The 113408-nt window shown below is 72.6% G+C and carries 99 protein-coding genes and 1 pseudogene (1 of these 100 running past the window's edge); 60 read left to right on the forward strand and 40 right to left on the reverse strand.

Annotated features, from left to right (window positions below):
* Nucleotides 1–232 precede the first annotated feature (232 nt).
* The 5 genes from ACIBKY_RS23890 (at nt 233) to ACIBKY_RS23910 (ending at nt 6398) form a co-directional block, all read left to right on the forward strand.
* Nucleotides 233–583, forward strand: a complete 351-nt coding sequence (locus ACIBKY_RS23890) for a hypothetical protein (RefSeq protein WP_397099475.1) — start codon at nt 233–235, stop codon at nt 581–583.
* Nucleotides 580–2049 (forward strand): multicopper oxidase family protein, encoded by a 1470-nt coding sequence (locus ACIBKY_RS23895; protein WP_397099477.1) that lies wholly within the window; start codon nt 580–582, stop codon nt 2047–2049. Before ACIBKY_RS23890 ends, ACIBKY_RS23895 begins: the two co-directional genes overlap by 4 nt.
* Nucleotides 2050–2117: 68 nt before the next feature.
* Entirely contained in the window at nt 2118–2738 is a 621-nt protein-coding gene (locus tag ACIBKY_RS23900) for a TetR/AcrR family transcriptional regulator (RefSeq protein WP_397099479.1), read from the forward strand.
* 32 nt (nt 2739–2770) lie between these two features.
* A complete protein-coding gene (locus ACIBKY_RS23905; protein ID WP_397099481.1) occupies nt 2771–3517 on the forward strand; it encodes a VOC family protein in 747 nt (248 codons plus the stop codon).
* A gap of 373 nt (nt 3518–3890) precedes the next feature.
* Nucleotides 3891–6398: a chitinase C-terminal domain-containing protein gene (locus ACIBKY_RS23910; protein ID WP_397099482.1), complete on the forward strand. Its 2508-nt coding sequence runs from the start codon at nt 3891–3893 to the stop codon at nt 6396–6398.
* Between the two features lie 37 nt (nt 6399–6435).
* On the opposite strand, the gene ACIBKY_RS23915 is transcribed toward ACIBKY_RS23910, so the two are convergent.
* Nucleotides 6436–6918 carry a hypothetical protein gene (locus tag ACIBKY_RS23915; RefSeq protein ID WP_397099484.1) on the reverse strand — a complete coding sequence of 161 codons (483 nt, stop codon included), beginning with the start codon at nt 6916–6918 and terminating at the stop codon, nt 6436–6438.
* Between the two features lie 83 nt (nt 6919–7001).
* A complete protein-coding gene (locus tag ACIBKY_RS23920; protein ID WP_397099486.1) occupies nt 7002–7934 on the reverse strand; it encodes a formylglycine-generating enzyme family protein in 933 nt (310 codons plus the stop codon).
* A gap of 50 nt (nt 7935–7984) precedes the next feature.
* Here ACIBKY_RS23920 and ACIBKY_RS23925 point away from each other — a divergent pair, with 50 nt between their 5' ends.
* The 5 genes from ACIBKY_RS23925 (at nt 7985) to ACIBKY_RS23945 (ending at nt 13339) form a co-directional block, all read left to right on the forward strand.
* Complete coding sequence (locus tag ACIBKY_RS23925) at nt 7985–8545, forward strand: PadR family transcriptional regulator (protein ID WP_397099487.1); 561 nt, start codon at nt 7985–7987, stop codon at nt 8543–8545.
* Nucleotides 8542–10296 (forward strand): sulfatase, encoded by a 1755-nt coding sequence (locus ACIBKY_RS23930; protein ID WP_397099489.1) that lies wholly within the window; start codon nt 8542–8544, stop codon nt 10294–10296. The genes ACIBKY_RS23925 and ACIBKY_RS23930 overlap by 4 nt, the downstream gene beginning before the upstream one ends.
* 70 nt (nt 10297–10366) lie before the next feature.
* Nucleotides 10367–11689, forward strand: coding sequence for an MFS transporter (locus tag ACIBKY_RS23935; RefSeq protein WP_397099491.1), 1323 nt, complete (start codon nt 10367–10369; stop codon nt 11687–11689).
* Between the two features lie 68 nt (nt 11690–11757).
* Nucleotides 11758–12216 (forward strand): hypothetical protein, encoded by a 459-nt coding sequence (locus ACIBKY_RS23940; RefSeq protein ID WP_397099493.1) that lies wholly within the window; start codon nt 11758–11760, stop codon nt 12214–12216.
* A 91-nt stretch (nt 12217–12307) separates the two neighbouring features.
* Nucleotides 12308–13339: a medium chain dehydrogenase/reductase family protein gene (locus ACIBKY_RS23945; RefSeq protein ID WP_397099495.1), complete on the forward strand. Its 1032-nt coding sequence runs from the start codon at nt 12308–12310 to the stop codon at nt 13337–13339.
* A gap of 23 nt (nt 13340–13362) precedes the next feature.
* On the opposite strand, the gene ACIBKY_RS23950 is transcribed toward ACIBKY_RS23945, so the two are convergent.
* Together ACIBKY_RS23950 and ACIBKY_RS23955 are read right to left on the reverse strand one after the other, a co-directional pair.
* The gene (locus ACIBKY_RS23950) at nt 13363–14385 is read right to left on the reverse strand and encodes a 2-oxoglutarate and iron-dependent oxygenase domain-containing protein (protein WP_397099497.1); all 1023 of its coding nucleotides are present in this window, start codon (nt 14383–14385) and stop codon (nt 13363–13365) included.
* Nucleotides 14386–14549: 164 nt separating this feature from the next.
* Complete coding sequence (locus ACIBKY_RS23955; protein WP_397099499.1) at nt 14550–15908, reverse strand: MFS transporter; 1359 nt, start codon at nt 15906–15908, stop codon at nt 14550–14552.
* 85 nt (nt 15909–15993) lie between these two features.
* On the opposite strand from ACIBKY_RS23955, the gene ACIBKY_RS23960 reads away from it, so the two are divergent.
* Nucleotides 15994–16746 carry an AraC family transcriptional regulator gene (locus ACIBKY_RS23960; RefSeq protein WP_397099501.1) on the forward strand — a complete coding sequence of 251 codons (753 nt, stop codon included), beginning with the start codon at nt 15994–15996 and terminating at the stop codon, nt 16744–16746.
* A 4-nt stretch (nt 16747–16750) separates the two neighbouring features.
* Here ACIBKY_RS23960 and ACIBKY_RS23965 read toward each other — a convergent pair whose 3' ends face one another.
* On the reverse strand, nt 16751–17083 hold the full coding sequence (locus ACIBKY_RS23965; protein WP_397099503.1) for a hypothetical protein: 333 nt from the start codon (nt 17081–17083) through the stop codon (nt 16751–16753).
* A gap of 124 nt (nt 17084–17207) precedes the next feature.
* Between ACIBKY_RS23965 and ACIBKY_RS23970 the strand changes: the two genes are divergently transcribed.
* The 3 genes from ACIBKY_RS23970 to ACIBKY_RS23980 are packed head-to-tail and all read left to right on the forward strand — an operon-like array spanning nt 17208 to nt 20266.
* A complete protein-coding gene (locus ACIBKY_RS23970; RefSeq protein ID WP_397099505.1) occupies nt 17208–17996 on the forward strand; it encodes an SGNH/GDSL hydrolase family protein in 789 nt (262 codons plus the stop codon).
* 10 nt (nt 17997–18006) lie between these two features.
* On the forward strand, nt 18007–18972 hold the full coding sequence (locus ACIBKY_RS23975) for a GNAT family N-acetyltransferase (RefSeq protein ID WP_397099507.1): 966 nt from the start codon (nt 18007–18009) through the stop codon (nt 18970–18972).
* Between the two features lie 46 nt (nt 18973–19018).
* Nucleotides 19019–20266: an MFS transporter gene (locus ACIBKY_RS23980; protein ID WP_397099509.1), complete on the forward strand. Its 1248-nt coding sequence runs from the start codon at nt 19019–19021 to the stop codon at nt 20264–20266.
* Here the strand turns inward: ACIBKY_RS23980 and uvrA are convergent.
* The 3 genes from uvrA to ACIBKY_RS23995 are packed head-to-tail and all read right to left on the reverse strand — an operon-like array spanning nt 20202 to nt 26980.
* Nucleotides 20202–22619, reverse strand: coding sequence for an excinuclease ABC subunit UvrA (gene uvrA, locus ACIBKY_RS23985; protein ID WP_397099511.1), 2418 nt, complete (start codon nt 22617–22619; stop codon nt 20202–20204). The two genes, ACIBKY_RS23980 and uvrA, sit on opposite strands and share 65 nt — an antisense overlap.
* Nucleotides 22620–22642: 23 nt before the next feature.
* A complete protein-coding gene (locus tag ACIBKY_RS23990; protein WP_397099513.1) occupies nt 22643–23767 on the reverse strand; it encodes a winged helix DNA-binding domain-containing protein in 1125 nt (374 codons plus the stop codon).
* A gap of 18 nt (nt 23768–23785) precedes the next feature.
* On the reverse strand, nt 23786–26980 hold the full coding sequence (locus ACIBKY_RS23995; protein WP_397099515.1) for a BTAD domain-containing putative transcriptional regulator: 3195 nt from the start codon (nt 26978–26980) through the stop codon (nt 23786–23788).
* A 59-nt stretch (nt 26981–27039) separates the two neighbouring features.
* Between ACIBKY_RS23995 and ACIBKY_RS24000 the strand changes: the two genes are divergently transcribed.
* The 4 genes from ACIBKY_RS24000 (at nt 27040) to ACIBKY_RS24015 (ending at nt 30450) form a co-directional block, all read left to right on the forward strand.
* A complete protein-coding gene (locus ACIBKY_RS24000; protein ID WP_397099517.1) occupies nt 27040–28245 on the forward strand; it encodes an FAD-binding oxidoreductase in 1206 nt (401 codons plus the stop codon).
* Nucleotides 28242–28811 carry an NADPH-dependent FMN reductase gene (locus ACIBKY_RS24005; protein WP_397099519.1) on the forward strand — a complete coding sequence of 190 codons (570 nt, stop codon included), beginning with the start codon at nt 28242–28244 and terminating at the stop codon, nt 28809–28811. The genes ACIBKY_RS24000 and ACIBKY_RS24005 overlap by 4 nt, the downstream gene beginning before the upstream one ends.
* 79 nt (nt 28812–28890) lie before the next feature.
* Nucleotides 28891–29235: a YciI family protein gene (locus ACIBKY_RS24010; protein ID WP_397099521.1), complete on the forward strand. Its 345-nt coding sequence runs from the start codon at nt 28891–28893 to the stop codon at nt 29233–29235.
* Nucleotides 29236–30450 (forward strand): RNA polymerase sigma factor, encoded by a 1215-nt coding sequence (locus ACIBKY_RS24015; protein WP_397099523.1) that lies wholly within the window; start codon nt 29236–29238, stop codon nt 30448–30450. It begins immediately after the preceding gene.
* On the opposite strand, the gene ACIBKY_RS24020 is transcribed toward ACIBKY_RS24015, so the two are convergent.
* Nucleotides 30413–31939 carry a 2-isopropylmalate synthase gene (locus ACIBKY_RS24020; protein WP_397100494.1) on the reverse strand — a complete coding sequence of 509 codons (1527 nt, stop codon included), beginning with the start codon at nt 31937–31939 and terminating at the stop codon, nt 30413–30415. The genes ACIBKY_RS24015 and ACIBKY_RS24020 overlap by 38 nt on opposite strands.
* 198 nt (nt 31940–32137) lie before the next feature.
* Between ACIBKY_RS24020 and ACIBKY_RS24025 the strand changes: the two genes are divergently transcribed.
* Together ACIBKY_RS24025 and ACIBKY_RS24030 are read left to right on the forward strand one after the other, a co-directional pair.
* The gene (locus tag ACIBKY_RS24025; protein WP_397099525.1) at nt 32138–32830 is read left to right on the forward strand and encodes a FadR/GntR family transcriptional regulator; all 693 of its coding nucleotides are present in this window, start codon (nt 32138–32140) and stop codon (nt 32828–32830) included.
* Nucleotides 32827–33465 carry an alpha-ketoglutarate-dependent dioxygenase AlkB family protein gene (locus tag ACIBKY_RS24030; RefSeq protein ID WP_397099527.1) on the forward strand — a complete coding sequence of 213 codons (639 nt, stop codon included), beginning with the start codon at nt 32827–32829 and terminating at the stop codon, nt 33463–33465. The genes ACIBKY_RS24025 and ACIBKY_RS24030 overlap by 4 nt, the downstream gene beginning before the upstream one ends.
* On the opposite strand, the gene ACIBKY_RS24035 is transcribed toward ACIBKY_RS24030, so the two are convergent.
* From ACIBKY_RS24035 to ACIBKY_RS24055, 5 genes are all read right to left on the reverse strand, one after another.
* On the reverse strand, nt 33452–34225 hold the full coding sequence (locus tag ACIBKY_RS24035; RefSeq protein WP_397099529.1) for a TetR/AcrR family transcriptional regulator: 774 nt from the start codon (nt 34223–34225) through the stop codon (nt 33452–33454). The two genes, ACIBKY_RS24030 and ACIBKY_RS24035, sit on opposite strands and share 14 nt — an antisense overlap.
* A gap of 156 nt (nt 34226–34381) precedes the next feature.
* Complete coding sequence (gene infA, locus ACIBKY_RS24040; RefSeq protein WP_397099531.1) at nt 34382–34606, reverse strand: translation initiation factor IF-1; 225 nt, start codon at nt 34604–34606, stop codon at nt 34382–34384.
* Between the two features lie 32 nt (nt 34607–34638).
* Nucleotides 34639–35436, reverse strand: a complete 798-nt coding sequence (locus ACIBKY_RS24045) for a GNAT family N-acetyltransferase (protein WP_397099533.1) — start codon at nt 35434–35436, stop codon at nt 34639–34641.
* Between the two features lie 694 nt (nt 35437–36130).
* Nucleotides 36131–36607: a hypothetical protein gene (locus tag ACIBKY_RS24050; RefSeq protein WP_397099535.1), complete on the reverse strand. Its 477-nt coding sequence runs from the start codon at nt 36605–36607 to the stop codon at nt 36131–36133.
* Nucleotides 36608–36659: 52 nt separating this feature from the next.
* The gene (locus ACIBKY_RS24055) at nt 36660–37127 is read right to left on the reverse strand and encodes a hypothetical protein (RefSeq protein ID WP_397099536.1); all 468 of its coding nucleotides are present in this window, start codon (nt 37125–37127) and stop codon (nt 36660–36662) included.
* Nucleotides 37128–37376: 249 nt separating this feature from the next.
* Here ACIBKY_RS24055 and ACIBKY_RS24060 point away from each other — a divergent pair, with 249 nt between their 5' ends.
* Nucleotides 37377–38669 carry an MFS transporter gene (locus ACIBKY_RS24060; RefSeq protein WP_397099538.1) on the forward strand — a complete coding sequence of 431 codons (1293 nt, stop codon included), beginning with the start codon at nt 37377–37379 and terminating at the stop codon, nt 38667–38669.
* Between the two features lie 77 nt (nt 38670–38746).
* On the opposite strand, the gene ACIBKY_RS24065 is transcribed toward ACIBKY_RS24060, so the two are convergent.
* The 3 genes from ACIBKY_RS24065 to ACIBKY_RS24075 all read right to left on the reverse strand — a co-directional run bounded on the left by ACIBKY_RS24065 (nt 38747) and on the right by ACIBKY_RS24075 (nt 42036).
* Nucleotides 38747–40105 (reverse strand): FAD-binding oxidoreductase, encoded by a 1359-nt coding sequence (locus ACIBKY_RS24065; RefSeq protein ID WP_397099540.1) that lies wholly within the window; start codon nt 40103–40105, stop codon nt 38747–38749.
* A gap of 103 nt (nt 40106–40208) precedes the next feature.
* Nucleotides 40209–40988 carry an IclR family transcriptional regulator gene (locus ACIBKY_RS24070; protein ID WP_397100495.1) on the reverse strand — a complete coding sequence of 260 codons (780 nt, stop codon included), beginning with the start codon at nt 40986–40988 and terminating at the stop codon, nt 40209–40211.
* A 229-nt stretch (nt 40989–41217) separates the two neighbouring features.
* Complete coding sequence (locus tag ACIBKY_RS24075; RefSeq protein ID WP_397099541.1) at nt 41218–42036, reverse strand: acetylxylan esterase; 819 nt, start codon at nt 42034–42036, stop codon at nt 41218–41220.
* A 113-nt stretch (nt 42037–42149) separates the two neighbouring features.
* Between ACIBKY_RS24075 and ACIBKY_RS24080 the strand changes: the two genes are divergently transcribed.
* Complete coding sequence (locus ACIBKY_RS24080; protein WP_397099543.1) at nt 42150–43259, forward strand: PucR family transcriptional regulator; 1110 nt, start codon at nt 42150–42152, stop codon at nt 43257–43259.
* Nucleotides 43260–43402: 143 nt separating this feature from the next.
* On the opposite strand, the gene ACIBKY_RS24085 is transcribed toward ACIBKY_RS24080, so the two are convergent.
* The 3 genes from ACIBKY_RS24085 to lanKC all read right to left on the reverse strand — a co-directional run bounded on the left by ACIBKY_RS24085 (nt 43403) and on the right by lanKC (nt 47467).
* Nucleotides 43403–44587 (reverse strand): serine hydrolase domain-containing protein, encoded by a 1185-nt coding sequence (locus ACIBKY_RS24085; RefSeq protein WP_397099544.1) that lies wholly within the window; start codon nt 44585–44587, stop codon nt 43403–43405.
* 202 nt (nt 44588–44789) lie between these two features.
* Nucleotides 44790–44936: a class III lanthipeptide gene (locus ACIBKY_RS24090; protein WP_397099546.1), complete on the reverse strand. Its 147-nt coding sequence runs from the start codon at nt 44934–44936 to the stop codon at nt 44790–44792.
* A complete protein-coding gene (gene lanKC, locus ACIBKY_RS24095; protein WP_397099548.1) occupies nt 44933–47467 on the reverse strand; it encodes a class III lanthionine synthetase LanKC in 2535 nt (844 codons plus the stop codon). The genes ACIBKY_RS24090 and lanKC overlap by 4 nt, the downstream gene beginning before the upstream one ends.
* 269 nt (nt 47468–47736) lie before the next feature.
* Here lanKC and ACIBKY_RS24100 point away from each other — a divergent pair, with 269 nt between their 5' ends.
* The 11 genes from ACIBKY_RS24100 (at nt 47737) to ACIBKY_RS24150 (ending at nt 60086) form a co-directional block, all read left to right on the forward strand.
* Nucleotides 47737–49170: an MFS transporter gene (locus tag ACIBKY_RS24100; RefSeq protein WP_397099550.1), complete on the forward strand. Its 1434-nt coding sequence runs from the start codon at nt 47737–47739 to the stop codon at nt 49168–49170.
* Nucleotides 49167–50693, forward strand: a complete 1527-nt coding sequence (locus tag ACIBKY_RS24105; RefSeq protein ID WP_397099551.1) for an FGGY family carbohydrate kinase — start codon at nt 49167–49169, stop codon at nt 50691–50693. Before ACIBKY_RS24100 ends, ACIBKY_RS24105 begins: the two co-directional genes overlap by 4 nt.
* On the forward strand, nt 50690–52363 hold the full coding sequence (locus tag ACIBKY_RS24110; protein WP_397099553.1) for an FAD-dependent oxidoreductase: 1674 nt from the start codon (nt 50690–50692) through the stop codon (nt 52361–52363). Before ACIBKY_RS24105 ends, ACIBKY_RS24110 begins: the two co-directional genes overlap by 4 nt.
* Complete coding sequence (locus tag ACIBKY_RS24115) at nt 52360–53913, forward strand: FAD-binding oxidoreductase (RefSeq protein WP_397099554.1); 1554 nt, start codon at nt 52360–52362, stop codon at nt 53911–53913. The genes ACIBKY_RS24110 and ACIBKY_RS24115 overlap by 4 nt, the downstream gene beginning before the upstream one ends.
* 10 nt (nt 53914–53923) lie before the next feature.
* A complete protein-coding gene (locus ACIBKY_RS24120) occupies nt 53924–54538 on the forward strand; it encodes a glycerol-3-phosphate responsive antiterminator (protein ID WP_397099556.1) in 615 nt (204 codons plus the stop codon).
* Between the two features lie 34 nt (nt 54539–54572).
* Nucleotides 54573–55493, forward strand: coding sequence for a DMT family transporter (locus ACIBKY_RS24125; protein WP_397099558.1), 921 nt, complete (start codon nt 54573–54575; stop codon nt 55491–55493).
* Entirely contained in the window at nt 55493–56593 is a 1101-nt protein-coding gene (locus ACIBKY_RS24130) for an alcohol dehydrogenase catalytic domain-containing protein (RefSeq protein WP_397099560.1), read from the forward strand. Before ACIBKY_RS24125 ends, ACIBKY_RS24130 begins: the two co-directional genes overlap by 1 nt.
* Before the next feature lie 412 nt (nt 56594–57005).
* Nucleotides 57006–57164, forward strand: a complete 159-nt coding sequence (locus tag ACIBKY_RS24135) for a hypothetical protein (RefSeq protein WP_397099561.1) — start codon at nt 57006–57008, stop codon at nt 57162–57164.
* A gap of 78 nt (nt 57165–57242) precedes the next feature.
* On the forward strand, nt 57243–57758 hold the full coding sequence (locus tag ACIBKY_RS24140) for an ArsR/SmtB family transcription factor (RefSeq protein ID WP_397099563.1): 516 nt from the start codon (nt 57243–57245) through the stop codon (nt 57756–57758).
* Nucleotides 57755–58891 (forward strand): MFS transporter, encoded by a 1137-nt coding sequence (locus ACIBKY_RS24145; protein WP_397099564.1) that lies wholly within the window; start codon nt 57755–57757, stop codon nt 58889–58891. The genes ACIBKY_RS24140 and ACIBKY_RS24145 overlap by 4 nt, the downstream gene beginning before the upstream one ends.
* Nucleotides 58872–60086 (forward strand): aminopeptidase, encoded by a 1215-nt coding sequence (locus tag ACIBKY_RS24150; RefSeq protein WP_397099566.1) that lies wholly within the window; start codon nt 58872–58874, stop codon nt 60084–60086. The genes ACIBKY_RS24145 and ACIBKY_RS24150 overlap by 20 nt, the downstream gene beginning before the upstream one ends.
* A gap of 11 nt (nt 60087–60097) precedes the next feature.
* Here the strand turns inward: ACIBKY_RS24150 and ACIBKY_RS24155 are convergent, their stop codons facing one another.
* Nucleotides 60098–60700: a TetR/AcrR family transcriptional regulator gene (locus ACIBKY_RS24155; RefSeq protein ID WP_397099568.1), complete on the reverse strand. Its 603-nt coding sequence runs from the start codon at nt 60698–60700 to the stop codon at nt 60098–60100.
* A gap of 40 nt (nt 60701–60740) precedes the next feature.
* Between ACIBKY_RS24155 and ACIBKY_RS24160 the strand changes: the two genes are divergently transcribed.
* Nucleotides 60741–61910, forward strand: a complete 1170-nt coding sequence (locus ACIBKY_RS24160; RefSeq protein WP_397099570.1) for a macrolide family glycosyltransferase — start codon at nt 60741–60743, stop codon at nt 61908–61910.
* An 82-nt stretch (nt 61911–61992) separates the two neighbouring features.
* Here the strand turns inward: ACIBKY_RS24160 and ACIBKY_RS24165 are convergent, their stop codons facing one another.
* From ACIBKY_RS24165 to ACIBKY_RS24175, 3 genes are all read right to left on the reverse strand, one after another.
* Nucleotides 61993–63141, reverse strand: a complete 1149-nt coding sequence (locus ACIBKY_RS24165) for a retropepsin-like aspartic protease (protein ID WP_397099572.1) — start codon at nt 63139–63141, stop codon at nt 61993–61995.
* Entirely contained in the window at nt 63138–63734 is a 597-nt protein-coding gene (locus tag ACIBKY_RS24170; RefSeq protein ID WP_397099574.1) for a helix-turn-helix domain-containing protein, read from the reverse strand. Before ACIBKY_RS24170 ends, ACIBKY_RS24165 begins: the two co-directional genes overlap by 4 nt.
* Before the next feature lie 162 nt (nt 63735–63896).
* Nucleotides 63897–65087 carry an acyltransferase family protein gene (locus tag ACIBKY_RS24175; protein WP_397099576.1) on the reverse strand — a complete coding sequence of 397 codons (1191 nt, stop codon included), beginning with the start codon at nt 65085–65087 and terminating at the stop codon, nt 63897–63899.
* Nucleotides 65088–65145: 58 nt separating this feature from the next.
* Here ACIBKY_RS24175 and ACIBKY_RS24180 point away from each other — a divergent pair, with 58 nt between their 5' ends.
* The 3 genes from ACIBKY_RS24180 to ACIBKY_RS24190 are packed head-to-tail and all read left to right on the forward strand — an operon-like array spanning nt 65146 to nt 67511.
* Nucleotides 65146–65514, forward strand: coding sequence for a YciI family protein (locus tag ACIBKY_RS24180; RefSeq protein ID WP_397099578.1), 369 nt, complete (start codon nt 65146–65148; stop codon nt 65512–65514).
* The gene (locus ACIBKY_RS24185) at nt 65511–66689 is read left to right on the forward strand and encodes an RNA polymerase sigma factor (protein ID WP_397099580.1); all 1179 of its coding nucleotides are present in this window, start codon (nt 65511–65513) and stop codon (nt 66687–66689) included. Before ACIBKY_RS24180 ends, ACIBKY_RS24185 begins: the two co-directional genes overlap by 4 nt.
* A gap of 24 nt (nt 66690–66713) precedes the next feature.
* Nucleotides 66714–67511: a pentapeptide repeat-containing protein gene (locus ACIBKY_RS24190; protein ID WP_397099582.1), complete on the forward strand. Its 798-nt coding sequence runs from the start codon at nt 66714–66716 to the stop codon at nt 67509–67511.
* Here ACIBKY_RS24190 and ACIBKY_RS24195 read toward each other — a convergent pair.
* Complete coding sequence (locus ACIBKY_RS24195) at nt 67508–68746, reverse strand: RNA polymerase sigma factor (protein WP_397099584.1); 1239 nt, start codon at nt 68744–68746, stop codon at nt 67508–67510. The two genes, ACIBKY_RS24190 and ACIBKY_RS24195, sit on opposite strands and share 4 nt — an antisense overlap.
* Nucleotides 68746–69165 (reverse strand): YciI family protein, encoded by a 420-nt coding sequence (locus tag ACIBKY_RS24200; RefSeq protein ID WP_397099586.1) that lies wholly within the window; start codon nt 69163–69165, stop codon nt 68746–68748. The genes ACIBKY_RS24195 and ACIBKY_RS24200 overlap by 1 nt, the downstream gene beginning before the upstream one ends.
* A gap of 188 nt (nt 69166–69353) precedes the next feature.
* On the opposite strand from ACIBKY_RS24200, the pseudogene ACIBKY_RS24205 reads away from it, so the two are divergent.
* Nucleotides 69354–70559 (forward strand): annotated as a pseudogene (locus ACIBKY_RS24205) (MFS transporter); the annotation flags it as partial.
* Between the two features lie 54 nt (nt 70560–70613).
* Here ACIBKY_RS24205 and ACIBKY_RS24210 read toward each other — a convergent pair.
* The 3 genes from ACIBKY_RS24210 to ACIBKY_RS24220 all read right to left on the reverse strand — a co-directional run bounded on the left by ACIBKY_RS24210 (nt 70614) and on the right by ACIBKY_RS24220 (nt 72216).
* Nucleotides 70614–70991: a hypothetical protein gene (locus tag ACIBKY_RS24210; protein ID WP_397099588.1), complete on the reverse strand. Its 378-nt coding sequence runs from the start codon at nt 70989–70991 to the stop codon at nt 70614–70616.
* Between the two features lie 323 nt (nt 70992–71314).
* Nucleotides 71315–71977, reverse strand: coding sequence for a response regulator (locus ACIBKY_RS24215; protein ID WP_397099590.1), 663 nt, complete (start codon nt 71975–71977; stop codon nt 71315–71317).
* Nucleotides 71978–72036: 59 nt separating this feature from the next.
* Nucleotides 72037–72216 (reverse strand): hypothetical protein, encoded by a 180-nt coding sequence (locus ACIBKY_RS24220; protein ID WP_397099592.1) that lies wholly within the window; start codon nt 72214–72216, stop codon nt 72037–72039.
* Between ACIBKY_RS24220 and ACIBKY_RS24225 the strand changes: the two genes are divergently transcribed.
* On the forward strand, nt 72215–73390 hold the full coding sequence (locus tag ACIBKY_RS24225; RefSeq protein WP_397099594.1) for a sensor histidine kinase: 1176 nt from the start codon (nt 72215–72217) through the stop codon (nt 73388–73390). The genes ACIBKY_RS24220 and ACIBKY_RS24225 overlap by 2 nt on opposite strands.
* A 2-nt stretch (nt 73391–73392) precedes the next feature.
* Here the strand turns inward: ACIBKY_RS24225 and ACIBKY_RS24230 are convergent, their stop codons facing one another.
* Nucleotides 73393–74391 carry a LacI family DNA-binding transcriptional regulator gene (locus ACIBKY_RS24230; RefSeq protein ID WP_397099596.1) on the reverse strand — a complete coding sequence of 333 codons (999 nt, stop codon included), beginning with the start codon at nt 74389–74391 and terminating at the stop codon, nt 73393–73395.
* A 104-nt stretch (nt 74392–74495) separates the two neighbouring features.
* Between ACIBKY_RS24230 and ACIBKY_RS24235 the strand changes: the two genes are divergently transcribed.
* The 5 genes from ACIBKY_RS24235 to ACIBKY_RS24255 are packed head-to-tail and all read left to right on the forward strand — an operon-like array spanning nt 74496 to nt 80993.
* Complete coding sequence (locus tag ACIBKY_RS24235; RefSeq protein ID WP_397099598.1) at nt 74496–76265, forward strand: glycoside hydrolase family 13 protein; 1770 nt, start codon at nt 74496–74498, stop codon at nt 76263–76265.
* A complete protein-coding gene (locus tag ACIBKY_RS24240) occupies nt 76262–77581 on the forward strand; it encodes an alpha/beta hydrolase (RefSeq protein ID WP_397099600.1) in 1320 nt (439 codons plus the stop codon). The genes ACIBKY_RS24235 and ACIBKY_RS24240 overlap by 4 nt, the downstream gene beginning before the upstream one ends.
* A 9-nt stretch (nt 77582–77590) precedes the next feature.
* Nucleotides 77591–78784 (forward strand): extracellular solute-binding protein, encoded by a 1194-nt coding sequence (locus tag ACIBKY_RS24245; RefSeq protein WP_397099602.1) that lies wholly within the window; start codon nt 77591–77593, stop codon nt 78782–78784.
* Complete coding sequence (locus ACIBKY_RS24250) at nt 78784–80163, forward strand: ABC transporter permease subunit (protein ID WP_397099604.1); 1380 nt, start codon at nt 78784–78786, stop codon at nt 80161–80163. The genes ACIBKY_RS24245 and ACIBKY_RS24250 overlap by 1 nt, the downstream gene beginning before the upstream one ends.
* A complete protein-coding gene (locus ACIBKY_RS24255) occupies nt 80160–80993 on the forward strand; it encodes a sugar ABC transporter permease (RefSeq protein WP_397099606.1) in 834 nt (277 codons plus the stop codon). Before ACIBKY_RS24250 ends, ACIBKY_RS24255 begins: the two co-directional genes overlap by 4 nt.
* 213 nt (nt 80994–81206) lie before the next feature.
* Here ACIBKY_RS24255 and ACIBKY_RS24260 read toward each other — a convergent pair whose 3' ends face one another.
* The gene (locus tag ACIBKY_RS24260; protein WP_397099608.1) at nt 81207–81617 is read right to left on the reverse strand and encodes an ATP-binding protein; all 411 of its coding nucleotides are present in this window, start codon (nt 81615–81617) and stop codon (nt 81207–81209) included.
* Nucleotides 81618–81939: 322 nt separating this feature from the next.
* Here ACIBKY_RS24260 and ACIBKY_RS24265 point away from each other — a divergent pair, with 322 nt between their 5' ends.
* Both ACIBKY_RS24265 and lexA read left to right on the forward strand, forming a co-directional pair.
* Nucleotides 81940–82413 (forward strand): hypothetical protein, encoded by a 474-nt coding sequence (locus ACIBKY_RS24265; RefSeq protein WP_397099610.1) that lies wholly within the window; start codon nt 81940–81942, stop codon nt 82411–82413.
* Between the two features lie 44 nt (nt 82414–82457).
* The gene (lexA, locus tag ACIBKY_RS24270) at nt 82458–83066 is read left to right on the forward strand and encodes a transcriptional repressor LexA (RefSeq protein WP_397100497.1); all 609 of its coding nucleotides are present in this window, start codon (nt 82458–82460) and stop codon (nt 83064–83066) included.
* A gap of 1 nt (nt 83067) precedes the next feature.
* Here lexA and add read toward each other — a convergent pair whose 3' ends face one another.
* Nucleotides 83068–84003: an adenosine deaminase gene (add, locus tag ACIBKY_RS24275; RefSeq protein WP_397099612.1), complete on the reverse strand. Its 936-nt coding sequence runs from the start codon at nt 84001–84003 to the stop codon at nt 83068–83070.
* A complete protein-coding gene (locus ACIBKY_RS24280) occupies nt 84000–84932 on the reverse strand; it encodes a nucleoside hydrolase (RefSeq protein WP_397099614.1) in 933 nt (310 codons plus the stop codon). Before ACIBKY_RS24280 ends, add begins: the two co-directional genes overlap by 4 nt.
* Nucleotides 84933–85000: 68 nt before the next feature.
* Here ACIBKY_RS24280 and ACIBKY_RS24285 point away from each other — a divergent pair, with 68 nt between their 5' ends.
* Genes ACIBKY_RS24285 through ACIBKY_RS24295 form a run of 3 tightly spaced genes read left to right on the forward strand, consistent with a single transcriptional unit; the run spans nt 85001 to nt 86979 of the window.
* Entirely contained in the window at nt 85001–86065 is a 1065-nt protein-coding gene (locus ACIBKY_RS24285) for a LacI family DNA-binding transcriptional regulator (protein WP_397099616.1), read from the forward strand.
* Nucleotides 86066–86122: 57 nt separating this feature from the next.
* Nucleotides 86123–86488 (forward strand): metalloregulator ArsR/SmtB family transcription factor, encoded by a 366-nt coding sequence (locus tag ACIBKY_RS24290; protein WP_397099618.1) that lies wholly within the window; start codon nt 86123–86125, stop codon nt 86486–86488.
* Nucleotides 86485–86979: an SRPBCC family protein gene (locus tag ACIBKY_RS24295; RefSeq protein ID WP_397099619.1), complete on the forward strand. Its 495-nt coding sequence runs from the start codon at nt 86485–86487 to the stop codon at nt 86977–86979. The genes ACIBKY_RS24290 and ACIBKY_RS24295 overlap by 4 nt, the downstream gene beginning before the upstream one ends.
* A 43-nt stretch (nt 86980–87022) precedes the next feature.
* On the opposite strand, the gene ACIBKY_RS24300 is transcribed toward ACIBKY_RS24295, so the two are convergent.
* Together ACIBKY_RS24300 and ACIBKY_RS24305 are read right to left on the reverse strand one after the other, a co-directional pair.
* Nucleotides 87023–89386, reverse strand: a complete 2364-nt coding sequence (locus tag ACIBKY_RS24300; RefSeq protein ID WP_397099621.1) for a cellulase family glycosylhydrolase — start codon at nt 89384–89386, stop codon at nt 87023–87025.
* A 28-nt stretch (nt 89387–89414) separates the two neighbouring features.
* Nucleotides 89415–93290, reverse strand: a complete 3876-nt coding sequence (locus tag ACIBKY_RS24305) for a discoidin domain-containing protein (RefSeq protein WP_397099623.1) — start codon at nt 93288–93290, stop codon at nt 89415–89417.
* Between the two features lie 312 nt (nt 93291–93602).
* Between ACIBKY_RS24305 and ACIBKY_RS24310 the strand changes: the two genes are divergently transcribed.
* The 8 genes from ACIBKY_RS24310 to ACIBKY_RS24345 all read left to right on the forward strand — a co-directional run bounded on the left by ACIBKY_RS24310 (nt 93603) and on the right by ACIBKY_RS24345 (nt 105425).
* Nucleotides 93603–94820, forward strand: coding sequence for an ROK family transcriptional regulator (locus ACIBKY_RS24310; RefSeq protein ID WP_397099625.1), 1218 nt, complete (start codon nt 93603–93605; stop codon nt 94818–94820).
* A gap of 115 nt (nt 94821–94935) precedes the next feature.
* Nucleotides 94936–96324, forward strand: coding sequence for a serine hydrolase domain-containing protein (locus ACIBKY_RS24315; protein WP_397099627.1), 1389 nt, complete (start codon nt 94936–94938; stop codon nt 96322–96324).
* Between the two features lie 122 nt (nt 96325–96446).
* Nucleotides 96447–98516: a dipeptide ABC transporter ATP-binding protein gene (locus ACIBKY_RS24320; RefSeq protein ID WP_397099629.1), complete on the forward strand. Its 2070-nt coding sequence runs from the start codon at nt 96447–96449 to the stop codon at nt 98514–98516.
* Entirely contained in the window at nt 98513–99463 is a 951-nt protein-coding gene (locus ACIBKY_RS24325; RefSeq protein ID WP_397099631.1) for an ABC transporter permease, read from the forward strand. Before ACIBKY_RS24320 ends, ACIBKY_RS24325 begins: the two co-directional genes overlap by 4 nt.
* Nucleotides 99460–100323: an ABC transporter permease gene (locus tag ACIBKY_RS24330; RefSeq protein WP_397099633.1), complete on the forward strand. Its 864-nt coding sequence runs from the start codon at nt 99460–99462 to the stop codon at nt 100321–100323. Before ACIBKY_RS24325 ends, ACIBKY_RS24330 begins: the two co-directional genes overlap by 4 nt.
* Nucleotides 100324–100375: 52 nt before the next feature.
* Nucleotides 100376–102244, forward strand: a complete 1869-nt coding sequence (locus ACIBKY_RS24335) for an ABC transporter substrate-binding protein (RefSeq protein ID WP_397099635.1) — start codon at nt 100376–100378, stop codon at nt 102242–102244.
* On the forward strand, nt 102241–103374 hold the full coding sequence (locus tag ACIBKY_RS24340) for an erythromycin esterase family protein (protein ID WP_397099637.1): 1134 nt from the start codon (nt 102241–102243) through the stop codon (nt 103372–103374). Before ACIBKY_RS24335 ends, ACIBKY_RS24340 begins: the two co-directional genes overlap by 4 nt.
* On the forward strand, nt 103371–105425 hold the full coding sequence (locus ACIBKY_RS24345; protein WP_397099639.1) for a prolyl oligopeptidase family serine peptidase: 2055 nt from the start codon (nt 103371–103373) through the stop codon (nt 105423–105425). The genes ACIBKY_RS24340 and ACIBKY_RS24345 overlap by 4 nt, the downstream gene beginning before the upstream one ends.
* On the opposite strand, the gene ACIBKY_RS24350 is transcribed toward ACIBKY_RS24345, so the two are convergent.
* The 4 genes from ACIBKY_RS24350 to ACIBKY_RS24365 form a co-directional block, all read right to left on the reverse strand.
* Nucleotides 105403–107052, reverse strand: coding sequence for a helix-turn-helix domain-containing protein (locus ACIBKY_RS24350; RefSeq protein WP_397099641.1), 1650 nt, complete (start codon nt 107050–107052; stop codon nt 105403–105405). The two genes, ACIBKY_RS24345 and ACIBKY_RS24350, sit on opposite strands and share 23 nt — an antisense overlap.
* An 87-nt stretch (nt 107053–107139) precedes the next feature.
* Nucleotides 107140–108252 (reverse strand): o-succinylbenzoate synthase, encoded by a 1113-nt coding sequence (gene menC, locus ACIBKY_RS24355; protein WP_397099643.1) that lies wholly within the window; start codon nt 108250–108252, stop codon nt 107140–107142.
* Nucleotides 108249–109127 (reverse strand): GNAT family N-acetyltransferase, encoded by an 879-nt coding sequence (locus ACIBKY_RS24360; RefSeq protein WP_397099645.1) that lies wholly within the window; start codon nt 109125–109127, stop codon nt 108249–108251. The genes menC and ACIBKY_RS24360 overlap by 4 nt, the downstream gene beginning before the upstream one ends.
* Nucleotides 109128–109235: 108 nt before the next feature.
* Nucleotides 109236–110036, reverse strand: a complete 801-nt coding sequence (locus tag ACIBKY_RS24365; RefSeq protein ID WP_397099647.1) for an NAD(P)H-binding protein — start codon at nt 110034–110036, stop codon at nt 109236–109238.
* An 84-nt stretch (nt 110037–110120) separates the two neighbouring features.
* On the opposite strand from ACIBKY_RS24365, the gene ACIBKY_RS24370 reads away from it, so the two are divergent.
* From ACIBKY_RS24370 to ACIBKY_RS24380, 3 genes are read left to right on the forward strand one after another with little or no spacing between them, the layout of a single operon-like run.
* Nucleotides 110121–110951: an AraC family transcriptional regulator gene (locus tag ACIBKY_RS24370; protein WP_397099649.1), complete on the forward strand. Its 831-nt coding sequence runs from the start codon at nt 110121–110123 to the stop codon at nt 110949–110951.
* 25 nt (nt 110952–110976) lie between these two features.
* On the forward strand, nt 110977–112047 hold the full coding sequence (locus tag ACIBKY_RS24375; RefSeq protein WP_397099651.1) for a sensor histidine kinase: 1071 nt from the start codon (nt 110977–110979) through the stop codon (nt 112045–112047).
* Entirely contained in the window at nt 112044–112709 is a 666-nt protein-coding gene (locus ACIBKY_RS24380; RefSeq protein WP_397099653.1) for a response regulator, read from the forward strand. The genes ACIBKY_RS24375 and ACIBKY_RS24380 overlap by 4 nt, the downstream gene beginning before the upstream one ends.
* On the opposite strand, the gene ACIBKY_RS24385 is transcribed toward ACIBKY_RS24380, so the two are convergent.
* On the reverse strand, nt 112670–113408 hold the 3' portion of the coding sequence (locus ACIBKY_RS24385) for an ABC transporter ATP-binding protein (RefSeq protein WP_397099655.1). Its footprint extends 20 nt past the window's final position; the window shows 739 of its 759 coding nt (coding positions 21–759); the start codon falls outside the window, past its right edge — the gene reads right to left on this strand; it ends in the stop codon at nt 112670–112672. The genes ACIBKY_RS24380 and ACIBKY_RS24385 overlap by 40 nt on opposite strands.

Genomic DNA, 113408 nt, shown 5'->3' on the forward strand with positions numbered 1-113408 from the left:
GCCGGGCGTTGGGGGGGGGCGGCCCCCCCCCCCGGGGGCCCCCCCCCCCCCCCCCGCCGGCCCCCCCCCCGGGGGCCGGCCGGGCCCCCCCCCCCCCGCCCGCACGCCTGGCCACCCACACCCGGCCGCCGGGTACCGCCCCGGCCGTAGCGGGAGTCGTACCGGGGGAGTAGGCGCGGCATCACCGCTGGTGGGACGTCCGCGTACCCGGGGCTGGACCAAGATTTCCGGCATGAGGTTCCTGCGCATCACACTCACCCTGCAGACCCTGGTCCTCCTGCTCCAGGCGGTCACCGCCGGCATGTTGCTGTCCTCTCCCGGCGGGCGGGCCGCGCACAGCGTCACGGCCATCGCGGTGGTGGTCGTCGTGCTGGTCAACCTGGTCGCCGCCCTCGCCGCGCGACGGCGCGCCGCCATCGGGCCCGCCGCCGGCATGCTGGTGCTGACCCTGGCCCAGATGGCGCTCGGCATGGCCCACATGAAGACGCTGCACGTGCCGCTCGGCGTGCTGATGTTCGGCGGCAGCCTGATCCAGACCGTCCAGATCTGGGCGGCCCGCCGTCCTGCCGCGGCGGCGGCGTGAACGTCTCACGGCGGCGGGCGCTGGGGCTGCTCGGGCTGGGGGCGGTCGCGGCGCTGGGCGTCCCGGGCTGCTCGCTGACCGGGCGCACCCCGTTGCCCAAGCTCCTCGCCAGTACGGCCCCGCTGCCCCGGCCGTTCGCCGTACCGCTGCCGCTGCCGCCGGTGGCGAAGCCGTACCGCAGCGACGGCACCACCGACTACTACGAGCTCGTCCAGCGCGCGGCCGAGGCGGACATCCTGCCCGGCCTGCGCACCCCGATCTGGGGCTACGACGGGAGGTTCCCCGGCCCCACCGTCCGGGCGCGCAGCGGCCGGCGGACCGTCGTGCGCGTGCGCAACACGCTGGGCGCGCCGACCGTCACCCACCTGCACGGCGGGCACACCCCGCCGGAGTCCGACGGCTTCCCGACCGACCTGGTCGCGCCGGGAACCCAGCGTGACTACGTCTTCCCGCTGGAACAGCGGGCGGCGACGCTCTGGTACCACGACCACCGCATGGACTACACCGGCCCGCAGGTCTGGCGCGGCCTGGCCGGGTTCTTCCTGGTGGGCGACGAGGAGGAGGCGGCGCTGCCGCTGCCCTCCGGCGAGCGGGACGTGCCGCTGATGATCTGCGACCGCGCCTTCCACACCGACGGCACCATGCCCTATCCGGCGCGCGACAACGGGCCGGGCGCCCGCGAGGCGTTCATGGGCGGCCTGCTCGGCGACGTCATCCTGGTCAACGGCGCCCCGTGGCCGGATCTCGCGGTCGACCGGGCCCGCTACCGGCTGCGGCTGCTCAACGGCTCCAACGCCCGCACCTACGAGCTCGCCCTGCCGCCCGGCGGCACGATGGTGGTGATCGCGAGCGACGGCGGTCTGCTGGCCGCCCCCCACCCCGCCGAGCGGGTACGGCTGGCGCCGGGCGAGCGGGCCGACGTGGTGGTGGACTTCGCCGCCTACCGCGTCGGCGAGCACGTCGAGCTGCGCAATCTTCTCGGCGAGGAGGGCCCGCAGTCGCGGGTGATGCGGTTCACCGTCGCCCGCGAGGCCCGCGACGACTCGGCGATCCCGCGGACGCTCTCCCGGATCGAGCGGCTCGACCCGGCCACGGCCGCGGTGACCCGCGACTTCTCCTTCACCAGCGGCAGCCTGCACGGCCACACCGGATGGATGATCAACGACAAGCCCTTCGACGTACGCCGCGTCGACGCCAGGCCCAAACTCGGCCAGGTCGAGATCTGGCGGCTGACCAGCGACGTCTCCCACCCGGTGCACCTGCACCTGGCACCCTTCCAGGTCCTGTCGGCCGGAGGCGAGCGCCCCGAGGGGCCGCCGGCCTGGAAGGACACGGTCGAGCTGCGCGAGACGCAGACCGTGGAGATCATCACCCGCTTCACCGGCTACCGCGGCCGGTACGTCATGCACTGCCACAACCTGGAACACGAGGACATGGCCATGATGAGCACGTTCGAGGTGGTGTGAGCGGAAACCGTATGGCCGTACGATTTCTCGTACTGGAGAGTCGTACCGTACGGAGATACGATCGCGGCGTGAGTTCAACATCCGTCCCCTCACGCCGCCGCAGGGTCGGCGGTGGCCGCCGGGCAGAGGTGCTCGACGTGGTCGTCGCCGTCCTGTCCGAGCGCGGTTACGAGCACACGCGTTTCACCGACGTCGCCAAGGTGGCGGGGGTGGCGGTGAGCACCTTGCAGTTCTACTTCGGCTCGCGCGACGACATGCTCGTCGAGGCGCTGTACCACTCCACGGAACGGGAGGTCGCCCGGCTGGAGCAGGCGGGCAACCAGGAGCCGACGCCGTGGAAGCGCCTGGTCGCGCTCGTGGACGGAGGGCTGGCGCCACTGCCGATCGGCACGTGGCGCATGCTGATGGAGTTCTGGCACGCGGCGGTGCACGATCCCGAACTGCGCGCCCACAGCGTGAGCCTGCAGCAGCGCTACCGGCGGCCGTTCACCGAGGCCATCCGCGACGGCGTCGGACAGGGCGAGTTCCACGTGGCCGACGACGTCGAAGACGTGGTGACGGCGCTCATCGCGCTCCTCGACGGGCTGGTCATCCCGCGTGTCCTCGACCATGACTACTTCGACGCCGGCCGGTTGCGCGTCGTTGTCCTGCGGCAGCTCCGCGCGCTTCTCGGAGTCGCCGATCCATGAGTCAGCACGGACAGGAATGAGGAGGGGTACGCGTGCTCAGTCCGGTTATTTCCGGCGCACCCGCATTGGTGGACATCGCCACCGCGAATCGCGCGGCGACATGCGACTTCTATTCCGGTCTCTTCGGCTGGACCTATTCGTCGGCGGGTGATTACGTCTACGCCGAACTCGACGGCGACGTCGTGGCCGGCGTCCGCGACGGCGAGCAGGCGGCGTGGACGCTCTACGTGCACGCCGACGCCGTGGAGACGGCGGCCAAGGGCATCGAGGAGGCAGGCGGGCAGGTCGTCTTCGGCCCGCACCAGGCTCCGGGGCGGGGGGAGGTGCTCGTCGTCGCCGACCCGGCGGGCGCGATCTTCGGCCTGTGGCGCGCCGACGGGCCCGGCGGCTTCGGCGTGGGCAGGCCGGGCACGCTGACCTGGGCGGAGCTGCGTACCATCGACGGCGGGCGCATCGACGCGTTCTACGGGCGGCTGTTCGGCTACGAGCAGCGGCAGATCGGCGACGGGCGGCACTTCGACTACACGGTCTGGTCGGCCGGCGGGCAGACCCGGCTGGGCCGCCACGCGGACAAGTCCTACGTCCTGCCGTACTGGCTCGTGTACTTCGCGGTCGATCCGGCCGTGGGCACGGACGCGACGGTGGTGCGCGTGACCGACCTCGGCGGATCGGTGATCGGCGATCCCATCGACGTCTCCACGGGGCGGATGGGTCTGGTGGCCGACGTTTCCGGGGCCGTGTTCGCGCTGATCGACGACTCGCGGCCGAGGGCTTCGTAGACATCCGGCGCGGTGGGCGGGCCGTGTCTCTCGTCCGGTGAGACGTCCCCGGGTGGCGACCGCAGCCGCCGCCCGGGGATCCGCCCATCATCGCGCTGAGTCCTGCGCGGCGGCTCGCAGGTGGGCCGGTGATTTCCAGACCCGTCCCCCGGCCGTGATCGCGCTCGGCGCCGCGCCGCACACCGGCCGGCCGGAGGCGGGTCCTCGCAACGGGTTGGTGCGAGCCTGTGCCCGCCCCGCGGATGGTGGTGGCACGGACGCCACCCACGGCTGAACTATTTGGAAACTTTCCTAAAAGAAAGCGTTGACGCACCTGGTGAGAGCGCCTACCTTCGCGCACAAGAGCGTTATCACCCCCCTTGGATGGCGAACCATGCGTAAGCGAGCGCGTCTGTCCTTAGCCGCCGTGGCGGCGTCGATGGCCCTGGTCGCGGCGACCCTCGCCGGATCCGCCGCGGCGGCCGTCGACCACGAAACCTGCCGCCCCGACGGGCTCCACCGAACGCCCGGCGTCAGCGTGCCCTACTGCTCCGCCTACGACGAGCAGGGCCGCGAGAGCATGGGCGCGAACCATCCGCGCCGTGTGATCGGCTACTTCACCGGCTGGCGCCACGGCGGGAACGGCCAGCCCGCCTACCTCGCCCAGAACATCCCCTGGTCGAAGATCACGCACATCAACTACGCCTTCGCCCACGTGGGCGCGGACAACAAGATCTCGGTGGGCGCCGACTCGGCGAGCAACCCCGCCACCGGGCTGGACCTGGCGGGCAACGATCCGGCCCTGCCGTACAAGGGACACTTCAACGCGCTCACCACGCTCAAGAGGGCCAACCCGCACGTCAAGACGCTGATCAGCGTCGGCGGGTGGGCCGAGACCGGCGGGTACCTCGACGCGAACGGCGACCGGGTGGCCTCCGGCGGCTTCTACACGATGACCGACAGCCAGGCCGCGATCGACACGTTCGCCGACTCCGCCGTCGCCTTCATCCGGAAGTACGGCTTCAACGGGGTCGACATCGACTACGAGTACCCCACCTCGATGAAGGACGCCGGCAACCCGGCCGACTGGCAGATCGCCAACGCCAGGCGCGGCCGGCTCATGCAGGGGTACGCGGCGCTGATGAAGACGCTGCGCGACCGGCTGGACAGGGCCGCCGCTGCCGACGGGAAGTACTACCAGCTCACCGCGGCCGTGCCCGCCTCCGGTTACCTGCTGCGCGGCATGGAGACCTTCCAGGTCGCCCAGTACCTGGACTTCCTCAACATCATGTCCTATGACCTGCACGGCGCCTGGAACGAGTTCGTCGGCCCGAACGCCGCGCTGTACGACGACGGCAAGGACGCCGAGCTGGCCAAGTGGGGCGTCTACACCACCTCCCAGTACGGCGGCATCGGCTACCTCAACACCGACTGGTCCTACCACTACTACCGCGGCGCCCTGCCGCCCGGCCGGATCAACATCGGCGTGCCGTACTACACCCGCGGCTGGAAGAACGTCACCGGCGGCACCGGCGGCCTGTGGGGCAAGTCGGTCGGCACCACGTGCCCGACCGGCCTGACCACCTGCGGCGACGGCGCCACCGGCATCGACAACCTGTGGCACGACAAGGAGAACGGCCGCGAGGTGGGCGCCGGGTCCAACCCGATGTGGCACGCCAAGAACCTCGAGCGCGGCATCGCCGGCTCCTACCTGGGCGCGTACGGCGTCACCGAGGGCATCACCGGCACCTACACCCGCAACTACGACGGCACGCTGGTCGCCCCGTGGCTCTGGAACAGCAACAAGAAGGTGTTCCTGTCCACCGAGGACGAGCAGTCGCTCAAGGCCAAGGCCGAGTACGTCAGGGACAAGGGCCTCGGCGGCATCATGATCTGGGAGCTGGCCGGCGACTACAAGTGGACCGGCAGCGAGTACTTCATGGGCGACACGCTGACCACGCTGGTGCACGACACGCTCAAGACGGCGGCGCCGTACACCGCGACCAGGGCGAAGACGGCGCTGCCCGCGGAGAAGATCGACGTGGGCTTCGCCGCGGAGCAGTTCCCCGTCGGGGACAGCAACTACCCGATCAGCCCCAAGCTCAAGATCACCAACAGGTCGGCGTTCACGCTGCCCGGCGGCACCGAGTTCCAGTGGGACTACGCGACCTCCTCGCCGCCGAACGCCAAGGACCAGTCCGGGTTCGGGCTGCGCGTGATCAGCAGCGAGCACACCGGGGCCAACAACATCGGCGGCCTCAAGGGTGACTACCACCGCGTCTCGGTGAAGCTGCCCACCTGGCAGACGCTCGCCCCGGGCGCCTCGGTGACCATGGACTACGTCTACTACCTGCCCGCGCCGGGCCCGAACAACTTCACCGTCACCTTCGGCGGCAAGAGCTACGGCGTGGTCCAGGACCTGGCCCGCGGCGGGGGCGTGGTGACCCCGTCGCCGACCCCCACGGTCACGCCGACCGGCGGCACCTGCGCCGATCCGGCGTGGGAGGCCGGGAAGGTGTACAACGGCGGCCAGCGCGTCTCCCACAACGGCCGTACCTATGAGGCCCGCTGGTGGACGCAGGGCAACCAGCCCGGCACCAACGACGTGTGGCGCGACCTGGGCGCCTGCGCCGGCACCCCGACCGCGACCCCGACCCCGACCACGACGGTGACCCCCACGCCGACCGCGACCCCCACGCCCACGGCCACGCCCACCCCGACGGCCACGCCCACCCCGAGCGTGACCTACACCGGCGGCACACCTGAGTGGGCGCCCGGCGTCACCTACCAGACCGGCGCCATGGTGCGTTACCAGGGCATCACCTACCGATGCAGGCAGGGGCACACCTCCCAGGTCGGCTGGGAGCCCACCAACCTCTTCGCACACTGGCAGCCCCTGTAGTCCCGCGAAGGGCCCGGCCTCGGCCGGGCCCCTTTACCTAGCTCACGCAGTCCTGCCGGGCCACGGCGATCGACAGTTGTTCGAGCTTGCCTTTGTCGGCGAAGAAGGTGTAGTACGCCTTCGGATTGCCGGGCACGGTGACGTACGGGTTCAGCCCGTGCGATGTCCTCACCTTCGGGTAGGCCCGCCTGACCTGCCGCATCGTGGAGCCGATCCCGATGCCCTCCGGCGTTCTCATGCCCTTGCCGGCGAAGATGACGGCCACGCCGCGCTTCCTGGAGATGTACAGCCCGACGCTGTTCTTGCCCGTCGGATAGGCCTTCAGGTCCCAGCCGGAGCAGCCGCCGTGCTCGCCGCTCCGCTTGAGAACGATCTTTCCGGTGGCCTTGGCCCGCTTGGCGCTCATTCCGAGCTTGACCTTGCCGGCGCCGTACGGTCCGAGGGTGGGCCCGGAGGCGAGTGCGGGGGTGCCCGAGAGCAGCAGCGCCCCGCCGGCCAGAGCCGCGACGAACATCTTCATGGCGTTCTTCCTTCCGGTCGCGTGCCGTACGCAGGGTTGGATCGCCATGGCCGGGAGAAGGTTCGGCCCGATGCCGGTCGGGTCTACGAGAGGCCTGCCGTGCGGAATCCGCAGTTGCCGCTGCTGGAGCCGGGGAAGCCGGCGGAGCGGGCGGCGACGCGGTAGCGGTGGCAGTAGGAGTCGTGGCACAGGTACGACCCGCCCCTGATCACCTTCCGCTCACCGGCGGGCGGGCCTTGCGGGTCCGCCCGCGCGGAATCGGCGTAGGAGGTCGCGGAGAACCAGTCGGCACACCACTCCCACACGTTCCCCGTCATCTCATACAGCCCGTACCCGTTGGCGGGGTAGGAGCGCACGGGGGCGGTCGCCAGCCAGCCGTCCTCACCGGTGTTGTCGTGCGGGAACGAGCCCTGCCAGATGTTGCACATCCACCGGCCGCCGGGCGTGAGGTCCTGGCCCCAGGCGAACCGCCGCTGGGGCAGGCCGCCGCGGGCGGCGTACTCCCACTGGGCCTCGGTCGGCAGGCGCCTTCCCGCCCACGCGCAGTAGGCGGCGGCGTCGTTCCAGGAGACGTGGACGACGGGGTGGCCGGGCTCGGCCCGCGACAGCGGCCCGAAGGGGTGGCGCCAGTCGGCCCCGGCGACCGTGGCCCACCAGGGAAGGTCCGGGTCGAAGCCGAGGATGTCGGCCCGGGTGGCGGCGACGGCCAGGCGGAAGACCGCGGAGTGGCCGGCCCGCTCGGCGTCCGTGCGGTAGCCGCCGGCCCGGGTGAACTCCTCGAACATGGCGACGGTGACCGCGGTGGCGTCCATCGGGAAGGGCGCCAGCCGTACCGGATGCACCGGGGTCTCCCCGTCGGCGGGATAGCCCTCGCCGAAGGCGTCGCCCATGAGGAACGTGCCGCCGGGGAGCGCCACCTCGTCGTGGTCGATCGCGACCGGCGAGGGGGCCGGGACTTCGCGCGGGTGTGTGGTCTGTCCTGCCACCGGCGCGCAACAGGGCATTGACGGCTCCATGCCCGGAGTATATGAATCAACTCACATAAGTGCATCTGCACATAGGAGACATGTTGAGGTTCGAGTACGTCCTGCTGGCGTTGCTGGCCGGCCGCCCGTTCAGCGGCTACGACCTGCGCAAGTGGCTGGAGGTGGAGGGGCAGTTCGTCCGCTCGCGCGCCCACCACAGCCAGATCTACCGGTTGCTGGCCCGGATGGTCGCCGACGGGTGGGTGGAGTTCGAGGTTGACCCGAGGGAGGGACGGCCCGACGCGAAGGTCTACCGGCTGACCCCCCACGGCGAGCAGGTGCTGCTGGAGTGGGTCCGCTCGCCCTACGAGCCGTCGAGCCGCTTCCAGGACGCGGACTTCACCGCCCGGTTCGGCTTCGCCGTGGCACTCGACCGGCAGGCGGCGCTGGAGATGCTCCGCGTCGAGCTGGCCTACCGGCACGAGCAGATCGCCCGCAGCCGTCACCGCGACCGGACCCTGCGTTTCGAGAACGCGCTGCCCGAGCTCGACCAGGCGCGCGCGCAGGAGGTCTTCGACCGCATGCACGACTACGGCGCCGCCGCCATGGACGCGTGGGTGGCGTGGCTGGAGGAGACGCGGACGTGGCTGGAGGCCCGATGAAAGCGATCATGGTGATGTTCGACAGCCTGAACCGGCACATGCTGCCGCCCTACGGCGGAGACTGGACCCACGCGCCGAACTTCGCGCGGCTGGCCGCCCGCGCGACCACGTTCGAGCACTGCTACGCCGGTTCGATGCCGTGCATGCCGGCCCGCCGCGAGATCCACACCGGCCGCTACAACTTCCTGCACCGGAGCTGGGGCCCGCTGGAGCCGTTCGACGACTCGATGCCGGAACTGCTCAAGCAGAACGGCGTCTACACGCACCTGGTCAGCGACCACCCGCACTACTGGGAGGACGGCGGAGCCACCTATCACGGCCGCTACAACACCTGGGAGTTCTTCCGCGGCCAGGAGGGCGATCCGTGGAAGGGCGGGGTGGCCGAGCCGGAGATGCCCGAGGACCTCAAGCGCGTGCGCCACACGATCTACCGCCAGGACTGGGTCAACCGCCCGTACCTGGACACCGAGGCGAAACACCCGCAGACGCTGACCTTCGACGCCGGGCTGGAGTTCGTCAGGACCAACGCCGCGCAGGACCGCTGGTTCGTCCAGATCGAGACCTTCGACCCGCACGAGCCCTTCTTCACCCACAAGCGGTACAAGGACCTCTACCCGCACGACTACGACGGCCCGCACTTCGACTGGCCCGACTACAAGCGGGTGACCGAGACGCCGCCGCAGGTCGACCACGCCCGCTACGAGTACGCGGCCCTGCTGTCGATGTGCGACCACTCCCTGGGCCGGGTGCTGGACACCATGGACGAGCTGGGCCTGTGGGAGGACACCCTGCTGATCGTCTGCACCGACCACGGGCTGCTGCTGGGGGAGAAGGGCTGGTGGGGCAAGTCGGTGCAGCCCTGGTACAACGAGCTGGTCCACCTGCCGCTGTTCGTGTGGGACCCCCGCGCGGCCGCCGCGGGCGAGCGGCGCGAGGCCCTCGTGCAGACCATCGACCTGGCGCCCACGCTGCTGGAGTACTTCGGCCTCGACCGGCCGGCCGACATGCAGGGCATCCCCCTGAACTCCGGGACCACCAGGCAGGCCGGCCTCTTCGGCATCCACGGCGGCCACGTCAACGTCACCGACGGCCGCTACGTCTACATGCGCGCGCCCGCCTCGGCCGCCAACGAGCCCCTGCACGAGCACACCCTCATGCCCACGCACATGCGCGGCCGCTTCTCGCCCGCCGAGCTGGCCGGCATCGAGCTGGCCGAGCCGTTCGCCTTCACCAAGGGGGTGCGCACGATCCGGGTGGCCGGCCGTACCTTCGTCAACGCGCACCACTTCGGCACGCTCCTGTTCGACCTGGAGACCGACCCCGGGCAGCGCGCGCCGATCATCGACGACGCGGCCGAACTGCGCATGGCCGGTCTGCTGGTCGAGCTGATGCGGGCCGGCGACGCGCCCGCCGGCCAGTTCGAGCGGCTCGGGCTCCCCGTCACCGGCGCGGTCACGGAGGAACACCTGCTGGTACGCGCCCAGCGAGACCGGGCCGAGCAGAGCGCCCATCCCCTTCCCCGGCCCGAGGACTACCCCGAGGGCAGGCTGTCGCTGCGCACGCCGGTCAAGGCGCTGATCGCCGACCCGGTCGCCGTCGAGGTCCTGCGCAGGCACGTGCCCGGCATCGTCGACTCCGAGCTGCTGCAGATGCTCGGCGCCACCCCGCTGATCGACGTCGCGGCGATGGCCGGCGGGCTGCTCCCACCCCCCAGACTCCGCGCGATCGCGGAAGAGCTCGCCGAGCTCTGAGCCGGTGACGGGGCGGCCACCCCGTCACCGGCGAACACCTTTCCTCCTCCTCGCAGAAAGAGGTGGCGTGATGTCTCAGGCTACCCAACAGGCGCCCGCCGAGATCCGCGGACGATGGCGCCAGCTGTCGCTGCTGGGCGGCGCGATGCTCGTCGACAGCACCGAAGCCAGCTTGGTCAACAGCCTCTTCCCCGTGATCCGGCAGTCCTTGGGGCTCTCGCTCGGCGCGCTCGGCATCCTCACCGCCGCCGGCAAGATCGTCGGTGTGTTCACCGGGCCGCTGTGGGTGTGGGTCGCCCGCCGCTGGTCGCGCAAGAACGTCCTCGTCGTGGCCACCGGGCTGTGGGGCGTGTGGGGCATCGCCGCCGGCTTCTCCCAGAACTTCGCCCAGCTGCTGATCTTCTACACCATCCTCGCCGCCGGGTACGCCGCCGCGCACCCGATCATCACCGAGATCATCGGCGACCTGTTCGACGGCTCCGCGCGCGGAAAGGCCGTCGGGCTGCTCTACGGCGTGATCGCGCTGGCCGGATCGGTACTCGGTCCCGTCAAGGGCCAGCTCGCCAACGTCGGCGACGGCTGGCGCTGGGGGCTGTGGGGCATCGGCGCCTTCAACGTGCTGCTCGGCGTCGGCATCTGGCTGTGGTTTCGCGACCCGGGCATCGGAGCCGCCGAGCGGCAGCTCGCCGACCTCGACCCCGAGGTGCGCGCCGCCCAGTCCAGGCTCACCTGGACCAAGGCGCTGGCGCTGCTGCGCATCCCCAGCTTCCTCATCCTGCTCGGCTCCCGGCTGCTGTCGGGCCATCTGCTCGTGGGGGCGTTCGGCGTGGTCTTCCTCGTCGACGTGTACGGCTTCAGCACCGCCGTGGCCTCCATCGTGCTGCTGCCGTTCGGCGTCGGCTACTTCCTGGGCAACGTGGCCGGCGGCTTCCTCGGCGACTGGGCCGCCCGGCGCAGCCCTCGCCACGGCCTGGTCGCCGTGCTGCAGGCGGCCCAGTTCGGCTTCGCGGCGGCCGCCTTCCTCGGCACCCAGATCGCGTTCACGTCCATCGTGCCGTTCGCGGCGTTCTTCGGGCTGATGGGCGCCACGCAGGGCGTCAACCCCGGCATCAACCGGCCGATGGTCATGGCGATCACGCCTCCCGAGCTGAGGGGCGCGGCCTTCGCCATCTACATCTCGATCTTCGAGGCGATCGGCTGGGCCGCCTTCAGCCTCGGCGCCGGCTTCCTCGGCGACGTCTTCGGGCTCAAGCAGGTCTTCCTGTGGATTCTGGTCCTGCTGATGCTGGCCAATGGGGCGTACCTCACGCTCCTGTACCGTCCGTACGCCCGCGACGTGGACCGCCTCCAGCGCGAACTGGACACGCGGCGCGCCGCGGTCCTGGGCGGCTGAGAGCGGACTGCAGCCGCCGTGCAAGCGCCGGCTGATCGACTGGCGGCCTCGGAACGGAGGAATGAGCGTTGGGATCGATCGTCTTCGGCACCTGCGCCGCGATCGCCGCGATCGTCGGCTTGGTCCTGTTCTTCAGGTTGCGGCGGAAGCCGCGCACCCGGGTCGGGGCGTACGCCAGCGCGGCCATCCTGTTCCTGGCCGCGGGGGTGCTCACCATGGGCTCCCTCTCGTTCGCGAGCCTGGAGTCGGTCGCGCTGCCGGCCTTCACGCCACAGGAGCGCGCGGCGGCGCTGCCGTGCGAAGCGACGGTGCTGGGGGCCGAGAATACGTCCGTCAAGCACAACGGCCGCTACGTCTGGTCGCTCCGGCTCCGTGTGACGCCGCGGACCGGCGACCCGTACGAGATCGAGCGCACGGCCCGGCTCACCTCGTCCATGGGCGAACGCCTGGAGCGCGGCGACGCCGTGCTTGCCTGCCTGATGTCCCCCGCCGACCGCACCAGGATCGAGATCCCGGCGCTGGCCTGACCGCGGCCGTGCGTCCTGCCTGGTTGACACCTGCCTTCCTTCGTGATGTTATAGCTTCTAACAAAGAAGATAACTACTAACGGGGGTTGCGATGAGCGCCGAGGAACTCGTCGAGGTCGTCCTGCCGGGCAAGGTCGAGCCGGAGGGGCTGCGGATCCGGCACGGGGAGGTGCCCGTCGCCGGACCCGGTCAGGTCCTGATCCGGATGGAGGCGACCGGCGTCTCCTTCGCCGAGCAGCAGATGCGCCGCGGGCGCTACTACGACCAGCCGGCGTTCCCGTTCGTGCCCGGCTACGACCTGGTCGGCACGGTCGTGGACACCGGCGCGGGCGTGGAGCCCGGGCTTGCCGGTGTCCGGGTCGCGGCGCTGGTCAAGGTCGGGGGCTGGGCCAGCCACGTGCTCGTGGACGCGGCGGACGTGGTGCCGGTGCCCGACGGCATCGGCGCCGCGCAGGCGGAGACCCTCGTCGTCAACGGCATCACCGCCTGGCAGATGCTGCACCGCAAGGCCCGCGTCCGCGCCGGGCAGACCATCCTCGTGCACGGCGCCAACGGCGGCGTCGGCTCGGTGCTCGTCCAGCTCGCCCGGGCCGCGGGCGTCCACGTCATCGGCACCGCCGCCGCCCGCCACCACGACGCCCTGCGGGCCGAGGGCGTCGTCCCCGTCGACTACCGCGCCGGCGACGTTCCCGCGCGCGTGCGCGAACTCGCCCCCGGCGGGGTGGACGCCGTCTTCGACCACATCGGCGGGCGCGGCATCGTCGACTCCTGGCGGCTGCTGGCCCCCGGCGGCACCCTCGTCTCCTACGGCAGCGCCTCGACCCGCGACGACGAGGGGTCCAAGCAGTGGCCCGTTCTCAAGCTGCTCGGCCGGGTCTGGCTGTGGAACGCCCTGCCCAACGGGCGCCGCGCGTACTTCTACAACGCCTGGGCGGGGCACGCCCTGGCCAAGGACCGGTTCCGGGCGCGGCTGCGCGCCGACCTCACCCAGGTCTTCGCCGCGCTCCAGCGTGGTGACATCACCGCCCGGATCGCCGCCCAGCTGCCCCTCGCCCGTGTCGCCGACGCTCTGCGGCTGGCCGAGTCCGGCACCGTCGCCGGCAAGATCGTGCTGACGCCGTAGCGCGGCGGGCCGTCCCCTCCGCCTCAGCGCGGGTACGGCTCACGCAACCTCGCCAGCCGCCCCTCCTCGTGGATGCGCCGGGTGGCGGCGCGTTCGGGGTAGCAGCGCATGAACATGTTCGTGAAGTGCGTCCCGTAGTGCAGCGGCGGACCGCCACACGGGTCCTCGAGCGAACGGCCGAAGCCCGGCTCGTGGAAGTACGCCATCGCGAACCGCTCGCGATCGGCCAGCGCCACCTTGTGCGGCGTGGACAGCAGGTGGCCGCCGGTCAGGAACTGCAGGATGTCGCCGGGGAACACGGTGAACACCCGCGGCACCGGCCGGACGGGGATCCACGGCGGCTCGTCCTCGTACATGCCGGCGGTGCTCTCCGCCTCCAGCCAGTTGCGCGGGCGCTTCTCCCCCTCGACCGGCGGCCGGATGTACAGGCCACCGACCTCGTCCTGCGCGGCGATCACCAGCATCCCGTAGTCGGTGTGGGCGCCGATGCCGCGCGCGGTCCGCGCGGAGCGCGGCGGGAAGCGCAGGACGCGCATGTGGTGCCAGCCGCCCGTGGTGTGCGCGGTCAGCGTGTCCGGCCCGCCCAGCCCGAGACCCAGGGCCGCCAGCCGCAGCAGCCGCTCGCCGATCGAGCCGAGCGCGGCCGTGAACGCCTCCATCCGCCGCCGGTAGTGCGGGCCGGGCCAGGGCACGGGGCCGTGGCAGGGCCAGCGCTCGCGCACCCGCGCGTCGTGCACCGGCACGTCCGGGCAGACGGTGAAGATCTCGGAGTGGTCGGTCTCGCCCGCGGTGACCTCCTCGCCCGAGGCGACGTAGCCGCTGTAGCTCAGGTCGCTGACATAGCTGGACTTCTCCGGCGGCGACAGCGAGAAGAACTCCCTGCTCGCCTCGAACGCCGCGAGCGCCGTCTCGTGCTGGGACGTGGTGGCGGCGACCTGGAAGATGCCGTCCCTGCGCCATGCCGCGATCATGGTACGGCCGAGCTCCAGGTCCGCCCGCGTCCCGGTGACGGCCTCCGGCAGGCCGAACGTGCTCAGTTCGATCATCTCGTCCCCCTCGCTGGAGCGGTGTGCGATTCGGCCACCTGTACGCGGGCCGGTCCGCCCGGAGCCGTCCCGATCCGGCCGGCTGCGCCCAGCGGTCGAACTCCCGCGCCCGGCGGCCGCCGCCCCACGCCGGACGGCTCCCCGCCGGCTCCCGGCGGCGTCCGTCAGCGGAGGCCGGGGTTCCCGAGGGTCTTCGTCCTGGGGCGCAGGGCGGTGGCGACGAGGACGGCGGCGAGCACCACCAGGGCGGCACAGATGACCAGGGCGAACCCGTAGCCGTACCGGGCGGCCAGGGTGACCAGCAGCGCCACGCCCACCGCCCCGCCCACCTGCTGCACCGAGGTGAGGACGGCCGAGCCGACCCCGGCGTCCTCCGAGGTGGTGCCCGTGACGGCGGCGGTGGTCAGCGCGGGCAGGCTCAGGCCGCAGCCGAGGCTGGTGACCAGCATTCCGGGCAGGACGCCGCTCACGTAGGCGTCACCGGGTGCCACCCCGGACAACAGCAGCAGCCCGGCCGCGCTGACCGTCAACGCGACCAGGAGCGCTCGCCGCGTCCCCAGCCGGGTCACCGCGCGGGACGACAGCCACATCCCGGCCAGGATCCCGCCCCCATAGGGCAGGTACGCCACGCCGGCCACCAGCGCGCTGTAGCCCAGCCGCGTCTGCAGGTGGACCATCAGCAGGAAGGCCATCGCGTAGAAGGCGGCCGAGAACAGCAGGGCCGAGAGGTTGGCCACGGCCCGGATGCGGACCGCCAGGAAGGCCGGCGGCACGAGCGGCTGCGCCGTACGCGACTCGACCGCCAGGAAGGCCGCCGCCAGCACCACGGCCAGCAGCAGCGGGAGCAGGACCGCCGCCGAGACCCAGCCCGCGTGCTCGGCCTGGAGCAGCCCGTAGACCAGCGCGAGCACCGCCGCGGTCCCCAGCAGGGCGCCCGGGACGTCGAGCCGGGCCCCGAGCGCGGCCCGGCTCTCGCCGACCAGGCGGGGGACGAGCAGCAGGGCCAGTGCCGCCACGGGCAGGTTGATCAGGAAGATCCAGCGCCAGGACGTCAGATCGGTCAGCACCCCCGAGATCACCAGCCCCATCGTGCCGCCCAGGGCCGCGATGGCACCCCAGACACCGACCGCCCTGGCTCGTTCACCCTCGCCGGGGAACATCAACGTGATCAGCGACAGCGCGGCCGGGCTGGCCAGCGCGGAGCCCATGCCCTGCGCGAACCTGGCCGCCACCAGCTGCCACGGCTCCTGGGCCATGCCGCAGACCAGGCTGGCCACGCCGAACGCGGCCACCCCGATGAGGAACGCCCGCCGCCTGCCCAGCAGATCGGCGGCCCGCCCGGACAGCAGAAGGAAGCCGCCGAAGGCGAGGAAGTAGGCGTTGACCACCCAGGACAGCCCGGCGGCCGTGAAGCCGAGTTCGCCGCGGATGGCGGGCAGGGCGACGTTCACCACGGTGTCGTCGAGCACAAGCATGAACTGCACGGCGCAAAGCACCGCCAGCGCGGAGGTTTTCTTCGTCACCCGACGACGCTAGGCGCGGTCCGCTTATGGCCGCAATCCGCGATGAGGCCAGGTGATATCGCGCTGAGGCCATAGGCTGGCGCCCATGAAGACCGAGGTGCCGCCCGGCGTCGGCGCGATCGTGGTCGGGCACTTCCCGCTGTCGTCGGGGGAGTGGATCCCGCCGCACACCCACACACACCACCAGATCGCCTGGACGCGGCGGGGGGTGGTCGGGGTGGCCGTGGGCGACTCCTACTGGGTGCTGCCCCCAAGCGTCGCGCTGTGGATTCCGGCCGGGGTGGAGCACCGCACCGGTGCGACCCGTGACGCGGTGCTCTGCGGCCTCTACCTGGCGCCGGAGCGCTGCGCGCTGGACTGGCCGGAGCCGACGCCGGTGGGGGTGGACGGGCTGCTGGCCCATCTGTTCACGTACCTGGGGCGCGATGACCTGGCCGACGGCCCCCGGCTGCGGGCCGAGGCGGTCGTGCTCGACCTGCTGCGGCCGCTGCCCGCCCTGCCCATCGACGTGCCACGCCCGCGTGAGGAGCGGGTACGCGCCGTGGCCGAAGCCCTGATCGCCGATCCGGCCGACGCGCGCGGCCTGGAGGCCCACGCGCGGGCCGCGGGGGTGAGCCGGCGTACGCTCACGCGGTTGTTCGTCCAGGACACCGGGATGAGCTTCGAGCGCTGGCGGACGCATCTGCGGTTGCGGGCCGCCCTCCCGCTGCTCGCGGAAGGACGGCCCGTCTCCGCGGTGGCGCGGGCGGTGGGGTATGCGACGGCAAGCGCGTTCCTCGCCGCCTTCCGCCGCACCGTGGGGACCTCGCCGGGCCGCTACCTGAACGCGGAGTCCTGAGGCCCTAGACCGAGTACTTGCAGATCAGGGACTGGCTGCCGCCCTGGGCGTAGCCGAGGTAGGTGTAGGTGGGGTTGAAGTACTGGCAGGCGGCCGAGGGGCTGCCGCTGCCGAGGTAGATCAGGTTGGGGGAGGCGTACCTGTAGCAGCCCAGGCTGCCGTTGTAGAAGCCGACGATGGAGCTGGAGTTGACCTTGGCGGCGCAGTACTCGCCGAGGGAGAGCGGGCTGTAGACGATGTCGACCGGGCCCGCGGCCTGCGCGGGGCCGGTGCTCACGGCGAGGGCGCCGAGGCAGGCCAGCGCGGCCGTGGTGAGAGCGAGCGCGCGACGGGGCATACAAAACCTCCAGGGGGCTCTGAGCTGCGTTGATCGCAGTATTAATTAGGAAACCTTCCTATGCAATGGGCTTTCTGCGGACCCTTCACGCTGTGCTGGCCGCGGTCAGGGATACGGTCGGGTGGTGAGCACGTACCAGCGCTATGTCGCGCTCGGCGACAGCATGACCGAAGGCGTCGGCGACGACGACGGCCTGGGCGGCCACCGCGGAGTCGCCGACCGCCTGGCCGAGCACCTCGCCCGCCACAACCCCGGCCTGCTCTACGCCAACCTCGCCGTACGCGGCCGGCTGGCCGCCCAGGTCCGCGACGAGCAGGTGCCGGCGGCGCTGGAGCTGCGCCCCGACCTGGTCACGGTCGTCGCGGGCATGAACGACCTCATCCGGCCCGGCTTCAGCGCGGCCGCGACCGCCGGGGTGCTGGAGGACATGTTCGCCTCCCTGACCGCCTCCGGCGCCCGCGTCGTCACCGTCACCTACCCCGACCTGGGCAAGCTCTCGCCGCTCGTCCGCCGGCTGGCCCCGCGCGTGCTCGACTTCAACGACCGGGTCCGCCGGGCCGCCGCCCGCCACGGCGTCGCCGTCCTCGACGCCCACGCCTTCGCGTTCGTCACCGACCGGCGGATGTGGAGCGACGACCGCATCCACGCCAGTCCCGAGGGCCATACTCGCTTCGCCGCCGGGTTCGCCCACGTGCTGGAGCTGCCGGGCAGCGACGACACCTGGACGCTTCCCCTGCCTCCGCTGCCCGCGCCCGCCGCGTGGCGGGTGGTCGCGACGGAGGCGCGCTGGCTGGCCGGCTTCGTCGGGCCCTGGATCGGCCGCCGGCTGCGCGGACGATCCTCCGGCGACGGCCGCACCGCCAAACGCCCCGCTCTCGCCCCGTGGCCACCACCTGACGGAGGCGCCGCCTAGGGTGGTCGGCATGCCGTACAAGATCCAGGGAACACCGTCGGCGGAGGTGTCGGCGGAGCAGGCCGAGGCGTGGCACGGGGTGATGGCCGCGTCACTGGGGCACGATCTTCCAGGTCAGCCGGTGCCCACTCGCGCCCACTTGACCGTGCCGCCCTTACGGAGCCGCCGCCTGGTCTGGATGGCGGCCGAGCCCGGCGGGCCGGTGGCCGGGGTGGCGTCGCTGCGGTTGTTCGACGCGCCGGGCATGGACCATCTGAGCGAGCTCGACCTGCACGTGCGCCCCGAACGGCGGCGCGGGGGCGCCGGGTCGCTGCTGCTGGCGGCGGCGGTGTCGGCCGCGCGGGCCGAGCGGCGGCGGACGATGATCACGGCGGTGGCCGCGGACGGTCCCGGGGACGCCTTCTGCGCGGCCCGCGGCCTGCGGCGCGTGCTGACGCTCCGGCACCTGCTGCTCGACCTGGCCCAGGCCGACTGCCGGGAGGCCGACACCGCGCGGCCCGGCTACGACCTGGCATTCTGGACCGGCACCGTCCCCGACGGGCTGGCCGGCGCCTTCGCCGAGGCCAGGAACGCCATGAACGACATGCCCGTCGGCGAGATGGATTACGGCGCCTGCCACTGGGACGCCGCCGCCGTCAGGGAGATGGCCAAGGTGATGGCCGATCGCGGCGACACCCTGCTGACCCTCGCCGCGCTGCACGGCGAGACGATGGCCGGATACACCGAGATCGTGATCAGGGCGGGGGAGAGCCGCCGCGCCGCGCAGTACGGCACCGCGGTGGTGCCGGCGCATCGCGGCCACGGCCTGGGGCTGTGGCTCAAGGCCACGATGGTACGCAGGTTACGCGCCGAGCACCCCGGCCTGACCGAGGTCGAGACCGACACCGCCGAGGACAACGTCCACATGCTGGCGGTCAACGAGCGCCTGGGCTACCGGGCCCACCGCAGCACGCACGCGTACCAGTTCGACCTGTAGGAGAAACCTTTCACATGCGAGAGCACAACCGGCCCGGCACCGGCCGATGACCGCGCAGGCGGACCTGCGCCCCTTATGGCGCCGGCGCGACTTCACGGTCTTCTGGGGCGCCCAGACGCTGTCGGTCGCCGGCGACTCCTTCGCGATCATCGCCGTCCCGCTGCTCATCCTCAACGTCACCGGCTCCGTCGCCCAGATGGGCCTGCTGACCGGCGTCTCCGGCGCCGCGGGCGTCGTCGCCGGGATCTTCGCGGGCGTGGCCGTCGACCGCTTCGACCGCCGCAAGCTGCTCATCGCCTGCGACATCGTGCGCTGCGCCCTGTACGCCACCATCCCGCTGGCCTGGCTGAGCGGCCCCAAGGTCTGGCTCCTGTACGCCGTCCTGCCGCTGGCCGCCGCCGTGGGCATGGTCTTCCAGGTGGCGTACGTCTCCTCCGTGCCCACCCTGGTCGGGGAGGACCGGGTCACCGAGGCCAACGGCAAGCTGTACGCCACGGCCGCCGCCGCAGGCGTGCTCGGCCCGATGCTGGCCGGCGTCGTGGCCGGCTGGCTCGGGCCCACGGCCGCGATCGGCATCAACGCCGTCGGCTTCGCCCTGTCCGCGGCCGGCGTGTACATGGTCAGGCTCGCCCGGCACGAAAGGCCCGCCGTACACGGGGCGCCCTGGCGGGAACTGGTGGCCGGGGCGGTGTTCCTGTGGCGGCAGCCGGTGCTGCGGGCGCTGACGGTGCTGCTGTCGTTCTTCATCTTCCTGACGCTCGGGCTCACCGACATCGTGATCTTCCGGTTGAAGCACGACCTGGGCCAGCCGGACGCCGTCATCGGCGTCGTCCTGGGCATCGGGGCGGTCGGGACGATGATCGGGGCGACGCTGGTGACCCGGCTGCGCGGGCGGCTCGGATTCGGGCCCACGTGGGCCGGCGCGCTGGCCGCCGCCGGGCTGGCGATCGGCTCCATCGGGTTCGCCGGCTCCGTGTGGGGGGTCGGCGCCGCCATGGGGCTCTACCTGGCCTGCGTGAGCGTGGCCGGGATCTGCAGCCTGTCGCTGCGCCAGCAGGTCACGCCCAGCCATCTGCTCGGCCGGGTCACCTCGGCGTTCTGGACCATCCACTACTCGCTGGGGCCCCTGGGCGCGGCGGCGCTGACCTGGGGCGCGGGCCGGTTCGGTTCGACGCCGGTGTTCGTCTTCGCCGGGGTCAGCTGCCTGGCGATCGCCGCCGCGGCGTTGCTCACTCCTGCCCGGCAGCGGCATCCGGAGCGGGCCGCAGCCGCGCCGCCAGGAACGGGGCCGTGACGGAGGCCTCGGCACCGGCCACCGAGCGCGGCGGGCCCGCGGCCACCACCCGGCCGCCCGCCGCGCCGCCGCCGGGGCCGAGATCGACGACCCAGTCGGCACGGGCGACCACGTCCATGTCGTGCTCCGCCAGCACCACCGTGTTGCCCGCCGACACCAGCCCGTCGAGCTGGGCCATCAGCCGGTCCACGTCGGCCGGATGCAGGCCGGAGGTCGGCTCGTCCAGCACGTACAGGGTGTGGTCGCGGCGTACGCGCTGCAACTCGCCCGCCAGCTTCACCCGCTGCGCCTCGCCGCCGGACAGCGTGGTGGCCGGCTGCCCGAGCCTCAGATAGCCGAGGCCCACCTCGGCCAGCGTGTCCAGGCTGCGGGCGGCGGCGGGCAGGCCGGACAGCGCCTCGCGGGCCGCGTCCACGGTGAGGTCCAGCACGTCGGCGATCGAGCGGCCGTCGACCCGCACCTCCAGCGTCTCGGCGTTGTAGCGGCGGCCGTGGCAGACCGGGCACGGCGCGCCGGCGCCCGGCAGGAACAGCATCTCGATGGAGATCTCGCCCTCGCCCTGGCAGTTCTCGCAGCGCCCGCCCCGCACGTTGAAGGAGAAGCGCCCGGCGTCGTAGCCGCGCTCGCGCGCCGCCGGGGCCGCGGCGAACATCTTGCGCACCGCGTCGAACAGGCCCGTGTACGTCGCCAGGTTCGAGCGCGGAGTGCGGCCGATCGGCTTCTGGTCGACGCGTACCAGGCGGGCCACCTGCTCCAGGCCGCTCGCCTTCACCACCGGTTCCTCGCCGGCCAGGTGCGCCTCCACCGCGGCGGTCAGCACGTGCGTCACCAGGGTCGTCTTGCCCGAGCCCGACACGCCGGTCACCGCGGTGAACGTGCCGAGCGGGAAGCTCGCGTCCACCTCGCGCAGGTTGTGCAGGGTGACGTCGCGCAGCTCCAGCCAGCCCGACGGCACCCGCGGCGTCCTGGCGGCCGGCGGACGGCCGAACAGGTAGCGGCGGGTGATCGACTCCTCCACGCCGGCCAGGCCCGGCACCTCGCCCGAGTACAGCACCCGGCCGCCGTGCTCGCCGGGGCCGGGGCCGACGTCGACGATCCAGCCGGCCTGCCGTACCACGTCGAGGTTGTGTTCCACCACGAACAGGGAGTTGCCCGCCGCGCGCAGCCGGTGCAGGGCCGTGACCAGCGCGCGCGTGTCGGCCGGGTGCAGGCCGGCGGAGGGCTCGTCGAGCACGTACAGCACGCCGAACAGGCCGGAGCGCAGCTGCGTCGCCAGCCGCAGCCGCTGTAGCTCGCCCGCCGACAGCGTGGTGGTCGCGCGGTCGGCGCTGAGGTAGCCGAGGCCCAGCTCGGCCATGGTCTCGATGCGGCCGCGCAGGTTCCCGGCCAGGGCGTGCGCGGCCCGCGCCCGCGCGCCGTCCAGGCCGGGGTCGGCGGCGAGGGCCTCGGCGAGGTCGGTGAGCGGCAGCGCGGCCAGCTGCGTGATGTCCTTGCCGCAGAACCGTACGGCCAGCGCCTCCGGCCGCAGGCGCCGCCCCGCGCAGACCGGGCACGGTGAGGACACCAGGTGCCGCTCCGCCTTGGCCCGCAGTGCGGCGCTCTTGGTCGTGGCGTAGGTGTGCAGCACGTAGCGCTTGGCGCTGGCGAAGGTGCCCTGGTAGGGGCGGGTGATCCGGGAGGCGTCGCGGACCGGGTGAATGGTGACGACCGGCTGCTCGTCGGTCATGAGGATCCACTCGCGCTGTTCCGCGGGCAGCTCCCGCCACGGGCGATCCACGTCGAAGCCCAGCTCGGCGAGGATGTCGCGGTAGTTCTTGCCCTGCCAGGCGCCCGGCCAGGCGGCGATCGCCCCCTCGCGCACGCTCAGCGACGGGTCGGGCACCAGGCTCTCCTCCGTGACCTCCTGCACGGTGCCGAGCCCGTGGCAGTGGGGGCAGGCGCCGGCCGGGGTGTTGGGGGAGAAGGCGTCGGAGTCGAGTGGAGCGGCGCCCGGCGGGTAGTCGCCCGCGCGGGAGAACAGCATGCGCAGCACGTTCGACAGGTGGGTGACGGTGCCGACCGAGGAGCGGGTGCTGCCGCCGCCGCGCGCCTGCTGGAGCGCGACCGCGGGCGGCAGGCCGGTGATGTCGCCCACCTGGGGCGCGCCGGCCTGCTCGATGAGGCGGCGCGCGTAGGGGGAGACGGACTCCAGGTAGCGGCGCTGCGCCTCGGCGTAGACGGTGCCGAAGGCCAGCGACGACTTGCCCGAGCCGGAGACGCCGGTGAACACCACGATCTCGTCGCGAGGCGCGTCGAGGTCGACGTGGCGCAGGTTGTGCTCGCGGGCGTCCCTGACCCGGATCATGGAGTCCATGGCGTCCAGGTTATGCGTGCGGGTTATGCGTGCGGCCCCACGGTGACCTGGCCGAGCGTCAGCTCGGGCGTGCCCTCCATGATCTCGCCCAGCCGGGTGACCTGCTCGTCGAGCTCGTGGCGGTGGGCGGGGGAGAGAGGTTCGAGCGTCTCCACGGTGAGCACGATCCTCTTGCCCGAGCGCTTCTGGTGCCACACCCCGCCGACCACCCCGTCGAGCAGGACCAGCGGGTAGTTGCCCGCCTGCCCCCTGCTCAGCGCCCGCTCGAACGCGCGGCCGGGGAAAAGCAGCTCACGCGGCTGCCCGGCGATCGTGTACGCGTCGAAGTACGGCAGCAGCCGCACCCCCTGCGCCGGAGCGGCCGGGGCCGAGGTGTCACCGGCCAGCACCCACGCCCTGCCTCCTTCGTAGGCCACCTCCTCCAGCTCCAGCTCGCCGAACGCCTGGCTCGCCCAGCCGACCGGCGTGCCCAGCCAGCGGGCGAACTGCTGCGGCGTGGCCGGGCCGTACGCGTGCAGGTACGCCGCGGCCAGCGCTCCGCGGCCGGGTGCGGGCTCGAAGGCGGGCGGGGCGGTGAAGGTGACCTTCCTGCCCCGGTTCGGGCCGAAGCACAACGCGCCGCGGTGGGCGGCGTGGGCCACCGCCTGCCGCCAGCGCGGCCACATGTCCTGAAAGGCCGGCATGACCTTGTCACCGGCCCACGGGCCCGTCTCCGCCACGACCGCCTCGCTGAGCTCGTCCATCGTCAGCACGGCGCCGGTCAGCACGCGGCGCAGCGCCTCGATGACCTCCTCGGTCTGGCCGGGCGTCAGCCGTACCCCCTCGGGCATGACGTTGTGCGCGGCCGGGATCGTGGACAGCGCGCCCACCCACATGGGCAGGTCGCGGGTGGCGAGCAGATGCACGGTGCCGCGCGGCCCGTAGGTCTTGACCAGACCGCCGTCCTGCCACAGGGCCTTCTGCACGTCGGTCCTGGTCGCCCCGTCCAGGCGCAGGGCCAGCGAGTGCTCGCCCGCCGACAGCACCTGGGCGTGGACGCCGGCCATCGCCGAGGCGAGGTCGGCCGGGGAGGCGTCCTTGACCGGGTCGGCCAGTCCCTGACGCAACAGCCGCCGCGCACTGACCTCTGGCCACGAAAGTTCCTTCATGAAACCCCACGTTAGAGCTTATTGCGGCATGGTTCGTGCCGCATTGATCAGGTCTTCTCTCGTCTGGTCCGTGGCCCGCGCCGCCCTGTAGCGCTCCTCGCCCAGCTCCGCCAGCAGCCGTCCGGTGAGGCGGTCGTAGTCGTGCTGCTCGGCCGTGCTCACCGGGGTGCCCTCGCGCCGCCTGTCGTAGATCGCCACCAGGCCCGCCGCCTGCCCGGGGCACCCGCAGGCGGTCAGCGCGGTGGCCAGGGCAAGCTGCCCGAGGGGAAAGCCGAGCTCGTCGCGCAGGGCCTCGGAGGCGTCGAGCGCGGCCAGGCTCAGCCGCAGCGCCCGCCGGGCGTCACCGAGTTCCTCGGCCACGAACGCCTGCTCGGCCAGCACGAGCGGCAGGTACGGCGGCGGCTCGGCGACCTCGTCCGCGGGAGAGGCCGGCGCCCGGATCTCAGCCAGCAGCGCGTCGGCCCGCTCCAGCTCGCCGCGCCGGCGGGCGGCGAAGGCCAGCGACATGGCGGCCAGCACCTGCGAGGGGTGGTGGCCCTGCAGCTTCGCCAGCTCCAAGGCCCGCTCGCTCATCGCGACGGCCTCGTCGTGGTCGCCGCGCTGATGGGCCAGCCAGCCGACCCAGCCCATTCGCCCGGCGACCTCGACCCACAGCTCCAGTTCCTCGGCCATGCGCAGCCCCTCGCGCTGCAGCCGTTCCGCCTCGCGCGCCTCGCCGCGCATCTCGGCCGCGCCGCCGAGCCAGCCGTTCGCCTCCATCAGCCCCCAGCGGTCACCCAGCCGGGTGAAGGCCGCCCGGCTGATCCCGGCGTCGCGCTCGATTCCGGCGACGTCGCCGCGCACATGCGCGAGCTTGGCCCGCAGAGCGTGCACGGCCGCCGCGCCCCACTCGTCGCCGTGGGCCTCGAAGACCGGCAGCGCCGCCGCGGCCAGTTCCTCCGCCGCGGCCATGTCGCCCAGGTCGACCGAGGTGTGGGCCAGGAACCACTGCGCCCGCGCCTTCTCCGGCGCGTCCGCGCCGAAGGCGTCGAGCGCCGCCGCCCGCAGCGCCGCCCGCGCGGCCGCCTCGCCCGTGGCCTCCGGTTGATGCAAGAACTCCAGGCCCGTCTTCCAGGCCTGCGCGACGGCCCGCCGCAGAGGCGCGCCGCCGGGCAGGGACAGGGCCGCCGTCAGCGAGCGCACGCCCTCCGACAGCCGGCCCCGCAGGAACCAGTACCAGCCGAGCGCCCCGGTCAGCGCGAGCGCGTCATCGGCCGCGCCGCTCCTGACCGCGTGGCCGAGCGCCGCGCGCAGATTGGCGGCGTCGGCGTCCAGCCGCCGCAGCCACCGCCGCTGCTCGCCCCCGCGCAGGTACTGCTCCGCCCGCACCGCCAGCCCGGTGTAGTAGCGGTGATGCCCGGCCTGCAGCTCCTCCAGCTCGCCCGCCTCCCGCAGCCGACCCACGCAGTAGGCGGCCACCGACTCCAGCAGCCGGTAGCGCCCCTCGTGCACGCTCACCAGCGACCGGTCGATGAGCCGGGCCAGCAGGTCGAGAACGTCGAGCCCGCCCGCGCCGCCCACCTCCTCGGCCGCCTCCATCGAACAGCCGTCCGCGTGTACGGCCAGCCGCCGCAGCACCGCCCGCTCCTCCTCGCCGAGCAGCTCCCAGCTCCAGTCGATCATCGCCATGAGCGTCTGCTGCCGAGGCGGCGCGCCCCGGTGCCCGGTGGCCAGCAGCCGGAACCGGTCGTCCAGCCGCTCCACGACCCCGCCCACCCCGAGGGCCCGCACCCGGGTGGCGGCCAGCTCCAGGGCCAGCGGGATCCCGTCGAGCCGCCGGCACAGCACCGCGACCGCCGCGGCGTCCTCGTCGCCGAGGGAGAAGCGCCGGTCGGCGGCGGCGGCCCGTTCCACGAACAGGCGGACCGCGGCGGCCTGCCGTACGCGCTGCGCCGCCTCGCCGGGGCCCGGCACGCGCAGCGGCGGCACGCTCCACACCAGCTCACCGGCCAGCCCGAGCGGCTCCTGGCTGGTGGCGAGCAGCCGCAGGCCCGGTGCGCAGGACAGCAGCCGCCCCGCCAGCTCGGCGATCGGGTCGATCACGTGCTCACAGTTGTCCAGCACCAGGACGGCCTCGCGCGAGCGCAGCGTCTCGGCCAGGCGTTCCACGGGGTCGCCGGCTCCCTTCAGGCTCAGCACGTCACCGATCGCCTCGGCCAGCCTGGCGACCGCGTCGGCGTCGCCCGGCCGGTCCACGGCCGCCAGCTCCACCAGCCACACCCCGTCGGGCGCCGACATCTGCCCCGCCACCTCGACGGCCAGCCGCGTCTTGCCGACGCCACCGGGGCCGGTGAGCGTGACCAGCCGCTCCTCCCCGGCCCTGGCCAGGATCTCCGCGACCGCCTCCTCGCGGCCGATGAGCACGCCCAGAGGGGCCGGGACGTTGCCCTTCGGCCGGGCGGGGCCCGCCGTCGCGCTCGCCGCCGGGGCGGCCAGCGCGGGATCCTGCACCAGTACGGCCCGCTGCAGCGCGGCCAGCTCCGGGCCCGGATCCAGGCCCAGCTCCTCGGCCAGCACCTCGCGGTGCCGCTCGTAGCTGGCCAGCGCCTCGCTCTGGCGGCCGGAGCGGTACAGGGCGCGCATGTGGGCCGCGCGCAGCCGTTCGCGCAGCGGGTGCTCGGTCAGCAGGTCGCCCAGTTCGGCGGCGAGCGCCGCGTGCTCGCCGAGCGCGAGCCGTACCTCGGCCTGGTCCTCGCGGGCGGTCAGCCGCAGTTCGTGCAGGCGCGCGGCGGCGGCGCGGGTGAAGTCGTGGTCGGCGAAGTCGGCGAAGGCCGGACCCCGCCACAACGCCAGCGCCTCGGCCAGGTGCTTGGCGCGTGCGCTCGGCTCCTCGGCGGCGGCCGCCTCGGCCAGCAGCGACTCGAAGGACGCCACGTCGCTCTCGCCCCTGAGCACGTAACCCGCGGGGGTGTTCGCGACGAGGTCGCGCCCGCCGGGCTCGGCGTCCTCCAGGATCCTCCGCAATTGGGACACCTTCACGGAGAGCGCGGCCGACGGGTTGCCGGGCAGCTCGTCGTCGCTCCACAGGTCGTCCACGAGCCGGTCGGCCGGGACCGGCCGACCCGCGTGCACGAGAAGGTCGCTGAGCAGGCCTCTCACCTTGAGTCCCGGCACGCTGACGGGCCGGCCGCCGGAGGTCCATACGGTCAGGGGTCCCAAAATGCCGAAACGCATAAGGGCCACCGTAAGTGGACGAGAAAGATTCCGTAAACGCCAGGGCGCACAGTAAGGCCATGACGCAGCAGACGTTCACCACCGACCTCGGTTTCACCGCCTACCTGCCCGGCCAGAGCGGCTACGACGAGCAGCGCAGCCAGCCGTTCAGGCCGGACATGGACGCCCGGCCCGCCCTCGTGGCCCGTGCTTTCACCGCGCACGACGTCCGCATGGCGGTGCTGGCGGCCGGCGGGCGCGGGCTCCCGCTGGCGGTCCAGGCGACCGGCCACGGCACCCACGTCGCCTCCGACGGCGGACTGCTGCTGAAGACCACCGACATGAACACCGTCACCGTCGACCCGCACCGCCGCACCGCCACCGCCGGGCCCGGCGCCGTGTGGGCCGACGTGCTCGCCGCCGCCTCGCCGTACGGGCTGGCGCCGCTGTCCGGCTCGTCCCCGACGGTCGGCGTCACCGGCTACACGCTGGGCGGCGGCCTCGGCTGGCTGGCCCGCAGGTACGGCTTCGCCGCCGACAGCGTGCTGAGCGCCCAGGTCGTCACCGCCGACGGCCGGATCGTCACCGCCGACGCCGAGCACAACCCCGAGCTGTTCTGGGCCCTGCGCGGCGGCGGCGGCAACTTCGGCGTGGTGACCTCGCTGGAGTTCCGGCTGTACCCGGTCTCCGAGGTCTGCGCTGGCACCGTCACCTTCGCCGTCACCGACGCCGCCGCCCAGCTGGCCGCCTACCGCGACTGGGCCGCCGCCGCGCCGCCGGAGCTGAGCACCGCGGCCGTCCTGACCAGGGAACGCACCCTCGTGATCAAGGCCATGGGCCCGGACCGGGAAGCGGTCGAGCCGCTGCTGCGCCGCATGGGCACGGTCATCCGGGACGACCTGCGGGTCATCCCCTTCGCCTCGGCGGCCATGGGCGGCAACCCCGCGGTCACGCTGGAGCTGTACAAGAGCCTGCCGGACGAGGTCCTGGAGACCGCCGCAGGCGTGGACGGCGCCGCCGTGGAGGTGCGCCACTGGGGCGGGGCGATCGCCACCCCGGGGCCCGGCGCCGGGCCGGCAAGCCACCGCGACACCGAGTTCTCCGTGATCGTCACCAAGCCGGTGGCGCTGCCGTACGCCGCCGGAAGGTCCTTCCTCAACTTCGCGAACGACCCGGCGCGCACCGCGAACGCCTACACCGCGGCGAACCTGGGCCGGCTGCGCGAGGTCAAGCGCGCCTGGGACCCGGGCAACATGTTCCGCCTCAACCTCAACATCCAGCCGTGATCCGGCTCGCCGTCATCGTCGCCAGCACCCGGCACGGCCGCTTCGGCCCGACCGTCGCCGCCTGGCTGACCGCCAAGGCCAGGCGCCGCGCCGACCTGGAGATCGACCTCGTCGACCTGGCCGAGACCCGCCTGCCGCAGGACCTCACCGACCCCGACGAGCCCCTGCCGCCGCGGGTCGCCGCCCTGGCCCCGCGCCTGGCCGCCGCCGACGCCTTCGCCGTCGTCACCCCCGAGTACAACCGGAGCTTCCCCGCGCCGCTGAAGACCGCGATCGACTGGTACTACGAGGAGTGGCGCGCCAAGCCCGTCGCCTTCGTCGGCTACGGCCGCGAGTCCGGCGGCCACCACGCGATCAGCCAGCTCCGCCAGGTCTTCACCGAACTCGACGCGGTGGGCATCCGCGAAGCGGTCACCCTGCCCTGCTACTGGGAGCTCTTCGCCGCCGACGGCACCTGGCCCAAGGCCACCGCCACCTGCAACGCCGAGCTGAACCACATGCTGGAGCGGCTCAGCTGGTGGGCGCACACCCTGCGCGAGGCGCGTCTCGTCACGGCACAGCCATGATCTTTGAGTATTCTCCCTGGTGGATGTAGAAACCCGCGGCTTCGCTCCGACTCAGGGGTGACACGAGAGGAGCACGTGCATGAAATACATGCTGCTGATCTACAACAACGCCGAGTCGCGCAAGGCCATCGACGCGGACATGGACACCGTCATGGCCAAGGTCAACGAGATCATGAGCGAGCTGCAGGAATCCGGCGAGTTCGTCGGCGGCATGGCGCTGTCCGAGGGCTCGCGCACGGTCAAGGTGAGGGACGGCGTGCCGGTCGTCACCGACGGCCCGTTCCTGGAGGCCAAGGAGCTCATGGCCGGATACATCACCGTCGACGTGGACAGCATGGAGCGCGCGACGGAGATCGCCGCCCGCTGGCCGGACGCCGCGCTGTGCGCCATGGAGATCCGCCCGGTCATCGGCGAGGTCGAGTAGGTGAAGCCCGTCGAGGACCTGCTGCGCGAGCTCGCGCCTCAGGTCCTCGGCGTGCTCGTGCGCCGCTACGAGCAGTTCGACGCGTGCGAGGACGCCGTCCAGGAGGCGCTGCTGGACGCCGCGGTGCAGTGGCCCGAGCGTGGCCTGCCCGACAACCCGCGCGCCTGGCTCGTCACCGTCGCCTCGCGCCGCCTCATCGACCAGATACGCAGCGACGCGTCCCGGCGCCGCAGGGAGGAGACGGTCTCCGCCTGGGCCGGCTCCGAGCCGGACGAACCGGTCCCCGACCGGGACGACACGCTCACGCTGCTGTTCCTGTGCTGCCACCCGGCGCTGTCGGCCCCCTCGCAGCTCGCGCTCACGCTGCGCGCCGTCGGCGGCCTCACCACCGCCGAGATCGCCCGCGCCTTCCTGGTGCCCGAGGCCACGATGGCCCAGCGCATCAGCCGCGCCAAGCAGAGCATCAGGACGGCCGGGGCGCAGTTCACGCTGCCGCCGGAAGACGAGCGGGCCGAACGGCTCCGCGTCGTCCTGCACGTGCTCTACCTGATCTTCAACGAGGGCTACACCGCCAGCTCCGGCCCCGACCTGCACCGCACCGACCTGACCGCCGAGGCCGTCCGGCTGACCCGCGCGGTGCGCCGGCTGCTGCCCGCCGACGGGGAGGTCGCCGGGCTGCTGGCCCTCATGCTGCTCACCGACGCCAGGCGGACCGCCCGCGCCGACGCCGGCGGCCGCCTGATCCCGCTGGCCGAGCAGGACCGCTCGCTGTGGGACCGGGCGATGATCGCCGAAGGCGTCGACCTGGTCAGCACCGCGCTGGCCGGGACCGCACTCGGGCCCTACCAGCTGCAGGCCGCGATCGCCGCCGTCCACGACGAGGCGCCCAAGGCCGGGGACACCGACTGGCCCCAGATCCTCGCCCTGTACGAACTGCTCGCCGGGGTGTCGGACAACCCCGTCGTGCGGCTCAACCACGCGATCGCCGTCGCCATGGTCCACGGGCCGCGGGCCGGCCTGGAGCTCGTGGACGCGCTGGCCAGGCCGCTGGCCGCGAACCACCGGCTGTACGCGGTGCGGGCGCACCTGCTGGAGCTGGCGGGGGAGGAGGCGGCGGCCCACGACGCCTATCGCGAGGCGGCCCGCCGTACCACCAGCCTGCCCGAGCAGCGCTACCTCACGGAGCGGGCCGAACGGACGCGAGGGCCCGGTTGACCGCGGACAGCACGGCCCGCGCGGAGGTGTCCCGGCTCGCGCCCCACCAGGCGGCGCCGTTCACCCGGCACTCTGCGTAGGCGGCGGCGGGATCGTCCTGGGTGGTGAGTTCCAGGGTCTCGACCTTGATTCCGGCCGCTGCCAGCTCGCGGAGGAGGCCGTCCACGTTGTCGCCGGGCGAGCCGGTGCGGCCCGGCGTGAGGTAGGTGGCCGTGAACAGCTCCCACAGATCATCCGGCGTGGCCTCGCGGCCGCTGGCGTCGGTGGCCCGCTGCACCACCTGCGAGAAGTCGGCGCGCAGCCGGGCGGGCAGGTCGAGGCCGTGGCCGGTTTTGAGCAGGTGCGCGATGCCGCCCTTGCCGGACTGGCTGTTGACCCGGATCACCGCCTCGTACGTGCGGCCGACGTCGGCCGGGTCGATCGGCAGGTAGGGCACCTCCCAGTGCCCGCCCGTGTGGCGTGCCAGGCCCTTGCTGATGGCGTCCTGGTGGGTGCCGGAGAAGGCGGTGTAGACGAGCTCGCCGCCGTAGGGGTGGCGGGGGTGGACCGGGATGCGGTTGCAGTGCTCCACGACCTCGCGGATCCGGTCGATGCCGGAAAAGTCGATCATCGGGTCCACGCCCTGGGCGTACAGGTTGAGCGCGAGCGTGACCAGGTCCACGTTCCCGGTACGCTCGCCGTTGCCGAACAGGCACCCCTCCACCCGCTGGGCCCCGGCGAGCACCGCCAGCTCCGCGCAGGCCACGCCGGTGCCGCGGTCGTTGTGCGGGTGCACCGACAGGATCACCGAGTCGCGCCTGGACAGGTTGCGGTGCATGTACTCGATCTGGTCGGCGTACACGTTGGGGGTGGCCGCCTCGACCGTCGCCGGCAGGTTGTGGATCACCGGCCGGTCGGGCGAGGCGTCCCACAGTTCGGTCAGGCCGTCGCAGATCTCCAGCACGAAATCGGGCTCGGTCAGGTTGAACACCTCGGGCGAGAACTGGAACCGGGTCGTGCCGCCCGCCAGCCGCGCCATCAGAGCCGCCGCCCGCCGGATCATCGCGTGCACCTCGTCGCGCCCGCGCCCGAGCACCACGTCCCGCCAGACCGGCGCGGTGGCGGTGTACAAATGCACGACCGTGCGCGGCAGCCCCTCGATCGAGGCGAACGTCCGCTCGATCAGGTCCCGCCTGGCCGGGGTGAAGACCACGACCGTCACGTCGTCGGGAACGTTCCCGTCCTCGGCCAGATGCCGCACGAAGTCGAAGTCCGTCTGGCTGGCCGACGGGTAGCCGACCTCGATCTCCTTGTAGCCCATGCCGGTCAGCAGGTCGAACATGCGGCGCTTGCGCGGGGTGTCCATGGGCTCGGCCAGCGCCTGGTTGCCGTCGCGCAGGTCCACGGGGACCCACAGCGGCGCGGTCCCGATCCGGTTCGCGGGCCAGCGGCGCTCGGTCAGCGGCACCTCGACCCGCTCCTGAATAGGCCGATATTTCCGGTACGGCATGCCGCTCGGGCGTTGCGGATTCACAGCGTTTCGTCCTCTGTCGTCGTTCTGCCAGGGAGAGACCGGCAGCACGGCACCCCGCGGCGGGGTGCCGGTCTGGATCAAGCCCCGCCGCGGCAGCCGAGAAGAAGCCCGGTGTACGACATGCCGGGTATAGTTACACAAAACCAACTCCTCAGACAACCTGAGAGGTGAACGATGCCGCTCGGCGCCCTCCGCCCGAGCCCCCTCGTGGAGCAGGCCGCCCAGGCGCTGCGCGAGGAGATCGCCGCGGGCCGCTGGCCCGTGGGCACCAAGCTCCCGGGGGAGACCACGCTCGCCACCCGGCTCGGCGTGGGCCGCTCGACCGTGCGCGAAGCGCTCCGCGCGCTGGCCGGAGCCGGGCTGGTGCAACCCCGGCAGGGGTCGGGGGTGTTCGTCCTGGCGACAGAGGCACAGGAGGACTGGCCGGCCCGGCTGCGGCGGGCGGCCATCGGAGACATCTACGAGGTGCGCATGCTCGTCGAAGTACAGGCGGCACGGCTCGCGGCCACCCGCCGCACCGACGCCGACATCACCGCTCTGAGAGCGGCCCTGGCCGCCCGCCGGGAGGTCGCCGCGGCCGGGGCGGAACTGGACGCGGGGTTCATCGACGCCGACATCGCGCTGCACGCGGCCGTGGTCTCCGCCGCGCACAACCCGGTGCTGACCGACCTGTTCGCCGAGTTCGTTCCCGCGCTGCGCGAGGGCCTGATCGACCTGCTCGGCCTGCTGGACGTCCGCGCCCACGAGCGCGGCCACGGTGACGAGGCCCACGCCGCCCTGGTCGAGGCGGTCGCGGCCGGGGACGCCGGCGCCGCGGGCGCCATCCTGGAGCGGGAACTCCGCGAGACCCTGGCGCACCTGCGATGATGCCGCTCCCGCCGCGCGAGGTGGCACCCGGTGCCGTCCACGTGCCCGGCTGGCTGGGGCTGGACGAGCAGCGGGCGCTGCTGCGCGCCTGCCGCGAGTGGGCGCGGGGCCCCGTCCCCATCCGGCACACGGTGCTGCCCAGGGGCGGCGTCATGTCGGTGCGGACCGTGTGCGTGGGATGGCACTGGCAGCCGTACCGGTACACGCGCACCGCCGACGACGTGAACGGCCGCCGGGTGGCCGAGTTCCCCGGCTGGATGGTGGAACTGGGCCGCCGCGCCCTCACCGGCGCCGGTCTGACCGAACTCGCCGCCGGGTACACCCCCGACACCGCGCTGATCAACTTCTATGACGACCAGGCCAGGATGGGCATGCACCAGGACAAGGACGAACGCTCCGACGCCCCCGTGGTCTCGCTGAGCATCGGCGACGCGTGCCTGTTCCGGTTCGGGAACACCGAGACGCGCGGCCGGCCGTACACGGACGTCAGACTGGAGTCCGGCGACCTGTTCGTCTTCGGCGGGCCCTCGCGCTTCGCCTACCACGGCGTGCCCAGGGTCTACCCGGGCACCGCCGATCCCGCCGTCGGCCTGCGGGGGCGGCTCAACGTCACCATGCGCGTCACCGGGCTGTGACGCCGTCCAGCAGCGTGCCGAGGCTGGTGGCGAACGTGCGGCGCGCCACCTGCTCCAGGTAGGGCACGTCCCCGTCCTCGGTGGGTACGGCGTCGCCCCGCTCCAGCCACGACACCGACGGGAAACGGCCGGCGAAGTCGGGCGCGACCTCCAGCAGCAGCGCGGAGCGCGCCCGCCACCACTCCTCGTCCGACACCCCCGTGGCCGAGGGCGCCTGCCGGGTCTCGGCGACGGTCCTGGCCGCCCCGCGCACCACGTCCATGAGCGCGGCCACCACCCCCCGCAGCCGCTCCGGCGGCAGCCCGGTCCCGCGCAGGATCCCGGTCACGGTGTCGATCATCGCGAACTCGTTCGGCCCCAGCACCGGCCGCGCCTGCGACACCTGCAGCACCCACGGATGCCGGACGAAGAACTCCCGCAGATCATGCGCCCAGGCGACGGCGGCGCTCCGCCACCCCTCCTGCACCGGGTAGGAGGTGGGCAACTCGCCCAGCGCCCGGTCGTACATGAGGTCGACCAGCTCGGTCTTGCCCGGCACATAGGTGTAGAGCGCCATCGCGGTCCGCCCCAGCCGCTCGCCGACCGCCCGCATCGACAGCGCCGCCATGCCCTCGGCGTCCGCGACCTCGATCCCGGCCGCGACGATCACCCCGACACTCAGCCCCGGCTTGGGTCCCGGCCGCGCCTCCTTGCGCTCCTCGGTTCCCCACAACAGCGCCATGGTACGGCGGGCATCGCCCTGACCCGCGTAAACGGTCACCCGGACTCCCTCACCCCAAGATCTCTTTACACCCTAAGGATAACGGTCGCCCGGCAGAGGCCCCGGCGCAGGCGGAGTTCCTCGCCGACGCGCCGGACGAGGCGCCCGCGGCGGCGGGAACTCGTCCGGCGCCGCTTCATCGGCGTGGGGAGCCTGCTACGTCCTGTAGCGGTAGAGGATCCTGCCGCGGTTGAGGTCGTACGGGCTGAGTTCTACGAGCACCCGGTCGAACGGCAAGATCTTGATGTAGTTCTTCCGGATCTTCCCGCTGATGTGTGCCAGTACCTTGTGCCCGTTCTCGAGTTCCACTCTGAAGGTGGCGTTGCGCAGGCATTCGACGACGGTGCCTTCGACTTCGATGCCACCTGCTGTTCGTGCCAAGATCTCATCCTTGTCCGGTCGCGATGACGGTGTCAGCGCAGAACCAGTTCGAGGTTGCTGTTCACGCGCCGGGCGCCGATGCCCTCGATCAGCGCGACGGCCGCCGTGTTGGACTCGTTCACATCGGCTGACGCCGTTTCGATCCCGCATCGGTGCAGCGAACCCAGTACGTGCGCGAGCAGCGCACGGGCGATGCCACGCCGCTGCTGGCCCGCCCGGGTCGCGATCAGCCCGATCCGCCTGCACTGGGGCCGCCGGGCCACCGTCGTCACCCGGACCATCCCCACGTACGCTCCTGCCCGTACCGCCACCGCGTATTCCGACGGGTTCATCGCGGCGACGCCGTCCGGGCGGGGCGGCACCTCGGCGGGCATCTCCCGCCAGCCGATGGACGCCTCGACCTCGTCGCGAATCACGCGGTCCAGCGCGCGCAGCGGACCCTCCTGTGCCCGGCCGACGGGCACGATCGTCACGTCGGACGGCGGTGGCGCCGTGCCGAGTCCCGTGACGCGCGGATCGGTGGGCACGAGACACTCCCACTCGCGGCGCCGGATCGTGAAGCCGGATCGCTCCCACCCGGACGTCAGGTCGAGATCAGGTTCGTCGACCACCGTGAACAGCGGCCTCGGCAGGTCCGCCAGCATGGTGCCGGCGAGCCGGTCGAAGGCGGTGTCGTGCCACGCGTCGATGCTGAGGAACATCCGCCCGTCGGGTCTGCGCGAGGTGTGGCCGCGGCCGACCGTCAGGTCGTCCTCCACGGCATGCCACTGCGTCGCCGCGACGCGATTGACGGATACGGCATGCGTGCTCATGCCTGAGGTGGAGCTCATTGGTGTCGCCTTTCGGGATCGCCCAGCCGAGGCGCTCCCGGCGACACCTACGTCAGCCGCTCGACCGTGACAACGAGAGGGAGCACCCACATCGATGCAGCGTTCATGGGTCTCACCTCCTCGGGTCCTTCACGGTTCGCGGCACGCTAACAGCGTCAACGTCGTAGTGTCCAGCCCTTTTCCGCCGACCTGCCCGCCGGCGCACCCTTCAGGAGTGGGTGGCGCGGATCTCGGTCACGGTGAAGCCGTCGACGACGTGGCGGTTCTGCAGCAGGAACCCGATCACGCCCGCCACCGCCTGCGCGGCCAGGGCCGCCCGGACCCGCCCGTTCAGGAGGTAGACGAGCGGCGTGGACGGCTGGGCGATCCCGAAGCCGCGGCCGTGGCGGTGGACGTCCTGGAGGGTTTTGATGGGAATCGGGCGCTCGGTGGTGAACCATGCCGCGACCTCCCACAGGTGCAGGGCCGGATCGTCCTCGGCCGAGTCCTCGTAGCAGGTGACGCAGCCGCGCCCGGCGTGCCGGCCGTGCGGGCAGGTCCATCGGGCGGCCTCGGCCCGGCTCTGCTCGCGCCCGCCCAGAGTCGCCGCCTCGACGACGCGCCGGCGCCGCGGCGGCCGGTCCGGCAGGGACGAGGAGTCGCTGATGGTGATCGAATCCTTCCCGCCTACGGTCCTCCAGCCTAACCCGCACGGTCAGGGCTGTTCTCCCGCGCAGACGGCGAAGCCGTAGGAGAGGGCGAAGGAGCGCATCGAGGACTCCACGGGATCGGGCCGCAGCGACGCCTCGACCAGGCGCCGGACCGTTTCCGCGTCCCCGGCGGCCAGCGCCGCGCGCGCCCGCGCGGCGTGGCCGCCGAGCCGCCCGGCCAGCCGCCTGCCCGGCTCGACGAACCGGGCACGCAGCATCGCGGCGTCCGCCTCCGGCGGCCGGATCGCCGCGATGCGCTCCACCGTGGCCAGCATGACCCGCGCCGCGCGTTCCAGTTCCTCGACGTCCTCCTGCTCCGTGCTCACCGGATACCGCTCCGGGTCGGTCTGCCGCCCGGCCGCCAGGCAGGCGGCCTCGGCCGAGGCCACGTAGCGTCGCTTGGCGGCCAGGGTGTCCTGCGAGGACGGCAGCAGCGCCGCGGCCACGAGGATGACGACGCCGAAGACGGCACGCGCGTCCATGCGCTCCTCCACGAGAGTGGTGCCGGGGTGCGGGTCCGCACCCCGGCGGGGGTCAGCAGGAGATCCGGCGCTGCTCGGTGTAGCCGAAGGACCGGGTGCCGCTGCCGCCCTGGGCGATCCAGCCCTTGGTGTGGTTGCGGTAGAGCTGGTTGCCGCCCGAGCATCTCCAGGACGGCTGCATGGTGAAGGTGACGGCCGCGCGGGTGAAGTGGCGGCGCGTGTACGCCTTGTTCCGCCAGACCCCCAGGCCCCGGTACTGGTCGAGCCGGGCGTCGACGTACCCGCTCCGCCCGACGGGCCCGGTGTAGCGGTCGCAGTGCGCGATCGTGGAGATCTTGATGGACGCCCCGCTCCGCCATGGCGCGGCCATCCGCACGTAACCGCCCCCGCAAGGCAACGGACGGGCGGCCGACTCCACGGCTTCCACGGAAACGGCGGCGCCCGCCTGACCCGCGGGCAGCGTCACGGCCGCGAGCCCAGCCGCCACGGCCAGTGCTCCGATCACCCTGGTAACGCTCACCAGTGACTCCTTTCCGAGAGGAACCGGCGCGGCGGGTGGGCCGCGCCCGACATCACGGAAGGCTAGGTTCGTGGGTTTGTCGCGCACATCTACCGGGGGGTTGACCGTGCCCGAAGCTTTCGCGGTACACGCCGGGCCGCGCTCTGAAACTCCCGCGGTAGCCCTTGACGGTTCACCTGCTGTTCTACGAGCATACCTCTAACACAGAACAGCGTTCGGCCCTGCCGAACAAGTGGGGAAGTGCATCACATGACGACCACCACCGACGTCGCCGCGAGCGCCATGCGCAAAGCGATGTGGCGCCTCGGGCCCTTCCTCGGCCTGCTGTACCTCATCGCCTACATCGACCGGAACAACGCCGGCTTCGCCAAACTGGAGATGACCTCGGCGCTCGGCATCACCGAGTCGGCCTGCGGGCTGGCGGCCGGCATCTTCTTCATCGGCTACCTGCTGTTCGAGGTGCCGAGCAACCTGATGCTGCAGCGCTTCGGCGCCCGCAAGTGGATCGCCCGCATCATGGTGAGCTGGGGGATCGTCGCGGTGGCGACCGCGTTCGTGACCGACGCCACCCAGTTCACCATCGCGCGCTTCATCCTCGGCGTGGCCGAGGCGGGCTTCTTCCCCGGCGTGCTGCTGTACATCACGTTCTGGTTCCCGCAGCAGTACCGCACCACGATCCTGGCGATCTTCGCGGTCTCCAACCCGCTGGCCAACGCGATCAGCGCGCCCATCTCCGGCTGGATCATGGACCTGCACGGCCTGTGGGGGCTCCAGGGCTGGCAGCTCGTCTTCGTCCTGGAGGGCATCCCCGCCGTCCTGCTGGCCTTCGTCACCTACCGGTGGCTGCCCGACCGGCCGCAGGACGCGCGCTGGCTGGACGACGCCGAGCGCACCTGGATCACCACCACCCTGGCGGAGGAGCAGGCGGCCACCGAGCGGCGCCACGGCCGCCTCGGCGTGGGCGCGGTGTTCGGGAACGGCCGCCTCTGGAGCCTGATCTTCCTGTTCTTCGGCGTCGTCTTCGGCGCCTACGGCCTGGGCCTGTGGCTGCCCACGATCGTCAAGGGCATGGGCGGCTACTCCGCGACCGTCACCGGCTGGCTGGTCATGATCCCGAACCTGTTCGCCGCGCTGGTCATGCTGCCCTGGGAACGCTTCGCCAGACGCCGGGGCAACATCCCGCGCCAGGCCGGCATCACGCTGACGGTCACGGCGCTCGCCCTGCTGGCCGCCGTCGCCGCCCGCGACGTGCCCTGGCTGGCGCTGGCGGCGATCAGCGTCGGGCTGGCGGCGCTGTTCTCCACGACGCCGCTGTTCTGGAGCCTGCCGCCGCGGTTCCTCACCGGTACGGCCGCCGCGGCGGGGCTGGCGTTCATCAACTCGGTGGGCAACCTGGCCGGGTTCGCCGGGCCGTACGCCATCGGGTGGATCAGCGAGACCACGGGCACGGCCGTGTGGGGGCTGCTGGTCGTCAGCGCTCTGACGCTGGGCGGCGCGGCGGTGGCGTTCACGCTCTCGCGCAAGCGGGAGTGGTCCGCCTGACCCGCGTTCACGCTCTCGCGCGAGCGGGAGTGGCCGCCTGACCCGTGGCAAGGGGCCGGTGCGCACCGGCCCCTTTTCTACGCGATGGCCTTGCCGGGGTTGAGCAGGCCGTGCGGGTCGAGCGCCGCCTTGATCGCCCGCTGGGTACGGCGGGCCGGCTCGCCCAGCTCCCGCTCCAGCCAGGACCGCTTGAGCAGGCCGACCCCGTGCTCGCCGGTGACCGTGCCGCCGAGCCGCAGCGCCAGGGCGACGATCTCGTCGAAGACCTGGAAGGCCAGGACCTCGGCACCGGCGTCGCCGTGCGGGTAGACGACCGTCGGGTGCATGTTGCCGTCGCCGGCGTGGCCGAACAGGCCCACGGTCATGTCCCGGTCCTTCGCGATGGCCTCGACGCCCTCGATCAGCTCCACCAGCTTCGGCAGCGGCACCGCCACGTCGTCCAGCAGCGTCGCGCCCAGGCGCTCCAGCGCCGGGTAGGCGAGCCTGCGGGCCTGCATGAGCATCTCGGACTCCGCGGCGTCGTCGGCCACGATCACCTCGCTCGCCCCCGCGCACGCGGCCTCGATGAGCCGCAGGTCCTCCTCGTGCGGCGAGTCGGACTGGGCGATGACCATCGCCGCGGTGCCCGCCTCGACGCCGAGCGGCTGCCACTCCTCGATGGCGCGCAGCGTCGTGGCGTCGATGATCTCCAGGATCGACGGCTCCGCGCCGGAGGCCAGCACGGCCGTCACCGCCGCCCCGGCCGCCGCCGCCGAGCCGAACTGGGCCACGATCGTGCGCGGCGGCGCCGGAGCCGGGCGCAGCGCGAGCGTGAGTTCGGTGATGACGGCCAGGGTGCCCTCGGAGCCGACGAGCAGGCTGGTCAGGTCGTAGCCGGCGACGCCCTTGACCGTGCGCCCGCCGGTGCGCAGCACCGAGCCGTCGGCGAGCACCGCTTCGAGGCCGCGCACGTAGTCGCCGGTCACGCCGTACTTCACGCAGCACATGCCGCCCGCGTTGGTGGCGGCGTTGCCGCCCACGGTGCACATCTCGTAGCTGCCCGGGTCGGGTGGGTAGAACAGTCCGTGCCCGGCCACGGCCTCGCGCAGGTCGGCGTTGATCACGCCCGGCTGCACGGTGGCCAGGCGCTCGGCCCGGTCGACGCTCAGGATGCGGTTCATCCGCTGGGTGGACAGCACCAGGCAGCCGTCGACGGCGTTGGCCGCCCCGGCCAGGCCGCTGCCCGCGCCGCGGACCACGATCGGCGCGCCGTACGCGGCGGCCGTGGCGACGGCGGCGGCCACCTGGGCGGTGTCCTCGGGCATGGCGACGGCGGCCGGCAGCCCGGCGGGCAGGCCGGGCGCCTGGTCGCGGCGGTAGGAATCCATGACGTCGGCGTCGTCCAGCACGGTCAGACCGGGGACGGCGCCACGCAGCGCGGCGGCGAGGTCAGCCATCGCGGCGGCCCGGGAACACGAGCGACTCACGGCGGGCGGGGGCGGGACGGCGGGTCACGGGCGACTCCGTTCGGTAGCGCAAAACGTAGTTCGCCGGGTAAGCCTAGCGCCCGCTGTACAGCGCGGTGAGGCGGGCCGCGTGCGCGCGGACGGTGTCACCGATCTGGTGGATGCGCCACACGGGAAGGTCGAGCTTGAGGCCGGTCACGCTGATCGCGCCGGCCACCTCGCCCCGGTGGTCGCGTACGGCCGAGCCGACGCAGAAGACGCCTTCCGCGTCCTCCTCGTCGTCGACGGAGTAGCCGCGCCGCCGGATCTCGGTCAGGTCGGCGACGAGGGCCGCCGGATCGGTGATGGTGTGGGCGGTGCGGGCGGGCAGGCCGTACTGCTCGATGACGCGCGCGGAGTCGGCCTCGGGCAGTTCCGCCAGCAGGGCCTTGCCGAGGCCGGTGCAGTGGGGCGCCTCGCGGTGGCCCATGTGCAGGTCGAAGCGGACCGCGGACGGGGCGTCGACCCGGCCGACGATGACGGCGAAGCCGTTCTCGGGAACCGCCACGCGCGAGGACATCCCGGTCTCGGCGGTCAGGTCGTCGAGGACCGGCCGGGCCAGGTTGCGCAGGGACACCTGGGCCATCGCGTTCTCGCCGAGGCGGGCCAGCGCGAGCCCGAGGCGGTAGCGGCGCGAGGCGCCCTCGCCCTGGGAGGCCACGAAGCCGTGCATCTCCAGGGTCTGCAGGGTGGAGAACGTCGCGCTCTTGGAACCGCCGACTTCGCGGGAGATCTCGGTCACGGTCCGGCCGTCGCGCTGGGCCAGGCACTCCAGGATCTCGACCGCGCGCGAGACGCTGCGGACCTCGTAGCGCTTGTCCAGTTCGTTCGTCATCACCGAACAAGCGTGTCCGAAGCCGGAAAGCGTTGTCAACCGTTCTGTTCGGTGCTGGAGAGGGTCATTCTGTGCTGCCGAACACTGCGCCGAGGTGGCGCAGTACGGTCGCGGGCGAGACGGAACGGGCCACGCTCCGCATCACCCCGCGACGGCGGCGCCACGCCCGCCGTCCGGGAACGCCGCAAGACGGCACGACCTGGACATAGCGCGTGACGCCGGGGTCAGATCACGGCACGCGCGGGTTGCGGCGGACGTCGGACCAGGTGCGGCGATCGGTGCAGATGCCACAGTCCGGGCCGTAGAAGACGGGACGCGCCTCGGGGTCGTCCATGAGCTGCAGGCGGAACCAGGCCGTGGCCGGCGCGGCGAACGGGCCCGGGTCGCCGGCGACCGTGATGTGATCGGCGCCTCTCACCTCGCCGTACAGGGCCGGAATGTGGTCGGCGTCGTTGTAGAAGGCCTTGACGAGCGCGGGCCAGACGATGGTGTCGTACTGCCCGGCCATCAGGAAGGCGGGCCCGCGCACGGCGTCGATGTCGGCCAGTGGTCCCGGCTGGATCGGCAGAATCGTGTCCACCCTCGGGTCCGCGCCGACCACGATCGCGGCGGCGCCGCCCTGGGAGTGGCCGGAGGCGCCGATGCGGTCGAGGGCGACGCGGCCGTGGAAGACGCTGGACGGGTCGGCGTCGCGGGCGGTCAGGCCGTCGATCCCGGCGCGCATCGAGATGCCGAGGTTCGACATGGGCGTGTTGGCGGCCGAGACGATGAAGCCGTGCGAGGCCCAGTGCAGCAGCAGCTCACGGTAGACGAGCGGCACGGCTCCGGTGCCGTTGCCCCAGACGATCACCGGGTGGCGCAGCGGGCTGCGGGCGATGTCGCGCGGGTAGTAGAGCGTGTTGACGGCGCCGACCTCCACGGCGGTCGCGTACGGTCCCGGCGCGCCCCAGTCACCGCCCGCGGACGGGAAGGCGGCGTCGGCATGGGCGGGGGCGGTGGTGATGGCGGCTGTCAACGCCAGTAAGGCGACGAGCAGGCGGCGGAACACGGCGTCCTCCAGGCTGGGGGGTTTGCTCGATCGTGGCCGCGACCGCGCCCGCCGTCAGTCCGCACATGCGGCAATCATTGACGGTGCGGTTTGTGCGATGTGACGATCCGCAGATGGCAGACCTGCACACCCGCATGGCCCCGCGCGTCCGCGAACTCACCGGCGAGGTGGTCGCCCGCTGCGCCGCCGAACTGCCCTTCTACCGGGACCTGCCGCGTGAGGTGCTGGAAGGCGAGGTCACCCGATCGGTCACCGCCGTGTTCGGCCTGCTCCTGCGGGCGTTACGTCGCCAGGACGCGGTCGGGCCCGGTGAGCTGGCCAGGCTCATCGAGTGGTCGGCCCGGCGGGCGGAGCAGCGGGTCCCGCTGGAGGCGGCGCTGGCCGCGTACCTGATCGGCGCCGAGACGTGGTGGCGCGCGCTCGGCGCGGCCGCCGAGCCCCACGAACTGGCCGAGGCGGGCGCGGGCCTGCTCGGCTGCCTGCGCACGGCCATGCCCGCCGTCGCCCTGGCCCACCAGCAGGCACTTGAGGACATCAGCGGCGAGGACAAGAGGGTACGGCGCGCGTTGCTGGCCGCCCTTCTCGGCGGACGCCCGCACGAGGCGCTGGCCGACGCGGCGGGCGTCGAGCTTGGGCAGGCGCACGAGGTGGTCTGCTTCGCCTTCGACCAGACGCCGCCCCCGAGACTAGTGCAGTCCGCCCTGGACGCCCACGCCGGCACGCTCGTCCTGGCCGACCACACCGAGGGCATCGCCCTGCTCCCCTCGGCGGGAGAGGGGCTGTGGGAGACGCTGACCGCGGCCGTGGGCGGCAGCCCGCTGCTCAGCGCCGCCGCTGCCACCGACCTGGGCGGTGTCCCGGAGGCGGCCGAGGAGGCCCGAAGGGTTCTGGAACTCGTCCAGCGCCTGGGCCGCCCGCCCGGCCTGTACCGGTTCGACGACGTCCTGGTGGAGTACCAGCTCGCCCGCCCCGGCAACGGCCTGACCCGCCTGGCGGCCAAGCTGGACCCGCTGGACGGGCACCCTTACCTGCTGGAGACCTTGCGCGCGTACGTCCGACGAGGGCACAACCGCCGCCAGACCTCTCTGGACCTGCACATCCACCGCAACACCCTCGACTACCGGCTGCACCGGGTGGCCGCGCTGACCGGCCTGGATCTGACCGTCCCCGCCGAGGCCCGCCTCCTGGAGGCCGCCCTGACCGCCCGCACCCTGAACCCCTGACACCTCCGCCCGATCACCGGCACCTCTCCGAGCCCGGACGGGACGACCTGGACCGTCCACGTCAGGAACGTCGTCGTCGAGGACTCCTTCATGCGCGTCAGGGCGTTCCGCGGAAGCTGACGTTGAAGAGGCCAGGTGGGGCCTCAGCTCGTGGCCGAGCCGTACGCCTTGACGAGCCCCTTGAAGATCGTGTCGGCGGCCCGGGTGCCCAGGCGGTTGGTCACGACCATCAGCGTCACCCCGCGGGCCCGGTCCGTCCCGCCCAGCGTGTTGAACCCGCCGTAAGCGCCCGAGTGCCCGAGCCAGGAACGGTCCCCGGCTTCGAAGATCTCCGTGGCCATCCCGTAGGGCTCCTTCGCCGAGACGGACTGCGGGGTGGGCTTGATCATCGCCCGTACGGTGGCCGGCCTCAGCAGCCGCTCCCCGGCGTACAGCGCGTCGATGAACTGGGCGCCGCCGAGCGCGGTCCCGGCGAAGAGGCCGTCGCCCCAGGGCAGGCCGAACATGTCGGCCGGGATGCCGGTGTCGCCGTGATGGGTGAACATGTCGACCTTCCCCAGGTCGGGGAAGTCCTCGTAACCATGGGCGAAGCGGGCGTAGTCGGACCGCTTACGCTCCATCGTCAGCACCCTGCCGTCCTCGGGCACGACGGAGCCGGCGCGGGCGGTGAAGGCGTTGACGGCGGCGGTGAGCTTGCGGTCCCCGCCCGCGCGCACGCTCAGCACGTGGGCCAGGATGAGGAACCCGGTGTTGGAGTAGCTGTACTTCCTGCCGGGGTTCACCGGCGCGCGCAGGCCGCGGGCGATCATGCGCCACGTGTACGGCACGCCCGGCCGGTACCGGTCACCCCCGGGCATCAGCGGGGCCAGCTCGGGCGATTCGTACACGTCGGGGTAGCCCCCGGTGTGGGTGAGCAGCATCCGCAGCGTGACCACGCCGGAGCCGGGCACGTCGTTGCCGACGTAGGCCCTGATCGGGGTGTCCATGGCGAGCCTGCCGGCCTCGACCTGGCTGAGCGCGTACGCGGCCAGGAGCAGCTTGCTGAAGCTCGCGAAGCCGAACATCGTGTCGTCGGTGACGGGGGCGGGCGGGTCGTCGACGGCCTTGCCGGACCTGCCCGACCAGACGAGGCGCCCGTCGCGCAGGATGACCGCCTGGACACCCGGATCGCCCGCCTTGGCGGCACCCTCGGCCAGGGCGGTGTCCAGCACGTCACTCAGGCCGGCGCCCGAGGGGGCAGACGTGGCCGCGGTGGCGGGGCCGGCGGCGGCGAGGAGCCCGGTGAGGCTGACGAGGGCCAGGAGAGCTCGGGTTCTGGTGGCCGGCATGGCTGCCCGTTCCTTTCTGGAGGGGAATGCACAGGACCTCGGACAAGAACACGCCACCAGTGTGAGAGCGGCTCCGGTGTGCGGCTTTGGGGTGATCGCCAAACCCGGAGCGGCCCGCCTTATCGGATCGGCCAAAGAGCCGTACGCGCCGACCCGGCCGGATGAAGGCCGGCCAGGTCGGCGATGAGGGAAGAAGGACCGGTCAGCAGTGGCAGCCGTGGCACAACATGATGCTGAGTGTGCTGCTGTCGCCGCACATCATGAGGCTGACACTGCTGTTGCCGGCGACCGCGCGGTCGAGGTCGGCGTCGGGGTTGGTGAGCCTCTGCAGGTCGAGTACGTGCGTCATGCCGATCGTGTCCTTTCTGGGGGAGTGAGGAAGGGCAGAACGGGCGTGCCGTCGAACACGGCGCACAGCGCCGTCAGGACACCGGCGGAACCGGTGGCCAGATCCATGGACAGCCGCATCAGCTGTTCACCGGGGAACGCGGCGTGGCCGCGATAGGGCAGGAGGTGCCAGGACAGCCTGCGCAGGTGCCGGTCGAGAAGCTCCGGCTCACGCGGTCCGGCGAGGAAGGCGATGAAGCCCGCCCTGCCGTTCATGAGACCGGAGCCGATGACGAACTCGCAGCGGGCCGCGCGGCCGATCCCGGCCAGCGCGGTCGTGAACGCCTCGTCCTCGCGGTGACGCAGGTACTCCCGCAGGACCAGGCCGATGCCGGCGCTGCCCGTGGCGATGTAGGGCATCATCCGCCAGCCCTCGTCCACCTGCACGCTGCCGTCGGCCAGCGTCGCGCACACCGCGAGGTCGGCGCGCAGCGCGGTCGCGGCGTGGTCGAGGTACGACTGGTCGCCGGTGGCCTCGAACAGGCGGATGTGCAGCAGCGCCTGGCCGGACGGGCCGTGCAGCAGGCCGGGCCGGTAGCGGGTCGTCTCCCACCGGGCGAGCAGTTCCCTGCCCGCGGCCACGGCCCGCTCGCGCAGGGAGTCCTCGCCGGTGAGCTCGGCGAAGCGCAGCAGGTTGAGCCCCGCTCCGGCCAGCCCGTCGTACAGGCCGGCCGAAAGCCGCTCCGGCCGGGTGTCCACGACCCTCTCCAATACGGCCAGCGCGTCCTGCCGCCGGCCCAGCTCTTCCAGGGTGTAGGCGATGCCGTGCAGGCCGTCGTAGAAGCCGAGGCGGCTGTTGTGGCGGCGGTGCCGTACCCCGTCGAGCAGCCATTCCTCGTGGGCGGGGGAGCGCTCGCGGCCGGCCAGCGCCAGGGCGTGGAGCACGCCTGCCGCGCCGTTGGCCAGGCCGAGGCCGTTGGAGGAGAACTGTTCGATGTCGCCGGGGAAGAGACGGTCGGTGCGACCGGGCGTGGCGGCGGCGGCGATCCCCTCGCACAGGGACGCGCGCAGGCCCGGCCAGTCGAGCCTGCCGGCGTCCATCTCCCCGGCCAGCCGGGCGACGTCGTGGCCGGGGTCGTGGCTGTGCGCGGGACGGCGGTCGCGCAACTCCCGGACCGGCTGCTCGAACAGGGCGCGGTCGAGCCCGAACCGGTCCGCGGCGGCGTCGGCGAGCACGGTGGCCTTGCCCGGGTCCAGCGGCAGCAGCGCCGTCAGCGGCAGGAACATGCTGAGGTACAGGCAGGCCATGGCGTAGCGGTCGGCCTCGGCGCCGGTCCGGCCGTCCGGCGCCGCGTAGCCGGGGGCGCCCAGCATCGCCGTCGTCTCGTCTCCGGCGAAGGAGGCGACCTCCAGATCGACGAACCTGATCTGGCCGTCGGGCCGCACCATGACGTTGCGCGGGTGGAAGTCCCCGATGGCCACGCCGTGCCCGTGCAGGGTGCGGATGGCCGCCGCGATCCGCTCCAGCACGTCCAGCGCCCAGCGGGTGTAGGCGGCCACCTCGTCCTCGGCCGGGTCGGCGTGGATCAGGGGATAGCGGCCGGTCATCAGGCTGAGCAGAGAATCGCCCTCGATGTACTCCTCGACCAGGAACTCGTGCTCCCAGCAGGTGAGGTAGTCGTACGGCTCCGGCACCGTGCCGCTGCCCTTGAGCTCGGTCAGGAAGTCCCGTTCATGCCGCAGCCGTCGTACGGCGTCGCGCCCGCCGACGTCCAGCCCGGCGAACGGCCGCGCCTCCTTCAGCACCACGCGGCGCCCGGTGCGCGGATCGTCGGCCAGGTAGACGCCGCCGCCGTTGGAGAAGTGCAGCGGCCGCTCGATCAGGAAGGGGAACTCATGGGGAGTCTCGGGGTTTGTTCGCGCCCGCACGCTGGCTTCCAGGAAGGCCGGAACCTTCACCCACTCGGGGACGACGAACTCCGGCCCCCGCTGGTCGGGCACCAGACGTCCGTCCGGGGTGGAGATCGCCGCCACCTGCTCCCCGCGCGCGTCGAGGCAGTGCCGCTCGACGAAGGCGCCGTAGCGCACGTACAGCGGACCGTCCCGCCACCGGACGTCGCTGAGGATGTACGGCCCCGGCGTCCCGGCCAGTTCGTCGCCCAGTTCGGTGAGCACCTGTTCCAGTTCGGTGGCGTCCGGGTAGAGCGTGAGGAGTTTGCCGCTGCCGCCGCGGTCGGCGTACTTGCCGTTGCGCACATGGAAGCCGGAGTGGTCGGTCAGGTACTTGAACGAGATCGTGCGCGGGACGCAGTAGTCCCAGACCTGGCCGACGACCTTGTCGGCGGACTCCGCGGCCGCCGACACGTGGATCTTCCAGCCCTGCATGGGCAGCCGCGTGCCCGGAGGGATCAAGCCGGTCCAGACGTCGCGCTCCTCGCGCTGCCATCCGCTGGGGACGGGGCGGCCGGCGGCGAACCGCCTGTTCGCCAGCGGGGAACGTGAGGGCAGGTCATAGAAGAGCGGGTCGGTGAAGGAGAACTGTTCGTAGCGCACGATCGCCTCCCGGGAAGCCCGGCCTCCATCAGACTCTGGCCGCGATCGCTTGTAAACCCGGCAATTCACCGGCCTTGGCGCGGGGCCGCGTTAGGCGCGCCGCCGAGCCGATTTACGGTCCCTTTCTTGACATTTCGGACACCAGGTGAATAGTGTCCGGTCAATCGGCAGGCACAGACGAAGACATCCCTGTCAGTGGTCTTCGTCTGTGCTTTTGTCATTTCCGGACCGCTGGCAAGGGACTACACCCCCCTGAAAGGCGGCTGGGCATGAGCGACGCCCCCGTGAACACCGCGATGACCCGCATCCGCGACGCAGCGGACGCGGCCGACGTCATCGACACCCTGAAAAGCCTGCCCCGCAGGGCGAACTGGATCTGGTTCCTCGCCCTGGCGGGCCTGTTCCTGGACGCCTACTCCAACGCCGCCCTGGGCGCCGGCCTGTCTCCCATGGTCAAGCAGCTCGGCCTCTCGCCGGGCCAGGTGGGCCTGCTCACCGCCATGGCGCCGGCCGTCGCCATCGTCTCCAACCCGTTCGGCGGCTGGCTGGCCGCGCGCATCGGCCGGGTCAAGCCGCTGCTCATGACCAAGGTGGTGTTCGGGCTCGGCGCGCTGCTGACCGCCACCGGCTCCGACTTCCAGACCGTCTTCGCCGGGCGCGCGCTGGTCGGCATCGCCTACGGCATCGACTTCGCGGTGGCCATGGCGCTGCTGGCCGAGTACACGCCGGCCTCGCTCAAGGGCAGGCTCAACTTCTGGCAAGGCGTCTGGTACACCGCCACCACCACGAACCTGCTGCTCACGCTCGTGTTCTACCGTTTCGACGTGGGCGCGGACATCTGGCGCTGGTCGGTGGGCTCCTCGGCCGCCTTCGCCCTGGCGCTGCTGATCCTGCAGCTGACGTTCCTGGTGGAGAGCCCGACGTGGCTGGCCGCCAAGGGCCGGCTGCGCGAGTCCGCCGCGGCCTTGCGGCACATGTACGGCTTCGCCGTACAAGAAGACTCCCCGCAGGCCGGGAGTACGGCCCCGCAGGCGCGGCAGGTGGGGATGCGTGACGCCGGCGTGCTGTTCCGCAAGCCGTATCTGCCGCGCACGGTGCTGTCCACGGTCATCTCCCTCACCCAGGCCATGCAGTACTTCGCGGTCGGCTGGTACCTGCCGGTGATCAGCCTGGAGCTGTTCGGCAGGGAGTTCGAGAAGGCCACGATCGGGTCGATGGCGTTCAACGCGGTCGGCATCGTCGGCGGCTGCCTGTCGGCCTACGCCGGCCGCCGCCTCGGGCTGCGGGTCAGCTCGATGACCGGATACGCGGTGGTGTTCGCGGTCCTGCTGGTGATGGGCGCGACGTTCAAGGAACTGCCGATCGCGCTGGCCGCGGTGCTTCCCGCGCTGTTCATCTTCTTCCACTCCGCCGGGCCGGGCCCGAACGGCAAGTCGATCGCCGCGCTGTCCTACCGCAGTGACGTCCGCACCCTGGGCACCGGCGTGACCGGAATGCTGGGCAGCTTCGGCTCGGTCGCGGGCCTGTATCTGTTCCCGCAGTTGCAGGCGGGCATCGGGGTGGGCGCCAGCCTCATGGTGCTGTCGGTGGTGCCGCTGGCCGGCCTGATCACCTGCCTGCTGATCAAGTGGGACCCCACCCGCGTACAGGTCAACCTGGAAGAGGAGGCGATCGCGTTGCCGACCGGAGGCGGGAGCCGATGACCGGCGGACCCCGGCGGGGCGTCCTCAGCGTCGACGAGGGCACCACGGGCACCCGCGCCGCCATCGTCCTGGACGACGGCAGCGCCGCCCCGCCCGCGTACCGGCCCATCTCCGTTCATTCCCCCGACCACCTGCGGGTCGAGCAGGACGCCATGGAGATCTGGGAGAAGACCGCCCAGGTCTGCCTGGAGGCCCTGGCGTGGGCGCGGGCCCACGGGGTGGAGGTCACCGGGGTGTCGATCGCCACCCAGCGTGCCACCGTGCTGCTGTGGGACACCGTCACCGGCGAGCCGCTCACCCCCGCCGTGGTCTGGCAGGACCGTCGTTACGCCGCCCGGCTGCGCGCGTGGGAACCCGCCTGGGACGCCCGCCTGATCGAGCACACCGGCAGGCCGGTCGGCTCGCGCGCCCCGCTGCTGTGGGCGGCCGAGGTCATCCGCGACGACCCGGCCGCCGGCCGGGCGCACGACGCGGGCCGCGTGGCGTTCGGGTCGATCGACACCTGGCTGGTGTGGCGGCTCACCGGCGGCGCCCGCCACGTCATGTCCGCCACCAACGCGGTCGCCGCCGGCGCCTACGACCTGCGGACCGGCGACTGGTACGAGCCGTGGGCCGGCTTCCTCGGCTGCCCGCGTGAGGTCCTGCCGCGGATCCTCGACGAGGACGGCGACTACGGCCACACCGAACCGTCGGTCCTCGGCGTGCGGCTGCCGGTGCTGTCGGTGATGGGCGACCAGCACGCGGCCATGATCGCGCTCGGCGCGCACCGGCCGGGCCAGGCCATGTGCGTGCACGGCACGGGAACGTTCCTGGACGCCGTCGCCGGTGACCGGCCGCCCGCGCACCGCCGGGCGGTGCCGGGGGTGCTGACGCTGGTCGGCTGGCGTTCGCGCGGCTCCGCCGTGTTCAGCCTGGAGGGCTACGCCGCGACGACCGGCTCCGCGGTGCGCTGGCTGTGCGAGGAGATCGGGCTGTTCGACTCGCCCGCCCAGCTGGCCGCGCTCGCCCGCGAGCATCCCGGGCCCAGCCGGGTACGCTTCCTGCCCGCGCTGGCCGGCCTGCGCACCCCGGTCTGGTCACCCGAGGCCACCGGCGCGCTGACCGGGCTGAGCCTGTCCACGACCAGGGCCGAACTGGCCCGTGGCGTCCTGGAGGGCATCGCGCACTCGGTGTGCGACCTGCTCGACGGGGTGGAGCTCGCGCTGGGCGAGCCGGTCACCGATCTGTTCTGCGGCGGCGGGCTGGCCAGCAGCGACGTGCTGATGGCCGGCCAGGCCGACCTCATCGGCCGGCCGGTGCGCCGCGCCCGCGCCAACGAGACGGCCAGCCTGCGCGGCGCCGCCTACCTCGGCGGCGTACGCGCCCAGCTCTGGCCCGATCTGCCCGCCGCACTCGCCGGGCTCGGCGACGTCCCCGTCTTCGAGCCCACGCTGCCCGACGCCGCCCGCGAGGAGGCCCGCGCCGGCTGGCGCGACCTGCTCACCCGGCACATCCCGTACGTACAGGAGGAATTCCCCTCGTGATCCGGCTTCCAGGACGCAAGCCCCGATCGGAGACCAGCAGCGCCATCCGGCGCACCCCGCTGCGGCTGGACCGCCGGGCACAGATCGAGCGGCTGGCCGCCGGGCCGGTGGACGTGCTCGTCGTCGGCGGCGGCATCACCGGCTGCTACGCCGCGCTGGACGCCGTCACCCGCGGGCTGAGCGTGGCGCTGGTGGAACGCGACGACTTCGCCTCGGGCACCTCCTCCAAATCCTCCAAAATGGTGCACGGCGGACTGCGCTACATCGAGCAGGGCAACCTGCCGCTGGTACGCCGCTCGCTGCTGGAGCGCCAGCGCTTCCGCCGCAACGCGCCGCACCTGGTCAGGCGGCTGCCGTTCGTGCTGCCGATCCTCACCCAGGACGGCGTGTTCGACGCGCGCGTCGCCAAGGCGTTCGAAGGCCTGCTGTGGACCTACGACCTGGCGGGCGGCTGGCGCATTGGCCGGCTGCACCAGCGGCTCAGCGTGGCCGAGGTGCTGGCCAGGGCGCCGAGGTTGCGCGCCGACCGGCTCAAGGGCGGGCTGCTCTACTACGACAGCCGCACCGACGACGCCCGCCTGACCCTGACCATCGCCAGGACCGCCGCCCACTTCGGCGCCACCGTGCTGAACGGCGCCACCTGCCGCGAGCTGGTCAAGGAGGGCGGCCGGGTGCGCGGTGCCCGTGTCGAGGTGGACGGCCGCACCGTCGAGGTGCGCGCCGGGGTGGTCGTCAACGCCACCGGCGTGTGGTCCGACACCCTGGACGGCCTGTCCGACCCGGCGCACCGGGCGCGGGTGCGCCCGGCCAAGGGTGTGCACATCGTGGTGCCGTGGACCCGGCTGCCGATCGACGGCACGGTGACCGTACCGGTGCCCGGCCGGGCCCGCCGCGCCACCTGCACCCGCTGGGGCGACGTGGTCGTGATCGGCACCACCGACACCGACTACGACGGCTCGCCCGACGAGGTGCTGTGCACCCGCGAGGAGATGCGGTACCTGCTCGACGGCGCCAACACCGCCTTCGACGCCGAGCTCACCCCGGACGACGTGGTCGGCTCCCTCGCCGGGCTGCGCCCGCTGGTCGGCTCCAAGGAGGGCGCCACACTCGACATGAGCCGCGACCACCAGATCACCACCGACTCCTTCGGCCTGGTCACGGTCACCGGCGGAAAGCTGACCACCAGCAGGCACATGGGCGAACTGGTGGTCGACCGGGCGCTGAAGGTGCTCGGCCGCCAGGCGCGCTGCCGTACCGCCAAGCTGCCGCTGCTCGGCGGCGCCGGCTACGACGCCGAGGCGACGACCGCGACCGGCGGGCTCGGCGCCCACCTGGGCGAGCGGTACGGCACCGAGGCACGCTTCGTCGCCGACCTGATCGCCGAGGACCCGTCGCTGGCCGGGCCGCTCATCGAGGGCGGCGAGTATCTGCGGGCCGAGGTGGTCTACGCGGCCAGGTACGAGCTGGCCAGGAACGTCGACGACGTGCTGTCGCGGCGCACCCGGATGCGGATCTTCGCCCGCGACCTGTCGGTCAAGGCGGCGCCCGAGGTGGGCCGGCTGCTCCAGCGGGAACTGGGCCTGTCCGACGACGAGGTGGCCGGGCAGCTCGAGGACTACGTGCGCGGCGTGGACCGCGAGAAGAGCGTACTGATGGAGGGACTTTCATGATCAGCAGGCAGACCGTCACCCACCCGTTCAACCGGGGCGACTACGTGGTCGGCGCGCCCACCCCGCCGCGCTGGGCCGCCGACTGCCCGCCGGGCGCGGGTCCGGCCAGCCTGCAGGACCGGGTGGTGCCGGTCCCCGGGAGCGTGGTGGCGGAGCTGCGGGCGGTCGGCGCGGCCGTGCACACGGACAGGGACGAGGTGATCCTGCGCACCCGCGACTGGTGGGCGGGCACCTCCATCGGCGAGACCGACGGCCGCCCGGCCACCCCGGAGGCGGTCGTGGTCGAGGTGGACGCGGAGGAGCAGGTGGCCGCCGTGGTCAGGATCTGTCACGAGCACCGCATCCCGCTGACCGTCTCGGCCGGCCGCAGCAACGTCCTGGGCGCCGCGCTGCCCGTGTTCGGCGGTGTGGTACTGGACGTGTGCCGGCTCAACCGCATCCTGTCCTTCGACGCGGAATCCATGATCGTCGAGGTGCAGGCAGGCATGTTCGGCGACCTGTTCGAGAAGGAACTGCAGGAGACCCACGGCGCCACCACCGGGCACTGGCCGTCGGCGTTCGCCATCTCCACCGTCGGCGGCTGGGCCGCCTGCCGCGGCGCCGGGCAGCTCTCCACCCGGTACGGCAAGATCGAGGACATGGTGGTCGGCCTGGATGTCGTGCTGCCCGACGGCACCACCGCCCGCTACGGCACCTATCCGCGCGCCGCGGTCGGGCCCGACCTGCGGCAGTTGTTCATCGGCTCGGAAGGCACGCTGGGCGTCATCACCCGGCTGTGGCTGCGCACCCACCGGCTGCCGGACTACGCCGCGGGCATCGCCTACGGGTTCGACACCTTCGCCGCCGGGCTCGACGCGTGCCGGGAGATCCTGCAGCGCGGCGCCACGCCGGCCGCGTTGCGCCTGTACGACGCGCACGAGAGCGGCACCCACTTCGGTCACCCGGAGACCAACCTGCTGCTCATCGCGGACGAGGGCGACCCGGTGCTGGTCGACGCCGTCATGGCCGTGGCGGAAGAGGTCTGCGCGGAACGCGCGTCGGTGACCCTGGACGGCGACGCGATCCTCGCCCGCTGGCTGGACGAGCGGATGCTCGTCGGCAAGGCCGCCGACGGCTTCGTCAGGGGACCCGGGTTCGTCTCCGACACCTGCGAGATCGCCGGGCCGTGGGCCGCGCTGCCCACCCTGTACGACGAGGTCGTGGCCGCCATCGAAGCCGTGCCCGGCACGCTGCGCGCCTCCGCGCACCAGTCGCACGCCTACACCGACGGCGCCTGCCTGTACTTCTCGCTGCGCGGCGACGTCGAACGCGACCGGCGGCGAGACTGGTACCGGGCCGCCTGGGACGCCGCCGCCGAGGTGCTCATCAAGCACGGCGCGGCGATCAGCCACCACCACGGCGTCGGCCTGCTGCGCTCGCCGTACATGCGGGACGCGCTGGGCGAGGGCCACAACACCCTGGTGGCGGTCAAGCGGGCGCTCGACCCGCGCGGCATCATGAACCCCGGCAAGCTGGGCCTGCCCGGACCCTTCGAAAACACGGCGCACTAAGGTGGATGCGGTGAACTCTCGCCACAAGCGCCCCATGGACCAGCGCCTGCTCGCCGCCCTGGCCGAGCATCCCGTCATGGCGTCGCTGGTCGGCGTCGAGATGGCCGAGCGGTTCACCTCCTCCACCGCCACGCCGCTCGGCATCCTGGCCTCGATCCCGCTCGGCGACCTGGCGGCGACGGTCGGGCTGACCGTGGAGGCCGGGAAGATCGGGTTCGTCAACATCGACTCGACGCCGGGGCTGGGGCACGATCCGGGAGCGCTGGCGTACCTGCAGGGGATCGGGGCGGTCGGGATCTGCTCCACCCGGCAGGCGATGATCGAGCGGGCCACCGGGATGGGGCTGCTGACCATGCAGAAGGTGTTCGTGACCGACCGGTCGAACCTGCGGCGCAGCCTGCAGTCCATCACCCGTTCGCAGCCCGACCTGGTGCAGGTCATGCCGGCCATGGTGCTGCGGCACGTCGAGCGGCAGATCAGGGAGGTCGGGGTGCCGTGCCTGGCCGCGGGGTTCGTGCAGAGCGCGGACGACGTCGTGGCGGCGCTGAAGCACGGCGCCGTCGGCGTGTGCACCTCCGACCAGGAGCTGTGGGACCTGCGCCGCTCCTCGCTGCGCGCCTCCTGAGAACCTCTTTCGTGTTTCGTGGAAGGACCCAGCGATGACCTCTGCCCGCGTGCGGGAGGCCGCGCCCGCCCGGCGGGTCCGGTGGCCGTCCGGGTGGCCCAAGCGGTGGTCGCCGGCGCCCGCCGTTTTCGTCGTCCTGTGGAGCAGCGCGTTCATCGCCGGCATCCCCGGGGTGAAGGCGGCGCCGCCCCTGCTGCTGATGTTCGCAAGGTTCGCCGTCGCCGGGTTGTTGCTGGGCGCGTACGCGCTGGTCAGGCGGGTGCCCTGGCCGCGCGGACGGGCCCTTGCACACGTGGCCGTCGCCGGGCTGCTGATCCAGGCCGTGCAGTTCGGCGCCTTCTTCAGCGCGCTCGGCACCGGGCTGCCGGCCGCGGTCGTCTCCCTGGTGCAGGGGCTGAACCCGGTGGTCATCGTCCTGGCCGCGCGCTTGCTGGGGGAGCGGATCGGCGCCGGGCAGTGGCTCGGGTTCGGGCTCGGCCTGGCCGGGGTGGTGCTGGCGGTCGCCGACCGTGTCAGCCTGTCCGCCTCCGGGGTGGCGCTGTGCCTGCTCGGGCTGGCCGGGCTCAGCGCGGGCACCCTCTACCAGCAGCGGTACGTGCCCCGCATGGACGCGCTGAGCGGCACCGCGGTCCAGTTGCTCGTCAGCGCGCCCGTCGCCGGGCTGGCGTGGCTGGCGACCGGGCCGATCGCGGTGTCCGACTGGAGCGCCTTCGGGCTGTCGGTGGGCTGGATGGCGCTGGTCAACTCCATCGCGGCGTTCATCCTCCTCAACCGGATGCTGCTGCGCGCGCCGGCCAGCCGGGTGAGCACCCTGTTCTTCCTGACCCCCGCGGTGACCGCGGTGCTGGCCTGGTCGCTCGCCGGGCAGCCGCTGTCCCCGCTCGCGGTCGCCGGGCTCGTCCTGGGCGGCGGCGGGGTGCTGCTGGCCAACCTCTCGACAAGAAGGGCGATCTGATGCGGATTCGCGGAGCTGTCCTGGAAGAGATCGGCCGGGCGCGGCCGTACGCCGAATCGCGGCCGTTGTCGGTTGGTGAACTTGAACTCGATCCGCCGGGGCCGGGCGAACTGCTCGTGAGGATGGAGGTCGCGGGCGTGTGCCACTCGGACCTGTCGGTGGTCGACGGCAACCGGGTACGGCCGCTGCCCATGCTCCTGGGCCACGAGGCGGCGGGCGTGGTGGAACGGACGGGCCCCGGCGTTCCCGGCCTCGCTCCCGGGCAACGGGTCGTCATGACGTTCCTGCCCAGGTGCGGCGGCTGCGACGGCTGCGCCACCGGCGGCATCACGCCCTGCGTCGCGGGCAGCGCCGCCAACGACAGCGGCACCCTGCTGAGCGGAGCGGTCCGCCAGCACCGGGACGGGGCGCCGGTGCTGCACCACCTCGGGGTGTCCGCGTTCGCCACGCACGCGGTGGTCGACCACCGATCGGTCGTCCCGGTCGACGACGACGTACCGCCCGAGGTGGCCGCCCTGCTCGGCTGCGCCGTCCTGACCGGCGGCGGCGCGGTGCTCAACGTCGGCCGGCCGCGCCCCGGGCAGACCGTCATGGTCGTCGGGCTGGGCGGCGTCGGCATGGCGGCGCTGCTCACCGCGCTGGCCCTCGACGACGTCAGGGTCATCGGCGTGGACGCCAACCCGGCCAAGCTCGCCGCCGCCCGCGACCTGGGCGCGCACGAGGTGTACGGCCCGGCCGACCTGCCGGCCAGGGCCGGGGTCGTGGTGGAGGCGGCGGGCAGCATCCGGGCGTTCGAGACGGCGGTGACCGCGACCGCCCCCGGTGGCCGCACCGTCAGCGTGGGCCTGCCCGCCCCCGGCGCCCGCGCCGCCATCTCGCCGCTCGCCCTGGTGGCCGAGGGACGCAGCATCGTCGGCAGCTACCTGGGCTCGGCCCTGCCCGCCCGCGACATCCCGGTGTTCGCCCGGATGTGGCGCGAGGGCAGGCTGCCGGTGGAGAAGCTGGTGTCGGCCAGAATCGGCCTGCCGTCTATCAACGAGGCCATGGACCACCTGGCCGACGGCACCGCCCTGCGCCAGCTGATCGTCTTCGACCGGTAGCGGACGGTGTTTCACGCCAGCGTGAAAGTCCTCGAACGGCCCGGCGCGCGATTCCTAGGCTGACCAAGCGCCGGGCTCGTCCGAGATGGCCCGGCCGTGTGTCCGGACCTGCTTTCACGAAGGGACAGCTTCCATGCGCACCGTCTTGCGCCTCGTCGTCACCGCCGGGGCGATCCTCTTCTGCCTGCTCGCCGGAGGGGGTGTGGCCAACGCCCTGCCGTGGGAGGCATCCAGCGTTCCCGCGCCCTGCATGCCTCCGGTCTGCGGCCAACCGGCGGCGGACCCGCGACCATGCCCGCCACCCTTCTGCGGCCAGCCGGCGGCCGACAAGTGCGCGCCACCACACTGTGAGAACCTGCGGACGGCGACTCACGAGAGGTGCGCGCTACCACACTGCGACAACCTGGCGGCTGTGGCCCACGAGACGTGCCCGCCACCGTTCTGCTCCAAGGCCGATCCGGCGCCTGCCGTGTGCTCGCCGCCGTGGTGCCCCGTCGCCCAGGCGCCCGGAACGATCCGGCAGGCCGTCAAGCAGCTCGCCTGCTACCCGCCCCGCTGCGCCGACGGGTGACGGACTCGTCCCAGGAGTAAGCGATCAAGCACCGGCCGCCACTTTCCAAACGGTTGTTGGGTAAGTCATAATCCCAACATGTCTTTGGAAAAGCGGGACGACCTGGTGCCGCTGCGCGCGCTGGCCAACCCGTTGCGTATCCGCATCGTGTCGCTGCTGACCGGCACGTCGATGTCGGCCACCGAGGTCGCCGACGAGCTGGGCATCGCGCACGCCTCGGCCAGCTACCACCTGCGCCAGCTGGCCAAGGCGGGCTTCCTGCGGCAGACGGACGAGCGGCCGGGGGCCGGAAGGGGACGCCCGCAGCGGCGCTACCGGTACGACGCGTCCAGCGGCGACCGCATCGATCGATCGGAGGGGCGCCAGCTCCTTCACCAGGCGATGAGTACCGACCTGGGCAGGCGCCTGGCCGAGACCGATCGCCAGCGCGTCTCCACCGATGCCGAGGTGTGGCTGGCCAGGCCCGTCTGGGAAGAAGTCGTCGAATTGATCGGCCAGGCCGTGGCACTCGTTCACGACCACGCCGGCCCGCCGCGTGAAGGTGTCAAGGTCAGCATGACGGCGCTCCTGCTCGAACTCCGTGACGAGCGATGACCGCTCGCCTGCTCCTCGGCACGGGTGGTGCGTTCCTGTCGATCGGGCTGCTCATCCCGGCGGTGCCCCGCTACGTCACCGGCCCCTTGGAGGCGCAGACGGGCTGGGTGGGCGTCTCGCTGGCCGTCACCGCGGCCGCGGGGCTGCTCGCCCGCCCCCTGGCCGGGTGGGTGACCGATCGGCCGGGACGCCGGGCGGCCGTGTGCGCGGGCGCGCTGTTACTGTCCGGGTCGTCCCTGGCCCTGCTCATGGCCCGGGATCTGCCGCTCTTTCTCCTCCTGCGCGGCGTCGCCGGCGTTGGTGAAGCGCTGGTCTACGTCGGTCTCGCCGCCCTGGCCAGCGACCACCGGCGCCCCGGCGCCGCGATCAACCACTTCTCCGTCGCCGTCAACGCCGGGCTGCTCTTGGGACCGGCCGTCGCCGAGACGCTGTTCGCCGCGGCAGGGTTCACCGCCGTCTGGATCACGGCCGCGCTCTCGGCACTGGTGCCGGCGATCGCCGGCACCACCTCGCGAGAACCCCTGAGCGCGGCGAGCCCCCGCCATCCTCCATCCCGCCGCCCCAGGTCCGCGCTGCGAGCCGGCTTCGGCTACCTGGCCTCCGTGTGGGGCTACACCGTCGTCAGCGCCTTCCTGCCTCTGCACCTGGCCGCACTCGGAGCGGGCTCCGGCGGCCCGTACTTCCTCGCCTACGGGATCGTTCTCCTGGCCGTACGGCTGGCCGGGCAGCGCCTGCTCGCCGCGGCCTCTCCAGCTCGGCTGGCCGTCGCCTCCCTCCTGCTGACCGGGGCGGGATCCGTCCTGCTCGCCGCCTGGCCCTCGCCTGCCGGGACATGGTGCGCGATCGTGCTGACGGGCGCCGGGCAGGGGCTGGGGCTGCCCGCCTTCCTCAGGATGGCGGTGTACGGTGTGCCGGCCGGCGAACGCGGATCCGCCGTGGCCACCACGACGGCCTTCTTCGACATCGGGTTCCTCAGCGCCGCCCTGACCCTCGGCGCCCTCGCCGGCCAGTTCGGCCTGGCCGGCGGCTTCGTCCTCGCCGGCGCCGTGTCCGCCGCGGGCGCCCTGCTGTTCCTGCCTCTTCTCCGCCATGACGAACACCAAGGAGCATCTCGTGACGCTTCCCGCCGCTGACCTGTCCCGCTACACCGACGTCGTGTTCGACGTGGCCGTACCCCTGCTGGCCGGCGACAGGGTGCTGATCAACGCCGAGATCGAGCATGCCCCGCTCGCCCGCGCGCTGGTCGAGGCCGCCTACGCCAGGGGCGCCCGCTACGTCGACATCTGGTACTTCGACCCGCACGCCAAAGCCTCGCGCGTCCGGCACGCCGACACCGCGACGCTGGCCGAGGTCCCCGCATGGCTCGACGCCCGCAACGACGACCTCGAACGGCACGGCGGCGTCCTGGTGAACCTCCGCGGCGCCGCCGCGCCAGACCTCCTGGCAGGGCTCGATCCGGTACGCACGGGGCTGGACCGCATGCCGTCCCTGACCTCCCGCCAGCGGCTCCAGCTCAACAACCTCGTCCGTTGGACGATCATCCCCTGTCCCACCCCCGAGTGGGCCCGCACCGTCTTCGGCGAACCCGACCAGGACCGGCTGTGGCGGCACCTGCGCCGCATCCTCCGCCTCGACGAGCCCGACCCACGCGCCGCCTGGCGGCAGCGCATCGCCGGCCTGCTCGACCGCGCCAGGCAGCTCACCGAGCTGCGCCTGGACGCCGTGCGCTTCGAGGGCCCCGGCACCGACCTGACCATCGGCCTGCTGCCCGGCGCCCACTGGACCGCCGCCCGCCTGCGGGACGTCGAAGGCCGCCCGTTCCAGGCCAACCTGCCGACCGAGGAAGTGTTCACGACCCCCGACTACCGGCGTGTCGACGGCACCGTCCGCGCCACCCGGCCGCTGTCCCTGGACGGCACCGTCATCCACGACCTCGAACTGACCTTCGCCGGCGGCGTCGTGACCGAGGTCAGGGCCGGCACCGGAGCCGACGTCGTCCGCACCCACCAGGCCACCGACGCGGGAGCGGCCCGCCTGGGCGAACTCGCGCTGGTCGACCGTTCCTCGCGCGTGGGTGAAAGCGGCATCACCTACATGGAGACCCTCCTGGACGAGAACGCCACCTGCCACCTGGCCTGGGGCGCGGGCCTGCCTCCTGGCGTACCCGCCCATCTGCGCACCGACGTCCCCGCGCGCCTGGACGAGGCCGGCGTGAACACCTCCCGTGTGCACGTCGACTTCATGGTCGGTGGACCGGACGTCACCGTCACCGGCCTGGCACCCGGCCGGAAGGTGGTGCTGCTGCGCGACGACACCTGGCAGTTCTGACCCCGGCCCCCTCAGTCCGTCGTGAACAGGCGGTCCAGGTGGTAGTGCGCGCTCGCCAGCGCCTGTCCGGGCTCGCGTACGCCGTGCAGGATGTCGGCCGCCAGTCCTTCCAGCAGGGCGAGCAGCACGATCGACTCCTGCTCGGCGTCGAGGTGGGCAGGGGCCTGGCCGTCCAGCTGCGCGCGTGTGATCAGCTCGGCCACCCGGGCGTGGAGCCAGGAGCTGTTCTCGCGCAGGACCTCGACCAGCTCTGGAGAGCCGGGCGCCCGTGCGGCCAGTGCCTGGCCGGCCCGGCGCTCGGACGTGCGGCGGGAGTCCAGGGGCAGTATCTCGGCGGCCAGCGAGCGCAGGAACGCCTGGACCGGACCGTCTTCCGCCCCGAAATCCGTCCCGGCCACGATCCGCGCGGTGACCTGCTCGCCCAGATAGCCGACCACGTAGCGGAGCATGTTGTCCTTGGTGCGGAAGTAGTGCTGCACCGATCCGAGCGAGACGCGGGCCTCGTGCGCCACGTCGCGCAGGGTGGCCCGCTCCAGCCCGTCGCGGCCCGCGATGCTCAGCACCGCCTCGGCGATGTGGCGCCGCCGCTCGTCGTGGTCAACCCATTTCGGCACGGTGCTCCGTTCTCATACCGACGTATTATAATACAGCGGTATGGCGACCATCGCGTTCTTCGCTCCTTCCGCCGCGGGGCATGTCAACCCCATGCTCGGCCTCGCCGCGGAGCTCGTAAGGCGAGGCCATCGCCTCACCTTCGCCACCACGGCCGCGTTCGCCGGGCGTGTGGCCGAGACCGGCGCCGAGGTGGTGCCGGTCACCTCACTGTGGGAGTCGCTCGACGGCGCGCGGGCACCGCAGATGCACGGCAAGGAGTTCATCCGGGCCATGCGCATGCTGTTCGCCGAGACCAAGGCGATGCTGGCGCAACTGCCACAGGGCGAACGTCCCGATCTGGTGGTCCACGACGGGCCGCTCGGCTGGTGGGGGCGGATCATGGCCAGGCGCTGGCAGGTTCCCTCCGCGGAGGTCTGGCCCAACCTGGTCGGCAACGAGCACTGGTCGATGGCCGGGAAGTACACGACGTTCAACCCCCGCAGCCTGCGCTTCCTGCTCGCCGTCGTGCCGATCGCCGGCTTTCTGCGCCGGGAGGGGTTCGCCGACCCGCGGAGCTTCATGGAGGGCGGCGAGGCGGGCGTGCGGCTGGTCATGCTGCCGCGTGCCTTCCAGTACGCGGGCGCCACCTTCGGTGACGGCTTCGCCTTCGTGGGCCCGGCGCTGACGGAACGGGCCTACCAGGGCGGGTGGCGCCCGTCCGGCGACCTGCCCGTGGTGCTGGTCTCCCTCGGCACCGCCTACAACGACCGGCCCGATTTCTACCGCATGGTGCTGGACTCGGCCAGGGGCCGCCCCTGGCAGGTCGTGCTGTCCGTGGGCGGGACGGACCCGGCCACGCTCGGCCCGATCCCGCCCAACGTCGACGTGCGCGAGCACGTGCCGCAACTGGCGGTGCTGGAACACGCGCGCGCGTTCGTCACCCACGCGGGCATGGGCAGCACGATGGAGAGCCTGCACAGCCGGGTGCCCATGGTGGCGGTGCCGCAGATGGCCGAACAGCGGGCCAACGCCGACCGCATCGCCGAACTCGGGCTGGGCACGGCGCTCCAGCCCGCCCGGATCGACGCCACCACGCTGTGGACGGCGGTGGAACGGGTCGCGCGCGACGAACGGGTCCGCGAACGCCTCGACTGGATGCACGGCGAACTGACCGCCGCCGGCGGCGCGCCCGTGGCCGCCGACGAGGTGGAAAGACTCCTCGCCTCCTGACGGCGAGCGCGGCCGGCGTGGCCGCCGGTGGACGACCACGCCGATGACGAACGGCTGGAGCCCGGACCTGACCCGCGCGACGTCACTCCGATGACCCCGGGATTCCGGGCCGGAAGGTGTACTCGTGGCGATCGAAGTCGAGTGTCCAGGCGTACCGGGCGAGGAACGCCTGCGAGAGCAGGCCGTCCATCCTCACCCCGCCCAGCTCCGACCAGGGCGGCCGCCGGCCCGGCGCGATCGACAGCAGGTGCCCGTCCTGCGCCAGCGGGCCGAGCCGCAGCGGGCGCGTGGCCCTGAGGTGGGTGCCGGACAGGTCGCCGGGTGCGACGCCCCAGGACCGGTACTGGCTCCTGGTGGCGAAGACGGCGGCCTGGCGCCGCGTGCCGCCGTCCTCGTGCAGATGGACCAGCCCGGAGTCGATGAAGAAGGTCAGGCCGAGCTCGCCGTAGCCGCCGGCGGCGAACATGAAGTGGTCGCCCCACAGATGGAACGGCATCCGCGTGCCACCGGGCGGGACGGCCGATCCGCGCGGGGCCAGCAGCAGCCGGGCCGCCGGGGTGTCGATCGTGGTCAGGAACCTCCGCAGCAGGCAGGTGCCCATGATCACGAGGTCCTGCGGGCCGGTGAGCGTCGGCAGGATGTCCACGGGCACGTTCGTGAGCACCGTCCCGCCCAGGTTCAGCTCGCCGACGATACCCGCGCGGGCGGGCGCGGAGGTGACGCCGTGGAAGCGACGCCCGCTCGAGACCGACTCGACGCCCGCCGCGGCCGCCCGTCCGGAGCCCATCACCAGGAACGTGCCGCCGGTGTCGAGATGGAGGAGCGTGCGGTCACCGTTGAGTGTGGCCTCGACCGCCGGCAGGTACGGGGCAAGCGGGTGATCGGCGAAGGGCAACTCGACCGGGCCGGCGGCCTTCATCGTCATCGGATGATCACGTCGTAAGGCCACGTCCGGCGGGATGCGGCGGTGTCTGCGGCGCAGGTGCGCACATGCCTGGCCGGGCTGGTCGAGGTGCAGCCAGGCGTCGGCGATCGGCAGGTCCAGCGCGCGGGGCCGGTGGCGGAGGCGGTCGTAGCGGCTCAGCGCCTCCGCCAGCCGGCCGCGTACGAGATCGGCCAGGAGCGGTAGCCGCTCGTCCCCGGCCGCGGCGGCGTGCCGCGCGGCGCGGTCGACGTCGCCGGCGCGCCACGCGGTCCGGGCGGCGGCCGTTCCCGGCCGGAGCGGCGTCATGGCTTCTCCGGCCCGCTCACGACGGCGCCAGGGCCACCCGGCCCGAGGTCCGGGGACATGCCCGCGACCGGATCGCCCGGCCTCAGATCGACCGCGGCGGCCAGGATCGCCAGCAGGGGGATGACGGCCTGCGGTCGCATCTCGTACGCCCCTCGCTTCCGCTGGGTGATCAGCCCCGCTCCCTGCAGCTCGCGCAGGTGGTGGTACAGCTGCCCGGTGGAGGTCTCCCCGCCGAGCGTCTCCTGCAGCTCGGCGGAGGTACGCGTGCCGCCGACGAGGCCGCCGAGGAGCGCCAGCCGGTGCGGGCTGCCCAACGCCTCCAGTACCGCGGCGGCGTGCGCCCAGTCGGCCGCCATGAGGTCGTCCACCTCGTGCTGCCCGGCCCACGCGTACTCCAGACCGCTGACATGGACGGCCCCCTGGTAGGCCACGGTGCCCGCGGTGCCGTCCTCGGTGGCGCGCTCGCGGAAGTGCCGGGCGAGATCCAGGGCGGACGCGCCGGGGGGCGCCTGCGGGGGGTTGGCGGGAGGGCTCCCGGCCTGCCGTTCCAGGCGGTCGATCCGGCGCTCCAGCGCCGCCAGGCGATCGTCCATACACCCCTCCGATATTCTGATATTCTGATATTCCGTAATAACGTAGGTCGATGGACGCGGTGAGTCAATCCCCCGGCAACGGCATCCCGGGCACCCGCGACGGGCGTGAGAACGTGAAGGTGGGGCCTGATCGCGACCTCTGCGGCGGACGGCCAAGTACAGCTAGACGCGCATGCCGAACAGGAAGCGGGTGGGTCTGGTACGGCGGACGGCCACGTCGTACACGGTGAAGATGATCGCCAGCGAGGCCAGCACCACCACGGCCAGCTTCACCGCCAGCGGCAGGTGCCACGACACCACGAAGAACGCGACGACGACCACGACCGGCTGGTGGAGCACGTACAGCGGCAGTACGGCGGGCGCCAGGTAGGCGTAGAACCGGCTGCCGCCTCCCGCCGGGGCGGAGGAGGGGGCACGGGGGCGGTCGAGCAGGCCCATGATGGCGACGACGCAGGACCAGCCCGCCGCGCCGTACAGGACTCTGGCGCCCATCGCGAACGGCGTCATGGCCGAGAACATCTCATCACCCGCGATGATGAACGCGGGCGAGCCCGCGGCGAAGAAGGCGATGCCCGCGGTCAGCGCGAGTTTGGCGTCGCGCCGCATCGCCTCGCGGAAGCGGCCGTCGGCGGCGATCACGAAGCCGCAGGCGAAGAAAAGCAGGTATGTCCAGTGGTGCCAGCCGCCGTACTCCTGCTCGATGCCGAGCAGCGCGCAGACGGCGCCCAGCAGCAGCGCGGGCAGCAGGATGGCCCCGCGCCGGCCGGTCAGCGCGGCCATCCGCTCGCAGGCGGCGCGCGCCCGCGCGGCCGGTACCCAGCGCACCAGAGGCGCCAGCAGCAGCGCGAACGTCAGCAGCAGCAGGACGAACCACAGGTGCCCGGTCTCGAAGTAACGGCCCTGCAGCACGAAGGGGAACCTGCCCCACTCCAGGTGAACCGTGAAGAAGTCGGGCAGGAACTGCCAGTACGACTCGTGGTACCCGGGCTGCGAGCGTAACCGCAACCACTGGGGGATCGGCAGCAGCGTGAGCATGGCGAAGACCAGCGGCACGCCCAGCCGCTGCAGCCGCTCCAGCGCGAACCCGCCCGGACCGCGCTTGGCCAGCGAGTGCCACGACCCCACGCCCGCGATGAGGAAGAGCAGCGGCATCGCCCACACGACCGCCAGCCCAGCGAAGATCATCGTGACGCCGGTGGTGTCGGCGTTCTTGACGTAGAAGTCGCTGCCTTCGTCGAAGACCAGGGAGGAGTGGAAGAACACCAGCCCGACGACGACCATGGCCCGCAGGGCGTCCAGGGCGGTGCGCCGTTCCGGCCGCGACGTCGAGAGTGGCTCGCTGCGTGCGGTCATCACCGGTCCAGTGTCCGCCTGACCGCCGGGTAGCGCCAGCGAGACTACGCTCGGCAGGGTGAAGTATCTGATCCTCATCTACAGCAACCCCGAGACCCGCCAGGTGTGGGACGCGCTCCCGATGGAGCAGCGCTCCGCGGGACTGGACGCCTACGCCAAGCTCACCCGCGACCTGGCCGCCTCCGGTGAACTGATCGCCAACGCCGCGCTCACCCAGCCGTCGGCGGCCAGGACGGTGACGGTCAGCCAGGGCGAGGTTGTCGTCAGCGACGGGCCGTTCGCCGAGGCCAAGGAGTACCTGGCCGGGATCTACCTGATCGAGTGCGAGAGCGAGGAACGGGCGATCGAGACGGCCGCACGCGTGCCGGAGGCGCAGGTCATGCGCATCGAGGTCCGCCCGGTCGTCGAGCTGAGCGACTTCCTGTGAACGAACTGCTGCGCGAGCTGGCGCCCCAGGTTCTGGGCGCGCTCGTGCGGCGCTACGGCGACTTCGACGCCTGCGAGGACGCGGTCCAGGAGGCGCTGCTGGCGGCGGCCGTACAGTGGCCGGAGGAGGGGTTGCCCGACCACCCCAAGGGCTGGCTGATCACGGTCGCCTCGCGGCGCCGGATCGAGGTGCTGCGCTCGGAGTCGGCGCGGCGGCGGCGGGAGGAGAACGCGGCGGCGCTGGAGCCGCCGGACCCTCGCCAGGCACCCTCGGCGGACGACGGGCTGACGCTGCTCATGCTGTGCTGCCACCCCGAGCTCACCACGACCTCGCAGGTCGCGCTGACGCTGCGCGCGGTCGGCGGCCTGACCACCGCGGAGATCGGGCGCGCGCTGCTGGTGCCGGAGAGCACGGTGGCCCAGCGCATCAGCCGCGCCAAACAGCGCATCAAGGGCGCCGCGTTCGTCCTGCCGCCGCAAGGCGAGTACGGCGAGCGCCTCGCCGCGGTACGCCACGTCCTCTACCTGATCTTCAACGAGGGCCACACGGCCAGCTCCGGCGAGCACCTGCAGCGAGTGGAGCTGTCCGGCGAGGCGATCCGGCTGACCAGGCAGCTACGCGCCCTGCTGCCCGGGGACACCGAGGTGGCCGGGCTGCTGGCGCTCATGCTGCTGACCGACGCCCGCCGTCCCGCCCGCGACGGCAGGGACGGCGAGCTGATCCCGCTGGCCGAGCAGGACCGTACGCTTTGGCGCGCCGACCACATCGCGGAGGGCGTGGCGCTGGTCACCGAGGCCCTGGCCGGCGCCCCGATCGGCCCCTACCAGGTGCAGGCGGCCATCGCCGCGCTTCACGACGAGGCGCCCAGCACGGGGGCGACCGACTGGCCGCAGATCCTCACCCTGTACGACCTGCTGGTCACGCTGGCCCCCGGTCCGATGGTGACGCTCAACCGGATCGTGGCGCTGGCCATGGTCCACGGCCCGCGCGCCGGGCTGGAACGCCTGGCCGAGGTGGAGGCGGAGCTGTCGGGACACCACCGCCTGCACGCCGTCCGCGCCCATCTGCTCGACCTGGCCGGCGAGCACGAGGCGGCCCGCGAGGAGTACCGGCACGCCGCCCGGCGCACCCTCAGCCTGCCGGAACGCCGCTACCTGGAGTCCCGCGCCCGGTGAGCTCGCCGATATCCTCGTGGCATCATGCTCGACGACTCTCTGCGCGCCGACTGCGCCAACTGTTTCGGCCTGTGCTGCGTGGCCCTGCCGTTCGCCCGCTCGGCGGACTTCGCCATCGACAAGGAGGCCGGCCGGCCCTGCCCGAACCTGCGCGAGGACTTCGGCTGCGGCATCCACGCGCGGCTGCGGCAGAAGGGCTTCACCGGCTGCACGGTCTACGACTGCTTCGGCGCCGGGCAGAAGGTCGCGCAGGTCACCTATGGCGGGGTCGACTGGCGGCAGGAGTCGGCCGGGCAGATGTTCGCCGTCTTCCCGGTGATGCGCCAGCTCCACGAGCTGCTGTGGTACCTCGCCGAGTCGCTCGGCCATCCCGCCGCCGAGCCGGTGCACGAGGAACTGCGCAAGGCTCTCGACCACGTCGACGGCCTCACCCGGCAGCGGCCGGAGCGCCTGCTTGAGCTGGACGTGACGCGGACGCGCGGCGAGGTCAACACGCTGCTGCTGCGGGTCAGCGAGCTCGTGCGCGCCGGAAGCGGCGGCAGGCGGAAGAACCGCCGCGGCGCCGACCTCATGGGCGCCAAGCTCAGGGGCGCCGACCTGCGCGGGGCCAACCTGCGCGGCGCCTACCTCATCGGCGCCGACCTGCGGGGCGCCGACCTGCGCCAGGCCGACCTGATCGGCGCGGACCTGCGGGGCGCCGACGTCAGGGGCGCGCGGCTGGCCGGCAGCCTGTTCCTGACCCAGTTCCAGGTCAACGCCGCCGCCGGTGACGCCGCGACCACGCTGCCCGGCGCGCTGATCCGGCCCGATCACTGGGCTTAGCCGGTCAGGCGGGCGGCCCTGCCGTACAGGTAACGCTGTTCCTGAAGGCTGGCCGTGCGGGTGGCGGCGAGCTCGTAAGCGGCCCGCGCGCCCTCGCGCTCGCCCGCCATCTCCAGCAGATGCGCCCGTACGGCGTGCAGCCGATGATGGCCCGAGACGCGCGGATCGGCGCCCAGTTCCTCCAGCAGGTCGAGACCCGCGCGCGGGCCCCGGCACATGGCGACGGCGACGGCGTGGTTGAGCGCGGCCATCGGGTTGCCGGACAGCTCCATCAGCACCCGATACAGGGCGGCGATCTGCGGCCAGTCGGTCTCCCGCTCGCTCGGCGCCTCGTCGTGGAGCGCGGCGATCGCCGCCTGCACCTGGTACGGCCCCGCCGGCCCCCTGGGCAGCGCCCCGCCCACCAGCGCCACCCCCTCCTCGATGTAGTCCCTGCGCCACAGCGTCCGGTCCTGCTCGGCCAGTGGCACCAGCTCGCCGCCGGGCCCGTCGCGCGCGGGCGTCCTGGCGTCGGTCAGCAGCATCAGCGCCAGCAGACCGGCCACCTCGCCGTCGCCGGGCAGCAGCCGGTGCACGATCCTGGCCAGCCGGATGGCCTCGGCCGCCAGCTCGGCTCTGACCAGGCTCGGCCCCGACGTGCTCGCGTACCCCTCGGTGAAGATCAGGTACAGCACGCGCAGCACGGCCGCCAGCCGTTCGGCGCGCTCGGCCTCCGCGGGCAGCCGGAAGGGCAGGCCGCTGGCCTTGACGCGCTGCTTGGCGCGGGTGATGCGCCGGCCCATGGCCGGCTCCGGCACGAAGAACGCGCGGGCGATCTCCCGCGTCGTCAGGCCGCCGACCGTGCGCAGGGTGAGCGCGACCTGGAGGTTCGGCGCGAGTGCCGGGTGGCAGCACAGGAACAGCAGGATCAGCGTGTCGTCGCCCTCGGCGGGCCGCCGGTCGGCCGCGGGGGACAGCCGGTCCTCGGGCAGCGCCCAGGTGGCGACCTCGTCCTCGCGCCGCTGCCTGGCCTGCTCACTGCGCAGCAGGTCGGTCAGCCGCCGCGAGGCGACGGTGATCAGCCAGGCGCGCGGGTTGTCCGGCAGCCCCTCCCGCGGCCACTGTCCCGCGGCCGCGATGAGCGCCTCCTGGACGGCGTCTTCGGCCAGGTCGAAGTGGCCGTAGCGGCGCACGAGCGCGCCGAGGACCTGCGGCGCCAGCTCGCGCAGCAGGTCCTCGGCCGGGATGCCCGCCACTAGCCCAGGTGGTCGCCGGCGCCGTCGACGATCGGCCGGATGTCGGCGTACGCCCTGGCGCGCGCGTCACCCGGCGCCGGGCAGTCGGCCAGCCGGGCGGCGAGTTCGGTGGCCCGGTCGAAGCTCGCGCACTCGACGATCGTGTATCCGGCCAGCACCTCGGTGGTCTCGGCGTAGGGCCCGTCGGTGACGAACGGCACGCCGTCCTTGTTGCCGACCCGCCGCGTGTGGACCGGGGCGGCCAGCCCGCGCGCGTCCACGAACTCGCCGGACTCGACGAGCTCCTGGTTCCAGGCCCCCATGAACGCGGTCATCGCGGCGAAGTCCTCGGCGCTCCACCCGGGGTTGCCCTCGCTGCCCTTGCCGGCCAGGGCGTCGAAGTCCTGCTGGGAAGCGTAGAGCATGATCATGTACTTCATGGTTTTCCCTCTTCCGTGACCGGCGCCGCCGCGGCGCCTCTCACCCGGGACGTCGGAGCCACGCGGCCCGCTCCGACATATCCTGACCGATCGCGCGAACTTTTTTGTACCGTGGTGGCATGAGCTGGCGACATTGACCTGAACCGAGGCTCTACGCCTACACCTTCACCGCGGAGTTCGTCCTCTTCTACCCGGTCTACGCGGTGTACTTCACCCAGACGGGCCTGTCGGCCGCCGAGGTCTCCTCGCTGTTCGCGATCTGGTCGGTGGCCGGGTTCCTGCTGGAGATCCCCTCCAGCGTGTGGGCCGACCGGTTCTCGCGCCGGCGCCTGCTGGTGCTGGCGCCGCTGGTGACCTCGGCCGGGTTCGCGCTCTGGACGTTCGTGCCGTCGTACGGGGCGTTCGCCGCCGGGTTCGTCCTGTGGGGCGCGGGGGCGGCCATGCAGTCGGGCACGTTGCAGGCGCTGGTCTACGAGGAACTCGGCCGCCTGGGCCGGGCCGGTGACTACGCGCGGCTGATCGGGCGCTCGGAGGCGCTCGCCTCGGTCGCCGCCGTCGCGGCGAGCCTGCTGGCCGCGCCCGTCCTCGCCGCCGGCGGCTATGCGGCGGTCGGCCTGGCCAGCGTCGCGGTCGGCCTGCTGGGCGCCCTCACCGGCAGCCTGCTGCCCGAGTCGTGCCCGCCCGCCGCCGGGCGAGCCGGGCAATCCTATCTGTCCGTCCTGCGCACCGGTCTTTCCGAGGTACGGCGGGCACCGGCCGTCGCCCGGACGCTGGTGATCCTCGCGGCGGTGACCGGGCTGACCTCGATCGATGAGTACCTGCCGCTGCTGGCCACCGCCGGCGGGGCCACGACGCCGGTGGTCGCGCTGCTGATCGGACTGGTGATCGCGGGCATCGCGGCGGGCGGCTGGCTGGCCGGGTACGGCGCCCGGCTGCTGCCCCTGATCCTGGCGGCCGGGGCCCTGGCACTCGGCGGCGGCGCGGTCCTGGGCGGGGCGGCGGGGTCCGGCGGTGGTGCGGCCTTGGGCGGGGCGGCGGGGTCCGGCGGTGGTGCGGCCTTGGGCGGGGCGGCGGGGTCCGGCGGTGGTGCGGCCTTGGGCGGGATGGCGGGGTCCGGCGGCTCCGCGGCTGGGCTCTGGGCGGGGTTCGTGGCGATCGCGGCGGCGTTCGGGGCCTTCTACTGGGCTGTCGCGGTGCTGGACGCGCGCCTGCAGGACACGATCGGCGACGAGGCGCGGGCGACCGTGACCTCGATGGCGGGGCTGGGATCGGAGGTGGCGGCGCTCGGGGTGTTCGCCTTCTACGGGTTCGGATCGGGGTGGGCGCCGCCGTGGGTGCTGGTCGCGCTGGTGGCGGTGCCGTACCTGGCGATGGCGGTGGCGAGCCGCCGATGAACGGGAGCCGGGCGGCGGCGATCACGAGCGCCGCCGCCCGGGGGTTCTGGCGGACTAGCAGGAGCGGGAGAGTGCGCAGTAGATGGGCCGCTTGAGCTTCTTGATGATCTTCTTGTAGACGTACGGGACGTCGTTCTCGAAGATGTCGGAGTAGGTGTTCCAGCCGCCCCGGGCGCCCTGTTCCAGCTTCTTCCACACCCACAGGCCGCCGGCGCGTACCAGGGCCTCGCAGGCCAGCCGCATCTTCCAGCCCTTGGCCCGGCTGCAGGCGCCCAGGGCGGCCAGTTCCGCCGAGCTCCCGGACATGACGGCGGCGGCCGAGACGGGCACCGGTTGCGCGGAGGCCGAGGCCGCGTGCGCGGTGGCCGGTGCGCCGATGCTCAGGACGGCCGCGGTCAGGAAGGCCGCCGCCAGCTTCTTGGTGTGTTTCATGTTGCGCCCCTTCGTGCTCGTTCGGAGATCGATGGCAGGAAGGTAGGGCGCGGCGGGTTGAAGAATTGTTGAGCGCGTGTTGAGCTCGGCCCGGCCGGGTCTACCGCGGAAGGTTGACCCCCATACCGCCGAAGTCGCAGGAAAAAGTTCGATCGTCGGCGGTATGGGCGGGGAAGCGGTGTCCTCGTAGCCTCGTGTGCGTCTGGATTGCCGCGACGGACCTCAGCACCGGAGACCGTCCGCGGCCCTGACGTGACGCGCTCGCTCGGCGGCCCGCACGGGGGCGGGGCCGGCTGCTTCGGGTCACGGCGGCGGCGCGCCCGTCACTGGCGCCGGGGCGCCACCAGGCCGCACTCGTAGGCGAAGGCCACAGCCTGGGCCCGGCTGGACAGCCCCAGCTTGGCCATCGCCCGGTTGAGATGAGTCTTGACGGTGGCCTCGCTCACGATCAGCCGGGCGGCGATCTCGCCGTTGGACAGGGCGCGGCCCACGAGCGTGAGCACCTCGGTCTCGCGGCCGGTGAGCGGGGCCAGGTCCGGGATGGGCCCGGCGGCGTCGGGCTCGGGCTGGAAGGTCTCGATGAGGCGCTGGATGAGACCGGGAGAAAGGAGGCTGTCGCCGGCGGCCACGGTGCGGATGGCGGCCAGCAGGCGCTCCGGCTGCGTCTCCTTCAGAAGGAAGCCGCACGCTCCGGCGCGCAGCGCCTGGTAGACGTACTCGTCGATGTCGAAGGTGGTCAGGATGAGCACTTGGGGCGGCGGCTGCTCGGCGGCGGCCAGGATCTGCCGGGTCGCGCTGATGCCGTCCGAGACGGGCATCCGGATGTCCATGAGGATGACGTCGGGCCGGGTGGAGACGGCCAGGGCCACGGCTTCCTCGCCGTCGCTCGCCTCGCCGACGACCTCCAGACCGGGGGCGGCGCGAATGAGGGCGGCCAGCCCGGCGCGGATCAGGACCTGATCGTCGGCGACCAGCACCTTGATCATAAGTGTCACCAGCCAGTCGTCCGCCACGGGGCTTTCATGATCTACCAGCACAGCCTGATCTACGGCACAGCACGATCTCCAAGCACAACACGATCTTCAAGCAGCACGATCTTCAAGCGCGCGATCTTCATGCAGGACGATCTTGTAGTAACGCGATCTTCCAGCACAGCATGATCTTCCAGCAAAGCGTGACATGTCAGCACAGTGCGATCAAGCCGAACGGTGACGATGCGATCCATGCCCCCGCCCGCGGCCCTCATCGCTTTCGCCAGGAAACGTCCCACGTTCGCCGACGGCCTGGTCGCCATGACGCTGACCTGGGGCTCCTGGGTGTGGCCGGTGCTCGCCCCGCATCCGCTCGACCGCCGGCCGGACGCGCTCGCGCTTCTGCTCTGCGCCCTGGTCAACCTCCCGCTGACCTTGCGCAGGCGGTGCCCGGCACCGGTGCTCGTGATCTCCTGCGCCGCCGCGTTCGCCTACCACGCCTTGGGTTTCCACTATGGGGCGAACTCGATGGGCCCATTGCTCGCGCTGTACTCCGTCGTCGTCCACCACTCCCGGCGGGCCGCCCTGCCCGCGGGCGCGCTCGTCCTGACCGAGTGGATCTACGCCAACGCCCTGCCGGGGCAGGCGTGGACGGCCGCCTGGTACTCCTGCATCGTCATCGGCTGGACCGTCGCGTTCGCGTTCGGCATGCGCACGCTCAAGGTGCGCAACGCCCAGCTCGCCGACCTGGCCGACCAACTGCGCAGGGAGAAGGCGGTGGCGGCCAGGCAGGCCGTCACCGAGGAGCGGGTGCGCATCGCGCGGGAACTGCACGACGTCGTCGCCCACCACATGTCGGTCGTCTCCGTCCAGGCCGGGCTCGGCCACTACGTCATCCGGTCGGACCCGGCCACGGCCGAGGGCACCCTGCGCACCATCGCCGAGACCAGCGGCGAGGCGCTGGCCGAGATGCGCCGCTTGCTGTCGGTGCTGCGCATCGAGGTGGACGACGGCACCGCGGAGCCGTACTGCGCGGCGCCGAGTCTTGACCACCTCGACGGCCTGGTGCAACGCGTGCGGGCGGCCGGTGTCGAGACGGAGGTGACGGCCGGCGGCGAACGGCGGGCGATCTCCTCGGGCATGAGCCTGTGCGTGTACCGCGTCATCCAGGAGGCGCTCACCAACGTCATCAAGCACGCGCCGGGTGCGCGGGCCGAGGTGTCGCTGCTGTACTCCGGCGACACGCTGAGCGTGAGCGTCCGCAACGACGGCCACCCCGGCGCGCCGCCGCCGGGACCGGACGGGCACGGGCTGATCGGGATGACCGAGCGAGTGAAGCTGTACCACGGCTCGCTGAGCGCCGGACCCCTGCTGACCGGCGGCTTCGTGGTCCGCGCCACCTTTCCGCTGACCGCGGGGGAGGGGTGAGGTCAGGCGGGCGGGCCCGTGGAGCCGCGCGCCACGAGGGCGGGCGGGAAGACGTGGTCGACGTGCGGAGTGTGGTAGCCCTGCAGGCGTTCCCACAGCGCGGTGGCCACGGCGCCGGCCATCTGCTCCACCGGCTGGCGGACGGTGGTGAGCGGCGGGTTGCTGTGCGCGGCGAGGTAGGTGTCGTCGTAGCCGACCACGGACAGGTCTCCGGGCACCGACAGCCCCGCCTGCCGGGCGGCGGCCAGGACACCGAGTGCCATGAGGTCGCTGCCGGCGATGACCGCCGTGACGCCCGCCTCGATGAGGCGCAGGCCCGCGGCGTGGCCGCCGGTAAGTGAGTAGTCGGTCTCGGCGTAGAGGGCGTCGTCCACGGAGCCGAACCAGCGGCGCATCTCCCGGCCGTAGCCGCGCAGGCGGTTCTGGGAGGGGCGCAGGTAGCCCTGGCCGCCCGCGAGGCCGATGCGGGTGTGGCCGAGCGCGCGCAGGTGGGCGACGGCCATCGCGGCCCCGGCGGCCTCGTCGGTGGTGACGGTCGAGACGGGCAGGCCGGGAACGTGCCCGCCGACCAGCACCATCGGCAGCTGCTGCTGGTGCAGCTGCCAGTAGAAGCCGTGGTCGGCCGAGGGGTTCGCGTGCCGCCCCGACACCAGGACGAGCCCCTGGATGCGCTGCCTGACCAGGGAGGCGATGTAGTCGAGCTCGGTCGGCCCCTGCTTGGTGGAGCTGCCGATCAGCGCCGTGACGCCGTGCCCGCCGAGCTTGGTCTCGATGGCCCCGGCCAGCAACGGGAAGACCGGGTTGTCCAGCTCCGGCACGATGATGCCGACGAACGGCTGCGACACCGGCGCGGGCGCGACCATGCCCTGCTCACGCATAGCCTGCAGCACCCGGGCGCGGGTCTCCTCCGCGACCCCGGGACGGTCGTTGAGCACGCGGCTGACCGTCGCCGCGCTGACGCCGACGCGCTTGGCGATCGTGCGAACCGACAGTCGTGCCACGGGGACTCCAGAAACCGTTGAAACATGTTGCGCGACGTTGCCGCACCTGAGGGAGGCTGCTTAGGCTCCTGACCATCAAAGCAGGTAAAGGGAGCGTTGACAGCATGGTCCAGTCGGAAACACTTTGCAACACGGTGGCGCACCACGACGGCTCGCCGCTGTATGTCTCCGACCCCTCGCCCGGACTGGGCGATCAGGTCGAGGTGTTCGCCCGCACGGCCGGCACGCTGGGGACCCGGCGCGTCTTCGTCCGCAGCGCCCCCGACGGCGAGCCGGCGTTCACCGAGGCGATGATCGACCGCGTCACCCCGGAGGAGACCTGGTGGCGGGCCACGCTGCGGGTGGTCAACCCCGAGTGCGGCTACCGCTTCCTGCTGCACACCGGCTCGGGGCCGCTGTGGCTGAGCGCCGCCGGCCTCTCGCGCACCGAGGTCACCGACGCCGCCGACTTCACCCTCACCGCCCACCCGCCGCCGCCCGCATGGGCCGCCGGCGCGGTGATCTACCAGATCTTCCCCGACCGGTTCGCCCGTTCCGAGCGGCCGCGCGGCCCCCTTCCGTCGTGGGCGCGCCCCGCCGCATGGGACGAGCCCATCCCGTACGGCAGGCCGCACGCCCTCCAGCAGATTTACGGCGGCGACCTGTGGGGCGTGGCCGAGCGCCTCGACCACATCCAGACCCTGGGCGCGAACCTCGTCTACCTCACCCCGTTCTTCCCCGCCCGCTCCAACCACCGCTACGACGCCAGCACCTTCGACCACGTCGACCCGCTCCTGGGCGGGGACGAGGCGCTGAAGTCACTCACCGCCCGGGCCCACGCCCGCGGCATGCGGGTCATCGGCGACATCACGCTCAACCACTCCGGCGACGCCCACGACTGGTTCGTCAAGGCCAGGAACGACCCCGCCGGCCCGGAACGGGACTTCTACTACTTCGACGGCGACGACTACGCCACGTTCGCCGGGGTGAAGACCCTGCCCAAGTTCGACCACCGCTCGGCGGAGCTGCGCCGCCGCCTGGACGCCGTGATCGCCCGCTACCCCGCGGAGTTCGGCCTGGACGGCTGGCGCGTCGACGTCGCCCAGTCGGCCGGGCGCCACGGCGCGGTCGAACTGAACGCCCAGGTCGCGACCGCCACCAGGGCGGCGCTCGGCGACGACAGGCTGCTGCTGGCGGAGAACCAGTTCGACGCCTCGTCCGCGCTGCGCGGCGACGGCTGGCACGGGACCATGGCCTACGCGGGCTTCGCCCGCCCGGTGTGGTCGTGGCTGGCCAGGGAACGTTCCACCGAGTTCTGGGGCACACCGGGCCCCATCCCGGACTACGGCGGCCACGACCTGGCGGCCGTGATGCGCGCGTACGCCGCCCGCATCCCCTGGCGCTCCCACACGCACAACCTCACGCTGCTCGACTCGCACGACACCGCGCGCTTCCGCTCGATCGCCGGCCGCGACCACCAGCACCTGGGCGCCGCCCTGCTGTTCACGCTGCCCGGCCTGCCCATGGTCTTCGCCGGCGACGAGGTCGGAGTCGAGGGCGTGCACCTGGAGGACGGCCGCCGCCCCTTCCCCTGGGACCCTGCCGCGCAGGATCACGACACCCACCGCCTCTACCGCGAGCTGATCGCGCTGCGCCGCGGCCGGGAGGCGCTGCGCCGCGGCGGGCTGCGCTGGCTGCGCGCCGAGCGGGACGTGGTGCTGTTCGAGCGGGCGGCGCCGGGGGAGACGCTGCTGATCCAGGTCAGCAGGAACGCCCACGCCCCGATGCCCGCGCCCGCCGCGCTCGCCGGCCTGCTCGGCGCCCCCGACCTCGCACCGGGCGAGCCCATGCCCGCCGACGGTCCCGCCTTCCACGTCTGGGAGACCGCACGATGATCGAAACCCTGACCGGCGTACGCTCGCGGGCGCTGGGCAACTCCCGCGACGTCTTCGTCTACCTGCCGCCCGGCCACGACCCGGCGGCGGGGCCGTACCCCGTGGTGATCCTTCAGGACGGGCAGCACGTGTTCGCCGGAGCGGGCCTGAGCCCGAGCTGGCGGGTGGACGAGACGCTCGACGACCTGATCGGGCGCGGGCTGCTGCCGCCGCTGGTCGCCGTCGGCGTCTCCAACGCCGGTGACCAGCGCGGCAACGAGTACTCGCACGTGGCGCCCTACCCGCGCGACCCGGCCGGCGTGTGCAGGGGCGAGCTGTACGAGGAGTTCCTGATCGAGGAACTGCTGCCGGCGCTGCGCGAGCGCTACGCGGTCACCGCCGACCCGGCGGCCACCGCCGTCATGGGCTCGTCGATGGGCGGGCTGGTCAGCTACCACCTGGCCTTCCGGCGGCCGGAGGTGTTCGGCCTGGCCGCGGCGCTCTCGCCGTTCCTCGTCTTCGTGGACCCGCGCACGCTCGAAGAGACCCCCGTCTACCGGCGCTTCGAGGCCCGCGGCCCGCACCGGGTCTGGCTGGACATCGGTGGCATGGAGGGCCTGATCATGGTCAGGCCGGTCCGCGAGCTCGCGGAGCACCTGCTCGACCTCGGCTACGCGCCCGACGAGGAACTGCGCTACCTGCACGAGCCGTCCGCGCCCCACCACGAGGACGCCTGGGCCGCGCGCGCCGGCAGCGCGCTCCTGCATCTCTTCGGTACGGCGGGCCCGCCCGTCCTGCTCTCGGGCACCGGCGGCGAGACCGTCACCGGCCAGCACCTCGACGTCGCGCCCATCGCCGAACGCGCCGACGGCTGCGTGTACTCAGCCCTCGGCGCGCGGGTGACCTGGCAGCCGGCCGGCCCGCTCAAGAGCGTCGGCCACGCCCTGCTCGAAGGCGTCGAACCCGGCGCCGCGCAGGTCGTCGCCCGTACCGGCGAGCTGGAGGTGAGCGAACGGGTCACGGTCGTCGACGGCGCCCCCGGCGCGCTGCTCGACGTCACGGTCGTGGTCCCCCTCGGCACCCCTGACGACTCGCCCGTCTACTTCTCCGGCCTGGTCACCACCAAGGTCGCGCCCGGAGTCCACCACGGCGTCTGGCGGCTGCCGCGCGGCGTCGGCCTGAACGGCACCGTCGGGCGCGGCTGGCGCCGCGACGGCCTGGACGCCGACGGCTTCCCCATCCGAACCCCCCTGAGGCACGACGCGGACCGGCGCGTGTGGGTACGCGTCGCGAGCTGGAGCGATCCGGCTCAGAACGACCCGCACGCCGGATCCTGAGGAGCGACCATGCGCAAGCTCACCGCACTCGCGGCCACCACCCTGCTCGTGGCGGGCTGCGCCGCCGCCGAGAAGGCGGCCGCCCCGCCCCCCGCCCCGCTCACCGTCTGGGCCGACGACAGCCGGGCCGCGCCGCTGCGGGAGATCGCCGCGGCGTTCGAGAAGGACCGCGGCGTCCAGGTCAAGATCGTGCAGAAGGCCATGGGCAACCTGCGCGACGACTTCGTCTCGCAGGCGCCCTCCGGCCAGGGGCCCGACGTCATCGTCGGCCCGCACGACTGGCTGGGCAAGCTGGTGCAGAACGGCGTCGTCGCGCCGCTCGACCTGTCGGCCAAGGCGGCGCTGTTCTCCGGGGCGGCCATGCGGGCCATGACCTACGACGGGCAGACGTACGGCCTGCCGTACGCGATCGAGAGCGTGGCCGTGCTGCGCAACACCAAGCTCGTCCCCACCGCGCCCGCCACCTTCGACGAACTGGTGGCTCGCGGGAAAAGCCTGGTGAAGGCGGGTAAGAGCACGTACCCGGTCGGGCTGCCCGTCGACCCCAAGGCGGGCTCGCCCTTCCACCTGTACGCGCTGCAGACCTCCTTCGGCTCGCAGGTCTTCGGCCGGGACGGCAAGCTGGAGATCGACAACCCGGGCGGGCTGAAGTTCGCGGCCTACCTGAAGCGGCTGGCCGCGGACAAGGCCGTCTCGACCTCGCTGACCGGCGACATCGCGACCAACGCCTTCGTCAAGGGCGAGACGCCGTTCCTGGTCACCGGTCCGTGGGACGCGCCCGCGCTGGCCAAGGCGGGCGTTCCGTTCGCGGTGGACCCGGTGCCCCCCGCGGGCGGGGAGAAGGCGCGGCCGTTCGCCGGCGTGCAGGGCTTCTTCGTCAGCGCCAAGAGCGCCAACCCGATCCTGGCCAATGACTTCCTCGTCAACTACCTGGCCACGCCGCGGGCGCAGAAGGCGCTGCACGCGGCGGGCGGCCGCCCGCCGGCGATGAACTCGGTGCGCGAGGAACTGGCCGGTGACCCGGTCCTGGCCGGGTTCGCCGAGGCCGCCGCCGACGGCGTGCCGACGCCGAACGTGCCCCAGATGGACGCCGTCTGGGCCGACTGGGGACTGTCCCAGCTCGCGATCATCACCGGCCGGGGCGAGCCCGCCGAGCTGACCAGGAAGGCCGCGGAGCGCATCCGCGCGAAGATCGGGTCCTGATGCGCGCGCTTCGCTTTCTGCCGCTGGCCGTCGCCGACGCGCTGGCCGTCTACGGACTGGTGGCGCTCGGCGGGCAGCGCTCGTGGTGGATGTTCGCGCTGCTGCTGGCCGGGACGGTGGCCATCAACGCGGTCTACCTGAGCAGGCGGGCGGTCCCCGCCAAGTACCTGGCGCCGGGGATCGTGCTGCTGCTGATCTACCAGGTGTACGTGGTGCTCTACACCGGCTACGCCGCATTCACCAACTACGGCGACGGCCACAACGCCACCAAGTCCGACGCGGTCGCGGCGATCCTGGCCGCCAGCGAGGTCAAGACCGGCGAGAGCCGGCCGATCCGGGTGGCGGAGAAGGACGGCCAGCTGGGTTTCCAGAGCGGGCCGGGGTGGCGGGCGCTGCCGTACGCGGAGATCGTGGCCAGGCAGGCGGAGATCGTCAAGCTGCGGGTCCCGGCAGAGGGCGGCGTGCTGAAGACCGCGGACGGGGTGACGGCCGCGCTCTACCGGCCCACCCTGACCTACGCCGGCGGCGTCTTCACCGACCGGGCGGGAACGGTCTACCGCGACGACGGACGCGGCGCCTTCACCTCGGCCGGCGGGCGCTCGCTGAGTCCCGGCTGGAAGGTCTTCGTCGGCACCGAGAACTTCACCAGCGTGCTCACCAACGCCGAGATTCGCGGGCCGTTCCTGGGCGTGCTGGTCTGGACGTTCGTGTTCGCCGCGCTGTCGGTCGCGCTGAGCTTCGGCTTCGGGCTGGTGCTCGCGCTGATCCTGGACGGCTACCGCGTCTACCGCTCGCTGCTGGTCTTCCCGTACGCGTTCCCCGCGTTCATGGCGGCGCTCCTGTGGCAGGGGCTGCTCAACACCGACCACGGGTTCGTCAACGAGGTGCTGCTGGGCGGCGCCACCGTGCCGTGGCTGTCCGATCCCTGGCTGGCCAGGCTGAGCGTGCTGGCGGTCAACGTGTGGATCGGGTTCCCTTACATGTTCCTGATCTGCACCGGGGCGCTGCAGGCGGTGCCGCGCCAGCTCGCCGAGGCCGCCCAGGTCGACGGGGCGGGTCCGTGGCGGGTCCTGGCCTCGGTACGGCTGCCGCTCCTGCTGGCCTCGACGGCGCCCGCGCTGGTGGCCACGTTCGCGTTCAACTTCAACAACTTCAACGTCATCTACATGCTCACCGGTGGCGGCCCCCGCGACGCCGGGGCGCCGATCGACGTGGGCTCGACGGACCTGCTGATCTCACTGGTGTACAAGCTGGCCTTCGGCGGAACCTCGCGAAACTACGGCCTGGCCTGCGCGGTCTCGATCCTGATCTTCGCGGTGATCGCGGCGGTGTCGCTGGCCGGGTTCCGGCGGGCCAGGCGGCTGGAGGCGGCGGCATGAGGGTCTGGAGGCACCTGGCCGGCGTGCTGGCCTCGGTGGTCGCGTTGTTCCCGCTGGTGTTCGTGCTGGCCGCCTCGCTCAACCCGAGCGGGACGCTGACCGGCTCGAACGACCTGTTCGCCGAGGTGACCTGGCGGCACTACGCGACGCTGTTCACCGACGCGCTGCACCCGTTTCCCCGCTGGTTCGTGAACTCGCTGGTGATCGGGGTCTCGACGGCGGCCGGGTCGGTGTTCATGGGCGCCTGCGCCGCGTACGCCTTCTCGAGGTTCCGCTTCCGTGGCCGCGAGAGCGGCCTGGTCGGCCTGGTCTTCATCCAGATGTTCCCCCAGGTGCTGGCCTACGTCGCGATTTTCCTGCTTTTGTCGGCATTTAAGGAGGTGTTTCCCCCACTGGGGCTGGGCAGCACGCTGGGCCTGATCATGGTGTACCTGGGTGGCGCGCTCGGCGTGAACACCTATCTCATGAAGGGCTTCTTCGACTCCATTCCCCGCGAGCTCGACGAGTCCGCCCAGATGGACGGCGCCTCGCACGCGCAGGTCTTCTTCCTGATCCTGCTGCCGCTCGTGCGGCCCATCCTGGTCGTCGTCGCGCTGTTCTCCTTCGTGGCCACGATGAACGACTTCGTCATCGCGGGCCTCGTCCTGACCGACCCCGACCGGCAGACGCTCGCCGTCGGCCTGTACCAGCTCGTCTCCTACCAGCTCGGCCAGAGCTGGGGCGTCTTCGCCGCCGGTGCCCTCATCGGGGCGCTGCCGGTGCTGATCCTCTTCCAGTTCCTCCAGCGCTACATCGTCGGCGGCCTGACCAGCGGCGCCGTCAAGGCCTGAGCGAGCGGCACCCACGCGTCCAGCCCACGCCCGCCGCCCGCCCCGCGCGATGTGTCCCGGCTCGCCGGGGTACCCGGGTGATGCTCCGGGGGGAAGGCCGCCGGGCGGTGGAGCGGACCGGGACGGCGTCAGTAGGGAAGCTTGCGCCCAGAAGGGGTGCGCAGATCCTGGTCCTGGCGCGGCGGGCGCGGGCGCGGCCGGGGCAGCACGATCTTACGCATCGTGCTCTCCGGACACGGGCAGCTCGAACCACACGGCCTTTCCCTCGCCGGTGCGGACGAAGCCCCAGCAGCAGGCGAGCGCGTCCAGGAGGTAGAGCCCTCTGTGGCCCTCGGCGTGGACGGCCGGCTCGTGCCATGCGGGCGGCTGCGCGCTGGTGTCCTCGACCTCACAGCGCATCAGGCCGTCGATGAGCCAGACGGTGAGCGTGACCGGGCCGGGGGCGTACCGCAGGGCGTTGGTCACCAGCTCGCTGACCAGCAGCACGCCGGTGTCGGTGTCGTGGAAGCCCCAGCTGTTGAGGTAGCCGGCCGTGTGGCGACGCGCCTCGGCGGCCGAGCGGAAGTGGGGCGGCAGAGACCACGACGCGATCGTGGACTCCTCGGGCGACGTCAGCGTTTCCATGCCGCGTACCTGACGCTCGCGTTGCTCGGCCGGGCGGGTAGAGGGCAGTGCTGGCACATGGCACTTCCTAATGGTCTTGGTGCTTCCGCACCTGCGGCACGGGATACGTCACCGGACTTGGGGAGGCATCGGTGCTCATCTCGACAGACTAAAAACCGGACATACCTCCACCATGTGCACGATGCACACCGAAACCATTTTGATCAGTGCATTGTGTCGATATTCACCCTAACCTTGTCCTTTGTCCCCGGCGCACTAACGGGGTGGCGGCGATGACGGGGTACCGAGCCCGGCCGCCCGCGGCGCCCGGCTCGCCGACGGCGTGGACGAGGCGGTCGCCGCGGCCGACGTCACGATCGTGTGCCTGAACGACTACGCGTCCACGACCCGGATTCTCGGGCCGGTGGGGGACGGGTTGCGGGGCCGTACCGTGGTGAACCTGACGTCGGGGACGCCGTCGGAGGCGCGCGAGCTGGCGGCGTGGGCCGGTGAGCGCGGCTCGGTGTTCCTCTACAGCGGCCCGCGCGAGGTCTTCGACGAGCACCGGGCCACGCCGGCCCGCGTGGGCGACCCCCGCTACCTCGGCGAGCTGGAGATGAACCTCAACGCCCTGGAACACATCACCCGCACGAGCGTCGAGCAGGGCGTCCCCGCCGAGCGGCCGCGGCTGATGCTGGAGATCGCCGAGCGGGCCGTCGCGCGGGGCCGCGGCTCGCAGAACTACCTCGCGGTATACGAGGTCTTCAGGAAATGCGCGGCAGACGCTGGTTTTCCGGCCTCTAGCATGTCCGGGTGACCTCCTACGACGACGACGCGTTCGAGTACCTGGACTTCTCCGCCCTGCCGCAGCGCCAGCAGCGGATCCTGGCCACGATCCGGGATTGGGCGATCCGGTACGGCTACCCGCCGGGCGCCCGCGAGATCGGCCGGGCGGTCGGGCTCCGGTCGTCGTCGTCGGTGTCGAAGCACCTGAAAAGCCTGGAGGACAAGGGCTTCCTGCGCCGGAGCGACACGATGACCCGGCCCATCGACGTGCGGCCGTTCCTGCCGGGCGCGGCGCCGAAGCGGGACACGGGCCTGGTGAGCGTGCCCGTGGTCGGCGACATCGCCGCGGGCACGCCCATCCCGGCCGACGAGCACGTGGACGACATCCTGACCCTGCCCCGCGACCTCACCGGGCGGGGCACCGTGTTCGGCCTGCGCGTCCGGGGCGACTCGATGATCGACGCCGCGATCTGCGACGGCGACCTCGTCGTGGTGCGCCGGCAGGCCGAGGCCCACACCGGCCAGATCGTCGCCGCGATGATCGACGGCGAGGCCACCGTCAAGGTGTTCAGGCGGCGGGACGGGCACGTCCACCTCGAACCCCGCAACCCCGCCTACGACGTCATCGACGGCGACGACGCCGTGGTGCTGGGCATCGTGGTCAGCGTCCTGCGCAGCGTCTGAGTCATCCGCCGCCGAAGGCGGCGGCGCGGGCATGATCCTGGGCCAGGCCTTCCTGCCGTTCGCCCCATCCGGCCGTCTCGCGCAGGCGGGCGAACTCGAGGTCCAGGCTGGTGTCCGAGGTCGTGCGGGCGTCCGTGCTGATCGTCACGGCGAGGCCCGCCGCCAGCAGCCGCGTGGCCGGGTGCTCGGCGAGGCTGGGGACGGCGCCGGTCTGCACGTTGCTGGTCGGGCACATCTCCAGCGTGATGTGGTCGGCGCGGAGCCGTTCGAGCAGCGCCTTGTCCTCGGCGCACCGCACACCGTGCCCGATGCGGCGGGCGCCGAGCACCTCGATGGCCTCCCACACGCCGGCCGGGCCGGCGGCCTCCCCGGCGTGGACCGTGCACGGCAGGTCCGCCCGGTGGGCGAGGTCGAAGGCGGGCCGGTGCGGCGCCGCCGGGTACAGGCGCTCGTCGCCGGCCAGGTCCAGGCCGCTGACCACCTCACGCCGCCGGAGCGCCGTCTCGGCCACGGCCATGCTCTCCTCCGGGCTCTGGTGCCGCAAGCAGCACAGCAGCAGGCCGGTGCGCACGCCCGTCGTCGCGCGGCCTTCCGCGAGGCCCTCGGCCACGGCGGTGACCGCCTCGTCGAGTGTCATGCCCTGGCGGCCGTGCAACTGCGGCGCGAACCTGGCCTCGCCGTGGACGACGCCGTCGGCGCTCCAGTCCTCGACCAGCTCGCGGGCCGCCCGGCGCAGGGCGTCCGGGGTCTGCAGGACCTGGAGTGGCAGGTCGAAGTAGGTGAGGTAGCGGCTCAGGCTGCCGCGGCCGGCGGGCGCGACGACCAGGTCCCGCACGGGGCGGTCCAGGGTGAGGCCCTGCCCGCGGGCCAGGTCGGCGATCGTGGCTGGGCGCAGCGAGCCGTCCAGGTGACAGTGCAGCTCGTGGCGGGTGTTCACGGGCGGACCTCCCGGGCGCAGGCGTCGAAGAGCATGTGCTTGAAGCCCTGCTCGTCGACGCGGCGTACCAGCGTGACGTTGGGCGGGGGAGCGGTGCGGCGGCGGTCGATGATGAGCTGGCCGCGGGTCTCGTCGCCGAGGGCGACGTCCGCGTGTACGGTCTCCCGTTCCAGGACCAGTTCGGGGCGCAGGGCGACGGCCATGGCGACGGGGTCGGGCAGGTCGTAGCCGGCCAGCCCGGTGACGTCGCGGGCCCAGTCGGCCACGGTCCGGTTGATGCGATGGGCGAACCCGGCCAGCGGGGTGCCGAGCCCCTCCAGGCGGCGCTGGTCGCCGGGGGTCATGACGGCGTCCCGGCGGGAGACGTCCCAGCCGATCCAGGTCACGGTCTCGGGCCTGGCCGCCTGAAGAACCACGCGGGCGGCCTCGGGGTCGGCCCAGACGTTGAACTCCGCTGTGGGGGAGATGTTGCCGCGCAGGTCGGCCGCGCCGGCCATGCAGTACACGTGGCGAAAGCGCGACAGCAGCAGACGGTCGCGCAGCAGCGCGGCGGCGAGGTTGGTGAGCGGGCCCAGCGTGACGAGCGTCAGCTCGCCGGGACGGCGGCGGGGCGACGACAGCAGGACGTCCACCGCGTGATCCGGCTCGGGGCCGCGCAGGGGGTCCGGCAGTTCGTGGCCGCCCATGCCGTCGTGGCCGTGCACGTGCTGGGCGGTGGACATGGGGCGGACGAGCGGACGCTCGCACCCGGCGTGGACGGGCACGTCGGCGCGCCCGGCCAGTTGCAGGGTGACCAGTGCGTTGCGCGTGCCCGTGGCGAGCGGCACGTTGCCGGCCACCGTGGTGACGGCGCGGACCTCGCCGGGCGCGGCGAGCGCGAGCAGCAGCGCCACCGCGTCGTCGGAACCCGTGTCGGTATCGATGATCATTCGCACCTCGGGGTCTAATCGTTTAGATTGGCGAATCTAAACGATTAGCTGCGAGACTGTAAACCGCCATGAACAAGCCGATCACCCTGGCCGACGTAGCCCGCCGCGCCGGCACCTCCACCGCCGTGGTCAGTTACGTGATCAACGACGGTCCCCGCCCCGTGGCCGCCGCCACCCGCGAGCGGGTACTGGCCGCGGCGGCCGAGCTCGGCTACCGCCCCAACCGCATCGCCCGCGCGCTGCGCTCACGCACCACCGGCGTGGTCGGCCTGGTCCTGGCCGACGCGCTCAACCCCTACTTCGGCGCCCTGGCGGAACACGTCGAACAGGAGCTCACCGGGCACGACCGGCTCATGCTCATCGGCAACGCCGGCTACTCCGCCGAACGCCAGCGCCACCTCGTCGAACGCTTCCTGGCCGCCCAGGTCGATGCCCTGGTGATCGTCTCGGCCGACGCCACCGACGACGTCGCGCGGCACGCGGCGCAGGCCGGGGTGCCCGCCGTCTACCTGCACAACGGCCCGGCGGCGGGCAGCGCGCCCCTGGTCGCCGCCGACAACGAGCACGCGGTGCGCGAGGCGGTCGCCCACCTGCGCGCGCACGGGCACCACGACCCCGCCTTCCTCGCCGGCCCCCACGACACCGGCCCGGTAGGACTTCGCCGCCTTACCTGGCAGGAAAGCGCCGCCCCCGCCGTCAACCCCGGTCCCGCCCCCGGTCCCGCCCCCTCCGCCGCCCCCGATGCCACCCCCGGTCCCGCCCCCGATGCCGCCCCCGGCGCCGTTCTGCTGCGCTCCGCCTATTCCCGGGCTGACGCCGACGCCCTCACCCGCCGCCTGATCGCCGGCGGCGTCATGCCACGGGCGCTGATCACGGCGACCGACGAGCAGGCCGTCGGCGTGCTGTCCGGCGCCTGCGCCGCGGGGCTGGCCGTACCGGACGACCTGGCGGTGATCAGCCTGGACGGTACCCCCGGCAGCGCCCACACCGCCCCCGCCCTGACCGTCACCCGGCAACCCGTCGCCGACATGGCCAGGCAGGCGGTCGCCCTCCTGTTCGGCCGCGCGGCCCCGGCGCCCGCCCCGCGAGCGACCCTCATCGCACGCCGCAGCTGCGGCTGCGACTCGCGATGAACCGGCCGGGACGCGGGGCACCTGGCTGACGCGTAACCAGTGTGTTACGCTTCTTGCGTGGATGAGGTGGCAGGCGCGATCGCCGACCCGGTGCGCAGGGAGATTCTCGTCATGTTGCGCGAAGGACGGATGTCGGCCGGCCAGATCGCCGGGCGTTTCCAGATCAGCAGACCCGCCGTGAGCCGCCACCTGCGCGTGCTCAGGGAAGGCGGGCTGGTCCACGACGAGCTCGTCGGCAGGCAACGCCTCTACGAGCTCGACCCCGGGCGGCTCCACGAGCTCGCCCAGTGGCTCGATCAGTTCTTCGCCGGGCGGCCCGCCTGGGAGCGACGCCTGGACGCACTGGAGACCGAGGTTTACCGAACCCGCCGCGAACACCGCACGAGCGGCGCGGCAGAAGACGTCAAGGAGGACACCGCATGACACCCCGCCCCACCGCGCGACTCCTGCGCAAGGACGCCGAGAACGATCTCGTGCTCACCCGGACCTTCCGCGCGCCCATCGAGGACGTGTGGGCCAGCGTCACCGAGTCCGAGCGCACCGCCCGCTGGTTCGGACCGTGGGAAGGCGACCCGGGGCCCGGCCGGACGATCAAGGTCCAGATGGCGTACGAGGACCAGTCCCCGTGGATGGACCTGCGCATCGAGGACTGCCGGCCGCCGGAGCGCCTGTCGGTCTCGGCCACCGACGAGCACGGCGAGTGGCGGCTCGAGCTGCTGCTGTCGGAGAGCGACGGCACCACACGGCTGGAGTTCGTGCAGCACTTCGACAGCCTCGACGGCATCGGCGACGTCGGTCCCGGCTGGGAGTACTACCTCGACATGCTCGTGGCCGCCCGCGACGGATCGCCCAAGCCGGATTTCGACGACTACTACCCCGCGATGAAGCCGTACTTCGAGGCGCTGCGCGACTGAGCGACGGCCCCGCCCGCGCCGGAGGGCGGGCGGGGCGGGTGGCTCAGAAGTCGTCAGGAGTACGAACCCGCTCGCGGATCCACACCCCCGCCTCCTTCAACCGGCTCGTTCCGGTGAACGGGCCGTTCGGGCAGGTGCCGCCGGTGAAGACGGCGCCGGACAGGCCGTCGTCGGAGTAGTTCCAATTGACCCAGCTGATCTTTTTCTGGGCCATCAGGTCGATGTACTGCTGCGACATCCCGAAGTTGTTGCCACCGCCGCCGGAGGCGGTCTGCGTGCCGAACTCGGTGACGAACATCGGGATCCGGTCGGCCGCGCGGGACAGCGTGTTGAGGTAGTTGCTCCCGTGCGAGGCGGCGTAGAAGTGGAAGGTGTACATGATGTTGGTCGCGTTGACCGGGTTGCCGGTCACCTCGGTCTCACTGGCGCCGTCCGAGACGCCGAGCGAGGACCAGGCGCGGGTGCCGACGAGGATGGGCGTGTCGGAGTCGATGGCGCGGATCACCGGGATCAGCTGCTCTGCGTAGCTCTTGACCGTCGACCAGGAGACGCCGTTGGGCTCGTTGGCGATCTCGTAGAAGAGGTTCTTCTTGTTGTTGTGCCGCTGGGCGATCTCGGTGAAGAACGTCTTGGCCCTGGACAGGTTGTACATCGGGTCGCCGGGCGTGAGCATGTGCCAGTCGACGATGGCGTACATGCCGCGGGCCGTGGCCTGCTCGATGAGGTTGTGCACCCGGTCGGTGAACAGGCGCGGGTTGGTCTCGTAGCCGTCCTCCTGGATGTACATCGAGATCCGCAGGACGTCGGCCTTCCAGTCGGTGGCCAGGGCATCGAGCGAGGCGGTGTTGAGGCACTGGGAGTACCACTGCAGGCCGTGCGAGCTCATGCCGCGCAGCTGGATCTGCTTGCCGTTCTCGTTGCAGAGCCTGACCCCGCAGACGCGCAACTGGCCGTTGGCCTCGACCGGGGTGCCGCCGCCGGTGGGCGGCTGGGTGGTGGCCGTGACCGCGTTGCTCGCCGGGGAGGTGTTGCCGGCGGCGTCGCGGGCTCTGACGGTGTAGGTGTAGCTCGTGCTCGCGGTCAGGCCGGTGTCGGTGTAGGTGGTCCCGGTGGCGGTGTTGACCAGGGTGCTGCCCCGGTAGAGGTCGTAGCCGGTGACGCCGATGTTGTCGGTGGCGGCGTTCCAGGCCAGCGACACCGAGGTCGCGGTGGTGGCGGTGGAGCGGAGGTTGCCGGGGGTGCTCGGCGGGGTGGTGTCCCCGCCGCCACCCGAGGTGCCGTAGACCTGCAGCTCGTACAGGGAGTAGCCGTAGGCGGTGCCGCGCTGGGTGCCGTGGACGCGGACGAAGCGCCCGCTGCCGGTCACGGCGACGTCGTCGGTGCCGCCGTCGCCGGTGGTGGTGCTGTGGACGTCGGTCCAGCTGGTGCCGTTCGCGGAGGTCTGGATCTTGTACGCCTTGCCGTAGGCGGCTTCCCAGGTCAGCTTGACGCGGGAGATGGTGGCGCTGGTGCCGAGGTCGGCCTGGATCCACTGCGGGTCCGCACCCTCCTCGGAGGCCCAGCGGGTGCCGGTGGTGTCACCGTCCACGGCCTTGGCCGCCTCGAACCCGGCGCCTTCGATGGAGGAGGCGGTGGCGGGTCTGCCCTGGGAGAGCAGGGTCTCGGTGCCGCCCTGCTGGGTGGTGGCGGTGACCGGGGCGCTGGCGGGGGAGGTGTTGCCGGCGGCGTCGCGGGCTCTGACGGTGTAGGTGTAGGCGGTTGCCGGGGTCAGGCCGGTGTCGGTGTGGGTGGTGGCGGTGGTGGTGGTGACCAGGGTGGTGCCCCGGTAGAGGTCGTAGCCGGTGACGCCGGTGTTGTCGGTGGCGGCGTTCCAGGCCAGCGACACCGAGTTCGCGGTGGTGGCGGTGGCGCGCAGGCCGGACGGGGTGCTCGGTGGCGTGGTGTCGCCGCCGGAGGAGGTCTGCACCGCGAACTCCCACAGGGAGTAGCCGTAGGTGGTGCCGCGCTGCGTGCCGTACATGCGGACATAGCGCCCGCTGCTCGACAGGGTCAGTTGGTCCGTGCCGCCGTCACCGGTGGTGGTGGAGTAGACGTCGGTCCAGGACGTCCCGTCGGGCGAGGTCTGGATTTTGTAGGACTTGGCGTAGGCCGCCTCCCAGGTGAGCGTGGCCCCGCTGATCGTGCTGGTGGCGCCCAGGTCGAGGCGGATCCACTGCGGGTCCACGCCCTCCTCCGAGGCCCAGCGCGTGGCGCCGTCGCCGTCGGTGGCCTGGGACGCCTCGAAGCCGGAGCCTTCCGTCGACGACGCCGTCGCCGTCACGGCCACCGCCTGGGAGACCGGTGTGCTCAGGAGGGTGAGGGGGAGGGCCAGCACCGCGGCTAAGGCCGCGAGCGTTCGTGGTCTCATCTTGGCGTTCGTCCTTCTCTTCGGGGGGTTACGGCGTGACGGGGATGTTGGTCAGGCCGGTGCGGGCGTTGCTCACGGTGTTGGAGGCGTGGACGACGTTCGGGTTGCTCGCGCACTTGGAGGTGGAGGAGACGTAGATCGCGTACCTGCCGGTTTCGCCCAGGTCGGAGCGGTTGCCGCGCCACACGTTCCCGCAGCCGTTGGCGAACGACGGTGACGTGGACGGGTTGTGGGTCTCGTAGCCGTTCGCGAACGTGCCGGGCGAGGAGAACGTGCCGGTGTTGTTCTCGATCACGTAGCCGACGCCCTTCACGTCGACCCAGGAGTCGCCGGAGTTCTCGCCGGAGATGCCGGTGCCGTTGAAGGAGTTGCCGCGGATCACGCCGCCGGTGGTGCCTTCCTTGACGTCGACGTGCTCGGCGGCGATGCCGGGCCCGAAGTCGTTGCCGAGCACCTTGACCCGGTCGGAACGGTCGACGCCGCCCGAGTTGCCGTGGCAGCTCCAGTTGGAACCGGCCGAGCCGATGTAGACGCCCTCGCCGTAGCCGGGCTGGACCAGACCGGCGTGGGTGATCGTGGAGTTCTGGATCACGCCGTCGGCGGAGGAGCGCCGGAAGTGCACGCCTTCCTCGTCGGTGTGGTGCACGTGGACGCCGTCGATGGTCACGTGGTGGGAGTCGTCGAGGACGATGCCCTTCTTGGAGTCCTTGACGGTGAAGCCGGTCAGCTTCCAGTACGGGGCGCCGGACAACCACAGCCCGTACCCGGAGTCCCATCCGCCACCGGGGGCGGGGCACGACGGGGCGGTCCCCGACGGGCCGTCGTTGACCAGGACGGCGCCGGCCGGGCCGGTCAGCGTGATCGGGGCGGACGCGGTCCCGGCCCTCTGGGTGAGGAACGCCCCCCGGTACTCGCCCGCGGCCAGGCGGATCGTCTGGCCGGGCTGGGCACCGGCCAGGGCGCTGATGAGCTGGGCCGCGGTGGAGACGTCCACGATCGAGCCGCCGCCGCCCTGCTGGGTGGTGGCGGTGATCGGGGCGCTGGCGGGGGAGGTGTTGCCGGCGGCGTCGCGGGCTCTGACGGTGTAGGTGTAGGCGGTTGCCGGGGTCAGGCCGGTGTCGGTGTGGGTGGTGGCGGTGGTGGTGTTGACCAGGGTGGTGCCCCGGTAGAGGTCGTAGCCGGTGACGCCGGTGTTGTCGGTGGCGGCGTTCCAGGCCAGCGACACCGAGCTCGCGGTGGTGGCGGTGGAGCGGAGGTTGCCGGGGGTGCTCGGCGGGGTGGTGTCCCCGCCGCCGCCGGAGAAGGAGCCGTAGACCTCGAACTCCCAGAGGGAGTAGCCGTAGGGGGTGCCGCGCTGCGTGCCGTACATGCGGATGTGGCGCCCGCTGCCCGACAAGGTCACGTCATCGGTGCCGCCGTCGCCGGTGGTGGTGGAGTGGACGTCGGTCCAGGCCGTGCCGTTGGGCGAGGTCTGGATTTTGTAGGACTTGCCGTAGGCGGCTTCCCAGCTCAGCTTGACGCGGGAGATGTCCGCCGTGGCCCCGAGGTCGATGGTGATCCACTCGGGGTCGTTGCCTTCGGCGCTGGCCCAGCGGGTGCTCGTGCCGCCGTCCACGGCCTTGGCCGCCTCGAACCCGGCGCCTTCGATGGAGGAGGCGGTGGCGGGTCTGCCCTGGGAGAGCAGGGTCTCGGTGCCGCCGCCTGGCTGGGTGGTGGCGGTGACCGGGGCGCTGGCGGGGGAGGTGTTGCCGGCGGCGTCGCGGGCTCTGACGGTGTAGGTGTAGGCGGTTGCCGGGGTCAGGCCGGTGTCGGTGTGGGTGGTGGCGGTGGTGGTGTTGACCAGGGTGGTGCCCCGGTAGAGGTCGTAGCCGGTGACGCCGATGTTGTCGGTGGCGGCGTTCCAGGCCAGCGACACCGAACCCGCGGTGGTGGCGGTGGCGCGCAGGCCGGACGGGGTGCTCGGCGGGATGGTGTCCTCGCCACCGCCCTGGCCCTTCAGGAAAAGCGAGCCCGAGGCGTCGGTCCGCGAGGCGTTGACGCCCGAACCCGTGAAGTCGGCGCTCTCGTTGCCCGCCCAGTCGGCGATCGTGGTCCCGTTGACCGCCAGATGCTGGAACTTCGTCGCGTCACCGGCCGAGCTGCCGAACTGGTAGAGCCGCTGCCGGTCCGGATAGTAGCTCTGGTACGGCCCGCCCTCCGTCGTCTGCTTGCTCATCTCGTTGTTGTAGATCACGTTCTGCGGCCCACTGGATCCCGACCACTTGGCCGCCTTCGGCCCCGCCGCCCACCAGATCGGCCACCAGGTCGAGTTGTCAGGCCCGCCGCCGCCCTCGTCGCCGCAGTTGGCGCGGCAGTTCTTCGAGGCGTGCTCGAACGGCACGCGCACCTTGTTGCTCTCGAACAGGTTGCGCCGCTCCCAGCCGCCGTGCACGTTCAGGTCGGAGTCGAAGTCGTTGCCGATCGCCACGTTGTTCGAGGCCGACCACTGGAAGGTGAAGTGCCGCAGGCCGCGCGAGGTGTTGTAGGCGTACAGCGAGTCCCAGACGCGCGAGCCGCGGAAGTAGCCGTTGCCGCCCTTGCCCTTGTTCCACGAGCCGTCGAAGTTCGACTCCTGGACCTGGATGTTCTTGGCGCTCTCGGTGACGACCGCGTGTGAGCCGGTCATCTCGGTGCCGACCCGGCGGATCCAGACGTTGGCCGCCCACTTGAGCACGATGCCGTGCTGGGCGTACTCGGGGGCCATGTTCCCGTAGTTGAAGCGGGCGTCGGCCCGGTCGAGGTTGTACGTGCCGCCGCCCAGCTTGGGCATGCCCGTCATGTCCTGGGTGAGGGTCAGGTCCTCGATGCCGACGCCCTGCACGACCTTCAGCGGGGTGACCCGGCTCGGGTAGACGGTCCCGCCGATCGCGGGGGAACCGTCGGAGGTGGAGTTCACCGGCAGGTCGTACTCCAGCGGCTTGTCGATCGTGAGGTTCCTGCCCGCGGCGTCCACGGCGGTGATCGTGAAGATCTGCTGGCGCATGTGCAGGTTCATGTACTTGGAGGTGTCGGTGACCGTCTGCTGCTGGTAGAACTTCACGCTGTTGGCGGCGCCGACCCACAGGTGCGCGCCGGCCTTGAAGCGGGCCATGTCGGCGTTGCCCGCCAGCCTGATCTGGGTCTCTCCGGTGACCGAGGCGGCGCGCAGCGGCACGCCGGCCGCCCAGTGCTGGTTGACGCTGCCCTCGAAGATGTCCTTGCGGTTGGCGGGGGCGGAGGAGTGGTCGCCGGCGTACTTGCTGTGGACCTCGCGGGTCTGCACCCGCAGCAGGCCGCGGCCCGGCCAGGTCCAGCCGCCCTTGCCGGCGCCGTGGGTGGCGCCGTCCTCGTCCCAGTCGCTGCCGTCCTCGGTCAGCGTGTCGTAGCGTGTGCTGGCGTCCGGGCGGAAGGACAGGACCGTCTGTCCCATGCCCGCGCCCTTGAGCACCAGGTAGTCGGCGTCCAGGCCGAGCTGCCTGGTGACCACGAACCGGCCGGCGGGCAGGGTGATCGACGACAGCTTCGTGTATCCGGCGCTCGGCGTGCACGTGGACCTGATGGCGTCGATGGCCGCCTGCAGGCCCGTGGTGGCGTCGCTCCCGTCCGGGCGTACGCCGTACTGGCCGGCCAGCTCCTGCGGGGTGATGTGGCAGGCCGCGTCGGGGTTCATGGCGCCGGAGCCCGGCAGGGCCGCGCCGCCGCGGAAGCCCGCCTTGCTCCAGTCGGGCAGTCCGGCGATGGGCGCCCGACGGTTCGCGCTGGTCAGATCGGGGATGGCGGCCACACCGGCGGCCTGCGCGGGCAGCGCGGGCAACGGTAGCGCGGCGAGGGCGAAGAGGGCGGCTGCCGTGGCGAGACGGCGTCGTAAGGGGATCACGCCTGACATCAGTGGCTCCTGACAGAATCTCGGGGGGTGAGAAGTCCGGTCGCGCAACCGATAGTTAAGAAATATTCCTAACTATTGCGGAGCGTAGGAGCCCACGGCGGCAGATGCAAGCCCCAACTTTACTGAAAGTCAGCGCACGCAGCTCTCCGCATTCACATATCTGAACAGCGGATTTCCCTGTGAGGGGGTTGTCGGGAGTCAAGGTGGCCCCGAGCTGGGAGTTAGGAAAATTTATTAACTAAAGAAATTTGAGCGGTCACTCGGATACGCTCTGAAGCCGTGAACCCCTCACAACCCGGGACTCCAAGCTTGATGCGGGCCATCAACGAGCGCATCGCGCTCAGGGTCCTGCTGGAGCGCGGCCCGCTGACGCGTCCCGAACTCGGCGAGTTCACCGGTCTGTCCAAGCCGACCGCCTTCCAGCTCCTGGCCCGCCTTCAGGCCGCGGGCCTGGTGGTCAGCGACGGGATGCGCTCCGGCCTGGCCGGGCGTAACGCGGAGACGTACCGGATCAACCCGGCGGCCGCCCACGTGGCTGCCATGGGCGTCACCCCCGGCGCCATCGAGGTGCGGGTGGCCGACATCACCGGCGCCGTCGTGGGCGAGTTCGTGCTGCCCACCCCGGACCCGGACGGCGGCCCGCCGGTCGAGCGGCTGCGCGCGGCGCTGGACGGCGCGGCCCCGCCGGGACCGCTGAGCAGGGTGGTCATCGGCGTGCGGGCCGCGGTCGACCCGGCCACCGGCCGCCTCGGACACCTCGCGGAAGCGGACATGCCCGGCTGGCACCTGCCCGGCCTCGTGCCCACGCTCAGCGCGGCGCTCGGCGCCGAGGTCAGCGTGGAGAACGACGTCAACCTCGTCGCGCTGGCCGAACAGGCGAGGGGCGCCGCCGCCGGCTGCCCCGACTTCGTCCTGCTGTGGGCCGACGACGGCCTGGGCGCGGCGCTGGTGATCGGCGGCCGCCTGCACCGGGGCTTCTTCGGCGCCGCCGGAGAGATCTGCCACATGCCGATCTCGGGTACGGTGACCGCCCGCGACGGCGGGCGGCACGGCAGCCACGGATTCCAGTCGGTGGGCGGCGGCGGCGCGATCCGCGACCTGCTCGCCACCTACGGGATCGACCGCCCGGACTTCCGGCAGTCCGTGCGCGCGGCCGTGGCCATGGTGGAGGAGTCCGGCCGTGCGGCGGTGGCCATGGCGGGGGAGTCCGGCCGTGCGGCGGTGGCCATGGCGGGGGAGCCCGGCCGTGCGGCCCAGGAAGCGGCGGCGGGCCTGCGGCTCGTGGCCGGGCGGCTGGCGGTCGGTCTCGCCGCCATCGCCTCGGTGGTCGACCCGGGGCTGATCGTGCTGGCCGGGGGCGTCATGGAGGCCGGTGGCGAACGGCTGCGCGACCTCGTGGAGCGCGAGCTCCACGTCCTGCTTCCCACGCGGCCCGCGGTGCGCGGATCGGAGCTGGCCGGCAACCCCGTGCTCGCCGGCGCCATGGACCTCGCCCTGGCGACCGTCCGCGACGACCTCTTCGGCCGCTGACCGAGCAGGCTTGGCCGGACCCACGAATCGGCCCGCCGCCGATGGTCGGAGCAGACGAACACCGCTGGTCACGCCGATCCTAAGCTCCTGCGGTGTGAACGCGGGAGGTACACCGATGACGAAACTGGATGAGATCGGCACGTGGCTGCGCGACCGGCTGCCGGATCTGCTCGCGGAGAGCCAGGTACCGGGAGCCGTGGTGGCGATCGGCCACGGCGAGCGGACCGTCGACGTCGCCGCCGGAGTGCTGAACACGGCCACCGGCGTCGAGGTCACGGCCGACTCCATCTTCCAGATCGGCTCGATCACCAAGGTGCTGACCGCGACGCTGGCCATGCAACTGGCCGATGAGGGCGAACTGGACATCGACGCCCCCGTGCGCCGGTACCTGCCCGGGTTCCGGATCGCCGACGAACGGGCCGCCGCGCGCATCACCGTCCGGCAGCTGCTGTCCCACGTCGCCGGGTTCGAGGGCGACATCTTCACCGACACCGGCAAGGGCGACGACTGCGTCGAGAAGTACGTGGACGTCCTGCGCGAGGTGCCCCAGCTGTTCGAACCCGGCGAGATGTTCTCCTACAACAACGCCGGCTTCTGCGTGCTGGGCCGGATCATCGAGGTCGTGCGCGGCGTCCCGTTCGACGCCTGCATGCGCGCCCACCTGTTCACGCCCCTGGGCCTGACCCACGCGGCGAACGATCCGTACGAGGCGATCCTTCACCGCGCCGCCGTGGGCCACATCGAAGCGGCGCCGGGCGCCACCCCCGAGCCGACACCCGTCTGGGCGCTGGCACGCTCCAACGCGCCCGCCGGATCGATGCTGGCGATGCGCGCCCGCGATCTGCTGACCTTCGTCCGCATGCACCTCAACGGCGGCGCGGGACCGGACGGCGCCCGGGTGCTGAGCCCGGAGAGCGTGGCGGCGATGCGGGTGCCGCAGATCACGCAGCCCGACATCGACCAGGGCGCCGCCTGGGGCCTGGGCTGGGAGCTGTTCGACCTGTCCGGCGACACGGTCTTCGGTCATGACGGCAACACCGTCGGCCAGTCGGCGTTCCTGCGTGTGGTGCCGGGGAAGGACGTGGCACTGGCGCTCGTCACCAACGGCGGCTCGCCGAAACGGGTGTTCCGCCAGATCGAGCGGCGCGTGCTGCGCGAGCTCGGCGGCATCGAGCCGCCCGCGACGCCGATGCCCGACCCCGCGCTCGCGCCCGCGCCGGACGCCGCCCGCTACACCGGCACCTACGCCTCCAGCACCAGCGAGACCACGGTGAGCCAGGACGAGCAGGGCCGCCTGTGGCTGGAGCGCCTGCCCATCGGCGTCACCGCCGAACTGGACGAACTGCCGTACCGCACGGAGCTGGTGACCTGGCGCGGCGACACGCTCATCCCGGTCGAACCCGAGCACGGTGTACGCGCCCCGCTGGCCTTCCTGGGCGACGACGGCCAGGGCCACGCGGCGTACCTGCACACCGGCCGGGCCGACCGCCGCGTGACGCGCTGACCCTCACCGACGATCAGTTCGTCGGAGCGGACCACTTCGGCCATGAACATTCGATGACCGCGACAAACACCGCGAGGGGCTTCGCGTCCCACTATCGCAGGGTGGATTTGGAGAGCACTGCCGTGAGCACGGCCGATGGTTCCCGGAAGACGCGCGGCCCCGCCGGCGGCGATCGTGTGCTGACGATCGGCGACCTGTCGGTGGAGATCCGGCGCGGCGAGCGGGTCGTACGCCCCGTCTCGGGCGTCAGTCTGGTGCTGAACCGCGGCGAGACCCTGGGCATCGTCGGCGAGACCGGGTCCGGCAAGTCGATGACCGGCCTCGCGGTCATGGGCATGCTGCCGGCCGGCGGCCGGGTGAGCGGAGGGTCGATCGACCTGGGCGGCGAGGAGCTCGTCGGCCTGTCCGCCGCGCGCTACCGGGCCATCCGCGGCAACGACGTCGCGATGGTGTTCCAGGACTCGATGACGGCGCTGAACCCGACCCGGCGCATCGGCGAGCAGGTCGCGGAACCGGTGCGCCTGCACCAGGGCCTGTCGAAGCGCGCGGCGCGCGGCCGGGCCGAGGAGATGCTCGCCCTGGTCGGGCTGCCGCGCCCGGCGGAACGGCTGGACGACCATCCCCACCAGCTCTCCGGCGGCATGCGGCAACGCGTGATGATCGCGATGGCGCTGGTCTGCCAGCCCCGGGTCGTCATCGCCGACGAGCCGACCACCGCGCTCGACGTCACGATCCAGGCGGAGATCCTCGACCTCCTGGACGACCTCAAGTCCCGGCTGGGCATGTCGATGATCCTCATCACGCATGACATGGGGGTGATCGCCCGGCATGCCGACCGTGTCGGGGTGATGTACGGCGGGCGCGTCGCCGAGACCGGCCCGACCTCCACGCTCTTCACCAGGACGCGCCACCGCTACACGCACGCGCTGCTGTCCTCGATCCCGTCGCTCACCCACGACCGCGGCGAGGAGCTCCACAGCATCCCGGGAGCCCCGCCGGACCTGACCACGGTCCAGCCGGGCTGCCCGTTCGCGCCCCGGTGCGAAGCCGCGACGGACGTGTGCCGGGAGGAGACCCCGGCCCTGACCCCGGAGGCGGATGGCCACGCCCACGCGTGCCGGCACCCGGCCGAGGAACGGGCGGTCAGGGCCCGCGCCCGGTTCGAGGCTCCCGCCCCGGTCGGATCCGCCGCGGTCGGATCGGCCCCCCGGCTGCGGGTCGTCGATCTCCGGCGCGAGTACCCGGCGGGCGGCGGGGGACCGTTCGGCGGGCGCCGTACCGTGAAGGCGGTGTCCGGCGTGAGCTTCGACGTGGCGGCCGGTGAGACGTTCGGGCTGGTCGGCGAGTCGGGCTGCGGCAAGTCCTCGCTGGGCAGGATGCTCGTGGCCCTGGACCGGCCCACCTCCGGCGAGGTGATCTTCGACGGAGAGCCGGTCACCCGGATGAGCGCCCGGGCGCTCGGGCCGCGCCGTACCCAGTTGCAGATGATGTTCCAGGACTCCAACGCCTCCCTCGACCCGCGCATGCGCATCGGCACGATCCTGCGCGAACCGCTGGCGATCCAGGGCGCCGGCAACGGCGCCCAGCGCACCGCGCGCGTGCGTGAGCTGCTGCATGACGTGGGACTGCCGGCGAACGTCATGGAGCGCTACCCCTACGAGCTGTCCGGCGGCCAGCGCCAGCGCGTCGGCCTGGCCCGCGCGCTGGCCCTGGACCCGAAGGTGCTGGTGGCCGACGAGCCGGTCAGCGCGCTCGACGTCTCCATCCGCTCCCAGGTGCTCAACCTGATGCGCCGCGTCCAGATCGAGCGCGGGCTCAGCAGCGTGGTGATCTCCCACGACCTCGCGGTCGTGCGCTACCTGGCCGACCGGGTCGGCGTCATGTACCTCGGCAAGCTGGTCGAGACCGGCACCACGGAAGAGGTGTACGGCGCCGCCGCCCACCCCTACACCGCCGGGCTGCTCGCGGCGGTCCCCGAGGCGGACCCGCGCACGCGGGGCCGGGAGAACGGCGCGCGGGTGCACGGCGAGCTCCCGAGCCCCGTCGACCCGCCCAGCGGCTGCCGCTTCCGCACCCGGTGCGCGCTGGCGACCGAGCTGTGCGCCGCGACGGAACCCCCGCTGCGGCCGGTCGCCGGTACCCACCGGGTGGCCTGCCACCACCCCCTGCGCGGAGAGGACTCGCCCGCATGACCTGGTACGTGGTCCGACGCCTGGCGATCTCCCTGCTCGTCCTGCTCGGAATCTCCGCCGTCACCTTCTTCCTGCTGCACCTGGTGTCCGACAGCCCGGGGCGCGTGGTCCTCGGCCAGCGCGCCTCGCTGGAGGCGGTGGCGGACTTCAACCACCGGCATGGGTTCGACCGGCCCGTGGTGGTGCAGTACGTCAGCTACCTCGGCCAGCTCCTGCACGGCGACCTGGGCCGGTCCTACAAGCTGAACGAGAACGTGGCGACGCTGCTCGGGCAGAACGCCGGGCGCAGCGCGATGCTCTCGCTGACCGGGCTGGTGCTGGCCCTGCTGATCGCGGTCCCGCTCGGCGTCCTGCAGGCGGTCAAGCGCAACAGCGTCGCCGACCGGGTCGCCACGACCGTGTCGTACGTGCTGTACGCGACGCCGTCGTTCCTGCTCGGGCTGGTCCTGATCGCCGTCTTCAGCCAGGCGCTGCCGATCTTCCCCGCCGAGGCGTCGCAGTCGCACTCGCCCTGGGTCGTCTTCACCGATCCGCGGGCCATGGCGCTGCCCGTCATCACGCTCGCCGTCACCAGCGTCGCGGTCTTCGCCCAGTACCAGCGCTCCTCCGCCCTCGACCAGCTCGGCCAGGACTACATCAGGGTCGCGCGGGCCAAAGGGCTGCCGGAGCGGCTGATCCTCGTGCGCCACCTGCTGCGCAACGCCTGCCTGCCGCTGGTCATGCTGGTCGGCACGCTCGTCCCCACCCTCCTGGCGGGCAACCTGATCGTGGAGTCGCTGTTCAACTATCCCGGCCTGGGCCTGCTGTTCCTCAACAGCCTGCAGCGCGAGGACTATCCGGTGCTGCTGGCCTACACCCTCATCGGCGGCGTGCTGACCGTAGCCGGCAACTTCATCGCCGACGTCGTGGTCGCGGCCGCCGACCGCCGAATCGAGCTGAGAAAATGACCACACTGGACGTGAGCGCCCCGCCGCGGCGGATCCCGGCCCTGCGCAGGCTGCGCCGGCACCCGCTCGGCCTCACCGGCGGGCTGCTCCTGGTGCTCATCGCCGCGTTCTGCTTCCTGGGCCCGCTGGTCTACCAGACGAACCAGACCGACGTGGACCTGATCAACGCGGCCCTGCCCCCGGGCCCCGGACACCCCCTCGGCACCGACACCAACGGGTTCGACGTGCTCGGCAGGCTGATGGCGGGCGGACAGGTGTCGCTGCAGATCGGGCTGCTCGCCGCGCTCTTCGCGACCACCATCGGCACCGTCTACGGCGCCGTGGCCGGGCTCGCCGGGGGAGTGGTCGACGGGTTCATGATGCGGCTGGTCGACGTCATGCTGTCGATCCCCTTCCTGTTCTTCGTGCTGATCCTCTCGGCCCGCTTCCACGCCAACGCCCTGTCGCTGAGCCTCGTCATCGGCGCGTTCTCCTGGCTCGTGTCCGCCCGTCTCGTGCGCGGCGAGGTGCTGACACTGCGGGTACGCGAGTTCGTGCTGGCCGCGCGGGTGATGGGGGCCTCGCGCCGGCGGATCATCTTCACCCATCTGATCCCGAACGCGCTCGGCGTGATCATCGTCAACATCACCTTCCAGGTCGCCGACGCCGTGCTCGTCGTCGCCGCCCTGGGATTCCTGGGCTTCGGCCTGACCTATCCCACCGCGGACTGGGGCAGCCAGCTGGCCAGCGGCGTCACCTACATCTCCGCCGACTACTGGTGGCTGATCTACCCGGTCGGCGGCTGCATCATCCTCACGGTGCTGGCGCTCAACCTGCTCGCCGACACGCTCCGCGACGCCGTCGGGCGGCGGGCCGGCTGAGCCCGCCCGTCCGCCGCGAACTTCGACCCACTTCACCAGCAGGGAGTCATCCATGACCTATGTGTCCGGTAAGCGGCTGTCCGCGGCGCTCGCCGTGGCCGCGGTGCTCGCCACGGCGTGCACGGGCGGCGGGGGCACGACGAAGGACGTCGCCGGCGGCTACAGCGCCCAGCCGAAGCAGACGGGCACCCCCAAGGACGGCGGGACCGCCACGGTCGCGCTCACCCCGGGACTCAGCCCCAACTACATCTACCCCTACCCGCCGGCCGCCGCCAACGGGACCGTCGTCGCCCGCGGGCTGTTGTGGCGCTCCCTCTACCGGCCCAGCGGAGAAGGCGACCAGATCGCCGACGCCGAGCTGAGCCTGGCCGAGCCGCCCGCCTACAGCCCCGACCGCAAGACCGTGACCATCAAGATGAAGGACTACAAGTGGTCCAACGGCAGAGCGGTCACGGCCGATGACGTCGTCTTCTCCCTGGCGCTGCTCAAGGCCGCGCTCGCCGAGAGCCCGGCCAACTGGAGCTTCTACACCCCCGGCCAGTTCCCCGACGGAGTCACGGCGCGGGCGGCCGGGCCGGACACGCTCACGCTCAAGCTGGAGACCGCCTACAACCCGTCGTACCTCCTGTCGATGCTCACGCTGCTGTACGTGATGCCGTCGGCGGAGTGGAACATCGCCCGCACCGGCGGCCCGCACCTGGACTACAAGCAGCCGAAACACGCGAAGGCCATCTACACGTACCTGACGAAGGAGTCGGAGTCGCAGTCCACCTTCGCCGCCAACCCGCTCTGGAAGGTGGTCAACGGGCCGTACCTGCTCAAGAGCTTCGACTCCACGACCGGCTCGTTCTCCCTGACACCCAACACGGCCTACAGCGGTCCCGGCGAGTCGCGGCTCGACCAGATCGACTTCAAGGCCTTCACCTCCGCCGCCGCGGTGCTCAACCAGTTCAAGGCCGGCAACCTCACCGTCGGCACCCTCGACTCCAGCTTCGTCACCCAGATCGCCGGCCTGAAGGCCAAGGGATACAACGTCTACGGCGCCCCCGCGCCCGCCCGCCTCGACTCGCTGGTCATCAACTTCAAGAACACCGTCAACAACTTCGACAAGATCATCAAACAGAGGTACGCCCGGCAGGCCCTGCAGCACCTGATCGACCAGCAGGGTTACATCACCAGCCGGGGCGTCTACAACGGCGCCGGCTCCCCGAACTACAGCACGGCCGGCCACGGCTCGCCCTACCCGCCCGCGTTCGGCGACCGGCCGCCCTACCCCCACGACCCCGCCGCCGCCGAGAAGCTGCTCACCGGCAACGGCTGGAAGGTGACGCCGAACGGCTCCACCACCTGCGAGCGCCCCGGCACCGGCCCCGGCCAGTGCGGCGCCGGCATCCCCCGGGGACAGACGATCAGCTTCACCCTGGCCTCCGCCAACGCCCCGGCCTTCGTCGGCGCCCGCGACGTCGCCTTCGCCTCGGCGGCCAAGAAGCTCGGCATCGACGTCAAGATCGTGACCAAGTCGCTCAACTACATGTACGCCAACTACGGCAACACCTACGCCCCCGCCACCAAGAACGAGTGGGCCATGCAGGACTACGGACCGCTCTACCTGGCCGCGGGCTACCCGAGCAGCAACACGGTGCTCAACACGGAGGGCAGCTTCAACCTGGGCAGCTACCAGAACGCCGCGATCGACAAGCTGATCAGCGCCTCCACGTTCGGCTCGGACGAGAAGTCGCTGTCGGCCGAGGTCAGCAGCCTGGCCGAGGACCTGCCCGTGCTCTTCCTGCCGACCCCGCACACGCTCGTGGTGTGGAAGAACACGCTGTCCGGCCCGCAGTCGTCGTTCAACGCCCTGATCAGCTTCCTCTACACCCCGGAGCTGTGGTACTTCCACGACGAGGCCGGCACCCGCCCATGATGATCGACCCCGGCGACGCCGCGTCGGTGCGTGAGCTGGTCGGCGACGCGAGAGTGGTGGCCCTCGGCGAGGGGGCGCACAACATCACCGAGTTCTACGAGCTCAAGGACCGGCTGTTCCGCACCCTCGCCGAGGAGCTCGGCTTCTCCGCCTTCGTGATGGAGTCCGGGTTCGCCGAGGGCCTGGCCGTCGGCTCCTGGGTCCACGGCGGCCCCGGCCGGGTCGAGGACGTCGCCCGCGACGGCATCACCTACCGGTTCGGCGAGTGCGAGCCGATGCGCGGGCAACTGCGCTGGATGCGCGCGCACAACGCCGGCGGCCAGTCCCGGGTGAGCTTCTACGGGATGGACCTGCCCGGCTCCTCCACCTCACCCGGCCCCGCCGTACGCGCGATCCTCGACCGGATCCCGGGCCGCCCCGGCGACCGGGAGCTCGTCGCCCTGAGCGACCTGGGCGGCCGCACCGAGGCGGCGCTCGGCTACGCGGCCATGTCCGAGGCCGACCGGGCCCGGCTGCTCGGCGGCCTGCGCGAGCTGGAGGAGCGTGCCACCGCGGACGGCGACGAGGTCGCCCGCCGGTGCGCCGCCTCGCTCCACGCCTTCGCCGCCGAGCTGGATCCGCCCGCGGCCGGGCCGTACCCGCGCGAGGTGTTCATGGCCGAGACCGTGCGCTGGATCCTGGAGCGGGAGGGGCGCGTCGTGGTCAGTGCCCACAACGCGCACGTGCGGCGCACACCGTTCCTGAACCGGCCGACGATGGGCGGCCTGCTCGACGCCTCGCTCGGAGACGGGCTGCTCGTCGTCGGGATGACCTACGGCTCCGGCCCCGAGGTCCGGTTCGCGCAGCGCTCGCCGCGGCCGTTCGACTGCGACGTCTTCCTGGAGGCCCGGGTCGCGCCGCCGAACTCCGTCGAGGCGCGGCTGGACCGCATCGGGCGGGCGGTCACCGCCGTCGACCTGCGCCGCGCGCCCGCGACGCTCTTCGACGGCGTCGACGGCACGCTCGCCGGCGGCGGCCTCGACCCCGTCGAGGACTTCCCCGCCGCCTTCGACGCACTCATCCACCTGCGCCGGGTCACCCGGATCCCCGGCGCGTTCGAGCGGCTGCGCGCCGAACTGGAGGCGACATGACCCTTCCCTACCCGTCCGCGCGCACCGTCGAGGTCGTCGAGGACGTCGCCGGCGTCCGCGCGCCCGACCCCTACCGCTGGCTGGAGGAGGAGACCCCCGAGGTGCGGCTCTGGCAGCGGCGCCAGGCCGAACTCGCCACCGCCGTCGCCTACGACGGCCAGGACCCCGGCGACGTCCGGGCACTCATCCTGGCCCACGACGCCGGGTCACGCCCGGCCCTGCCCAAGTACGCGGCCGGGCGGTGGTTTCGCGCGGAGGGCTCCTCGGTGATCGTCTCCGGCGAGCCGCTCGGCGCCGGACGCGCGCTGATCGACCTGGCCGGGCTCGGCGACGCGGACCACCCGGCCGTCCTGTCCTGGCTGGCGCCCTCACCCGACGGCCGCGTCCTGGCCCTCGGCGTCTGCACCGACGGCAGCGAGCACAACACCATCCGCCTCGTCGAGGTGGACACGGGACGGCTGCTCGACGGCGCGCCCGGACAGGTCCTGCACAGCGCGTGGGCCGGCGGCGTCTCCTGGCTGCCCGACGGCAGCGGCTTCTACTTCTTCGCCCTCACCGGCTCGCCCCGGGACTTCCGGCAGGCGGTCTTCCTCCACCGCCACGGCAGGACCACCCTCGAACCCATCCCGGTCGGCGCCGGCTCCCGGGAGTACACGCTCGTCCAGATGGCGCCGGGCAGCCGGTGGGCCGTCGCCTGCCACCGCGTGGGCAGCCCGATCCCCGTCGCGGTCCGCGACCTGTCCCGGCCCGGCACCCCGTGGCGCCCCTTCGTCACCGCGTGCTCCGGAACCATCGCCGGCCACGTCGTCGGCGACCACTACATCGCGGTGACCGACGTCGGCGCCGCCCGCGGGCGCGTGGTCTCCATCCCGCTGGACGCGGCCGACCCCGGCGACCCGGCGGGCTGGACCGAGCTCGTCCCGGAGGGCGAGACCGTGCTGCGCTCCCTCCTGCCGGTCGGCGGGCAGCTGTACCTCAGCGAGTTCGACCAGACCTTCGCCAGGGTCCGCGTCATCGACCACACGGGCACGGTCACCGGTGAGGTCCCGCTCCCCGGCCGCGGCGCGCTCGCCGCCCCGTTCTTCGCGATGACCGCCCTGGCCACCGGCCCGCCCGCGGCCGACTTCGTCTTCGCCTTCTCCACGCTGACCAGCTCCTGGGGCGTCTACCGGCACCGTCCCGGCCGGGCGGGGCTGGAGACGCTGTCGGCGCCCGCGCTCACCCTGGACGCCTCGCTGGAGACGGGACACGCCGTCGCCGCCGACGGGACGGCGGTGCCGTACCACGTGGTGCGCCCGGCCGGGAGCGACCCCGCACGTCCCGCGCCGGTCCTGATCTCCGCGTACGGCGCGGCCAACGTGCCCCTCCTGCCCCAGTACCAGCCCGACCTGGCCGCCTTCGTCGCGGCCGGCGGCGTCCTGGTCCAGGCCTACCTGCGCGGCGGCGGCGAGTTCGGCCGGGACTGGTACCTGGCCGCGCACCGGGAGAACAAGCACGTGCGCGACACCGACCTCGTCGCGGTCGCCGAGCACCTCATCGCCGGGGGCGTCACGGACGCCGGACGGCTCGCGCTGACCGGCGGGTCCGACGGCGGCCTCATGTGCGGGGTCGCCGTCACCACGCGGCCGGAGCTGTGGCGGGCTGTCCTGCCGAGAGCGCCGCTGCTGGACCTCATCGGCGGCACCCGCGACCCCTACCTCGACTTCGTCATCCGCAAGGCCTGGGCGGACCCGGACGACCCGGAGGAGGTGCGCCGGCTCCTGCGGCTGTCGCCGTACCAGCTGGCCGGGCCCGGAGACTTTCCCGCGGTCTACATCCAGGCGGGGGCGAACGACCCGCGGTGCCGTCCCTGGCACGCGCGCAAGTTCGCCGCCCGGATGCAGGCCGCCCAGCGGGGCGAGGCGCCGATCCTGCTGCACGTCTTCGACGACGCGGGCCACGGCGCGGCGACCGCGCACGACGTCGCGCTCGCGCAGGACGCGGAATGGCTGGCGTTCCTGATCGGCACGCTCGGCCTGCCGGGCCCGCTCAGCCGTCAGGGGCCGACCTGATCGACATCAGGCGCAGCTGCAGCATGGCCGACAGGCGCGCGCCCGGATCGGTGAGGTCGACGCGGCCCACCTCGGCCGCGCGCCGCAGCCGGTAGCGGAACGTGTTGGGGTGCACGTACATGGCCGACGAGGCCACCGCGACGTCGCCGAAGGCGTCCAGCCAGGCGTGCAGCGTCTCGACCAGGCTGGTCTGGTGCTCCCTGTCGTAGGCGGCCACGCGCGCGATCGTGCCGCTCGGCAGGTCGCCGCGCGGAACCAGGTCGGCCAGCTCCAGCAGCAGCGCCTCCACGTGGACGTCGTCCAGCCGGGCCACCTGCGGGCCGGCCAGGACCCCTGCGCGCAGGACACGCAGCGCGCGTTCGGCCCCGGAGCGGGATCGGGCCAGCGCCGACGCGTCCAGGGCGAGCTGCCCCACCCCGACCAGCGGACGCAGGCGGGAGCCGACACGGGCCAGGAACTCCGTGGCGATCAGGGCGGCGCGTTCCTCGGCGTCCTGGCCGCTCTGCGGCAGCGGCAGGATGCCGTACGCGACATCGCCGATCAGCGCGGCGGCGGCGCGCGGGTGCACGGCCGACAGGTGCATGGAGAACGCGTCGGCCAGCCGTTTGCGCTCGGTGGCCAGCTGCGCGGGCAGCGGGTGCGCGGTGGCCGGGGCGACGACCGTGAGCGCGAGGACGACCGCGGGCTCGTCCTTCAGCCCGAGACGGCGCACCGCCTCCAGCGACCCCGGCGCGCTTTCCAGCGCGGTGCTCAGGAGTTCCGCCCGCAGCCGCCGTTCCCTGTCCTCGTCCGCGCGCTGCCACACCATGTGCATCGCGACCAGCTTGGACGCCTCGAAGAGCGCCTCGCTGCGCTCGTCGTTCAGCGCTTCCGGCACGACCACCCAGATCGTGCCGAGGATCTCGTCCCCGGCGCGCACCGCGATGGCCGCCCGCGGCAGCTCGCCGCTCTCGGGCAGCGGCGCCACGAAGACGGGCCTGCCGCTGCGGTAGAGCGCCTGGAAGACCCCCCGCTCCTCGAGGATCTGGGTGTAGTGACGGGGGACCTGCCGGCCGAGGATCGTCCGGACCCGCGACGGGTCGGCCTCCTCCTGCCGGCTGGAGAAGGCCAGCAGGCGCGAGTTGCGGTCCTCGATGGTCACGGGCGCGTCGAGCAGCGCGGCGATGGCGTTGGCGACCGCGAAGAGGTCACCCGACGGGACCCGGCCGGGCGCGAACGCGCCGGCGTCGTCCAGGCCGCCGTCCGCGGTCAGCGTCCGCAGCATCCCGGTCAGGTGCGTCCACGACGCGCCGCGCGCGAACGCCAGGACCGCGACCCCCGACGCCCGCGCCGCCGCGAGAAGCTCCTCATCCGCTACGACCGGCGCGCGCACCACGAGCCCGGCGGCGCCCCGCTCGCCCACCTGGGTGACGACCCGCGCGATCTCGGCGGGGTCGTGCAGGCCGACGCCCAGCACGAGCGCGTTGCCCGGCAGTTCCGGCTCGTCGAGCGGGTCGTGGATGACCACGCCGCCGACGTCGCGGGCCGGCTCGACGTCCCCGCAGACGACGTCGAGCAGCGTGGAGCCGAGCTCCTCCAGCACACGGGCGAGGCCGGCTCGCGGGAGGCCGGTCACGGGGTCGAGCACACGCTTGAAGCTAGCTCAGCGCGGGTGCGGGGTCGTTGGGTCGCCATGACGAAATGATGCCATCCCGTTCGTCCGACCCGACAATCGTCAGGGGGTGCTTGCGGGCACCCAGCTCTTGCCGACCGTGACCGCGTCCAGCACGTCGGGGATCGGGCTGACGCCGAGCCCCGGCCCCGCCGGCACCTCAAGGTGCCCGTCCACCAGGCGGAACGGCGGCGTAATGTCGGTGCGGTAGTAGCGATCAGAGGCCGAGGTGTCGCCGGGCAGCAGGAACCCGGGCAGCGCGGCCAGCGCGACGTTGGCGGCGCGGCCCAGCCCGGTCTCCAGCATGCCGCCGCACCACACGGGCACGTCGTTGGCCGCGCACACGTCGTGGATCCGCCGGGCCTCCAGGTAGCCGCCCACGCGGCCCGGCTTGATGTTCACGATCTGGCAGGCCCCGAGCGCGATCGCGTCGGCGGCGGCCCGCGCCGAGACGATCGACTCGTCCAGGCAGATCGGCGTGGAGATCCGCTTGGCCAGCTCCGCGTGCCCCAAGAGGTCGTCCTCGGCCAGCGGCTGCTCCATCAGCAGCAGGCCGAACGGATCGAGCCCGGCCAGGTGCCCGGCGTCGCCGCGCCGGTAGGCGGTGTTGGCGTCGACCTGCAGCAGGATGTCGCCGAACCGCTCGCGCACGGCACGGACCGGCTCCACGTCCCAGCCGGGCTCGATCTTGAGCTTGATCCGCAGGTAGCCCGCCTCCAGATAGGCGGCGACCGTGTCCAGCAGCTCGGGGATCGAGCCGGTGATCCCCACGGACACCCCGCACGGCACCGCCGTACGCACGGCGCCGAGCGCCCGGCCGAACGAGACGCCGCGGGCGCGCAGCTCCGCGTCCAGGATCGCCGTCTCCAGCGCGGCCTTGGCCATCCGGTGGCCCTTGAACGCGGCCAGCGCCGGCGCGACCTGGTGCGCGTCCAGTTCCGCCACCCCGGCCAGCGCCGGGACCAGGTGGCGGGTCAGCACGTCGGCGGCGGCGTGCGTGTACTCCGACGAGTACAGGGGCGCCGTGCCGGCCCCGCACTCGCCCCAGCCCTCGGCCTCGTCGGTGACGGCGCGCAGCACCAGCGCCTCGCGTACGGTCTCCGTGCCGAACGACGTCCTGAACGGTGACACGAGCGGCACCTGGATGGTGCGGATCTCGATCCCGGTGAGCTTCATGGCTTCTCCCGCCTGTCGATGATGTACCAGCCGGCGCGGTCGAACCCGCGTACCCGCGCGCCCTCGGCGAGCAGCCCGCCCAGGACCTCACGCAGCGCCTTGCGCCACTCGGCGGCGCGGGCCGGATCTTTCTCGCGCATGGTCTCGATGTCGGCGGGGACGCCGACGAGCACGGTGGGGGCGTCGGCGCGGCCGCTCAGCGGACCTCCGGAGGGGGCGACGCCCAGCGCGACGCCCATGTGCGCGGCCGTCACCTCGACCGGCCGGGGACGGCCGGCGCAGGCCGCCTCGACCTCGGGCGACTCCAGCCGCCACCGGACCAGGACACGGTCGGTGTCGTCGCTGCGGTTGATGTCGTCGTCCATCGGGCCGTAGAAGTTCGGCAGGTACTCGGCCGGATCGGCGGCCAGTTTGGTGATGTTGAAGTAGGCGTTGCGCCGGATCAGCGGGTCGTAGGTCCAGGCGACCTCGCCGACCCCGCGCGGCATCGCCCAGGCGCGCTGGTGCAGTTTCAGCGCGAAGCCGACGTTGCGTCCCTGCGTGCGGGCCAGGACGCCGGCGATGTGGCTGTGCAGGGTCGCGCGGGCGGGCGGGGAGAAGAAGCCGAAGCAGGCGCCGACCATCTCGCCCCGGTCGAAGGCGCCGCTCACGTAGCTGCCCGCCTTCCACATCGCGCGCAGCAGGTCGGCCGTCACCGGAGGGTTGTTCTCGCCGGTGCGCCAGATGCGCTCGTACAGGCGGCGGACGGCCTCAAGCTCGCCGACGCTGTCCAGGGGGCGGATGTCGACGCCCGCGCGCGCCGCGGCCGCCTCGGCCGCGGCGCGGGCGGCTTCGGCGGCCGGGGACTCGCGACGGTCGCTGATGAGATCGGTCACGACGGCCATGGTCGCAACCGATCGGGTCCCGTAGATGGTCGGCGAGGACATCAGGTCGGGGCCCGGTTCGTCCGGGCGGACAACCCGTCCGACGTCCTCGCCCGGAGGCTAGGACCAGACGCGCCTCGCGTAGTCCTCGAACGAGGCCGCCTCACGGCCGAGCACCCGCCGGACCCCGTCCGCGGGCTCGGCCACGTGGCCGGCGCGCATATAGGCGAACATGGCCAGGACCCCGTCGGCGTCCTCCTCGCCCCAACCCTCCGCCAGCAGCTGCGCCCGGTACGCCTCGGGCGTCACCTCCTCGTACCGGATGGAGCGTCCGGAGGCCCGCGCGATGATCTCGACCGCCTCGTCGAAGGTCAGCCCGCGCGGCCCCGACAGCTCATAGGTACGCCCGGAGTGCCCGTCTCCGGTCAGTACGGCGGCGGCCACCTCGGCGACGTCCTCGACGTCGACGAACGGCTCTGGCGTCGGTCCGAGAGGCAGTGTGAGCAGCCCGGCCATCACTCCGTCGCGCCACACGAACTCGTCGAAGTTCTGGTTGAAGTTGTTGGCACGCAGCACCGTCCACTCCGCGCCGGAGTCGCGCGCCGCCTCCTCGGCGTCCAGCATGCTCCGGGAGAAGGCCGCGTCGAGCTTGTCGGCGCCACGGCCCGACAGCACCACGTACTTCCTGACGTCCGCCGCCCGCTCCACGAACTCGTGGACCGGGCCCGGACTGTCAGGGGCCACCAGGTAGACGGCGTGGGCCCCGCGCAGCGTCTCGTCCCACGTGCCGGGGTCGGACCAGTCGAACCGGACCTGGCTGGAGCGGGAGGCCGGCCGTACCTTCTCGCCCGCCGCCCGCAGCCGCCGCACCAACCGGCGGCCCGTCTTGCCGGTCGCGCCCAGGATCAGAATCTCACTCATGGGTCCAGCCAACCGGCGATGGCGTGGTCCGGACATGGGTGAGCGTCCGGGGGAGCTGTCCGATCGTCCGGATATCGTGGCACGGTGGACCCGCTGGATGATCTGCTCAGAGGTGTGCGCGGCCAGGGAGCCGTGTTCGACGCGTCGGTGCTGTCGCCGCTCTCCACGGCGCGGATCGGCACGGGCGCGCCGCTGACGCTCTGCTGCCCGCTGCGCGGCGAGGGCCGGCTGGTCAGGGGCGATCAGACCCATCGGGTACGCGCCGGTGAAGCGGCCGTCGTGACCGGCCCCGAGCCGTTCGAGTTCGCCGGAGACACGGGCCCGGACCACCGGACCGTTCTCCTGACCGGCTCCTACGAGATCGGCGGCGAGGTCGCGCGCCGCCTGCTCCGGGTGCTGCCGCCGGTGCTGGTGGTCTCCGACGAGCACGGCTGCGCCACCATGGCCGAGTATCTGGAGTTCCAGCTCATGAGCGGGCGCCCCGGCCACCAGCTCGTGCTGGACCGCCTGCTCGACTGGCTGCTGGTGTGCACGCTGCGCGAGTGGTTCGCCCGGCCGGAGGCGGTCGTGCCCGGCTGGTACGCGGCGCTGGGCGACGACGTGGCCGGACCCGCGCTGCGCGCCATCCACGGCTCGCCCGCCGAGCCCTGGACCCTCGCCACCCTGGCGGAGGCGGCGTCGGTCTCCCGGACCACGCTCGCGAAACGGTTCACGGAGCTGGTGGGGGAGCCGCCGCTGGCGTACCTGACGGGCTGGCGGATGGCGCTGGCCGCCGACATGCTCACCGAACCCGCCGCGACCGTCGCCTCGGTGGCCCGCAAGGTCGGCTACGCCGACGCGTTCGGCTTCAGCACGGCCTTCAAACGGGTCCTCGGCAAGAGCCCCACCGCCCACCGCACCGCCGCCACCGGCTAGCCGGCGATTCGCGTAGATTGGGGCGGTGATCGACTGGGTGCGGAGCCGGCCTTGGCTCGGTGACCTCGCCCTCGTGGTGGTGGTCCTGGCGGCCGAGCTGCCCGGGGTGGGCACCGTCAGGAGCCTGCTGATCACACTGGCCTGTGCCGGGCTCGTCGCGCTGGGCAGGCGGTACCCGGTTCCGGTGGTCGCGCTCGTGGGTGTGCTCTTCCTGCTGGGGGCCATGCCGCCCGGCTACGACACCCCGGGCAGCGCCATGATCATCGCTCTCTTCCTGGCGGGCCGGCACGCGCCCGCCCTCGCCGCGGCCACCGCGGCGCTGGGCGCGGCGGCCGTCTCCGGGGTGCTCAACGCGGACGTGCTGGTGGGCCACCCGCCGGCAGGTGTGACGATGACGCTGTTCCCGATGCTCCCGGTCACGGCCGGGCACGTCGTCGGCCTGCGCGCCGAGCTGGCCCGCCGCGGCAGAGAGCAGGCCGCCGAGCGCGCCGTGCGCGAGGAACGCCGCCGCATCGCCCGCGAACTGCACGACGTCATCGCCCACCACGTCAGCGTGGTGAGCCTGTACATGGGCGCGGCCAGGCGGCTGATCCCGACCGACGGCGAACGCGCCCGGCAGGCCCTGCTCACCGGCGAGGACACCGCCAGGCAGGCGATGACGGAGATGCGCCACATGCTGGAGGTGCTGCGCACGGACGGCGAGAAGGCCGAGGGCCTCGCGGGCGTCGGCGCCGCCGGTCTGCCCGCGCTCGTCGGGGAGTCGCGCGACGCCGCCCTGGAGATCACCGGCGAGGCGGTGCCGCTGCCCGCGCCCGTGGACCACGCGGTCTACCGCATCGTCCAGGAGGCGCTGACCAACACCCGCAAGCACGCCACCGGCGCCGCCTCCCGCGTACGGCTGGCGTACCTGCCCGGCCGGATCGAGGTCGAGGTGAGCGACGACGGCCGGGGCGCGTCCGGCGGTCCTGGACTGGGACTCGGCCTGGCGGGCATGGCCGAGCGCGTCTCCCTGGTCGGGGGCGAGCTCAAGGCCGGCCCCGCTACGGCCGGAGGCTTCCTCGTGCGCGCCCGCATCCCCCTGCCGGAGCGGACATGATCAGAGTTCTGGTCGTCGACGACCAGGTCCTGGTCCGCGCGGGACTGCGCCTGCTGCTGGAGACCGGCTCCGGCCTGGTGGCCGTGGGCGAGGCGGGCGACGGCCTGGAGGCCGTGCGGCGCAGCCACGAACTGCGCCCGGACGTGGTCCTGATGGACCTGCACATGCCCGGCATGGACGGCATCGCGGCCACCGAGCGCGTCGTCGCCGAACTCCCCGGGACGAAGGTGCTCGCGCTGAGCACCTTCGACCTGGAGGAGCACGTGGTGGCCGCGCTGCGCGCGGGCGCGTCGGGCTTCCTGCCCAAGGACGCCTCGCCGGAGGAGCTGATCGAGGGCATCAGGATCGTGCACAGGGGCGAGGCGGCGGTCGCGCCCCGGCTGCTCATCGGGCTGATCGGCACCTTCGTCCGCCCCGCCCGCCGCCGCGCGCCCGGCGTGCCGTCCGAGCTGTCCGCGCTGACCGAGCGCGAGCGGCGGGTACTCGAGCTCATCGCGCACGGCCTGTCCAACGGGCAGATCGCGCAGGAGACGAACCTGTCGCTGTCGACGGTGAAGAACCGGGTGAGCGAGCTGTTCGCCAAGCTCGGCGTCCGCGACCGCGCGCAGGCGGTGATCGCCGCCTACGAGGCCGGGCTGGTGCGGCCGGGGGAGGACCGCTGAACTCCCGCCGCGACCCGCTCGGGCGTCGGCTGCGTCAGGACGTCCACCAGCCGCCCGTCGCTGAGGAACAGCACCCGGTCGGCGTGCGCGGCGGCGGCCGGGTCGTGGGTGACCAGGACGACCGTCTGGCCCAGCGCGTCGACGACCTGCCGGAGCATGGCCAGGATCTCCTGCCCCGAGGCGGTGTCGAGATTGCCCGTCGGCTCGTCGGCGAAGACGACCTCGGGCCCGGCGGCCAGCGCGCGGCAGATGGCCACCCGCTGCTGCTGGCCGCCCGACAGCTCGTGCGGGCGCCGGCCCACGTGTTCGGCGATGCCGGTCCTGCCCACCAGTTCCCGCACCCGCTCCGGGTCGGCCCGCCGCCCGGCCAGGCGTAGCGGCAGCTCGATGTTCTCCAGCGCGGTCAGCGCCGGGAGCAGGTTGAACGACTGGAAGACGAAGCCGACCCGCTCGCGCCGCATGGAGGCGAGCTCGCGCTCCTTCAGCCCGGTGAGGTCGGCGCCGCCCACGCGTACGCTGCCCGACGTGGGGTGGACGAGCCCCGCCGCGCACTGCAGCAGCGTCGTCTTGCCCGACCCCGACTGCCCCATGACCGCGGTGAACGACCCCCGGGCGAAGCCGTAGGTGACGTCGCGCAGCGCGATGACGGCCGAGGCCCCCGAGCCGTAGACCTTCCCGAGTCCGTCGAGAAGGACCGCG

The sequence above is a fragment of the Nonomuraea sp. NPDC050394 genome, assembly GCF_044459065.1.
Classification (GTDB): Bacteria; Actinomycetota; Actinomycetes; order Streptosporangiales; family Streptosporangiaceae; genus Nonomuraea.

Coding starts and splice junctions, on each gene's coding strand:
- ACIBKY_RS23915 (WP_397099484.1), bottom strand. CDS start 6,918: ATGAAGATGTTCGTCGCGGCTCTGGCCGGCGGGGCGCTGCTGCTCTCG.
- ACIBKY_RS24130 (WP_397099560.1), top strand. CDS start 55,493: ATGCGGATTCGCGGAGCTGTCCTGGAAGAGATCGGCCGGGCGCGGCCG.
- ACIBKY_RS24295 (WP_397099619.1), top strand. CDS start 86,485: ATGACACCCCGCCCCACCGCGCGACTCCTGCGCAAGGACGCCGAGAAC.
- ACIBKY_RS24125 (WP_397099558.1), top strand. CDS start 54,573: ATGACCTCTGCCCGCGTGCGGGAGGCCGCGCCCGCCCGGCGGGTCCGG.
- ACIBKY_RS24200 (WP_397099586.1), bottom strand. CDS start 69,165: ATGAAGTACATGATCATGCTCTACGCTTCCCAGCAGGACTTCGACGCC.
- uvrA (WP_397099511.1), bottom strand. CDS start 22,619: ATGGACTCCATGATCCGGGTCAGGGACGCCCGCGAGCACAACCTGCGC.
- ACIBKY_RS24365 (WP_397099647.1), bottom strand. CDS start 110,036: ATGAGTGAGATTCTGATCCTGGGCGCGACCGGCAAGACGGGCCGCCGG.
- ACIBKY_RS24000 (WP_397099517.1), top strand. CDS start 27,040: ATGACGCAGCAGACGTTCACCACCGACCTCGGTTTCACCGCCTACCTG.
- ACIBKY_RS24235 (WP_397099598.1), top strand. CDS start 74,496: ATGGTCCAGTCGGAAACACTTTGCAACACGGTGGCGCACCACGACGGC.
- ACIBKY_RS24245 (WP_397099602.1), top strand. CDS start 77,591: ATGCGCAAGCTCACCGCACTCGCGGCCACCACCCTGCTCGTGGCGGGC.
- ACIBKY_RS24020 (WP_397100494.1), bottom strand. CDS start 31,939: ATGCCGTACCGGAAATATCGGCCTATTCAGGAGCGGGTCGAGGTGCCG.
- ACIBKY_RS24310 (WP_397099625.1), top strand. CDS start 93,603: ATGCGGGCCATCAACGAGCGCATCGCGCTCAGGGTCCTGCTGGAGCGC.
- ACIBKY_RS24280 (WP_397099614.1), bottom strand. CDS start 84,932: ATGATCATCGATACCGACACGGGTTCCGACGACGCGGTGGCGCTGCTG.
- ACIBKY_RS24345 (WP_397099639.1), top strand. CDS start 103,371: ATGACCCTTCCCTACCCGTCCGCGCGCACCGTCGAGGTCGTCGAGGAC.
- ACIBKY_RS23935 (WP_397099491.1), top strand. CDS start 10,367: ATGTCTCAGGCTACCCAACAGGCGCCCGCCGAGATCCGCGGACGATGG.
- ACIBKY_RS24220 (WP_397099592.1), bottom strand. CDS start 72,216: ATGGATCGCATCGTCACCGTTCGGCTTGATCGCACTGTGCTGACATGT.
- menC (WP_397099643.1), bottom strand. CDS start 108,252: ATGAAGCTCACCGGGATCGAGATCCGCACCATCCAGGTGCCGCTCGTG.
- ACIBKY_RS24115 (WP_397099554.1), top strand. CDS start 52,360: ATGATCAGCAGGCAGACCGTCACCCACCCGTTCAACCGGGGCGACTAC.
- ACIBKY_RS24300 (WP_397099621.1), bottom strand. CDS start 89,386: ATGAGACCACGAACGCTCGCGGCCTTAGCCGCGGTGCTGGCCCTCCCC.
- ACIBKY_RS24085 (WP_397099544.1), bottom strand. CDS start 44,587: ATGCCGGCCACCAGAACCCGAGCTCTCCTGGCCCTCGTCAGCCTCACC.
- ACIBKY_RS24325 (WP_397099631.1), top strand. CDS start 98,513: ATGACCTGGTACGTGGTCCGACGCCTGGCGATCTCCCTGCTCGTCCTG.
- ACIBKY_RS24160 (WP_397099570.1), top strand. CDS start 60,741: ATGGCGACCATCGCGTTCTTCGCTCCTTCCGCCGCGGGGCATGTCAAC.
- ACIBKY_RS24240 (WP_397099600.1), top strand. CDS start 76,262: ATGATCGAAACCCTGACCGGCGTACGCTCGCGGGCGCTGGGCAACTCC.
- ACIBKY_RS24105 (WP_397099551.1), top strand. CDS start 49,167: ATGACCGGCGGACCCCGGCGGGGCGTCCTCAGCGTCGACGAGGGCACC.
- ACIBKY_RS24315 (WP_397099627.1), top strand. CDS start 94,936: ATGACGAAACTGGATGAGATCGGCACGTGGCTGCGCGACCGGCTGCCG.
- ACIBKY_RS23945 (WP_397099495.1), top strand. CDS start 12,308: ATGAGCGCCGAGGAACTCGTCGAGGTCGTCCTGCCGGGCAAGGTCGAG.
- ACIBKY_RS24030 (WP_397099527.1), top strand. CDS start 32,827: ATGATGCCGCTCCCGCCGCGCGAGGTGGCACCCGGTGCCGTCCACGTG.
- ACIBKY_RS24050 (WP_397099535.1), bottom strand. CDS start 36,607: ATGGACGCGCGTGCCGTCTTCGGCGTCGTCATCCTCGTGGCCGCGGCG.
- ACIBKY_RS24330 (WP_397099633.1), top strand. CDS start 99,460: ATGACCACACTGGACGTGAGCGCCCCGCCGCGGCGGATCCCGGCCCTG.
- ACIBKY_RS24255 (WP_397099606.1), top strand. CDS start 80,160: ATGAGGGTCTGGAGGCACCTGGCCGGCGTGCTGGCCTCGGTGGTCGCG.
- ACIBKY_RS24060 (WP_397099538.1), top strand. CDS start 37,377: ATGACGACCACCACCGACGTCGCCGCGAGCGCCATGCGCAAAGCGATG.
- ACIBKY_RS24090 (WP_397099546.1), bottom strand. CDS start 44,936: ATGACGCACGTACTCGACCTGCAGAGGCTCACCAACCCCGACGCCGAC.
- ACIBKY_RS23950 (WP_397099497.1), bottom strand. CDS start 14,385: ATGATCGAACTGAGCACGTTCGGCCTGCCGGAGGCCGTCACCGGGACG.
- ACIBKY_RS24340 (WP_397099637.1), top strand. CDS start 102,241: ATGATGATCGACCCCGGCGACGCCGCGTCGGTGCGTGAGCTGGTCGGC.
- ACIBKY_RS24175 (WP_397099576.1), bottom strand. CDS start 65,087: ATGACCGCACGCAGCGAGCCACTCTCGACGTCGCGGCCGGAACGGCGC.
- ACIBKY_RS24190 (WP_397099582.1), top strand. CDS start 66,714: ATGCTCGACGACTCTCTGCGCGCCGACTGCGCCAACTGTTTCGGCCTG.
- ACIBKY_RS23980 (WP_397099509.1), top strand. CDS start 19,019: ATGACCGCGCAGGCGGACCTGCGCCCCTTATGGCGCCGGCGCGACTTC.
- ACIBKY_RS23960 (WP_397099501.1), top strand. CDS start 15,994: ATGAAGACCGAGGTGCCGCCCGGCGTCGGCGCGATCGTGGTCGGGCAC.
- ACIBKY_RS24070 (WP_397100495.1), bottom strand. CDS start 40,988: ATGACGAACGAACTGGACAAGCGCTACGAGGTCCGCAGCGTCTCGCGC.
- ACIBKY_RS24045 (WP_397099533.1), bottom strand. CDS start 35,436: ATGAGCTCCACCTCAGGCATGAGCACGCATGCCGTATCCGTCAATCGC.
- ACIBKY_RS24305 (WP_397099623.1), bottom strand. CDS start 93,290: ATGTCAGGCGTGATCCCCTTACGACGCCGTCTCGCCACGGCAGCCGCC.
- ACIBKY_RS23920 (WP_397099486.1), bottom strand. CDS start 7,934: ATGGAGCCGTCAATGCCCTGTTGCGCGCCGGTGGCAGGACAGACCACA.
- ACIBKY_RS24335 (WP_397099635.1), top strand. CDS start 100,376: ATGACCTATGTGTCCGGTAAGCGGCTGTCCGCGGCGCTCGCCGTGGCC.
- ACIBKY_RS23995 (WP_397099515.1), bottom strand. CDS start 26,980: ATGCGTTTCGGCATTTTGGGACCCCTGACCGTATGGACCTCCGGCGGC.
- ACIBKY_RS23910 (WP_397099482.1), top strand. CDS start 3,891: ATGCGTAAGCGAGCGCGTCTGTCCTTAGCCGCCGTGGCGGCGTCGATG.
- ACIBKY_RS24140 (WP_397099563.1), top strand. CDS start 57,243: ATGTCTTTGGAAAAGCGGGACGACCTGGTGCCGCTGCGCGCGCTGGCC.
- ACIBKY_RS24170 (WP_397099574.1), bottom strand. CDS start 63,734: ATGGACGATCGCCTGGCGGCGCTGGAGCGCCGGATCGACCGCCTGGAA.
- ACIBKY_RS24380 (WP_397099653.1), top strand. CDS start 112,044: ATGATCAGAGTTCTGGTCGTCGACGACCAGGTCCTGGTCCGCGCGGGA.
- ACIBKY_RS24025 (WP_397099525.1), top strand. CDS start 32,138: ATGCCGCTCGGCGCCCTCCGCCCGAGCCCCCTCGTGGAGCAGGCCGCC.
- ACIBKY_RS23930 (WP_397099489.1), top strand. CDS start 8,542: ATGAAAGCGATCATGGTGATGTTCGACAGCCTGAACCGGCACATGCTG.
- ACIBKY_RS24165 (WP_397099572.1), bottom strand. CDS start 63,141: ATGACGCCGCTCCGGCCGGGAACGGCCGCCGCCCGGACCGCGTGGCGC.
- ACIBKY_RS24215 (WP_397099590.1), bottom strand. CDS start 71,977: ATGATCAAGGTGCTGGTCGCCGACGATCAGGTCCTGATCCGCGCCGGG.
- ACIBKY_RS24250 (WP_397099604.1), top strand. CDS start 78,784: ATGCGCGCGCTTCGCTTTCTGCCGCTGGCCGTCGCCGACGCGCTGGCC.
- ACIBKY_RS24065 (WP_397099540.1), bottom strand. CDS start 40,105: ATGGCTGACCTCGCCGCCGCGCTGCGTGGCGCCGTCCCCGGTCTGACC.
- ACIBKY_RS23965 (WP_397099503.1), bottom strand. CDS start 17,083: ATGCCCCGTCGCGCGCTCGCTCTCACCACGGCCGCGCTGGCCTGCCTC.
- ACIBKY_RS23990 (WP_397099513.1), bottom strand. CDS start 23,767: ATGAAGGAACTTTCGTGGCCAGAGGTCAGTGCGCGGCGGCTGTTGCGT.
- ACIBKY_RS24080 (WP_397099543.1), top strand. CDS start 42,150: ATGGCAGACCTGCACACCCGCATGGCCCCGCGCGTCCGCGAACTCACC.
- ACIBKY_RS23890 (WP_397099475.1), top strand. CDS start 233: ATGAGGTTCCTGCGCATCACACTCACCCTGCAGACCCTGGTCCTCCTG.
- ACIBKY_RS24260 (WP_397099608.1), bottom strand. CDS start 81,617: ATGGAAACGCTGACGTCGCCCGAGGAGTCCACGATCGCGTCGTGGTCT.
- ACIBKY_RS23975 (WP_397099507.1), top strand. CDS start 18,007: ATGCCGTACAAGATCCAGGGAACACCGTCGGCGGAGGTGTCGGCGGAG.
- ACIBKY_RS24210 (WP_397099588.1), bottom strand. CDS start 70,991: ATGAAACACACCAAGAAGCTGGCGGCGGCCTTCCTGACCGCGGCCGTC.
- ACIBKY_RS24285 (WP_397099616.1), top strand. CDS start 85,001: ATGAACAAGCCGATCACCCTGGCCGACGTAGCCCGCCGCGCCGGCACC.
- ACIBKY_RS24010 (WP_397099521.1), top strand. CDS start 28,891: ATGAAATACATGCTGCTGATCTACAACAACGCCGAGTCGCGCAAGGCC.
- ACIBKY_RS23925 (WP_397099487.1), top strand. CDS start 7,985: ATGTTGAGGTTCGAGTACGTCCTGCTGGCGTTGCTGGCCGGCCGCCCG.
- ACIBKY_RS24145 (WP_397099564.1), top strand. CDS start 57,755: ATGACCGCTCGCCTGCTCCTCGGCACGGGTGGTGCGTTCCTGTCGATC.
- ACIBKY_RS24225 (WP_397099594.1), top strand. CDS start 72,215: ATGCCCCCGCCCGCGGCCCTCATCGCTTTCGCCAGGAAACGTCCCACG.
- ACIBKY_RS24100 (WP_397099550.1), top strand. CDS start 47,737: ATGAGCGACGCCCCCGTGAACACCGCGATGACCCGCATCCGCGACGCA.